Annotated in this window: 107 protein-coding genes, 2 pseudogenes and 1 riboswitch (2 of these 110 only partly in view); of the genes and pseudogenes, 78 read left to right on the top strand and 31 right to left on the bottom strand. The window is 49.6% G+C overall.

From position 1 onward, the window contains the following. The 4 genes in view from BN3279_RS07340 to BN3279_RS07325 are tightly spaced (at most 54 nt apart) and all read left to right on the top strand, a layout consistent with a single transcriptional unit that may run on beyond the window. Positions 1 to 381, top strand: partial view of an LPD38 domain-containing protein gene (locus tag BN3279_RS07340; RefSeq protein ID WP_059049986.1) — the 3' end only. 3,768 nt of this gene lie to the left of the window's left edge; only the last 381 of its 4,149 coding nucleotides appear in the window; the start codon falls outside the window, past its left edge; it ends in the stop codon at positions 379 to 381. Between the two features lie 54 nt (positions 382 to 435). Beyond that, positions 436 to 693 carry a hemolysin XhlA family protein gene (locus BN3279_RS07335; protein ID WP_059049985.1) on the top strand — a complete coding sequence of 86 codons (258 nt, stop codon included), beginning with the start codon at positions 436 to 438 and terminating at the stop codon, positions 691 to 693. A gap of 15 nt (positions 694 to 708) precedes the next feature. Beyond that, positions 709 to 903: a holin gene (locus BN3279_RS07330; protein WP_232436779.1), complete on the top strand. Its 195-nt coding sequence runs from the start codon at positions 709 to 711 to the stop codon at positions 901 to 903. Beyond that, complete coding sequence (locus tag BN3279_RS07325; RefSeq protein WP_082672974.1) at positions 896 to 1,597, top strand: peptidoglycan recognition protein family protein; 702 nt, start codon at positions 896 to 898, stop codon at positions 1,595 to 1,597. The genes BN3279_RS07330 and BN3279_RS07325 overlap by 8 nt, the downstream gene beginning before the upstream one ends. Positions 1,598 to 1,740: 143 nt before the next feature. Here the strand turns inward: BN3279_RS07325 and BN3279_RS24210 are convergent, their stop codons facing one another. From BN3279_RS24210 to BN3279_RS23365, 3 genes and pseudogenes are all read right to left on the bottom strand, one after another. Further along, positions 1,741 to 1,968: a hypothetical protein gene (locus BN3279_RS24210; protein ID WP_232436817.1), complete on the bottom strand. Its 228-nt coding sequence runs from the start codon at positions 1,966 to 1,968 to the stop codon at positions 1,741 to 1,743. A gap of 15 nt (positions 1,969 to 1,983) precedes the next feature. Next, positions 1,984 to 2,097, bottom strand: a pseudogene (locus BN3279_RS24345) (Spo0E family sporulation regulatory protein-aspartic acid phosphatase); the annotation flags it as partial. Between the two features lie 253 nt (positions 2,098 to 2,350). Next, on the bottom strand, positions 2,351 to 2,569 hold the full coding sequence (locus tag BN3279_RS23365) for a helix-turn-helix domain-containing protein (RefSeq protein WP_082672973.1): 219 nt from the start codon (positions 2,567 to 2,569) through the stop codon (positions 2,351 to 2,353). Between the two features lie 439 nt (positions 2,570 to 3,008). Between BN3279_RS23365 and BN3279_RS07310 the strand changes: the two genes are divergently transcribed. The 22 genes from BN3279_RS07310 (at position 3,009) to BN3279_RS07205 (ending at position 21,829) form a co-directional block, all read left to right on the top strand. Beyond that, complete coding sequence (locus BN3279_RS07310; protein WP_316245751.1) at positions 3,009 to 3,959, top strand: helicase-related protein; 951 nt, start codon at positions 3,009 to 3,011, stop codon at positions 3,957 to 3,959. Positions 3,960 to 4,355: 396 nt separating this feature from the next. Further along, complete coding sequence (locus BN3279_RS07305; RefSeq protein ID WP_232436778.1) at positions 4,356 to 5,009, top strand: ComF family protein; 654 nt, start codon at positions 4,356 to 4,358, stop codon at positions 5,007 to 5,009. A 114-nt stretch (positions 5,010 to 5,123) separates the two neighbouring features. Continuing rightward, the gene (locus BN3279_RS07300) at positions 5,124 to 5,543 is read left to right on the top strand and encodes a TIGR03826 family flagellar region protein (RefSeq protein WP_059050478.1); all 420 of its coding nucleotides are present in this window, start codon (positions 5,124 to 5,126) and stop codon (positions 5,541 to 5,543) included. A 132-nt stretch (positions 5,544 to 5,675) separates the two neighbouring features. Continuing rightward, positions 5,676 to 5,963 (top strand): flagellar biosynthesis anti-sigma factor FlgM, encoded by a 288-nt coding sequence (flgM, locus tag BN3279_RS07295; RefSeq protein ID WP_059049980.1) that lies wholly within the window; start codon positions 5,676 to 5,678, stop codon positions 5,961 to 5,963. A 9-nt stretch (positions 5,964 to 5,972) separates the two neighbouring features. Beyond that, positions 5,973 to 6,473 carry a flagellar protein FlgN gene (locus BN3279_RS07290; RefSeq protein ID WP_059049979.1) on the top strand — a complete coding sequence of 167 codons (501 nt, stop codon included), beginning with the start codon at positions 5,973 to 5,975 and terminating at the stop codon, positions 6,471 to 6,473. A gap of 33 nt (positions 6,474 to 6,506) precedes the next feature. Then, on the top strand, positions 6,507 to 8,078 hold the full coding sequence (gene flgK / locus BN3279_RS07285; protein ID WP_059049978.1) for a flagellar hook-associated protein FlgK: 1,572 nt from the start codon (positions 6,507 to 6,509) through the stop codon (positions 8,076 to 8,078). Between the two features lie 36 nt (positions 8,079 to 8,114). After that, a complete protein-coding gene (gene flgL, locus BN3279_RS07280) occupies positions 8,115 to 9,002 on the top strand; it encodes a flagellar hook-associated protein FlgL (protein WP_059049977.1) in 888 nt (295 codons plus the stop codon). A gap of 20 nt (positions 9,003 to 9,022) precedes the next feature. Next, on the top strand, positions 9,023 to 9,421 hold the full coding sequence (locus BN3279_RS07275) for a DUF6470 family protein (protein WP_059049976.1): 399 nt from the start codon (positions 9,023 to 9,025) through the stop codon (positions 9,419 to 9,421). Continuing rightward, positions 9,418 to 9,843, top strand: coding sequence for a flagellar assembly protein FliW (gene fliW / locus BN3279_RS07270; protein ID WP_059049975.1), 426 nt, complete (start codon positions 9,418 to 9,420; stop codon positions 9,841 to 9,843). Before BN3279_RS07275 ends, fliW begins: the two co-directional genes overlap by 4 nt. Beyond that, positions 9,844 to 10,083, top strand: a complete 240-nt coding sequence (csrA, locus tag BN3279_RS07265) for a carbon storage regulator CsrA (RefSeq protein WP_059049974.1) — start codon at positions 9,844 to 9,846, stop codon at positions 10,081 to 10,083. Between the two features lie 25 nt (positions 10,084 to 10,108). Continuing rightward, positions 10,109 to 10,483, top strand: coding sequence for a flagellar protein FlaG (locus tag BN3279_RS07260; protein ID WP_059049973.1), 375 nt, complete (start codon positions 10,109 to 10,111; stop codon positions 10,481 to 10,483). A 27-nt stretch (positions 10,484 to 10,510) separates the two neighbouring features. Beyond that, positions 10,511 to 11,920, top strand: a complete 1,410-nt coding sequence (gene fliD, locus BN3279_RS07255; RefSeq protein WP_059049972.1) for a flagellar filament capping protein FliD — start codon at positions 10,511 to 10,513, stop codon at positions 11,918 to 11,920. A 42-nt stretch (positions 11,921 to 11,962) separates the two neighbouring features. Further along, positions 11,963 to 12,346 (top strand): flagellar export chaperone FliS, encoded by a 384-nt coding sequence (gene fliS, locus BN3279_RS07250; protein ID WP_059050477.1) that lies wholly within the window; start codon positions 11,963 to 11,965, stop codon positions 12,344 to 12,346. Continuing rightward, a complete protein-coding gene (locus tag BN3279_RS07245) occupies positions 12,330 to 12,743 on the top strand; it encodes a hypothetical protein (protein WP_059049971.1) in 414 nt (137 codons plus the stop codon). The genes fliS and BN3279_RS07245 overlap by 17 nt, the downstream gene beginning before the upstream one ends. Before the next feature lie 107 nt (positions 12,744 to 12,850). Then, on the top strand, positions 12,851 to 13,687 hold the full coding sequence (locus BN3279_RS07240; RefSeq protein WP_059049970.1) for a flagellin N-terminal helical domain-containing protein: 837 nt from the start codon (positions 12,851 to 12,853) through the stop codon (positions 13,685 to 13,687). Between the two features lie 303 nt (positions 13,688 to 13,990). Further along, positions 13,991 to 14,188 (top strand): cold-shock protein, encoded by a 198-nt coding sequence (locus BN3279_RS07235; protein WP_007132290.1) that lies wholly within the window; start codon positions 13,991 to 13,993, stop codon positions 14,186 to 14,188. Between the two features lie 149 nt (positions 14,189 to 14,337). After that, positions 14,338 to 14,838 carry a VanZ family protein gene (locus BN3279_RS07230; RefSeq protein ID WP_059049969.1) on the top strand — a complete coding sequence of 167 codons (501 nt, stop codon included), beginning with the start codon at positions 14,338 to 14,340 and terminating at the stop codon, positions 14,836 to 14,838. 179 nt (positions 14,839 to 15,017) lie between these two features. Then, positions 15,018 to 16,127 (top strand): WD40/YVTN/BNR-like repeat-containing protein, encoded by a 1,110-nt coding sequence (locus BN3279_RS07225; RefSeq protein ID WP_059049968.1) that lies wholly within the window; start codon positions 15,018 to 15,020, stop codon positions 16,125 to 16,127. Positions 16,128 to 16,296: 169 nt separating this feature from the next. After that, a complete protein-coding gene (gene hpf / locus BN3279_RS07220; RefSeq protein WP_059049967.1) occupies positions 16,297 to 16,848 on the top strand; it encodes a ribosome hibernation-promoting factor, HPF/YfiA family in 552 nt (183 codons plus the stop codon). A gap of 221 nt (positions 16,849 to 17,069) precedes the next feature. Beyond that, a complete protein-coding gene (gene secA / locus BN3279_RS07215; RefSeq protein ID WP_059049966.1) occupies positions 17,070 to 19,577 on the top strand; it encodes a preprotein translocase subunit SecA in 2,508 nt (835 codons plus the stop codon). 158 nt (positions 19,578 to 19,735) lie between these two features. Continuing rightward, positions 19,736 to 20,846, top strand: a protein-coding gene (prfB, locus tag BN3279_RS07210) for a peptide chain release factor 2 (protein ID WP_148466814.1) whose coding sequence is annotated in 2 segments (ribosomal slippage) — positions 19,736 to 19,807 and positions 19,809 to 20,846 — 1,110 coding nt in all. Because the reading frame shifts where the segments join, the coding sequence is not laid out codon by codon here. Positions 20,847 to 20,944: 98 nt separating this feature from the next. Then, on the top strand, positions 20,945 to 21,829 hold the full coding sequence (locus tag BN3279_RS07205) for a YitT family protein (RefSeq protein ID WP_082672972.1): 885 nt from the start codon (positions 20,945 to 20,947) through the stop codon (positions 21,827 to 21,829). A gap of 129 nt (positions 21,830 to 21,958) precedes the next feature. Here BN3279_RS07205 and BN3279_RS07200 read toward each other — a convergent pair whose 3' ends face one another. Continuing rightward, entirely contained in the window at positions 21,959 to 22,666 is a 708-nt protein-coding gene (locus BN3279_RS07200) for a PIG-L deacetylase family protein (protein ID WP_059049964.1), read from the bottom strand. Positions 22,667 to 23,098: 432 nt separating this feature from the next. On the opposite strand from BN3279_RS07200, the gene argC reads away from it, so the two are divergent. From argC to BN3279_RS07160, 8 genes are all read left to right on the top strand, one after another. After that, positions 23,099 to 24,151 carry an N-acetyl-gamma-glutamyl-phosphate reductase gene (gene argC, locus BN3279_RS07195; RefSeq protein WP_059049963.1) on the top strand — a complete coding sequence of 351 codons (1,053 nt, stop codon included), beginning with the start codon at positions 23,099 to 23,101 and terminating at the stop codon, positions 24,149 to 24,151. Between the two features lie 43 nt (positions 24,152 to 24,194). After that, entirely contained in the window at positions 24,195 to 25,430 is a 1,236-nt protein-coding gene (gene argJ, locus BN3279_RS07190; protein ID WP_059049962.1) for a bifunctional glutamate N-acetyltransferase/amino-acid acetyltransferase ArgJ, read from the top strand. A 75-nt stretch (positions 25,431 to 25,505) separates the two neighbouring features. After that, a complete protein-coding gene (gene argB / locus BN3279_RS07185; protein ID WP_059049961.1) occupies positions 25,506 to 26,345 on the top strand; it encodes an acetylglutamate kinase in 840 nt (279 codons plus the stop codon). A gap of 39 nt (positions 26,346 to 26,384) precedes the next feature. Next, positions 26,385 to 27,647 carry an acetylornithine transaminase gene (locus BN3279_RS07180; protein WP_059049960.1) on the top strand — a complete coding sequence of 421 codons (1,263 nt, stop codon included), beginning with the start codon at positions 26,385 to 26,387 and terminating at the stop codon, positions 27,645 to 27,647. Positions 27,648 to 27,650: 3 nt separating this feature from the next. Further along, positions 27,651 to 28,613 (top strand): ornithine carbamoyltransferase, encoded by a 963-nt coding sequence (argF, locus tag BN3279_RS07175; RefSeq protein WP_059049959.1) that lies wholly within the window; start codon positions 27,651 to 27,653, stop codon positions 28,611 to 28,613. A gap of 20 nt (positions 28,614 to 28,633) precedes the next feature. Further along, positions 28,634 to 29,869: an argininosuccinate synthase gene (locus tag BN3279_RS07170; RefSeq protein WP_059049958.1), complete on the top strand. Its 1,236-nt coding sequence runs from the start codon at positions 28,634 to 28,636 to the stop codon at positions 29,867 to 29,869. 41 nt (positions 29,870 to 29,910) lie between these two features. Then, positions 29,911 to 31,326, top strand: coding sequence for an argininosuccinate lyase (argH, locus tag BN3279_RS07165; RefSeq protein ID WP_059049957.1), 1,416 nt, complete (start codon positions 29,911 to 29,913; stop codon positions 31,324 to 31,326). Between the two features lie 264 nt (positions 31,327 to 31,590). Beyond that, positions 31,591 to 33,591 carry a methyl-accepting chemotaxis protein gene (locus tag BN3279_RS07160; protein ID WP_059049956.1) on the top strand — a complete coding sequence of 667 codons (2,001 nt, stop codon included), beginning with the start codon at positions 31,591 to 31,593 and terminating at the stop codon, positions 33,589 to 33,591. Positions 33,592 to 34,070: 479 nt separating this feature from the next. On the opposite strand, the gene BN3279_RS07155 is transcribed toward BN3279_RS07160, so the two are convergent. Beyond that, on the bottom strand, positions 34,071 to 35,315 hold the full coding sequence (locus BN3279_RS07155; RefSeq protein ID WP_059049955.1) for a CynX/NimT family MFS transporter: 1,245 nt from the start codon (positions 35,313 to 35,315) through the stop codon (positions 34,071 to 34,073). Positions 35,316 to 35,552: 237 nt separating this feature from the next. After that, the gene (locus BN3279_RS07150) at positions 35,553 to 37,019 is read right to left on the bottom strand and encodes a VanW family protein (RefSeq protein ID WP_059049954.1); all 1,467 of its coding nucleotides are present in this window, start codon (positions 37,017 to 37,019) and stop codon (positions 35,553 to 35,555) included. A gap of 222 nt (positions 37,020 to 37,241) precedes the next feature. On the opposite strand from BN3279_RS07150, the gene ftsE reads away from it, so the two are divergent. The 5 genes from ftsE (at position 37,242) to BN3279_RS07125 (ending at position 43,198) form a co-directional block, all read left to right on the top strand. Continuing rightward, positions 37,242 to 37,928: a cell division ATP-binding protein FtsE gene (ftsE, locus tag BN3279_RS07145; protein WP_059049953.1), complete on the top strand. Its 687-nt coding sequence runs from the start codon at positions 37,242 to 37,244 to the stop codon at positions 37,926 to 37,928. Then, positions 37,918 to 38,832: a permease-like cell division protein FtsX gene (gene ftsX / locus BN3279_RS07140; RefSeq protein WP_059049952.1), complete on the top strand. Its 915-nt coding sequence runs from the start codon at positions 37,918 to 37,920 to the stop codon at positions 38,830 to 38,832. Before ftsE ends, ftsX begins: the two co-directional genes overlap by 11 nt. Positions 38,833 to 38,911: 79 nt before the next feature. Continuing rightward, positions 38,912 to 40,129, top strand: a complete 1,218-nt coding sequence (locus BN3279_RS07135) for a murein hydrolase activator EnvC family protein (RefSeq protein ID WP_059049951.1) — start codon at positions 38,912 to 38,914, stop codon at positions 40,127 to 40,129. 144 nt (positions 40,130 to 40,273) lie between these two features. After that, entirely contained in the window at positions 40,274 to 41,725 is a 1,452-nt protein-coding gene (locus BN3279_RS07130; protein ID WP_059049950.1) for a S41 family peptidase, read from the top strand. 120 nt (positions 41,726 to 41,845) lie between these two features. Further along, positions 41,846 to 43,198 carry a PDZ domain-containing protein gene (locus BN3279_RS07125; RefSeq protein WP_059049949.1) on the top strand — a complete coding sequence of 451 codons (1,353 nt, stop codon included), beginning with the start codon at positions 41,846 to 41,848 and terminating at the stop codon, positions 43,196 to 43,198. An 87-nt stretch (positions 43,199 to 43,285) separates the two neighbouring features. Here BN3279_RS07125 and BN3279_RS07120 read toward each other — a convergent pair whose 3' ends face one another. After that, positions 43,286 to 44,134: an OmpA/MotB family protein gene (locus tag BN3279_RS07120; RefSeq protein ID WP_059049948.1), complete on the bottom strand. Its 849-nt coding sequence runs from the start codon at positions 44,132 to 44,134 to the stop codon at positions 43,286 to 43,288. Next, the gene (locus tag BN3279_RS07115) at positions 44,131 to 44,961 is read right to left on the bottom strand and encodes a flagellar motor protein (protein ID WP_059049947.1); all 831 of its coding nucleotides are present in this window, start codon (positions 44,959 to 44,961) and stop codon (positions 44,131 to 44,133) included. The genes BN3279_RS07120 and BN3279_RS07115 overlap by 4 nt, the downstream gene beginning before the upstream one ends. A gap of 248 nt (positions 44,962 to 45,209) precedes the next feature. Here BN3279_RS07115 and uvrB point away from each other — a divergent pair, with 248 nt between their 5' ends. Both uvrB and uvrA read left to right on the top strand, forming a co-directional pair. After that, complete coding sequence (gene uvrB / locus BN3279_RS07110; RefSeq protein ID WP_059049946.1) at positions 45,210 to 47,204, top strand: excinuclease ABC subunit UvrB; 1,995 nt, start codon at positions 45,210 to 45,212, stop codon at positions 47,202 to 47,204. A gap of 48 nt (positions 47,205 to 47,252) precedes the next feature. Further along, positions 47,253 to 50,132 (top strand): excinuclease ABC subunit UvrA, encoded by a 2,880-nt coding sequence (gene uvrA, locus BN3279_RS07105; RefSeq protein WP_059049945.1) that lies wholly within the window; start codon positions 47,253 to 47,255, stop codon positions 50,130 to 50,132. A gap of 80 nt (positions 50,133 to 50,212) precedes the next feature. On the opposite strand, the gene BN3279_RS07100 is transcribed toward uvrA, so the two are convergent. Next, complete coding sequence (locus tag BN3279_RS07100) at positions 50,213 to 51,850, bottom strand: nitrite/sulfite reductase (protein WP_059049944.1); 1,638 nt, start codon at positions 51,848 to 51,850, stop codon at positions 50,213 to 50,215. 319 nt (positions 51,851 to 52,169) lie between these two features. On the opposite strand from BN3279_RS07100, the gene BN3279_RS07095 reads away from it, so the two are divergent. The 3 genes from BN3279_RS07095 (at position 52,170) to pulA (ending at position 58,234) form a co-directional block, all read left to right on the top strand. After that, positions 52,170 to 52,379 (top strand): hypothetical protein, encoded by a 210-nt coding sequence (locus BN3279_RS07095; protein ID WP_059049943.1) that lies wholly within the window; start codon positions 52,170 to 52,172, stop codon positions 52,377 to 52,379. A gap of 181 nt (positions 52,380 to 52,560) precedes the next feature. Continuing rightward, entirely contained in the window at positions 52,561 to 56,100 is a 3,540-nt protein-coding gene (locus BN3279_RS07090; protein ID WP_059049942.1) for a DUF6359 domain-containing protein, read from the top strand. 265 nt (positions 56,101 to 56,365) lie between these two features. Next, positions 56,366 to 58,234: a type I pullulanase gene (gene pulA, locus BN3279_RS07085; RefSeq protein WP_232436777.1), complete on the top strand. Its 1,869-nt coding sequence runs from the start codon at positions 56,366 to 56,368 to the stop codon at positions 58,232 to 58,234. Positions 58,235 to 59,124: 890 nt separating this feature from the next. On the opposite strand, the gene BN3279_RS07080 is transcribed toward pulA, so the two are convergent. From BN3279_RS07080 to BN3279_RS07065, 4 genes are all read right to left on the bottom strand, one after another. Beyond that, entirely contained in the window at positions 59,125 to 61,446 is a 2,322-nt protein-coding gene (locus BN3279_RS07080) for a glycoside hydrolase family 65 protein (protein ID WP_059049940.1), read from the bottom strand. A 338-nt stretch (positions 61,447 to 61,784) separates the two neighbouring features. Then, the gene (gene pgmB, locus BN3279_RS07075) at positions 61,785 to 62,438 is read right to left on the bottom strand and encodes a beta-phosphoglucomutase (RefSeq protein ID WP_059050475.1); all 654 of its coding nucleotides are present in this window, start codon (positions 62,436 to 62,438) and stop codon (positions 61,785 to 61,787) included. A 96-nt stretch (positions 62,439 to 62,534) separates the two neighbouring features. Beyond that, positions 62,535 to 63,569 (bottom strand): LacI family DNA-binding transcriptional regulator, encoded by a 1,035-nt coding sequence (locus BN3279_RS07070; RefSeq protein ID WP_059049939.1) that lies wholly within the window; start codon positions 63,567 to 63,569, stop codon positions 62,535 to 62,537. 81 nt (positions 63,570 to 63,650) lie between these two features. After that, the gene (locus BN3279_RS07065; RefSeq protein ID WP_059049938.1) at positions 63,651 to 65,396 is read right to left on the bottom strand and encodes an alpha-glycosidase; all 1,746 of its coding nucleotides are present in this window, start codon (positions 65,394 to 65,396) and stop codon (positions 63,651 to 63,653) included. Between the two features lie 572 nt (positions 65,397 to 65,968). Between BN3279_RS07065 and BN3279_RS07060 the strand changes: the two genes are divergently transcribed. The 3 genes from BN3279_RS07060 to BN3279_RS07050 are packed head-to-tail and all read left to right on the top strand — an operon-like array spanning position 65,969 to position 69,485. Next, positions 65,969 to 67,291: a sugar ABC transporter substrate-binding protein gene (locus BN3279_RS07060; RefSeq protein WP_059049937.1), complete on the top strand. Its 1,323-nt coding sequence runs from the start codon at positions 65,969 to 65,971 to the stop codon at positions 67,289 to 67,291. A 50-nt stretch (positions 67,292 to 67,341) separates the two neighbouring features. After that, positions 67,342 to 68,643, top strand: coding sequence for a carbohydrate ABC transporter permease (locus BN3279_RS07055; RefSeq protein WP_059049936.1), 1,302 nt, complete (start codon positions 67,342 to 67,344; stop codon positions 68,641 to 68,643). Further along, positions 68,640 to 69,485, top strand: coding sequence for a sugar ABC transporter permease (locus BN3279_RS07050; protein ID WP_059049935.1), 846 nt, complete (start codon positions 68,640 to 68,642; stop codon positions 69,483 to 69,485). Before BN3279_RS07055 ends, BN3279_RS07050 begins: the two co-directional genes overlap by 4 nt. Positions 69,486 to 69,555: 70 nt before the next feature. On the opposite strand, the gene BN3279_RS07045 is transcribed toward BN3279_RS07050, so the two are convergent. Further along, complete coding sequence (locus tag BN3279_RS07045) at positions 69,556 to 69,885, bottom strand: cysteine hydrolase family protein (protein ID WP_059049934.1); 330 nt, start codon at positions 69,883 to 69,885, stop codon at positions 69,556 to 69,558. A gap of 203 nt (positions 69,886 to 70,088) precedes the next feature. Between BN3279_RS07045 and BN3279_RS07040 the strand changes: the two genes are divergently transcribed. Further along, on the top strand, positions 70,089 to 71,480 hold the full coding sequence (locus BN3279_RS07040; RefSeq protein ID WP_059049933.1) for an L-cystine transporter: 1,392 nt from the start codon (positions 70,089 to 70,091) through the stop codon (positions 71,478 to 71,480). Between the two features lie 427 nt (positions 71,481 to 71,907). Here BN3279_RS07040 and BN3279_RS07035 read toward each other — a convergent pair whose 3' ends face one another. From BN3279_RS07035 to BN3279_RS07025, 3 genes are read right to left on the bottom strand one after another with little or no spacing between them, the layout of a single operon-like run. Then, complete coding sequence (locus BN3279_RS07035; RefSeq protein ID WP_059049932.1) at positions 71,908 to 73,173, bottom strand: hypothetical protein; 1,266 nt, start codon at positions 73,171 to 73,173, stop codon at positions 71,908 to 71,910. A gap of 11 nt (positions 73,174 to 73,184) precedes the next feature. Beyond that, positions 73,185 to 73,676, bottom strand: a complete 492-nt coding sequence (locus tag BN3279_RS07030; RefSeq protein ID WP_059049931.1) for a hypothetical protein — start codon at positions 73,674 to 73,676, stop codon at positions 73,185 to 73,187. Next, a complete protein-coding gene (locus BN3279_RS07025) occupies positions 73,673 to 74,161 on the bottom strand; it encodes a type IV pilus modification PilV family protein (protein WP_059049930.1) in 489 nt (162 codons plus the stop codon). Before BN3279_RS07025 ends, BN3279_RS07030 begins: the two co-directional genes overlap by 4 nt. 344 nt (positions 74,162 to 74,505) lie before the next feature. Between BN3279_RS07025 and BN3279_RS07020 the strand changes: the two genes are divergently transcribed. From BN3279_RS07020 to BN3279_RS06975, 9 genes are all read left to right on the top strand, one after another. Continuing rightward, on the top strand, positions 74,506 to 76,137 hold the full coding sequence (locus tag BN3279_RS07020) for a GspE/PulE family protein (protein ID WP_059050474.1): 1,632 nt from the start codon (positions 74,506 to 74,508) through the stop codon (positions 76,135 to 76,137). After that, complete coding sequence (locus tag BN3279_RS07015) at positions 76,134 to 77,186, top strand: type IV pilus twitching motility protein PilT (RefSeq protein WP_059049929.1); 1,053 nt, start codon at positions 76,134 to 76,136, stop codon at positions 77,184 to 77,186. The genes BN3279_RS07020 and BN3279_RS07015 overlap by 4 nt, the downstream gene beginning before the upstream one ends. 31 nt (positions 77,187 to 77,217) lie before the next feature. After that, positions 77,218 to 78,426: a type II secretion system F family protein gene (locus BN3279_RS07010; RefSeq protein WP_059049928.1), complete on the top strand. Its 1,209-nt coding sequence runs from the start codon at positions 77,218 to 77,220 to the stop codon at positions 78,424 to 78,426. A gap of 24 nt (positions 78,427 to 78,450) precedes the next feature. Further along, positions 78,451 to 78,900, top strand: coding sequence for a prepilin-type N-terminal cleavage/methylation domain-containing protein (locus tag BN3279_RS07005; RefSeq protein ID WP_059049927.1), 450 nt, complete (start codon positions 78,451 to 78,453; stop codon positions 78,898 to 78,900). After that, positions 78,900 to 80,384 carry a type IV pilus biogenesis protein PilM gene (pilM, locus tag BN3279_RS24520; RefSeq protein ID WP_082672969.1) on the top strand — a complete coding sequence of 495 codons (1,485 nt, stop codon included), beginning with the start codon at positions 78,900 to 78,902 and terminating at the stop codon, positions 80,382 to 80,384. The genes BN3279_RS07005 and pilM overlap by 1 nt, the downstream gene beginning before the upstream one ends. Then, positions 80,381 to 80,929 carry a hypothetical protein gene (locus BN3279_RS06990; protein WP_059049924.1) on the top strand — a complete coding sequence of 183 codons (549 nt, stop codon included), beginning with the start codon at positions 80,381 to 80,383 and terminating at the stop codon, positions 80,927 to 80,929. The genes pilM and BN3279_RS06990 overlap by 4 nt, the downstream gene beginning before the upstream one ends. Next, positions 80,926 to 81,615, top strand: a complete 690-nt coding sequence (locus tag BN3279_RS06985) for a hypothetical protein (RefSeq protein WP_059049923.1) — start codon at positions 80,926 to 80,928, stop codon at positions 81,613 to 81,615. Before BN3279_RS06990 ends, BN3279_RS06985 begins: the two co-directional genes overlap by 4 nt. 223 nt (positions 81,616 to 81,838) lie before the next feature. Further along, complete coding sequence (locus BN3279_RS06980; protein ID WP_059049922.1) at positions 81,839 to 82,273, top strand: NfeD family protein; 435 nt, start codon at positions 81,839 to 81,841, stop codon at positions 82,271 to 82,273. Next, on the top strand, positions 82,273 to 83,208 hold the full coding sequence (locus BN3279_RS06975; RefSeq protein WP_059049921.1) for an SPFH domain-containing protein: 936 nt from the start codon (positions 82,273 to 82,275) through the stop codon (positions 83,206 to 83,208). Before BN3279_RS06980 ends, BN3279_RS06975 begins: the two co-directional genes overlap by 1 nt. An 80-nt stretch (positions 83,209 to 83,288) precedes the next feature. On the opposite strand, the gene BN3279_RS06970 is transcribed toward BN3279_RS06975, so the two are convergent. The 3 genes from BN3279_RS06970 to BN3279_RS06960 all read right to left on the bottom strand — a co-directional run bounded on the left by BN3279_RS06970 (position 83,289) and on the right by BN3279_RS06960 (position 85,771). Further along, on the bottom strand, positions 83,289 to 84,743 hold the full coding sequence (locus BN3279_RS06970) for a serine hydrolase domain-containing protein (protein ID WP_059049920.1): 1,455 nt from the start codon (positions 84,741 to 84,743) through the stop codon (positions 83,289 to 83,291). A 75-nt stretch (positions 84,744 to 84,818) separates the two neighbouring features. Beyond that, positions 84,819 to 85,499 (bottom strand): PspA/IM30 family protein, encoded by a 681-nt coding sequence (locus BN3279_RS06965; protein ID WP_059049919.1) that lies wholly within the window; start codon positions 85,497 to 85,499, stop codon positions 84,819 to 84,821. 47 nt (positions 85,500 to 85,546) lie between these two features. Beyond that, positions 85,547 to 85,771: a PspC domain-containing protein gene (locus BN3279_RS06960; protein ID WP_059049918.1), complete on the bottom strand. Its 225-nt coding sequence runs from the start codon at positions 85,769 to 85,771 to the stop codon at positions 85,547 to 85,549. A 266-nt stretch (positions 85,772 to 86,037) separates the two neighbouring features. On the opposite strand from BN3279_RS06960, the gene BN3279_RS06955 reads away from it, so the two are divergent. The 11 genes and pseudogenes from BN3279_RS06955 (at position 86,038) to BN3279_RS06905 (ending at position 97,642) form a co-directional block, all read left to right on the top strand. Continuing rightward, positions 86,038 to 86,604, top strand: coding sequence for a flavodoxin family protein (locus BN3279_RS06955; RefSeq protein ID WP_059049917.1), 567 nt, complete (start codon positions 86,038 to 86,040; stop codon positions 86,602 to 86,604). A 183-nt stretch (positions 86,605 to 86,787) separates the two neighbouring features. Then, a complete protein-coding gene (locus BN3279_RS06950; RefSeq protein ID WP_059050473.1) occupies positions 86,788 to 87,525 on the top strand; it encodes a glycerophosphodiester phosphodiesterase in 738 nt (245 codons plus the stop codon). A gap of 4 nt (positions 87,526 to 87,529) precedes the next feature. Beyond that, positions 87,530 to 88,723, top strand: a complete 1,194-nt coding sequence (locus BN3279_RS06945) for an SLC45 family MFS transporter (protein WP_059049916.1) — start codon at positions 87,530 to 87,532, stop codon at positions 88,721 to 88,723. Between the two features lie 109 nt (positions 88,724 to 88,832). Then, the gene (locus BN3279_RS06940) at positions 88,833 to 89,810 is read left to right on the top strand and encodes a diaminopimelate dehydrogenase (RefSeq protein WP_059049915.1); all 978 of its coding nucleotides are present in this window, start codon (positions 88,833 to 88,835) and stop codon (positions 89,808 to 89,810) included. Positions 89,811 to 90,638: 828 nt separating this feature from the next. Continuing rightward, the gene (qoxA, locus tag BN3279_RS06935; protein ID WP_059049914.1) at positions 90,639 to 91,592 is read left to right on the top strand and encodes a cytochrome aa3 quinol oxidase subunit II; all 954 of its coding nucleotides are present in this window, start codon (positions 90,639 to 90,641) and stop codon (positions 91,590 to 91,592) included. 22 nt (positions 91,593 to 91,614) lie between these two features. Further along, entirely contained in the window at positions 91,615 to 93,588 is a 1,974-nt protein-coding gene (qoxB, locus tag BN3279_RS06930; RefSeq protein WP_059049913.1) for a cytochrome aa3 quinol oxidase subunit I, read from the top strand. After that, positions 93,585 to 94,181, top strand: a complete 597-nt coding sequence (gene qoxC, locus BN3279_RS06925; protein ID WP_059049912.1) for a cytochrome aa3 quinol oxidase subunit III — start codon at positions 93,585 to 93,587, stop codon at positions 94,179 to 94,181. The genes qoxB and qoxC overlap by 4 nt, the downstream gene beginning before the upstream one ends. Before the next feature lies 1 nt (position 94,182). Continuing rightward, entirely contained in the window at positions 94,183 to 94,467 is a 285-nt protein-coding gene (qoxD, locus tag BN3279_RS06920; protein ID WP_059049911.1) for a cytochrome aa3 quinol oxidase subunit IV, read from the top strand. A 137-nt stretch (positions 94,468 to 94,604) separates the two neighbouring features. Continuing rightward, positions 94,605 to 95,030, top strand: coding sequence for a metal-sensitive transcriptional regulator (locus BN3279_RS24195; protein WP_059049910.1), 426 nt, complete (start codon positions 94,605 to 94,607; stop codon positions 95,028 to 95,030). A gap of 41 nt (positions 95,031 to 95,071) precedes the next feature. Beyond that, positions 95,072 to 95,272, top strand: coding sequence for a copper chaperone CopZ (gene copZ / locus BN3279_RS06910; RefSeq protein WP_059049909.1), 201 nt, complete (start codon positions 95,072 to 95,074; stop codon positions 95,270 to 95,272). A 280-nt stretch (positions 95,273 to 95,552) separates the two neighbouring features. After that, a pseudogene (locus BN3279_RS06905) lies at positions 95,553 to 97,642 on the top strand (heavy metal translocating P-type ATPase). Positions 97,643 to 98,568: 926 nt separating this feature from the next. Here the strand turns inward: BN3279_RS06905 and BN3279_RS06900 are convergent. The 5 genes from BN3279_RS06900 to BN3279_RS06880 all read right to left on the bottom strand — a co-directional run bounded on the left by BN3279_RS06900 (position 98,569) and on the right by BN3279_RS06880 (position 102,056). Then, entirely contained in the window at positions 98,569 to 99,192 is a 624-nt protein-coding gene (locus BN3279_RS06900) for a hypothetical protein (protein WP_059049908.1), read from the bottom strand. Beyond that, positions 99,179 to 99,373 carry a type II toxin-antitoxin system antitoxin gene (locus BN3279_RS06895; protein WP_059049907.1) on the bottom strand — a complete coding sequence of 65 codons (195 nt, stop codon included), beginning with the start codon at positions 99,371 to 99,373 and terminating at the stop codon, positions 99,179 to 99,181. The genes BN3279_RS06900 and BN3279_RS06895 overlap by 14 nt, the downstream gene beginning before the upstream one ends. Before the next feature lie 19 nt (positions 99,374 to 99,392). After that, the gene (locus BN3279_RS06890; protein WP_059049906.1) at positions 99,393 to 100,247 is read right to left on the bottom strand and encodes an SPFH domain-containing protein; all 855 of its coding nucleotides are present in this window, start codon (positions 100,245 to 100,247) and stop codon (positions 99,393 to 99,395) included. 274 nt (positions 100,248 to 100,521) lie between these two features. Continuing rightward, entirely contained in the window at positions 100,522 to 101,154 is a 633-nt protein-coding gene (locus tag BN3279_RS06885) for a hypothetical protein (RefSeq protein WP_059049905.1), read from the bottom strand. Positions 101,155 to 101,234: 80 nt separating this feature from the next. After that, complete coding sequence (locus BN3279_RS06880; RefSeq protein ID WP_059049904.1) at positions 101,235 to 102,056, bottom strand: TatD family hydrolase; 822 nt, start codon at positions 102,054 to 102,056, stop codon at positions 101,235 to 101,237. Positions 102,057 to 102,272: 216 nt separating this feature from the next. On the opposite strand from BN3279_RS06880, the gene BN3279_RS06875 reads away from it, so the two are divergent. Together BN3279_RS06875 and BN3279_RS06870 are read left to right on the top strand one after the other, a co-directional pair. After that, positions 102,273 to 103,235, top strand: a complete 963-nt coding sequence (locus BN3279_RS06875; protein WP_059049903.1) for a tyrosine-type recombinase/integrase — start codon at positions 102,273 to 102,275, stop codon at positions 103,233 to 103,235. A 300-nt stretch (positions 103,236 to 103,535) separates the two neighbouring features. Continuing rightward, positions 103,536 to 104,156: an HD-GYP domain-containing protein gene (locus BN3279_RS06870; protein WP_059049902.1), complete on the top strand. Its 621-nt coding sequence runs from the start codon at positions 103,536 to 103,538 to the stop codon at positions 104,154 to 104,156. A 79-nt stretch (positions 104,157 to 104,235) separates the two neighbouring features. On the opposite strand, the gene BN3279_RS06865 is transcribed toward BN3279_RS06870, so the two are convergent. Genes BN3279_RS06865 through BN3279_RS06850 form a run of 4 tightly spaced genes read right to left on the bottom strand, consistent with a single transcriptional unit; the run spans position 104,236 to position 107,258 of the window. Then, positions 104,236 to 105,054 carry an ABC transporter ATP-binding protein gene (locus tag BN3279_RS06865; protein ID WP_059049901.1) on the bottom strand — a complete coding sequence of 273 codons (819 nt, stop codon included), beginning with the start codon at positions 105,052 to 105,054 and terminating at the stop codon, positions 104,236 to 104,238. A gap of 31 nt (positions 105,055 to 105,085) precedes the next feature. Beyond that, positions 105,086 to 105,856 carry an ABC transporter permease gene (locus tag BN3279_RS06860; protein ID WP_059049900.1) on the bottom strand — a complete coding sequence of 257 codons (771 nt, stop codon included), beginning with the start codon at positions 105,854 to 105,856 and terminating at the stop codon, positions 105,086 to 105,088. Beyond that, positions 105,853 to 106,146, bottom strand: coding sequence for a thiamine-binding protein (locus BN3279_RS06855; RefSeq protein ID WP_059049899.1), 294 nt, complete (start codon positions 106,144 to 106,146; stop codon positions 105,853 to 105,855). The genes BN3279_RS06860 and BN3279_RS06855 overlap by 4 nt, the downstream gene beginning before the upstream one ends. A gap of 38 nt (positions 106,147 to 106,184) precedes the next feature. Next, positions 106,185 to 107,258, bottom strand: a complete 1,074-nt coding sequence (locus BN3279_RS06850; protein ID WP_059049898.1) for an ABC transporter substrate-binding protein — start codon at positions 107,256 to 107,258, stop codon at positions 106,185 to 106,187. A 159-nt stretch (positions 107,259 to 107,417) separates the two neighbouring features. Then, a riboswitch (TPP riboswitch) is annotated at positions 107,418 to 107,529 on the bottom strand. 262 nt (positions 107,530 to 107,791) lie between these two features. On the opposite strand from BN3279_RS06850, the gene BN3279_RS06845 reads away from it, so the two are divergent. Together BN3279_RS06845 and BN3279_RS06840 are read left to right on the top strand one after the other, a co-directional pair. Next, on the top strand, positions 107,792 to 107,992 hold the full coding sequence (locus BN3279_RS06845) for a cold-shock protein (protein ID WP_009223993.1): 201 nt from the start codon (positions 107,792 to 107,794) through the stop codon (positions 107,990 to 107,992). 173 nt (positions 107,993 to 108,165) lie between these two features. Then, complete coding sequence (locus BN3279_RS06840) at positions 108,166 to 108,387, top strand: cold-shock protein (RefSeq protein ID WP_059049897.1); 222 nt, start codon at positions 108,166 to 108,168, stop codon at positions 108,385 to 108,387. A 164-nt stretch (positions 108,388 to 108,551) separates the two neighbouring features. Here the strand turns inward: BN3279_RS06840 and BN3279_RS06835 are convergent, their stop codons facing one another. Continuing rightward, positions 108,552 to 109,055 (bottom strand): CcdC family protein, encoded by a 504-nt coding sequence (locus tag BN3279_RS06835; RefSeq protein WP_232436776.1) that lies wholly within the window; start codon positions 109,053 to 109,055, stop codon positions 108,552 to 108,554. 135 nt (positions 109,056 to 109,190) lie between these two features. On the opposite strand from BN3279_RS06835, the gene BN3279_RS06830 reads away from it, so the two are divergent. The 5 genes from BN3279_RS06830 to BN3279_RS06810 all read left to right on the top strand — a co-directional run bounded on the left by BN3279_RS06830 (position 109,191) and on the right by BN3279_RS06810 (position 113,719). Next, positions 109,191 to 110,255, top strand: a complete 1,065-nt coding sequence (locus BN3279_RS06830) for a lactonase family protein (RefSeq protein ID WP_059049896.1) — start codon at positions 109,191 to 109,193, stop codon at positions 110,253 to 110,255. Between the two features lie 360 nt (positions 110,256 to 110,615). Beyond that, positions 110,616 to 111,689 carry a sulfate ABC transporter substrate-binding protein gene (locus BN3279_RS06825; protein ID WP_059049895.1) on the top strand — a complete coding sequence of 358 codons (1,074 nt, stop codon included), beginning with the start codon at positions 110,616 to 110,618 and terminating at the stop codon, positions 111,687 to 111,689. A gap of 30 nt (positions 111,690 to 111,719) precedes the next feature. Then, positions 111,720 to 112,550, top strand: a complete 831-nt coding sequence (gene cysT / locus BN3279_RS06820; RefSeq protein ID WP_059049894.1) for a sulfate ABC transporter permease subunit CysT — start codon at positions 111,720 to 111,722, stop codon at positions 112,548 to 112,550. 78 nt (positions 112,551 to 112,628) lie between these two features. After that, on the top strand, positions 112,629 to 113,471 hold the full coding sequence (cysW, locus tag BN3279_RS06815; protein ID WP_082673006.1) for a sulfate ABC transporter permease subunit CysW: 843 nt from the start codon (positions 112,629 to 112,631) through the stop codon (positions 113,469 to 113,471). A gap of 35 nt (positions 113,472 to 113,506) precedes the next feature. Then, the gene (locus BN3279_RS06810) at positions 113,507 to 113,719 is read left to right on the top strand and encodes a YezD family protein (protein WP_059049892.1); all 213 of its coding nucleotides are present in this window, start codon (positions 113,507 to 113,509) and stop codon (positions 113,717 to 113,719) included. A gap of 88 nt (positions 113,720 to 113,807) precedes the next feature. Here the strand turns inward: BN3279_RS06810 and BN3279_RS06805 are convergent, their stop codons facing one another. Further along, positions 113,808 to 114,719 (bottom strand): hypothetical protein, encoded by a 912-nt coding sequence (locus BN3279_RS06805; RefSeq protein ID WP_059049891.1) that lies wholly within the window; start codon positions 114,717 to 114,719, stop codon positions 113,808 to 113,810. 213 nt (positions 114,720 to 114,932) lie between these two features. On the opposite strand from BN3279_RS06805, the gene ssuE reads away from it, so the two are divergent. Continuing rightward, positions 114,933 to 115,343: the 5' portion of an NADPH-dependent FMN reductase gene (ssuE, locus tag BN3279_RS06800; RefSeq protein WP_059049890.1), read on the top strand. The gene runs 126 nt beyond the window's last position; only the first 411 of its 537 coding nucleotides appear in the window; the start codon lies at positions 114,933 to 114,935; its stop codon lies beyond the right edge, outside the window.

Raw genomic sequence — 115,343 nt, 5'->3', positions numbered from 1 at the left:
GGGTTCCTCGGTCAGTTCGGTCAGCCGCTACTCTCGCCTGGTGGTGATGTGGGCTATGCCTTGTCGCAGCAGATGACCGCCGATCCTGTATTCAGTAATGATCTTTCAACGGAGTTCTATAACTACAAAGATAAGCTTGACCAAGCCTATGCAGATCGGGCGCTCCGGGATCTGCCTGAGTGGTACAGCGACCCGCTTCGCAAAAGACTTAATAAGATCAGCACGAATATGTCCGCCGTCCGTAAAGAGATCCGCGAGGTTCAGGGCGACGAGGACATAAGCAATGCTGACAAGCGCGCCAAGCTCCGGGAACTACAGGGGCGCATTAACCGCATGGCTGAGATGGGCAATGGCTTGGCCCGCGATCAAATACCATATTAAAGGCTTCACGCCCTCGGGAAACCGGGGTCTATTTATATTTGAGAAGGTGATGCAATGGAAGGAATTCAAGAGGTGCAAATGGAGATGCTGCAACGTATTACAAGGACTGAGACAAACGTCATTAGCATGAATGAGAAGTTGGATCAAGCGATAGGGGCAAACAAGACTGCAATTGAAGCGCTGGCTGCAGCTAAGTCCGCTCACCATCGACTGGACAAAATTGAAGACAATCAAAAGTGGCTCTGGCGTACCTTCGCCGGGGCTTTTATTGTGGCAATCGCCGCCTTTATTATCACGGGCGGCATCAATTAAGAGAGGATGATTTATATGACAATCAAATGGCTAAAAGCAGCAGGTATCCGCGCAATCAAGACGGCAGCTCAGACCGCTATCGGGGTAATCGGGGCGACGACGGTATTTGGCGAGGTCAATTGGCCCATCGTGGGCGGTACGGTGCTGCTGGCTACGGTGACGAGCTTATTGACGAGTCTGGCGGGGTTGCCAGAGGTAGGCAATGAGTAACTTCGCATACCGGAAAGACCATATAGCCAAAGGGACGGCCTACAACCGCCGTCCTGGCTTTGCTATGGCAGCGACGACAATTACCATCCATAACACGGGCAACCCATCCAGTAGCGCCGCCAATGAGCGTGCATGGCTAACCAATCCCAGCAATAACCGCCAAGCCAGCTATCACATCGTTGTAGACGACAAAGAGGCCATTGAGTGCCTGCCTCTTAACGAGTCTGCCTGGCATGCAGGAGACGGCAGCGGGGCAAAGAGCGGCAACCGGACAAGTATAGGTGTGGAGATATGTGAGCGTAACTATAGCCAGTCACTGGATAATGCCGTCAAGCTTGTGGCTCAGATGCTCAAGGAGCGTGGATGGGGTGTGGATCGCCTGCGAAGGCATTGGGACTGGTCGGGTAAGGTATGCCCGCGATTGATGTATAACAGCGGCAAGTGGACGGGATGGATTGAGTTTAAAAATAGAGTGGCCGCAGAATTGGCCGGGGATGAAGCTATGAAGGAAGAACTGAACAAGTTGTCCAAGAGGGTAGCAGAACTGGAAGCAGCCGCAAAACGTGTGCCGGCTCCTAAATGGTTTGTAGCAGAGTTTGGATCCGCAGATTTGGGCGGTGTGATCAGCGAGCCGGAGTTTACGGCAGAGGGCTGGCGCACCTTGGCCGTAGGGTTGCGGGTTTCCAGTAAATAGGTTATAATTAACTTGTCAAATCCTAAAGCATAGGTAGAAGAGCCCTGTCGGCATTGCGCTGGCAGGGCTCTTTTTTTTGTTTGTCGAAAATTGTTGCCAAAACGGTAACTAGACCTTATAATCAAAAATAAGAACATAAGTTCTTATTCATCTTCTTTCAGCTTCTGTTCAAGATACAAAACATCTAGGTTAGCTCGCTTAGTCTTAGCCGCGATAAAGGCCATACTCTTGGCCGCTGCAAAGTTATCAGCAAATCCGATCAACACACTTTGAAGACCTTTCTGGAGTGTAACAGAGAATCCAAAGCCTGTAGGCATGATTCTGATGTGCCGTTCATGGTGGTCATGCTTATTTGTTCGCAAAATGTTCACATTTTCGTTTATTAATTGGTCTAGAATTTGGCTCATTTCGAGTACTTCTGGACTATTTATCCCATTTTTTTGGGACAACCTATATATCTCCTGTCGAGTCTTTTCTATTTTATCCCTTAGTTCATCCATAATACTCCACCATCTTCCAGCGTTTAGGTGTAGTATTTCAATTTAGAGCAAGGTTATGCAGCAACTAGGAATAATTCGACAAAAACAGTCCGTTTCATTTGTCAAAAATCTGTAAGCGTTTTATGATTTAAGTAACGAACCGGTTCGGAAAACAAAGAGGTTGTTAGTACATAAGAGAGGATGTGGTGACCTGAGGGTAATATGAGGGTCGTATAGACATAGCTATACAAAATCCGAAGGAGAGCCGATTGGCTCAACACTTTACTGTCACGATCTCATACAAATCTTCCATATGACAATTGAGGATGAATGATACCGTCAGTCCAGCTTCCCAGCTCATCAATTCACGATTGTTTACCCAATTGGATATTTGATGCCTAGAGTAGCCAGTCCGTTTCGATAGGTCGATTTGTCGCATCTCTTCCCGTGCTAGTAAATAGCGCAATCGGCATCTCCCGCGGGAGAGAGACACCTTGTAGGCTCCTTTCAAGAAACATCTTTGCGGTAAATTGTAACACTATATTTTGATACAAAACAATATATAGTATGGAGGCGGCGATTTTGAGAGAGTTAAATCGCACTATAAAAGAAATACGAATCGCTCGTAAATATTCTATCGTTAGCGCAGCCAAAGGAATGGACATCTGCATTCTTTCCTTAATAATGTACGAGGCAAACGACAAAAGCATCCCTTTTGATGTTGTTGAGAAAATGACCAAATTCTATCGCGTTGGAATCGATGATATACGAATTAGTTGTTGACCACAAATTGACCACAAAGCTCACGAATTGACCACAAGAGCTAGACTTTTTCAACCATATAAAACGGCAAATAAAACAACGCTGCTCCTTGATAAAAAAGGTCGCAGCGTTTTTAATCGTCAATTAAGACAGTTGATTATAATACCGAGATGATTTTCCCGTTGCTCCGTCATGTACTGGACACTGGCGGCCGGGTGCTTGTGGCGACGCCACGCCGAGATGTCGTCCTGGAACTGGCTCCGCGTCTCGCCAAGGCTTTCCCTGAGGATAGGTCAGCAGTGCTCTATGGTGGCAGTTCTGACCGCTGGGCGGATGCGCGGCTAGTCATATCGACCACTCATCAATGCTTAAGATTCTATCATGCTTTTGATTTGGTGATTATTGATGAACTGGATGCCTTCCCGTATCATAACGATCCTATGCTCGCCTTTGCTGCCGAAGCGGCTTGCAAACCAGAAGGACGATTTATCCTGTTGTCGGCTACGCCACCTTTAGCGATGCAGAGAGAAACCCGGACAGGCCGTCTCCCACATGCCAAGGTACCGGCACGGTTCCATGGATATCCGCTTCCCGTGCCTCGGCGAGTCGACATGGTCCGTTTGGAACAAAGCTTGTACCGTCACTCCTTGCCTGCTTGCTTACTAACACCCTTGCGTTACTCCGCTGAGCGCGGGGCCCAAATTTTTATATTTGTTACACGTATCCGCCAAATTGCTCCTTTTACAACGTTATTACAACGTTATTTTCCCGGAATTCCGATTGAAGGAACTTCATCTCAGGATGAACATAGGGCGGAGAAGGTGATAGCTTTTCGAAATGGGGAAATCAGAATGTTGGTCACAACGACGATTCTGGAGCGCGGGGTTACGTTACCTAAAAGCGATGTATACATAGTTGATGCAGACAGTGATTTATTTGACGAGGCTTCACTTGTGCAAATGGCTGGGAGAGCCGGGCGTTCTATACAGGACCCGCAGGGAATCGTGGTCTTGGCCTCCAGAGAGTGGACGAGATCTCAGCGAGGAGCGATTCGGCAGATCAAAATGATGAATGCTTATGCGAAACAAAATGGATTTTTGAAGGAAAAGGAGGCTCTATAAATAATGATAAATGCATCTCTTGGTTTGAAGAGTCAGGGAGCTCGAGGGAGAAAACGAAATTGGGATCGGGTGAAGGGCGCCTGGATTCCCCGAGTGAGTACGATACCTCCCTTAGCACCATCTACGGTGGCAGTTCCTTCCTATTACGATATCAATACGGAGAATTCATTATGGTCTAACGTGCTTTCTCCTTTGCATAATTTGCTTGCTCCTCCCGGAATTCCTTGCCTGACGTGTGGAAAGATGATTTCTGACCGGGTTCGGGGTTATCCGGAGATTTGTCTTTCTTGCTATGGGTCTATTCCTTGGATTCAAAAACCTCGCTGTCTGAATTGCGGTCGTCATGTCGGTTGCCCAGATTGCACTCGCGAAACTCAAATGCCTCGTAGCTTTGTGATGAACCGGAGTGCTGTAGCCTATAATTCGGTCATGCGTGAATGGCTTAGTCAGTACAAATTTAAAGGAAATGAGTTGTACGGTACGGTGATGGCCCGGATGATTGGGCGAGCTTACCGGCTTATGGTTAAGGAACTGGAAGAGGCGGCGCAGGGCAGAAAAATTCGGTTTGACCTGGTCACCTGCGTGCCCGTTAGCAATGATCGGATGCAGGAGCGTGGATTCAATCAGACGGCCCGTTTGGCGTATGGGGTGGCCTCGCTCGGGAAAATTCCGATGATATCGCTTCTGGAGCGACCGCAGCATACGGAGAAACAAAGCTTCAAGAGTCGCTGGAAGCGACTGCGTGATATGCATCAGGCCTTTTGCCCATCTGCTCAAGCTCTGGAAAGGTTGATCCCTGTATTGGCTGAAGCGGATAGAAAGCGTCAAGGCTTCTCATTATTTACACGCCCTCCATTTACTCATAATGGTCCAGAAGATCCTTTTACGCGTCCTCTACTGGATTATCTTGCCCCTGTGCGTATTTTGCTGATTGACGATGTCTATACCACAGGCAGCACCATTGAAGCCGGTTCGCAGGCGCTTCATGAGCTATGCAACCAGTTGGGACGAGATGCGGAGATATATAGTTTAACTTGGGCAAGAGCCTAAATATTGCAATATTTTGCGTGGCGTTTACAAAATGATGGACGAACTCCTCCAAAATGAGTTAATCTAACATCAGGTGAAGTTTTCATTTTGATGGAGGGGACGAAGAGCATGGGGTTGAATCTTGGAAATTGTCCGCGTTGCGGAAAATTGTTCGCCAATAATTTCAGAGACATTTGTCCTGCCTGTATAAAGGAAATAGAGGAAGAATACGAGCGATGTTTAAAATATTTGCGTGAGGAGAAGACAGCCACGATTCAGGAAGTTCACGAGGCTACGGATGTCTCCATTAAGCAAATTACCAAGTTTATTAAAGAAGGTCGCATTTCCGTGGCCAACAATCCAAACATGATGTATCCTTGCGAGGTATGCGGTACGATGATTCGCGAAGGGAACATGTGTGACTCCTGCCGTTCCCGCTTGACTCGCGATTTGGCTGCTGCGGCCAATGAGGAAAAATTAAGGTCTAATGACAAGGAGGGAAGACAGGGAGGTAGTGGGGCGTACAATGCTATCGACAAATTTCGTAGTCCCTAACGACTAAATCTCTGAACTTCTGGCATAATAATGTGAAACATCCAATGCTTCGCTATTAAAAATGATTTGAAAGCCGCCGATAAACTTATTAAAGATTATCGGCTTTTTTATATGGAAAGAAAGGTGGAGCCCATGAAAATTAATGAAAGCGGACGGGTCGGAGCCATCAATAGTTATCAACGTCAAATCGAATCCCAACGTAATGATTCAAATAGCAAAGCACGCCGTAAGGATGAAGTATCTATATCTACAGAGGCCAAGGAATTGCTGAAGGCGCAGGAAGGGAGTCTATCCCCTGAACGTGCTGAGCGAATTGAGGAACTGAAGTCTCAAGTATCCGCGGGAACCTATCATGTGGATGCTGGCAAGATTGCCGACAAGTTGGCTCCTTATTTCAAGTCTTTTCTAAATGAGGGTTAGGGGGCACATATGTCAGTTCAATTATTGATTGACAGTTTAACTCAGTTGGATGCGGGCTATGTAGATTTGCTGCAGTTGATGGAAGAGAAGAAGCAAACCATCCTGAGTCGTAACTTTGACGAATTGGTTCGCATTCTAAATCGGGAATCTAAGTTGTTAAAGCAAATTGATGAGCAGGAACAACGATTGCTCGATGCTGCACAGCAGTTCTTGAAGGAGAAAGGCATCAAATCCCAGTTGGAGCTAACGGTTTCCGAAATTCTTCGTCTGGTATTTGATCCTGAGGAGAAGAGCCAATTGGAGCAAATCAGGCAGCAGCTTGGCCAGCGTTTGACCGAATTGAAGCGTGTTAATGAGCTGAATCAGGCTTTGATTCAACAGTCGCTATCCTTCATAGATTTTTCATTGAATTTGATGATTGGTAATGAAGAGGACGAAGTAACCTACTCTCCTCCAACAACTCAGGATAAGAAAGCGGCAAGCCGCAGAATGTTTGATACACGTGCATAGACCAAGAAGATACGAAACAAAGGAGCAATGAATATGACCTCCACTTTTCACGGCATAGAGACAAGTAAACGGGCGTTGTTTGTAAATACCGTGTCCATGCAAACGTTAGGGCACAATATCGCGAATGCCAACACAGAGGGATACTCCCGGCAGAGGGTTAACTTGACGGAAGCTAATCCGCTCTGGGCAATGGGGATGACGAAGAGCCAGCAACCGGGGCAATTGGGAACCGGGGTTGAGTATACCAGCATTACGCGAGTGCGGGATAATTTTCTGGATATTCAGTATCGGCGGGAGAATCAGTTGCTTGGTTCCTGGGAGGTTATGAATTCGACCATGACTGCAATTCAGAATATTCTGAATGAGCCTTCCGGCACTGGACTGAGCTCGGTCATGGATGACTTCTGGAATTCCTGGGAAACGTTAAATCGCGATCCTTCTTTGCTAAGTGCCCGGGTGGCTGTGGCAGGTGCAGCAAGCAATATGGTAGATACCTTGAAGCATATCAGCGAGGGTCTGGCTAACCTGTCGAGCGACGTAAACAACAATATTGATAAAAAAGTCATGGAAGCCAACAATATGCTGGATAATATTGCGAGATTAAATGTTCTGATTCGCGATAATGAAAGCTTTGGCGACAATGCTAATGACTATCGGGATCAGCGGGACCTGTTAATCGATAAGCTCTCTACTATCGTTGATGTGCAGTATGCCGAAGATGAGAACGGTATGGTGAACATAACCTCTGCTGGCGTGAACGTGTTAGCTGGCGATGTTGTTACTCCGCTAACGGCGGCTAATGCGGCCACGGCTACAGCAGGTCAGTTGGCGGGATATGTTCAATCCCTTCAAGAAACCGATCTGATTCGCAATCAGCTAAATGGTATGGTAAGCACATTAATTTCCGGTGATATTAAGGTCACTTTAAGTAACGGTTACGTGACTTCCAATGATATGGTAGCTCTAAATGATGTAACGGTGGATGGCATGGGCATGGTCCCTGCAGGGACCACCATTCCGGCAGGCTCCAAGATAACCTCTTCCATGGATGTTATGGTCAAAGGCTTTAACGGGCTTCATCAACTAGGATATACGCTCACCGAGCCGACCTCTTCCGGTATTCCTTTCTTTGTTTCTAGCGGTGGAACTTTTACGATCGATAATATCCAGGTTAATCCTGAAATATTAGCAGATACGAATAAAATAGCCGCTTCCTCTCAATATGAGGTGGTAGATGGGACAAACAAGGTAATTCGGGGGAATAGCGATATTGCTAATGCCATCGCAGGATTGAGAGATGCTATTTTTGCCTTCCCTGATTCTCTAACCTCCATGTCCCAAGGGACGACGGATGACTATTTTCGCGCACTGACCGCCGATCTGGGTATTCGGGCGAGCAACACGGAGCGTAACTATCAGAATGAGCAGACGATGACTGATAATCTTCAAATCCAGCGGCAATCGGTTAGTGGCGTTTCGATGGATGAAGAACTGGCGGATATGATTCGATTCCAGCAAGCTTATAATGCAGCGGCGCGTAATATGACTACAGTCGATGAAATGCTTGACCGGGTGATTAACCAAATGGGACGTGTCGGCTTGTAATTTTAATATATGGATAAGAGAAGGAGGTTTGGCAACATGCGCGTAACAGGAATGATGCAAAACATACAACTACTGAAAAACCTGCGCAATATCAACACATCGCTGACGACTGGTCAGCAGCAACTTGCCACAGGGCAGAAAATTAGCCGTCCCAGTGATGATCCGATTGGAACAGGCTATCAAATGCGTTACGATACGGACTTGGCTCGTAGTGATGAGTTTTTGACAAATGCTCAAACAGGTACGGAGATTTTGAAGACGATGGATTCTTTGCTACAACAAGCCTCGGATGTATTGAAGCGGGCAAGAACTCTGACCCTGCAAGCGGCCAACGGGACTTATGATGTGCAGCAACGTCAGACCATCTCAGCAGAAATTAAGCAATTGAAAGAGCAAATGGTCACCATCGGAAATAGTACGTATAATGGTCGGTATTTGTTTAACGGACAGAAGACAGACCAAGCACCATATACGTCAGCAGAAGCTGCAACAGAAACCACAGATCCGGGTTTGTTTTACCTGAACGTCAGTCCGGCGGTTAAGGTTCCTGTAAGCATAACGGGAGAAATTATTTTTGGTGAAGCCAATACGGATAATGCCTTTAAAGTGCTGGATGATTTGGCTACAGCTTTGGATGTAAATGATACAACAGAAATTACCGCTGCTCTTGGTAAAATTGATATTGCTGCAGATCGTTTATCGGTTAGCTGGGCCGAGATTGGAGCACGTACTAATCGCTTTGAGCTAATGGAGAATCGAATTGCTGACGACCAGGTTAGCTTGAAGGAAATGAGAGCCAATGTTGCCGATGTGGATGTACCTTCTGCAATTATTGAACTGAAATCGAAGGAGACGGTATTGCAAGCAGCTCTTTCAACCGGTGCGAGAATTATGCAAACCTCCCTTGTGGATTTTCTCAGATAGTAGGATAGGGGATAGAGTATATGGCTGGAATACAATCCATTTTGCCGCAGGATTGGGGAGACTATCGTCCCGCTGAGATTAATATTCGCCTTCGAAGCGCCGAGATGGAGACGGATTGGACTAGCGTATTTAACGATAGAGGACTTAAGCGTCCCATTACGCTGGCAAAGGAGCTTAAACAAGAAGCAGTGTTTAAGGTCATCGAAAATGTAGCGATTAAAGCTCAAGAAGGCGATCGTATGATGAATATTGCTGCTGGCGAAAAAAATGTGTTTGGCCGTATTGCGCATGAGCGGTATATGCGAAATGGTCAAAAGGAAATTACGGTGGAGGCGATTCCGCATCAAGGTGTCATTATTGATTTTCGTATCTATCCGCCAGAGATAGAGGTCGACCCGAAAGGAGCGCTTCCCAAATGAGAACGATAGAAAGCTCGGCTTACGGGACGATTGAGATTGAAGATCAACAAGTATATCATTTTGAGGCTGGTATTTTAGGCCTTCCAGATATTAGAGAATATGCATTGATCCCGATGCAAGATACAACATTTTATATTCTTCATTCCACTCAAACCGATATTAGCTTCGTATTGGTGCCAGCCAATCAGGCGGTACAAGATTACAGCTTTCAACTGAATACAGATATCGTTGAAATGCTTCATATCAGTAGTTCTGAAGATGTGGCGGTAATGCTCGTTGTGAACGTTACAGAGGACCAACTGTACGCCAATTTATTGGCCCCAGTCTTGTTTGCTCCGGAATCATTAGTAGGTTGCCAATATATTATTAAGGACCAGGAACTGCCGTTACGTCACCCGCTGCTTCGGAAGGAGGGCGACTAGGTGCTGGTACTCAGACGTAAAGTCGGAGAAGTCGTCATGATTGGCAATGACATTCAGGTTCAGGTCCTGGGTGTTGAGGGCGATCAGATCAAGCTGGGATTTCTCGCCCCTAAGGAAGTCCAGCTCTTACGCAAAGAGTTGTATGAAGGTGTGGTCGCCGAGAATATGGCGGCTAATGTCCCTGTACAAGGCTTGCAGCAAGAACAATTACTAAGTCTACTCAAGAAATTTAATAAATAAAAATCGGAGATCAGGTGGTGAGAAGATGAACATCAGTCGGATGGATTTTAACGCCTTTGAAAAGTTTATATCTACAGGAACAGCAGCCTTTAAGTTGGGCTCATCTGCTGGGATTCAAAGAGAAGAGGGCTTAGCGCCTCATAGCTCTGAGGACTACAAATCATTGACCAAGCAAGAGCAGGATAAAATGCAAGAGCAAATTAAGAAGTTGAATGAATCCATAGTTGCTTCGGGTAGAGAACTGCAATTTAAATACAACGAGGAAGTACAGCAGTTGTATGTGGAGATTATTGATTCCAAAACGAAAGAGGTTTTATCAAGCTTGCCGCCTGAGTTTCTGATCGATTTGTCCAAGAAGATGAAAGATATGATCGGTATGTTTTTTGACGAAAAACTGTAAACCATTTTAGAAGAAAGGGTGAGATCAATGTCTGTTAGTTTTTCAGGATTAGCTTCAGGATTTGACTCCGCTTCCTATATTGAAGCGATCATGGCCCAAGAGAAGCTGCCGTTAACCCGTCTGGAGACTAAGAAAGAAGTTACGGCTGCTTATCAAAACGTATTCAAATCCATTAATACAAAGCTGGCTACCCTAAGAGATGCGGCGACATCGTTAGCAGATTTGGATGGTTTTCAGAAGAGCAAGGCAAGCACTTCTGATGCGACCAAGTTATCCGTCGTTGCCGATAGTGCTGCACTCGCCGGCGATTACTCGGTTGTTATTAATTCACTAGCACAAAAGCAAGTCGTTGCGAGTGCGTCATTTAACTCGGAGGCCAAGTTTAGTGAGAGTGGCCTGCCTACTGAATTATCTATTAATGGAGAATCGATTGACCTCAGCGATCTGGATCTCGCAGATAAAACGGTGGGAGAAGCCCTGAATTTAATTGCCAATAAGATCAACAAGTTAGAAGATGGTACTGTGCAAGCCTCGGTTATTCAAACTAGCACAGGACAGAGATCGTTAGTATTAACGGCCAAGGAATATGGTGAGGCCAATCAAATTACATTTGAATCGGGTAATGCCTGGGATTTCACAGAGAAGCAGAAGGCTCAGGATGCTCACCTTGTTGTGAATGGCATGGATATTTACAGTTCAACCAATACTGTAAAAGATGCTATCCCGGGAGCCACCTTGACTCTAAGCAATACGGGAGTAGTCACCGTGAAGGTTGAGCAGGATGTAGATGCAATAACTTCCAAGGTGGAAGCCTTTGTCAACGCTTATAATGATATTATTAATACAATTAAAAATAATACACAAAAGTCTACCGAAAACTCGGATGGGAGCTTGTCCCTAACTTTGCAAGGCGATCCTATGCTTCGTTCATTACGTAATCAATTAGGCGATATGATGCAAAATCTGGTTGGTGATACGGCGGGGTTTAAATTGTTTTCAGACATTGGTCTTGAGGTCGATAAGGGAATTACTAGCGCTTCTCTTATGACAGGAACCATTACTTTTGACAAAGAACTGTTTAAGCAAAAAATGACGGAGAATCCGGCCTTGGTAGAAAAAATGTTTTCAAGTACGGCTGTTACCAATGAAGATGGAACTACAGAGGGCATCAATGGGATAGCCACCCTATTCAAGAATAGCATGAAAGAATGGACAGACAGTGTAGATGGAATCATTACTTCCAAAATTAAGGGGTATGACTCTGAAATCTCCTTCTTAAGCGAGCAAATTCAAAGTATGAATGATCGGCTGACTATTAAGGAAGCTGCACTGAAGAAGAAATTTGTTAATTTGGAAGTTGTGATGTCTCAATTGAATAGCCAAAGTGACTGGATTTCAAGTCAATTATCTGCCTTGACCAAGTCTGCATCAGATTAGTCATTAATTTAACCGGAGATGATCATATTGGCATCACCTAATATGGCAGGATATCAAGCCTACCAAAAAAACAAATATGAAACGGCTTCTCCGCACCGCCTCACTCTAATGCTGTATAATGGGGCGATTCAATTTGCTGGAAAGGCAAAGGAAGCTATACAACAAAATGATATAGCAGAAACGAATCGGTATGTGCAAAAAACACAAGACATTATTTATGAGTTGATTTCTTCTCTCAATACAAAAGAGGGGGGAGAGCTGGCCTTGAATCTGAAAAAATTATATTTCTATATTATTGATCTACTACTGGAGGCCAATATTAAAAAGGAAATCTCCCCGCTGGACGAAACTGTGGTCATGCTACAGGAATTGAAGTCTGCCTGGGAAGAAATCGGGAAGCGAGGTACTCTTGGCTCCCAAGGATAATCATAAACCTGCTGATTTTTTAGAAATGTATACGAATCTGCTGAGAATTTCGGATGCCCAGGTATCCTTGTTAACTTTGCTTGATGAGGAACCAGACCAAGGACTCGAAAGATTTTTGGAGTTGCAAGAGGAATGGATTTTGTGCTCCAGAGCAGTGAATGAGTCGAACGATCAACTGGAAGCAGTTTCTTCTACTTTGGACGGTGATCAGCAGCTAAGGGATATTCTCACCAAGCTTAGCAGTAATGTAGAGCATATTCAAAAGGCAATTAGGAACTTTATTCAGCATACAGGTGAAGATATTAAAAATGTAGGCGTTCAGCGCAAGGTGCTAAATGCCTATTACGGTGTAGAACGAAATGATCAGGTCCCTTTATATATGGATGAAAAAAAATAGTCTATTTTTCTTATGAAAAGTCTAAACATGCGGTCACTTCCATCCGATATATAAATTAGGCCACAAGGATGTAGCCAATATAAACCAAATCACGGAGGATGATAACGATGGGAATGTTTATTAACACTAACGTTGGCGCAATTAACGCTAACCGTAACCTGAACTTCAACAACACACAAATGAGTAAGACAATGGAAAAATTGTCTTCGGGCTACCGCATTAACCGCGCTGCTGACGATGCTGCAGGTTTGGCAATTTCCGAAAAAATGATTTACCAAATCAATGGCTTGAATCAAGCACAACGTAATGCTCAAGATGGTATCTCCCTCTTGCAAACAGCTGAAGGTGACTTGACTGAAGTTCATTCTATGCTGCAACGTATGAATACCTTGGCTAACCAATCTGCCAATGGTACTTATCAAGCAGAAGATCGTGCTAATTTGCAAGCTGAAGTGGATCAGCTAATTACAGAAATTGATAGAATCGTAACAGGTTCTAACTTTAACGGAGTATCTTTGCTTAATGCTGATGCGGCTGCAAATGGCGTTTCCTTCCAGATTGGTGTTACTGGAGAGACACAGGATACGTTGACTGTTACTCTTGCAGACAATTCTGCTGCTACTTTGCTTGGTGCTGCTACATTAGATATTTCTACAGATGCAGCCGCTGCTAAAAATGCTTTGGAGACTATTAAGACAGCAATTGAGACTGTTTCCACTAACCGCGCTGAGCTGGGTGCTTACCAAAACCGTTTAGAGCATACTATTAACAGCTTGGGTGTAACTTCTGAAAACCTGTCTGCTGCTAACTCCCGTATTAAGGATGCTGACATGGCTACTGAAATGACAACATTTACAAAGAACCAAATCTTGGTTCAAGCTGGTACAGCCATGCTGGCACAAGCTAACTCTGCTCCACAATCTGTGTTGAAACTGTTGGGATAATATATACTCAGCTTTCACACATCATAGGCTATTCTGGGCTATCCATTGGATGGTCCAGAATAGCTTTTTTACTATTTACAATAATTTATTAAACGGTGAGGGAAATAAATTATTTTTTTGTTTCAAGAGGTAACTAATAGGTTAATATTTATATAGGCTTAGTCATTATAAACAATACAATTTATTTACAGTAAAACCTTTTCTTTGGTAATTGACACGAGACAAGCTTGGGTGGTATATTCAGAAATGTGAGCTTGGTTACAGGATCACACTCTTATTTGATAATGAAGGGAATGTTAGTGCATGCAAGGTAAAGTAAAATGGTTTAACGCAGAGAAGGGTTATGGCTTCATCGAAACTGAAGAAGGCGGCGACGTATTCGTTCATTTCTCCGCAATTCAATCCGAAGGCTTCAAGACTTTGGAGGAAGGTCAATCCGTTGAGTTTGAAATCGTGGAAGGCGCTCGCGGACCGCAAGCAGCTAACGTAATCAAACTGTAATCATCCCGGCATAGCCGACCTACATATGAACGGTACGATGGTTAACAATTGAAGATTCGCTAGCACACACCCTGGGGTAACCCAGGGTTTTCTTATGTTGTTTACTTCTTATGTCGTTAGCGGATGTTCACTGAAATGAGGGGAACGCTTTGCACAAAATTAAGTTTTTGCTCCGCTTCCTGCCAGCGCTGGCGCTGATGCTTGTCCTGTTCCTGTTCTCTTCACAGTCTTATCAGGAGCAGACCCTGGTGTCTGATATTGAGAAGACTACGTCAGAGCAATCTATCTCTGATTTCTTTGGTGGGATTAGCTTCAGTTATGGTGGCCGACAAATCAGCGTAGAGAGTGTAGGGGGCGCTAGTTTTATTGAATTTCTTATTCGCAAGGCTGCACATTTTGGCAGTTATGCTCTCTTAGCTATGCTGCTAGTCTATGCGTTAGGTGGAAGAGAGCGAGGCATGGGCCGCAGACGTTACGTGTACGCTTGGGGGATAGCGCTTCTATATGCTTGCAGCGATGAACTGCATCAGAGCTTCACACCAGGGCGAACCGCTATGGTCCAAGATGTCATCCTGGATGGAATAGGCGCGGCTTTTGGGGTAACAATAGTCGCTATCTGGCTAAGAAGAGACAAGATGAAACTAAAGTAATCATCAACAATCTAACTGAGTTAATTAGATGAATTTAAAATATACCAATAAATAGTAGATTGGGGTATAATATTTATTGCATTCCAATTTTACTCAATAAAATTTAGACAAGGAGGTTATAAATAGATAATGAAATAATTTAATAGGTTATAAAAATTTAGTGTTAGGAGGATGAGGTTTTGAAAAAAATCACTTTGATCTCTATCGCGTTGGTTTTAGTAATTAGTTTGAATTTTGTGGGCCAGGTCTCAGCACAAGGGGATTATCCTTTTATTATATTTGGTGGTAGTAACAGTAATAATGGAATAAATAAAAGTGGAAATTTGACAGATGAGTTTGAAGATTTAGTTTTTCCTTCTAGTATGTATAATTATAATTACTTATATTCTGGGTCTACTTTTTCAGGGCTTAATACTTACTTCACAGCCTATATTCATGATGAATCTACATCTGTTGTGAATTATGCGGGGAAAATTCTTAAATCTACTGATGGAATAAATTATATAGAGGTTGGGGGTAATGTTGAACCATTAGTATCAATAATGTCTGATAATAACGGAACACTGGTAGCTGCTGGGGGAAAGGTATACCCAGGGACAAATAGATATTATTCGGTAATAATGACTTCTAAGGATGATGGCCAAACATTTACTACAACTCATTCCTCAAGTCTAGATGTGACTAACATTAGTGAAAATCCATTGTTGTTTGGTGGATCAATTACAAAAGTTTTTTATTTGAATAATACCTTTTTTACTATTGGTAATGCAGGAACAAATCTTTATATGTTAAAATCAGAGGATGGAGTTAACTGGGAACAAGTCGGAAGTGCGAAGTTTGGATTTATTAGTGGAATTAGGGATATAAGTCCAGTTGGGATGGAATATAGTAACGGTATATATGTAATAGCTCTAACTGATGGACGAGAGGGGTATTCTTGGGAATGGATTGCCACATCAAATGATGGGTTGAATTGGAGTAATGTAAAGCTGCCGATTTCAACAACGTATGACTATTTTACTTCTCTTGTATTAGTGGAAGGTGAATTCGTTGTCTTTGGAAATAAATGGTTTGATAATGCGGGTTTTGTTATAAAATCTACAGATGGTACGACTTGGAGTAATCAAGAACCTACTAACAAGAGAGTTTCAAATGTTAAATATGACGCAAATACAAATCTGTTTGTTGGCTCATATAATAACGCATTACTTTATTCTTTAGATGGTTTGATATGGAATACGCTCAAGAATTTTAATGGAATTATACAAACTTTGTCCATGAGTAAATAAAGCAGGATGTAAAAGGGCCGAATTTATTATTGATAGAAATCGAGTCTCCGCCTACCGTGCAAGCACTGAATTAATAAACGGCAAGGGAGAATTTACGAACCGCTAACACTTTTTACTTTGGCTTTACACCGTGTTATAATGAAGGTGCAAAGCAAAGGAGGAGTGCCCAATGAATTTTAGTATTCGTGGACAGCAGATTGAAGTGACTGAGGCCTTGCGTGACTACGTAGACAAGAAGCTCAGCCGGCTTGACAAGTACTTTGATGCACCCCCCAACTCTGACGGTACAGTAACCTTAAGCGTAGTTCGAGGCCTGCACGCGGTTGAGGTAACCATCCCTTTAACGGGCGTAGTGCTTCGTGCGGAGGACCGTAGCGATGATATGTACGCTTCCATTGATGCGGTTGTGGACAAGCTGGAACGTCAGATACGCAAGCACAAGACGAAGATTAACCGTAAGCTTCGCCAACGAGGCGCGAAGGACGTTTTGTTCGCAGAAGGTCAGGCTAACGGCGCTGTCGCTGTAGAAGAGAGCGATGATGAACTTGAAGTTGTTCGCACCAAGCGCTTCATTATGAAGCCGATGGATGTGGAGGAAGCCATTTTGCAAATGAACATGGTAGGACATAACTTTTATGTCTTCTCCAACATCGATACCAAGGATGTCAGTGTAGTATATAAACGAGATGACGGCAAATATGGCTTGATCGAGCAAGACTAAACGGCATTTTCGTTTCAAATTCAACGTTTGGTAGTACAGGTGGTAATTCCTGTGAGCTACAACGTAAATGAAACGAGCCTTATCCGCCCGCGGATAAGGCTCTTTATTCGTATACAAAGTCGCTTTAACGTGGTAGAGACGTGATAGAGCGTGTTGCGGCATGTCCTGCAAACTGTTACAATTTAGGCAAATCATCTGTTTATGCGTGAAAGGGGTAAACCATGCTGGGATTAGTAAAGAAAATCTTTGGCGACACGAACGAGCGTGATGTCAAACGTCTGATGAAGACGGTAGATTATATTAACTCACTAGAGCCGCAATTCGAGGCACTTTCGGACGAGCAACTGAAAGCCAAAACCGTGGAATTTCGGGAAAGAGTCGAAAAGGGAGAAACATTAGAAGAACTGCTACCCGAGGCATTTGCCACGGTAAGAGAAGCCTCTAAGAGAACGCTGAGTATGCGTCATTTCGACGTGCAATTAGTCGGGGGTATGGCCTTGCATGAAGGACGTATTGCCGAGATGAAAACCGGTGAAGGGAAAACATTGGTCGGAACCCTCCCGGTTTATTTGAATGCGCTCTTGGGTAAAGGCGTTCACGTCGTTACCGTCAATGATTATTTGGCACAACGCGACAGCGAGCAGATGGGCCAGATTTATAACTTTCTCGGCATGACGGTTGGAGTTAACCTGAACGGCATGGAGCATGAAGACAAGCAAGAGGCTTATGCTTGCGATATTACGTATGGTACGAATAACGAATTCGGGTTTGATTACCTGCGCGATAATATGGTGCTTTATAAGGAACAGATGGTACAGCGGCCACTTTATTTCTGTATCATTGACGAAGTGGACTCCATTCTCATTGATGAGGCGCGGACGCCACTGATTATTTCCGGGCAAGCACAGAAGTCAACCCAGTTGTATTATGCTGCGGACCGTTTTGTTAAGCAATTGACAGCGGAAGAGGACTTCACTGTAGATATTAAAGTCAAAGCCGTATCGCTGACCGAAAAAGGGGTCGCCAAAGCGGAACGTGCTTTCGGCATCGATAACTTATATGATCATAAGCATGTAACACTCAATCACCACGTAGTCCAAGCGCTCAAGGCGAACGTCATTATGCGTCGGGATGTTGACTATGTCGTAACTGATGACGAGGTTATGATCGTTGATGAATTTACGGGCCGTTTGATGGCGGGCCGTCGATATAGCGACGGATTGCATCAGGCGATCGAAGCCAAGGAAGGCATTGAGGTTCAAAATGAGAGCATGACACTGGCAACGATTACGTTCCAGAACTACTTCCGGATGTATCGCAAGCTGGCCGGGATGACCGGTACGGCGAAGACAGAGGAAGAAGAGTTTAAGAAAATTTATGGCTTGGAAGTATTGCAGGTTCCAACCAACCGTCCTAATCAACGTGCTGATATGGCGGATGTCGTTTACAAGAGTGTTGAGGGCAAATTCAGAGCCGTTGTCGAAGAAATCGTCAAGCGGCATAAGAACAATCAACCGGTCCTGGTGGGTACCATTTCCATTGAGAACTCTGAGCTAGTAGCGGAAATGCTGAAGCGCAAGGGCGTGCCGCATAAAGTGCTCAACGCGAAATACCACGCGGAAGAAGCTGAGATCATTTCTCGTGCGGGTGAGCCAGGGGCTGTGACTATCGCCACTAATATGGCGGGTCGTGGTACTGACATTTTGCTTGGCGATGGTGTATCCTCTTTGGGTGGTCTGCATATTATTGGTACAGAACGCCATGAATCACGGCGGATCGATAACCAGTTGCGTGGTCGTGCTGGTCGTCAAGGGGACCCGGGTTCTACCCAGTTCTATCTGTCGCTAGGCGATGAATTAATGAAGCGTTTTGGTGCAGATAACGTGATGGGCATGATGGAGCGTCTTGGCTTTGATGAGGATCAGCCGATTGAGAGCAAGATGATCACCCGTGCTATTGAATCTGCTCAGAAACGGGTTGAAGGTAATAACTTCGATCTCCGGAAAGTCGTATTGCAATATGACGATGTGATGAACCAACAGCGGGAGATTATCTACAAACAACGTCGCGAATTATTGGAATCTGAAAATATCAAGCAAATTATCATCGATATGATCAAGCCGGTTATTGAGCGGGTAGTTGAAGCTCACACCGCGGATGAGTTGCCGGAGAACTGGGAGCTGCAGGATGTTGCTGAATACATCAACACCAAGCTGCTGGACGAAGGTGCAATCACGAAGGACGACCTGTGGGGTAAAGAGCCTGCCGACATGGTGGAATTCATCTTTAATCGTGTCATGACCAAATATGATACGCGTGAAGAAGCGATTGGACCGGAAATGGTGCGTGAGTTCGAGAAAGTTATCGCTTTGCGGGCTGTAGATAGCAAATGGATGGACCACATCGATGCTATGGACCAACTGCGTCAAGGGATTCACTTGCGGGCTTACGGCGGAACCGATCCGCTGCGTGAATACCAATTCGAAGGTTATGAAATGTTTAACAACATGGTTGCCAGCATCCAAGAGGAAGTTGCCACATATATTATGAAAGCTCAAGTCGAAACGAACCAGGAGCGCCAAGCAGTGGTGGACGAAGATAAAATCTCTACCAGTGGCGAGCCAGCCGAGAAACGCCCTGTCAAACGCGGCGACCAAATCGGACGCAACGACCTGTGCCCATGTGGTAGCGGGAAGAAATACAAGCATTGCCACGGCCAGAACGCTTAGCATTATGCTCAGCTAGTAGGCCAGGGAGAGGCGGGGGATTCAAGGATTTCCTTGGATCGCCCGTTTTTGCCCGTAAAGAACAAATGAAATTAATTTAAAATGTATGTTCAAAAGTCAGGTTTTCAGCACCAAACCTTACTAAAGAAGGGTGATAGTATATGATCGATCCTAACATCAAGCACGACATGCGTGAAGTAGCCAAGAAATTATCAAACCTTAGGGGGTCTCTTTGACTTAGATCTTAAGCAAGAGATGATCGCTAACTATGAGGAGAAAATGGCGGCTCCCGACTTTTGGGACGATAACGACAAAGCCCAGGCCCTGATTGCGGAAATGAACGGGGTCAAATCGTCGGTGGACCAGTACACAGCCTTGCAGAATGAATACGACGAGCTGGAAATGATGATTGAACTGGCCGAAGAGGAAGGCGACGAAGCGTTAGCCGAGGAGATTGGCGGTTCAGTTGCCGGGCTGGTGAAGAAGCTTGAGGATTTTGAACTGCAACTGCTGTTGAATCAGCCTTACGATAAAATGAATGCCATTCTGGAACTGCATCCCGGCGCGGGAGGCACGGAGTCCCAGGATTGGGGCCAAATGCTGCTGCGCATGTATACCCGGTGGGCTGAGAAGCGTGGCTTCAAGGTGGAAACGCTGGACTATCTGCCAGGTGATGAGGCGGGAATTAAGAGTGTTACGCTGTTGATCAAGGGATACAACGCCTATGGGTACCTGAAGACGGAGAAAGGGGTTCATCGGCTGGTACGGATTTCCCCCTTTGATGCATCAGGACGGCGACACACCTCGTTTGTCTCCTGCGATGTCGTGCCGGAGATCAGCGATGATGTCGAAGTAGATATTCGTACCGAGGACTTGAAGATTGATACGTACCGCGCCAGCGGCGCAGGTGGTCAGCATATTAACACGACCGACTCGGCTGTGCGGATTACGCATATTCCTACCGGTATCGTGGTGACGTGTCAGAACGAGCGCTCCCAGATCAAGAACCGGGAACGGTCGATGACCATGCTTCGTTCCAAGCTGTACGAGCGCAAGATCGAAGAGCAACAGAAGCAGTTGGACGAAATCCGCGGTGAGCAATCCGACATTGCCTGGGGTAGCCAAATTCGCTCCTATGTGTTCCATCCTTACAGCATGGTGAAGGATCACCGAACTTCTGTGGAGACCGGTAATGTAGGTGCCGTGATGGATGGGGATCTGGATGCCTTCATTGACGGATATCTGCGTAGTCAAATTCGGACAGAAAGCTAGACAGACGGACATCCCGTCGATCAGGAGCAAAACCCACCTTGGCTGAGGCTGTTGTCCCGGGTGGGTTTTGTCGTGATTTTATTAAAGGAGGAGCCCTAGTGCCACCCAAGGTTCGCAGACGTAGACTTCAACAATATTTTCCGGTGACAGGCCCGGTCAGGCATACATTAGATACAATCATGATCATTGCAGGGTCCCTGATTACGGCGCTGGCCTTCAACCTGTTCCTGGTGCCCAATGATATTGCCTCCGGAGGGGTGTCCGGGCTTTCCATTATCGTACAATCTATTTTTGGGATTGAACCGGCCTACACCCAATGGGCGTTAAATATTCCGTTATTCGTAGCAGGATTTCTGCTGCTGGGACGTGATTATTCGATTCGCTCCCTGCTGGGAACGGTCATTTTGCCGTTGTTTGTATTTTTGACCAAGGATATCCCCCTACCGACAACAGACCCTTTGCTGGCTTCGCTGTACGGTGGAATCGGGGTTGGCTTTGGATTGGGTATTGTCTTTCGGGGGCGGGGCTCAACCGGGGGCTTATCCACCCTGGCGCAAATTATCCAGAAATACAGTGGCTTGAGCTTATCGATGTGCGTAGTGCTCATGGATGGGATCGTCATTACGATGGCAGGCTTCCTGCTATCGCCGGAGAAGGCGCTGTACGCTCTGATCGGTCTATACATTACAGGGAAAATGATCGACTTCATCGAGCTTGGCTTCAACTATACCAAGGTAGCCTACATCATTGCAGAGCGGACCGAGGATATTTCCCAAGCTGTGCTCTCTCAGTTGGACCGGGGCTTGACCAAGCTGGATGGGCGGGGTGGCTATACCGGGGATGATCGCACGGTACTGATGGTCGTTGTTGGTCAGAGTGAGGTAACGCGGCTAAAGACGCTGGTGCAGAGTCTGGACCCGACCGCCTTCGTCATCATCACCAATGCTCATGAGGTACTCGGCGAGGGCTTCAAACGTGAGTAAAAGAAACTCCTCTATCTCAGCGAGAGCTTGTCTGCTCGCGAGATAGAGGAGTTTTTTTGCATAAACGCCACTATCCTAAATAAGTATGGCGCCATACCAGCCGCAGGCTCGCTCAGGTTCGTTACAACTCTAAACGATCAAATCATCGTAGATGGAACGCTCCGTTTTCTGCGGATACGAGTTGCCACGCTCCCAGGCAAGCTCGAAGAACTCATGATGATGATCCGGTGGAACCTCGGGTCCCAGCTTGCCGAATACCCGTTCTACGCTGAACACTTGCGATTCGTGAGCTTCCAGCGCCTGACGTTTGATCTCCCACCGATGACGACCCTCAATGCGCAGTACGCCGGGGCGCTCTGAAGCCAGGGGAGCAAATAGGTTGTAGTACAATTTTTGCACGGAGGGGGCTTGGCCACTCGTGACAATGTCCTTAACCACATGGTGAAGGACGATATGGTCCCGGTGTCCCGAAATGCCATCCTCTGGAAAGGTCACGACAATATCGGCCTGATGCTCACGCAAAAAATCGGCAATCTTCTCCCGTAACAAGTCAGCATCTACCTCATCCAGCTTGCCATCCTTCATTCCCAGTTGCTCGGCAGTAGAAATACCCAGGATGCCCACGGCTTTCTCCAATTCAAACTCTCTTAGGGTGGCTAGCTCATCCTCGTTCATAGGGTCTAAATGTCCTGTCTTACCAGCATCACCACGCGTGGTTGTCAGCAGTATGGGGCGCCCGCCTTCATCGGCGATTTGCCGAATTAGATAGGAACATCCGAAGGTCTCATCATCCGGGTGAGCATAGATAAAGGCAACCGTCCTGTTGGTTAAAGTCATGAATTAATTCCTCCTTCATGATGGTGATTCTTCATTAACTATACTGTAAGTCAGGCTTATAGTGTAAGTTCAAAAAGTCGGGTTTCCAGGACCGAGAAGGTTGGATGAAGCTAGGGACTGAGGAGTGGAGCGTACGTAGTGGGTACGTGAGCACCGGAAGGCCCGGTTGAATTCAAGATTCGATGTCGAATCCATTCCTTGAACAGCGTCGTCTTGGAAAGACAACTTTTTGAACATCATCTTATAGTTAAGATAGCAAGGTGGGGCGAGAGGCAAAGCCTGACACAGTCGTGTAATTTTTTGCTCAAGCGGTTGTATTTATATAAGTGTAGTCGTATAATAATACATATTTATGACGGATTATACAAATGGATTGTTCATAGCTTCATAGAAGCGTGGTGAACAAGTTGCTAGAAAGTGAGGTTGGCCAGATTGAACGAAAACAAGATAAGAGTAGCAATCGTCGGTTCTACGGGCTATGGAGGCGTGGAACTGATTCGTTTTTTAGGGGGACATCCGCATGTGGAGATTACCTCTGTAATATCCGCATCCAGTGCGGGCGAACGCTTGACGGATAGCTTTCCTCATCTCTCGGACATTGTGGTCCAGCCTTTGGACGGCGTGAACCCGCAAGAGATTGCTGAGAAGGCAGATGTTGTGTTTACGGCAACCCCATCGGGGGTCAGCGGGAAGCTGGTACCTGAACTGCTGGAAGTAGGACTCAAAGTCATCGACCTTTCCGGGGATTTCCGTATTAAGGACGGAGCGGTTTACGAGGCTTGGTATAAGCATGAAGCACCGGCACCTGAACTGCTGGAAGAGGCTGTTTATGGCTTGGCCGAAATTTATGGCGAAGACGTTCGGGGCAAGAACCTGATTTCTAATCCGGGTTGCTACCCGACCGCTACGCTGCTGGGCTTAATTCCAGCACTGAGCGCAGGATGGATCAAGGGGCGAAGTATTATTATTGATGCCAAATCCGGTGTGTCCGGTGCGGGACGAGGAGCTAACTTGACGACGCATTATGCGGAAATCAATGAAAATATGAAAGTGTATAAAGTGAACAAACATCAGCATATTCCGGAAATTGAGCAGGTGCTGACCCAGGTTGCTGGCGAACCGGTGACCGTGACGTTTACCACCCATTTAGCCCCGATGACGCGGGGGATCATGAGCACGATGTATGCGGAGCTACAGGGGGCCTACACGGAGGAAGATCTGATTGGGCTGTACCGTCAGTATTATGCCGGTCATCCCTTTGTACGCATCCGGGAGAACGGTAAATGGCCAGCCACTAAGGAAGTATTCGGCTCCAACTATTGTGACATCGGGTTTGCCGCCGATTCGCGTACGGGACGTCTTACAATCATTTCGGTAATTGATAATATCGTCAAGGGTGCCGCGGGCCAGGCCATTCAGAACCTGAACCTCATGATGGGCTGGGATGAAGCGGCGGGCCTGCAATTAACGCCTGTATATCCTTAGGTGGATATAATATACATGGAGCGAGTGCGAAAGGAGAACAGCAATGGGAGTGGTTCGGTTATTTAGCGTTGAGTCGGCGGGGGGCGTAACCTCTCCGAAAGGATTTAGTGCAGGTGGACTGCATTGTGGGTTGAAAAAAACTTCACGTAATGACCTTGGTGCAATTGTATGCGAGGTACCTGCGGTAGCGGCTGCAGTATATACAACCAATGTATTTCAGGCGGCACCACTTAAGGTGACGCGGGATAGCATTGTGAGTGGAGGACAGCGGTTGCGTGCCGTAGTCGTGAATAGCGGTAATGCCAATGCCTGCACAGGAGTGCAAGGGGAAGAAGACGCCTATGCGATGCGTGCTGCGGCTGCGAAGGCGTTCGGGCTAGGTGAGCAAGAGGTGGCGGTTGCTTCTACGGGGGTAATCGGGGAGCTATTGCCGATGGATCGCGTGTATGAAGGCATTACCGGGTTGCCTGCCGCTTTGGATGCCCAATCAGAGGGAGCAGAACAGTTCTGTCAGGCCATTCTCACCACGGACCTGGTGAAGAAGGAGATCTGCGTGAAGCTTGATGTGAACGGGCGTGAGGTGACGATTGCGGGAGCAGCCAAGGGCTCGGGCATGATACACCCGAACATGGCGACGATGTTGGCATTCGTGACAACCGACGCGGCTATTAACGCGCAGTCATTGCAAGAACTGCTCGGCCAAACAACAAATGTCACCTTCAACATGATTACCGTGGATGGAGATACGAGCACTAACGACATGCTGTTAACTATGGCGAGTGGGCTTGCGGGCAATGACGAACTTTCCCCGGCCCACGCCGATTGGGATGCCTTCTCCGCCGCATTTCGTCATGTATGCCAGACGCTGGCTCAGATGATTGCCCGCGATGGCGAAGGGGCTACACGATTGGTGGAGGTAACGGTCACCGGGGCCGTTAGTGACTTCTCCGCTCAAGCCATTGCCAAGACCGTCGTCGGCTCAAGCTTGGTCAAATCGGCCGTGTTCGGAGCCGACGCGAACTGGGGCCGGATCATTGCGGCGGTTGGCCGGGCAGGCCAGCCGGTTAATCCGGAGACGGTGGATATCAGGTTAGGCGAGATTGTGGTGCTGACCGGATCACGACCAATTCCTTTTGACGAAGAGCAAGCTTTGGCTTACTTGCAAGGAGATACGGTAGTTATTTCCGTTGATCTGCATCACGGCAACGGTACAGCCACGGCCTGGGGCTGCGACCTAACGTATGACTATGTCCGCATCAATGCGGCTTATCGAACTTAATAGATTTGTGATGCACATCAAGATGGAATACCACGCTTGAAAATATTATTTGTATAAAGGAGTTGTGGATGACCGATGACTACTGCGCTGAATAACGAACAAATTCCAGCCAAGCCGCTTCCGGGAGGGCAGCGATTTGTGATGAAGTGTGGGGGCAGTACGCTTGCGGAACTGCCGGAATCCTTTTTTGGCGATCTCGTCAAGCTACAGCAATCGGGTATTCAACCAGTGATTGTACACGGCGGAGGGCCAGCTATTTCGGATAACCTGGGCAAGCTCGGAATTGAAAGTAAATTTGTCGGCGGGTTGCGCTATACGACAGAGGAAGTGCTGGATGTCGTTGAGATGGTGCTGGCCGGGAATATCAATAAAGCTATCGTAAGACGTATCTCGCAAGCTGGCGGCAAGGCCTTGGGCTTGTCGGGCACAGACGGAGGTCTCCTGCAAGCCAAACCGGTAGCCAACCATAAAGAAGTGGGGCTTGTTGGTGAGGTGACCCATGTCAATGCTGAGCTGATCGGGGGCGTGGTCGAACTGGGATATATGCCAATCATTGCTCCGGTAGGAATCGGAGCCAGCGGCCAACGCTACAATATCAATGCGGATACGGCGGCGGGAGCGGTAGCTTCCGCACTAGGCGTAGCCCAGATGATCGTGGTAACGGATGTACCAGGAATTTTAAAGACGGTAGGCGAAGAGAAAAAGGTACTTTCGTCCGTGACGGTACAGCAGATCGAGGATATGATTTTGACCGGAGAAATCTACGGAGGCATGATTCCGAAAGTACGGGCGGCAGTAGCCTGCATCAGCGGCAAGGTGAATGAGGTCGTAATTGTAGATGGCAGCGAGCCAGGAGTGCTGGGCAAGGTACTGGCCGGTGAAGGGATCGGAACAAAAATTGTACGCATGATGTAGCAGCATAATCTTAGGTGATAGATGGGAGTGGAGCCAGCGATGACACAACAAAGTGATGTGAAAGAAGCAGCGACAGGCGCGGCAAACGGTACGGGAGCGGCCTCCTTAACGGAAGCGGGGGGCGCAAGTGCCCTCTTCCCCAGCTATGCCCGTTATCCAATTCAATTGGTCAAGGGCAAAGGCAGCTTGCTATGGGATGCCAAGGGCAAGCAATACCTTGATTTTATGAGTGGGCTGGCGGTGGCCAATCTGGGCCACGCCCCGGAGAAGGTTGCAGCTAAGGTGAAGGCGCAATTGGATGAGCTGTGGCATGTCAGTAATTTGTTTCATATTCCGCAGCAGGAGGTGGCGGCACGGAAGCTGACGGAGGTTAGCTGTGCAGACGCTGTATTCTTCTGCAATAGTGGGGCTGAAGCGAATGAGGCAGCCATCAAGCTGGCACGCCGTTATCATCAGAAGATCAAGAATAATGGACGTTATGAGATTATTACCTTCGAGCATTCGTTCCACGGCCGGACATTGGCTACACTAACGGCGACGGGGCAGCAGAAGGTGAAGGACGGTTTTCTGCCGTTGCCAGCAGGTTTCGTGACTGTGCCTTTATATGATATGGAAGCCTTGAAGGCTGCCATTGGCCCGCAAACGGCCGGAATTATGCTGGAGATGGTTCAGGCGGAGGGCGGCGTTTATCCGGTTGAACCGGCCTTCGTGGAGGAACTGGCAGCTATATGCGAGCAGCAGGAGCTGCTGCTGATTGTGGACGAGGTACAGACCGGCATGGGCCGTACGGGAAAATGGTTTGCACATCAGCATTACGGGATTGAGCCGGACATTTTCACATCAGCCAAAGGGATTGCCAGCGGTTTGCCGGCAGGCGCCATGCTTGCCAAGGAGTATTTGCGTGAAGCTTTCTCACCGGGCAGCCATGCGTCCACCTTCGGGGGTAACCCGGTCGTGTCGACAGCGATTATCGCTACGCTTGAGACGATGGAGGAGGAGCATATTCCTGAACAGGTGGCCGAGCAGGGGAACTACTTGAAGGCCGTCTTGCAGGAGACCTTTAAAGATGAGCCGTTTGTGCAGGAGGTTCGCGGTCTGGGGCTTCTGATCGGTATAGAATGTGTTGCTCCGGTTGGAGAGATTGTGCTGCTTGGGCAGGAGCGGGGATTGCTGTTCGTCACGGCGGGGCCAAATGTCATCCGGCTATTGCCGAACCTGAAGGTAACGAAGGAAGAAATTGACCAGGCTGTGGCCATTTTGGCGGAGATTATTGCCGCACATATTTCCGGGAAGGGGAACTGAAGAATGGGATTGCTGGAGCAAGCAAAGCAGAGTACCATTGACTTAAAGGGACGCGATTTAGTTGAACTGACCGATTATACAACCGATGAGATTCATTACTTGATTGATTTGGCTGTGGAACTCAAGCGGAAGCAGAAGCAAGGGGAGGTCTACGAGCCGCTCAAAGGGAAAACCGTGGGTTTGATCTTCGAAAAATCCTCCACGCGGACACGGGTATCTTTTGAAGTGGGCACCTATCAATTGGGCGGACATGCTCTCTTCCTTAGCAAAAATGATATCCAGCTTGGACGAGGCGAGACAATTGCGGATACAGCAGGGGTGATGTCCCGGTATCTAGACGGTATCATGATTCGTACCTTCGGTCACGATAAAGTCGTGGATTTGGCCCGGTACGCTACGGTGCCGGTCATTAATGGACTGAGCGATCAGGCGCATCCGTGTCAGGTACTTGCCGACTATCAGACCTTATACGAATATAAGGGTACGTTAAAAGGTTTGAAGCTGGCCTACATCGGAGATGGCAACAACATGGCCCACTCCCTGATGCTTGGTGGAGCGAAGCTGGGTGTGCATGTATCGGTAGCCAGTCCGGAAGGGTATGAGCCGGACCCGCAGGTCGTAGCGGAAGCCAGAGAGATCGCCAAAGAGACGGGAGCGATTATTGAGGTCGTTCGCGACCCTAAGGCTGCTGTGCGGGATGCGGATGCGATCTACACGGACGTTTGGGCCAGCATGGGCTTTGAGGCTGAGCAGAAGGCGCGTGAGGCGGCCTTTAAGGACTATCAGGTCGACGAGGAATTGGCGCAGCATGCGAAGCCCGATTATGTGTTCATGCATTGTCTGCCTGCCCATCGCGGCGAGGAAGTCAGCGAAGGCGTCATTGATGGCAAACATTCGATTATTTTTGATCAAGCAGAGAACCGGTTACATGCGCAAAAAGCGTTGATGGCCGCTTTAATCGGATAATTTAGAGGAGGAGCACCAATATGGCAAAGGAAAAGATTGTACTGGCTTATTCCGGGGGACTGGATACGTCTGTCATTTTGAAATGGCTAAAAGAAACCTACGATGCAGAAATTATTGCGTTTACCGCTGATATCGGCCAGAAAGAGGAACTCGATGGGCTGGAGGAGAAAGCGCTGGCCACGGGCGCATCGAAGGTATATATCGATGACCTGCGTGACGAGTTTGCCAAGGATTTCATTTATCCCATGTTCCAGTCAGGGGCGCTCTATGAAGGGCAATATTTGCTCGGAACCAGCATCGCACGTCCGCTGATTGCCAAGCGGATGGTGGATATTGCTCGTGCTGAAGGCGCAACAGCTATTGCTCACGGGGCTACCGGCAAAGGAAACGACCAGGTGCGTTTTGAACTGGCAGCGGCAGCGCTGGCTCCAGAGATCGCCGTTATTGCTCCTTGGCGCTTGGATGAATTCCGCCAACAATTCCCGGGACGGGCCGAAATGATTGCTTACGCAGAAGCAAATGGTATTCCGGTCACCGCTTCCGCAGCAAAGCCTTACTCTATGGACCGCAATCTGCTGCATATCAGTTATGAAAGTGGCATGTTGGAAGATCCGTGGTTTGATGCCTCCGCTCCGGAGAACAAAGACATGTACCTGCTTAGCGTCTCGCCAGAAGATGCGCCAAATGAGCCGGAATATGTGGAATTGGAATTTGATAAGGGTGATTGTGTAGCCATTAATGGGGAGTCGCTGAGTCCGCTGGCTGTTATGGAGAAGCTGAACGAACTGGGCGGCAAGCACGGCATCGGGCGGGTAGACATGGTCGAGAACCGTTTTGTAGGCATGAAGAGCCGGGGCGTTTATGAGACACCGGGGGGGACGATTTTGTTCACGGCCCACCGGAAGATGGAATCGCTGACCATGGACCGCGAGGTCATGAATCTACGTGATAGCTTGATTACCCGTTACAGCACGCTAGTATACAATGGCTTCTGGTTCGCGCCGGAGCGCCTGACCCTGCAAGCGTTAGTGACGGAGAGTCAGCAGAATGTGACCGGTACGGTACGAGTGAAGCTGTACAAGGGGAATATTATCGCAGCGGGCGTGAAGAGCCCGGTCAGCTTGTACAACCCTGATATTGCCACGATGGAAGCCGATCCAACGCAAGCTTATGATCAAGGGGATGCGACTGGCTTTATCCATTTGAATGCCTTGCGTTTGAAGGTAAGTGCGGGCGTTGCCCAAAACAAGAAATAAATCGAAGAGATAAGAACCGGTATCAAAAAGGAGTGGGTCATGTGAGCAAGCTGTGGGGTGGACGCTTTACGAAGCATACCAACCGTTTAGTCGAAGAATATACCGCTTCGATTGGATTTGACAAGACGCTGGCGGAAGAGGATGTGCAGGGGAGTCTGGCCCATGTCACCATGCTGGGCAAATGCGGCATCCTGCCGGAAGAGGATGTAGAGACCATTAAGGAAGGCCTGCATGCCGTCCTGCACAAAATTGAACGCGGCGAGCTGGAATATTCCGTAGCCGACGAAGATATCCATATGAACATTGAGAAGCAACTGATCGACGAGGTTGGTTCTGTTGGAGGCAAGCTGCACACTGGACGCAGCCGGAATGACCAGGTTGCGACGGACATGCATTTATACTTGCGCAAGCGGGTCGTTGAATTTGTGGGGCTGCTGCAAAACCTGCAAGAGTCCTTACTCACGCAGGCCAAGGCCAATCTCGACACGATTGTTCCCGGCTATACCCATCTGCAACGGGCTCAGCCCATTTTGTTCGCGCATCATCTGCTGGCCTATGTCTCGATGTTTGGGCGGGACATCGAACGTTTGCAGGATAGCTACAAGCGTATCAATGTACTGCCGCTGGGCGCTGGGGCGCTGGCAGGCACCACTTTCCCGATTGACCGCCATTTTGTGGCGGAGCAATTGCATTTCGATGCGGTCTATGAGAACAGCCTGGATGCGGTCAGCGATCGTGATTTCATCCTTGAGTTTCTGGCCGATGCGTCCATTCTGATGATGCACCTCTCCAGGCTTAGCGAGGAGCTTGTGCTGTGGAGCAGTACGGAGTTCCGTTTTGTCGAGCTGGATGATGCCTTCTGTACCGGGAGCAGCATCATGCCGCAGAAGAAGAACCCTGATGTTCCGGAGCTTGTCCGGGGCAAGACAGGCCGGGTATACGGTAATTTGATGGGCTTGCTCACCGTATTGAAGTCGTTACCGCTGGCCTATAACAAGGACATGCAAGAGGACAAGGAAGGCATGTTCGATACCGTAGCCACCTTGCAAGGGGCGCTGCAATTGTTCGGACCGATGATCGCTACGATGAAGGTGAACAAGGAGCGGATGCGCGAAGCCGTGAACAAGGACTTCTCCAATGCGACGGATATCGCAGATTTTCTGGCGAACAAGGGGTTGCCTTTCCGGCAAGCACATGAGGTCATTGGCAAAACTGTCCTGTACTGTATTCAAAACGACAAGTATCTGCTGGATTTGACGCTTGATGAATTCAAACAATTCTCACCGCTGTTTGACGATACCATTTATCAAGTGCTGCAACCGGAATCGGTTGTTAACGCCCGGAATGTATACGGTGGTACGGCCAGCGGACAGGTGAGTGCAGCGATTGAGCGTGCTGAGGCCAAGCTGGCGAGCGGCCGGGTCTGGACCGAGGAATACGCAGAGCGCAGCAAATAGGCCATTCAGATAGAAGAGATAGATCCTTAATGAGCAAAGGGTCTATCTCTTTTTTTATGTTCCCCTTATGAAAACAACGTTAGTTTACCTAAAATTTACACGAAATTACACAGAAATTTCAGAAAATAATAAAGGAATCGTCGTAAAATGTCGAAATATATGTTATATCAACACTTGCTAGATCGTTTGGATTAGTGCTAAGGGCCCTGGAAGTGTGGTGGACAATAGGAGCTTCAAGTCATTTGTAAGAAGGGGAGAGGTAAAATGAAAAAGTGGGATGTATCCAGATTGAAGCACCGATTGGGGAGTATGGGGTTACGTAACCGTATGATGCTTATTTTTACCGTGTTGCTGGTCCTTCCTAATCTGTTGATTGCTTATTCAAGTTATTGGCGGGCGACAGAGCAATTACAGGACCGAATGAATGACAGTACACAGTCCAGTGTTGCTTTGCTAAATAATTCGCTTACGCATATTGTAGAGGCTGGCGTGCGCAATGTGGAGCAATTGGCTATGGAAATAGATGCGGCTCAGGTAGACAGCAAATCGCCGGAGGTTCGGGAATTGCTTGATTTGTTCGTGGAGAAGCATCCTGAACTGGAAATTGCCGTCGTAGGCAATCAGAATGGTGCCTGGATGAAATCTCCCGATCCCGGTAATCAGGAATATGACCCTCGCGAACGGGATTGGTATAAAGCGTCTTTAGAGAGCCCAGAGGAAACGGTTATCATTGACCCGTTCAAATCAGCTACAAGCGGGAACTACAATTTATTTATTAGCCGGGCGCTTAAGGATCACCAAGGGGCGCTTACCGTAGCTATTGATCTGGCTGTATTAAATGAAGAGGTCAGCCATATTACCTTAGGTGAACATGGGTATGTGTACATTCTGGACCGCACGAGTAGTTACGTATCCCATCCAACGCTTGCGCTTGGGGAAGAGAGCAAAGGAGAGCACCTCGCTCAAATTCAACAAGACCAATCCGGGTTTATTGACTATGTTGATCCGCTGACAGGGGTAGAGCATAATGGCTTTTTCGTGACTAATGAGCTTACAGGTCTGAAGGTCGTGGGCGTGCTGAATGTGGGAGAGTTCAAAGAAGCTTCATGGCCCATCTTCCAGTTTTCCATATTAGTGCTTGCTGTATCTTTACTGATAGCTGGAAGCATCATTTACTTTGTCGTTCGCAGAATTACAAAGCCTATCGAGCAACTGAACCATTCTGCCCAGCGAGTCAGCGAAGGGGAACTGAATGGGGATGTGGAGAGCAAGCGCAGGGATGAAATTGGGCAACTTGCAACTAATTATAACAACATGCTGGCCTCCTTACGTACTATGGTGCAGGAGATGGCTGAAACAGCGAGCCAACTGGCCGTATCCAGTGAAGAGCTTACCGCAGGGACGGAGCAAAATGCCAAGGCGGTAGAATATGTCGTCGAACTTGTCCAAGAGGCCTCCAACAATGCGGAACATCAAGCCGGGGCATCGGCGGAAAGCGCAAGAACGATGGAGGACATGTCGGCAGGAATTCGTAAAATCGCCGAAGCCTCCGGGACGATCGTCGAGTCGTCTGCTCAGACGGTGGCTGATGTCAAGCGAGGGAGTGACCGAGTGACGGAGGTCGGTGCTCAAATGGAACAAATTCGCCAATCCACGCGGCAATCTGCCGAGTTAATGGAGAAGATGAATGAGCTGAGCTTGCAGGTCGCTGGAATGAGTAGCGCGATCTCTAATATTGCTGGCCAGACGAATCTGCTGGCACTGAATGCAGCTATTGAAGCAGCGCGGGCCGGTGAGGAAGGACGAGGATTTGCCGTGGTAGCCGGAGAAGTGCGGAAGCTTGCGGAGCAATCAGGGGAAACGGCGGAAATGATCCAGCATCATATTGGACAAATGACCGAGATGGCTGGAAGAGCCTATGAGGTGATGGATCAGGAAGTGAACGCTAACGTGGAGCGGGGCATTGCGGTTACAGAGGCAGCCCAGCAAGCTTTTCAGGAGATAGAACTCTCCACCCAGCGAATTTCCGAGCAAATTCACGAAGTATCGGCTATTACCGAGCAGATGTCAGCCAGTGCGGATGAAATTGCTCAATCCGTCGAACAGATTGCGGTGACATCAGCGAAGAGCCAGGAAAGCTTCCAAGGCGTTACGGCAGCTACCCAAGAGCAGCTTGCTTCCATGGAGGAAATCTCCTCTGCGTCGGAAGGACTTTCCCGTATGGCAACCGACATGCATACGCAAATTGAGCGTTTTAAATTGTAATAAAAGAATAGACAGGGCCCCTCCGTAAAATGGAGGGGCCCTGTCTATTGTGAGTTCAGCAGAGAGGTGCGGTACACCTTCTCTGGATGCTGAATGAACATTAGCAGGAATTCCTCCTGCTAATTTGCACAAATAAGCTGTTTTACGGTACTTAGCGGGAAAAGCTCCCTATAAATTTGCGGTTTAGGTACAATTCAGACGTTATAGGCAAAATTATAGTGAGGAATTCCCTATAATGGTGGGCAACCAAGGGGTGGATCAAGTTTTATATGGAGGATTTCCCGTTAGATAGACGGGGGAGCTAGGTTTTCACACCCGTATACTGCATCCCATATCGCGCAGCCCGTATTCCGTATTCCGTATCCCACATCCCGCGCATCCCGTGTTTCGTATCCCATATCCCCGAGTAGTCTGCAAGCATTCTGAACAGCCGTACTACGGGGATTGGGCTTCAAGGGGCTTCAATATTCAACAAGTCCCTACTTGTCGTCCACAAATCCTCTCCGGCCAGCAGCATAGCCAAATACAATTGTGAGCAACGAGAGGCCGATGACGACAGCTAATGGCGTGTTCCAGCTACCACTCTGGTCGTGGATAAATCCAAGCAAAGTTGGCCCGACGGCAGCCAGCAGGTAACCGACAGATTGAGCCATGCCGGATAGCTGGTTGGCCTGCTGCGCGGTACGTGAACGCAACGAGAAGAAGACAATGACCAGACTGAACGTTGCGCCCGAGCCGCTCCCGATCAAAATGATGAAGAGGGGAGCTAATGAAGTCGGGGCGAGCCAAATTCCGCCGAATCCGAGCAGGAAGAAGGCCGCTGAGACCGCGGTGAGCAGTTTTTGGTTGTGGGTGCGTACAGCGATGAGCGGCATCAGGAAGGAGCCTACCATGCTAACCATCTGCATCAATGACAGCATCCAGCCAGCCTGAGCTGCACTCATGCCTTGTTCATGCAGGATGTCCGGCAGCCATGAAATGCTGATATAGAACATGATGGATTGAGAACCCATAAAGATCGTGACCATCCAGGCTACAGGAGAGCGCCAGACACTCCCTATCCGAACCGGGCTGGTTGTATTTGCTGGAGCAGACGGCCCGCTTGTCTCGGAGCTTGTACCATATGCTCCGGTACGGCGTTGCAGCAACATTGGCAACCAGAGAAAAGCTGCAATTGCCGTTAATAGCGCCCAACTTGCCAGCATCCCTCTCCAACCCAGTGGTGACTGTGCGAGGGGAACGCTGATTCCCGAGGATATAGCAGCCCACAAATTCAGGGATGAAGTAAATAGACTAGTCATTAATCCAACCCGTAGCGGAAAGTTGTGCTTAATGAGACCAGGCAACAAGACGTTACATACCGCAATGCCTATCCCTATTAATGCCGTTCCAGCAAAAAGCGCCGAGATGGAGGGCAAGGAGCGAATGAGAATGCCGCCGGTCATCAGAAGCAGGCAATAGAACAAGGTTCGCTCCGTTCCAAGCTTGGCGGCAAGTCCGGGGGCAGTTAGTGCAAACACGGCAAAGGCCAGTAATGGTAAGGTAGTCAGTAAACCGGATAAAGTATGAGATAGGCCGGTAGTGGCCTCGATTTCGCCAATGATAGAGCCAACCCCGGTAATAGGGGAACGCAAGGCGGCTGCGGTTAACAAGATAGCTGTAATCAGCAATGGAGCCGAGACGGTGCGTGATTCACTAATTGGTGAAGCAATCGTTTTATGCATGAGAAAAGAAGCGCCTCCTTAGAATGTCGCCAACAATTAACGATTCAGCTAAGCCTGACTTGCTTAGCCCATCGATCATGGGACCAACTGCTGCTCAAGTATACAGCAAGGCGGCAAGAATCGGCAAATGACGACTACACCTGCGATAAGGTGGGAGAAGGAAGAAGCATATATTTATTTTGCAGATTTTATCTGAGCAAAACAGACAATTTCCGGGGAAATAATCAGTTTGAAATATTAGCGAAAATTCGGCCCCGTAACGCCATCCTCTAATAGTTGGCGACGAGGTTGTTGCGACGATTTCTTCCCGGAACCATCCGATTGGTGGACAGCAATGACGGTAGGCTGTGCAGGATAGGTATCCCGCGAGAGACGGGTACGCTCCACCGGATTTCCATTCACGCGCTTCACACGGTACGTCTCAACGACATACCCCTGTTTTCCAGGAATAAGCACCTGACGCCCTCCCTCTGGTAATGAAGGATTAGCGACATATTTATTGGGGGCGGGCAATGTTTTAGTCGTCTTCGATTCCATGGTATAGCTTATATTCTCCGGCATATCGCCAAATAACTTCACGGTCAGTATCCGGTCCTTCACTTCCGCTCGAATGAGCAGATGTTGGCCGGTGGTATTCTGGAAACGAAAGTTAATGTACCCCTTGGCAAAAGTTGCATCCTGCCCTTTTGGTAAATAGCTGACAGGCAACGAGTGGTTGCGACGTTCAATAATGTCCAGCCCTGCCCGGACTGCTGCGTTGTAAAGGGTACTGGACACCTGACAGATGCCACCCCCGACCCCGGGAACGAGCTTGCCTCCGAAAATGACCGGTGCCTCGCGAAAGCCATAGGTCTTCTCGGCATATTCCACGGCCTCCCCATAATCAAAGATACCGTTTGGTTCCAGCACAATGCCGTCAATGCTTCGGGCTGCCGAATCGATATTGTGCACACGTCCTGTTCCGCTAGAGAGCAGACGAGTAGAGAATTGAACGATTTTACGGCGAATGCCTTCTTTCTTTAAGGATTCAATCGTGACCTCGGGAGAGACTGCCTTGAGAGGCAACGCGAGAGTGAGTGGAGTCAGCCCCTTTGAGAACGGTATCCTTACACCATTATCTGCTTGTGCCTGCTCTATACGCTTTAATTCCTTGGCAAGCTGCAGCGGTAAGCTCGTTTTGAGCTCTTCCCAGTGGATGCGTTGAGCGGAGGTGCCTGGGGAATAGCGAATTTGATCGTCTGTCGTAATAGTCCTTACTGCATTAACGGGGTTGCCGAATTGCCCCGTTTCCCACTCTGCCGAGAAGATCAGCTTTAACGCCGCAGAATCGAAGGAGGCATGAAGCGGCCAGGTACGAGCGAACTGTCTGCGTACCTGTGCCCGTTGCCATAGACTCCCATGGGTAAGGACATCCATTTCCTCGCCAAACCCTGGGGCCTGAAACAATATTCCAGCTTCTGACCAGGTTAGAGACTGAACATAATCTCCTGCGGTAAAAATGACCTTTTTTTGCCCAAGAGCTGTCAGTTCCTGCTCCAGCTTCTTCAGAGCTTCCTCCGGTGACATTCGCCCAAGCTCTACGCCGGCTATGGTAACGCCGGGTGGGAGTGTATCCCGCGCGGCATACATATATAGTGCTCCGAACATCGCTAGACTTAGGATTACAGCACTGGCAATGAGTGCAATCCAATATTTCTTACGCATCGCAGCCTCCCTAAAATGGCGGAATATACGGCTTCCAGCAAGGAAGCCAGCCTGTACCATCATATATATGTTCCAATTTCGAAAACTTTCAGGTACTCAAAAAGTAACATATTTGTTACAATGAAAATCGGACGGTCATGAATTTGCTCGTCTTTTAAAGGATTTGGCGGGAACGTGTCGAAAGTATGATAGGGTCATCTAATAGATTTAGGACGTGATGAATTGATAGAAATGCAAGATGTCTGGAAGACATACACGAATGGAACCCACGCCCTTAAAGGCGTTTCAGTCAAAATTGATCGTAATGAATTCGTATATCTGGTCGGGCCCTCAGGTGCAGGGAAATCGACATTTATGAAGCTTATATACCGGGAGGAAGTGCCTACGAAGGGGCAGATTTCCGTTAACGGATTTAATATTGGCAAGCTCAAGCCTCGAAAAATCCCTTATGTGCGTCGAAATATCGGAGTTATATTTCAGGATTTCCGCTTGCTTCCCAAGCTGTCGGCTTATGAGAACGTGGCCTTTGCGCTGGAAGTTATCGAGGCGCCCAAGAAGGTCATTAAGAAACGTGTTATGGAAGTGCTCGACCTGGTCGGGCTTAAGAATAAAGCCAATCGTGATCCATCCCAGCTCTCCGGGGGAGAGCAGCAGCGTGTGGCTATCGCTCGGGCCATTGTCAATAATCCGTCTGTCATTATTGCGGACGAGCCTACTGGTAACCTCGACCCCGAGACCTCGTGGGGCATTATGCAACTGCTGGATGAGATCAATTTCCGGGGAACGACGATCGTCATGGCTACTCATAACAAAGAAATCGTCAATACCATGCGCAAACGCGTTATCGCGATTGAACATGGCAATATCGTGCGAGACCAGTTGAGAGGGGATTACGGCTATGAGCATTAGTACCCTCTTGCGTCATTTGCGAGAGGGCGCTAAGAGCGTATTTCGCAATGGCTGGATGTCGGTGGCCTCGGTCACTTCCATTATTGTCTCGTTATTCATTTTAGGTGTATTTTCTTTACTTGTTCTCAATGTAAATTCCTTTGCGGATGACGCGGATAGTCAGGTGCAGCTTAAGGCTTATCTGAGCTCTGGCGTCTCGCAGACCATGATTGATCAGCTCCACAATGACATTGCCGCCATGGAGGAAGTTAGTCAGGTTAGACTGATTCCCAAAGCTGAAGGCCTGAAGGATTTCAGGGAGAAGCTGGGGGATGAAGGTAAGGACCTGCTGGAAGGGTATGACGAAGAGACCAATCCGATCCCTGATACGTTTGAGGTCAAGGTTGTAGAGCCTACTACGGCACCTCAAGTAGCGGACAAAATATCGGCCTTAAATAATAAGTACGAAGACAAGCCTCTTTACAAGGTTAATTATGGTCAAGGTACGGTGGAGAAGTTGTTTAAGGTTACCCGGGCGATTCGCAACATTGGTTTTGCCTTTGTGGCAGGACTAGCCTTGATGGCCATGTTTTTAATCTCCAATACGATTCGGGTCACGATTCTGGCCCGTCGCCGCGAGATTGGAATTATGAAGCTGGTAGGAGCAACCAATGCATTTATCCGGGGGCCGTTTTTTATAGAGGGAGCGATGATCGGCTTGATCGGCTCTTTAATTACCGTAGCTGTCCTGTTTGTCGGCTACAATCAATTGGTTCAGTCGGTGAGCGCAGACATTACTATAGCGATTCAACTGGTTCCCATTAGCGAGGTAGGCTTGGAATTGGGCGGCCTGCTGGTGGGACTGGGATTGTTGATCGGAGTTTGGGGCAGCACCATGTCTATTCGTAAGTTCTTGAAGGTGTAGTTGAGGGAGAATGAGTCTGTTTTGTTGATTATGATGAGGTTCTGTGAGGGGCCTCTAAGAGAAGGATGGGGAAACGAAGTTGAGAAAATGGGTATCCGTAATCGCAGCAGTTGCCGTGGCCGCTCTGATCTTTCAGCCTGCGGAAGGTACGGCAAAAACGAAAACCATTAGCCAAATCGACAAAGAACTGAAGCAACTCCAGGAACAAGCCAAGCAAGCGAAGCAGCAGCAGGAAAATGCAGCTAACCAGAAGCAAGAAGCTCAGCACTACGTGAACAAGAACACGAACTATTTGAACGAATTGCTCGTACAGATTGATGCCGTAAGCAACCAATTGAGTCAAATTGCGCTGGATATCGAGAACACGGAGCAGGACCTGCGCGTAACGGCCGAGAAATTGGACGAGACGAAGGCGAGAATCGCGGAACGTTCTCACTTGCTCGATTCCCGTATTCGGTTGATGTATACGGATGGAGCGGTATCCTATCTGGATGTGCTCTTATCCTCCACGAGCTTTACAGATTTCCTGGAGCGTGCCGATTCCTTACAGGCCATTGCCGATCAGGACCATGTATTGCTGGAGGAACATAAGCACGACAAGGAATTGATTGTGCAGCAGCAGCAGCAGTTGGAGCAGGATTATGCGAAGGTCAAGGGGCTCTATGCCGATGCTGAATCCCATAAGAGCCAGCTTGAAGCGAAAGAGGTAGAGAAGCAGCAGCTTATCGCGAAGTATAGTGAAGAAATTGAGCAATCTGAAGAAATCAGTGAAGAGCAGGAAGCTCTGCTCATCGAGCTGGCAACCAAACGTGCGGCTTTGGAGAAGGAAAAGAATAAGCTTAAGGCTGCTCAGGTGTATACGTATAAGAAGAGTTCCACCGGTTCTGGAGGCTTCAAAGGAAATGGCGGATCGATGAGTGTGCCTGTCAGTGGCGCTCGGCTTTCCTCGAATTACGGGACGCGTGTCCACCCAATTACCGGAGTGAAGAAGAAGCATACCGGTGTTGATATGGCGGCTCCTCAGGGTACGGATATTCATGCGGCAGAGGGCGGTGTTGTTATCGTCGCCGAATGGTGGAGTGGTTACGGAAATACGGTCATTATCGACCATGGTGACGATGTCTGGACGCTTTACGGCCATATTCGCAATGGCGGAATTAAGGTCGAGAAGGGCCAGCAAGTGAAGAGGGGCGAGAAGATCGCCGAAGTAGGCAGCACCGGTAACTCAACGGGCCCACATCTTCACTTTGAAGTGCGTATTAATGGTAACCCAGTAGACCCTATGCCGTATTTGTAATAAAATAATGCTGTGTTCGAAAAACGGATACCCACCCTGGCCAAGGGTTGGACTATCCGTTTTTCCGGTTGTAAATATTTCTCATTAGCTGGACATATACTATGGGACGTTCAGATTCCATCATCAGAGGCGGTGAATTCATCGATGTTTAAGGGGCGTACAGTGGCCTTGCTTGTGGTCGTGACTATGCTGGTCAGTTGTGTACTGACATTGACTTTTACAGGAGAATGGAGCTTCGCTGGATCGGGTCCGCTACGCAGCGGGATTTTTGCCGATACGGCCAGTTCCGGGGCAAAGGAAGATATTCGGAAGATCGAGACGGCACTGGAGCTTGTACAAAATAATTATGTAGAAGATGTAGATCGGACAAAGTTGGTTAATGGTGCCATCGACGGAATGATGGACGCATTGGAAGACCCGTTCTCTTCTTATATGGCTCCGGACACGGCGCAGCAATTCTCGGAACAGATCGAAGGTTCGTTCACGGGGATTGGGGCTGAGGTATCATTGGAGAATGGCAATGTGGTTGTGGTTTCTCCTATTAAGGGTTCCCCTGCGGAGAAAGCGGGCATCCAGCCCAAAGATATCCTGCTGGCGGTTAACGGAGAGTCATTGGAAGGGCTTGGCCTGAATGAAGCCGTAGCTAAAATTCGTGGTCCCAAAGGTACAGTAGCGAAGGTGAAGGTCAAACGTAATGGCTCAGCGACTCCGCTGGAGTTTAATATCAAGCGTGATGATATTGCGCTGGAGACCGTATATGCGAAGATGGAAAGCGGCGGTGTAGGCGTACTTGAGATTACGGAATTCTCGATGAATACCGTGGAACGGTTCAAGAAAGAGCTGGATTCGCTGGAGCAGCAAGGGTTGAAGGGCCTGGTCATTGACGTGCGGAATAATCCGGGTGGCGTGCTTGACGTTGTTGAGGCCATGTCAGAAATGTTCGTGCCTAAAGGCAAAGTTATTGTGCAGGTAGAGAACAAGAACAAGCAGCGCCAACAAACCACTTCCAACGGCGAGGGCAAGAACTACCCGATCGTCGTAGTGACGAACAAGGGGAGTGCCAGTGCATCAGAGATACTGGCCGGTGCGCTCCAGCAATCGGCGGGAGCCAAGTTAGTTGGGGAAGCTACCTATGGTAAGGGAACAGTGCAATCGAGCTACGGTCGGGAAATGGGTGATGGCAGCTTGCTGAAGATCACAGTAGCGAAATGGTTGACGCCAGACGGAGAATGGATTCATCAGAAAGGAATTCAGCCAGACGTTGTGGTATCGCAACCAGACTATTTTACAGTGGCACCGATTAACAAAGAGAAGACCTATCAGTATGATATGCTGGGCGAGGATATCAAGAGTGCCCAAACGATGCTGGATGGTCTTGGCTATCAGCCTGGCCGGAAGGATGGTTATTTCGACAGACATACGGAAAGCGCGTTGAAGAAGTTCCAGGTGGTAGAGAAGATTGAGCCATCCGGCGTCTTGGATGCGAAGACCGCAGAAGCACTGGAGAGCAGTCTCATCGAACAAATCCGTGATCCTAAAAACGACGTGCAGTTAAATCGCGCAGTGGAGGAAGTACGGAAGGAGATTGGCTCATAAACGTCGAATTCTTCTATTTAGAAGGCTGAACTTCGGCCTTCTTTTTTTCTTGAGTTGATGCTGATGAACCCGTCGATGATATTTAGGCCGGGTTTGTTGAGAAGAGGAGCGTGAGAACCGGTGGATCTCATTCTGGAAGGATTGTGGAGCCTCGCCATAGCTGCGGCTCAATTGTTCTTGCAGCCGTTTTACTATATTGCGATTATCATCACGATGCTGATCTACCGCAGGCAGGTTGTGCTGGAGCGGCGGTTATTCCATGTTCGCTTGCATGGCTGGGGAAGGCAAACCTGGAGGACGGTGCTGGGGGGATTGCTAGCGGGCTTAGCGGTTTCACTGGTCTTTGTATTTCTGGGCATGAATTTGACCTGGGAAGGCCTGCTATGTCTCTGGGCGGTTACGCTCCTGTTCATGTTACTGCGCGTCCGTTACTTATGCCTGGCTTATGCCGTTGGGTCACTTGGGGTCATTCAATTTATAATTCATTTCTTCCCTGACCTGAGTGGGACGGGGGGGATTTACGAGGTAGTCCGTATTATTCGGGAATTGGACATTCCGGCACTGCTCTGTCTGGTCGGATTACTGCACATCGCGGAGGGACTCCTGGTGCGGTGGCAGGGGGCATCTTTTGCCGGTCCGTTATTTTATGAAGGTAAGCGGGGAAGGCTGGTTGGCGGCTATCAAATGCAGAGCTTGTGGCCAGTGCCGTTATTTCTAATGATTCCGGCACAGACGGCTGGAGGGGTTCTGCCGTGGACACCGTTGTTCGGAGGAGAAGCCTGGCAAGGTGGCTTTGGTATGATGGCCCTGCCGATTATGATGGGCTTCTCGGAGATGACTACCGGCTTGTTGCCTAAAGATAAGGCTAGAGTATCCTCAGGCCGTCTGCTCGCCTATGGCGTGCTGGTGTTGGTCTTGGCCCTTGGTAGTGTCTGGTGGAGCCCACTCGTATTGGTGGCGTCACTGATTGCCTGGTTGTTGCATGAAGGTTTGGTCTGGTACAGCCGTCATGAGGAACAGCAGCGCAGTCCGCTGTTTGTCCACCCGCCAGGCGGACTCAAAGTCCTTGCGATACTGCCAGGCAGTCCGGCCGAAGAACTGGGAATTCAGCCGGGCGAGACCATCATCAAGGTCAACGGTGTGCCGGTGCCTACGAAGGAAGAATTGCATGCGGCGCTGCGGATTAATCCTGCTTTTTGCAAGCTGGAGGTGCAGAATCTCGCGGGCGAGAGTAAATTCCTCCAGCGGGCTATATACGCTGGCGACCACCATCAACTCGGGGCCATTTTGGCCCCGGATGAGCTCGCGCCAGCGGCGGTGCGGTTGCAGCCGTTGTCCCTATGGCAACTGCTGCGGCCGAAGCGGAGCGCTCGCACCACAGAAGCGGGCCGTGGCCCCGCTAGCTTGATTGCTGAGCCATCCACCGCTTCCGTGACTGTGCCGCCAAGCGATGGTCCGGCGGCTGGGGCCTAGTCAGTCCAAAGACGACAAGACGCCGTTTGGTTACGGCTCCTACGGGAGCGAGGTAACCAAACGGCGTCTTTTTTGTTCTCTACTGCTCTATTGCTGTAACTGGCGCAATACGGTGATTTCTACCCGGCGGTTCTTTTGACGCCCCTGTGAGGTATCATTATCTGCAGCCGGACGAGTGTCGGCGTAGCCGGCATATTGGAAATCCTGTGGGTCAAGCCGTTCCTTATCGAGGAAGAAGCGCAGCACGGACAGGGCCCGAGCCCCGGACAGTTCCCAATTATCCTTGAATGCGGCGGAATACCTAATCGGCTGATCATCCGTATGTCCCTCAATGCTGATGATGGTATTCAATTCCTTGAATAGGCTGGCCAAGCGGCTTAATGTCTTTTCTGATCCCGCTTTTAGCTCGGCTTTACCGGTATCGAACAGAAATTGATCGCTTAAGGTGATCGAAATTCCCTTAGGCAAATCAGTAACCTTTATTTGTTCTTCTAATTGATTGTCTTCAATATAAGATTCAATGCGACCCATCAAGGAAGCCAGTTCCTGCTCCTGCTGGCGGAAGGCGAGTTCCCGTTCAGTTAACGGAGCCTCAGCATCCTGCCCGGCTGATGGGGGTTCCCCCTCTTGTCCACCATTAGTTGCCTGCCCGCCCGATTCTGTATCTTCTGATGTGGTTGGCGGATTTTTATGATTATAACGGTCAGCAGTTCCCGTGATTCCGCTGCCCAACTCAAGGATGGAATCCCCACTCTTGAACGTTTGCTGCAAGGAAGCGGTGACTACTTCGTACTTATCCACGTCCAACCGGCTCATGGCATACATCACCACGAAAAAAATGAGCAATAAGGTAATTAAATCTGCATACGTAATCATCCAGCGGTCTTTGGTATCCTGACGTTGGCCCATTCTTCTGCGCCGCGATCTTATTCTCATAGTTCATTCTCCCGGGAGCCTGAAGGAAAACGCGGGTTACTCCTAAAGTCCAGCTCGGAATTCCGGCCAGACAAAGGGCGGTCTACATCGATGTTATACGATTCCAGCTTTCTCCGTACGAGCAAGGGATGATCCCCGTTCTGAATCGACAGAATGCCTTCCAGAATCATCTCCATCCGGTCCAGTTCATCTTCGCTGCGCGCCTTGATTTTGGAGGCTATTGGCAGGAAGATCAGATTGGCACTGGCCACACCATACAAGGTGGCGGTGAAGGCGAGCGCAATAGCTGGCCCCAGCGCCGTAGGCTCGGTCAGGCTGCCCAGCACGTGTATCAATCCCATCACCGTGCCAATAATCCCCATCGTTGGCGCATAGCCCCCCGCAGATTCGAAGATTTTAGCATATCCCTCATGTTTTTTGGCGACCGCATCGATTTCGAGCTCCAGCATTTGGCGAACCATGCCATGATCGGTTCCGTCGACAATCAATTGAATTCCTTCGCGGAGGAAAGGGTCATCATGGGTTTCGGCGGTTCTTTCCAGAGAGAGTACGCCCTCCCGGCGAGAAATGGTTGCCATGCCGGTGATATCCTCGACAATGTTATCAGTTGAGTTTGACTTAGTAATAAATGCCAGGGATAGCGCTTTGGGAAGCGTACGCAGCTTGGCCAGAGGGAAGCTGATCAGAACAGCGGCAAAGGTGCCGCCAAATACGATCAGCGCAGCGGTAAGTTGAAGCAGACCGCCCACTTGGCCGCCTTCGAGTAGGAAGCCTCCCACCAGTGCGACTAGTCCGATAATAAGACCTATAATTGTAGTAATATCCATGGGTTGAGAACCACTCCTATTCAGAACTTGCCGTGACTTACCGTTTGCATCTCCAGAACGAAAAAGGTATAATACACGGGAACACGCATTCCTATTTTGTAAAATAAGGAAGCTTACGTTAATTTCGACTTGGTTTATTCATCGGAATCATGACGATGCTAGTTTATATCAGCCGCCAATATTGAGACAGGAGTCTCATTCATTTTATATCTCGTATTCCATTTTAGACGATAGGGTGATGTTGGACAATGAGTGAAATCGTGGTTAGCGACAATAAGTTTGAGTTAATCTCGGACTTTATGCCGCAAGGGGACCAGCCGTCAGCGATCTCCCAACTGGTGGAGGGGACACTTGCGGGCAAGAGACATCAGACACTGCTTGGCGCAACCGGAACAGGGAAGACCTTTACGATTGCCCATACCATCGCGAAGCTTGGACGCCCTACCCTGATTATCGCGCACAACAAGACGTTGGCAGCACAACTGGCCAGCGAATTTCGTGAGTTTTTCCCTAATAATTCGGTAGATTATTTCGTCAGCTATTATGACTACTATCAGCCGGAGGCTTATATCCCTTCTTCGGATACGTACATTGAGAAGGATTCCAGCATTAATGAAGAGATTGACAAGCTGCGCCACTCGGCGACGACTTCCTTGTTTGAACGGCGGGATGTCATTATTGTGGCGAGCGTATCGTGTATATATGGTCTCGGTTCACCTATAGAATATCGTGATTTGGTATTGTCGCTGCGGGTAGGGATGGAGAAGCCGCGCAATCAAATTCTGAGCCATCTGGTAGATATTCAGTACCAGCGCAATGATCTTAACTTTGTACGCGGCACATTCCGGGTTCGTGGAGATGTGGTAGAGATATTCCCCGCTTCTCGGGGAGAGCATGCCATTCGTGTAGAATTTTTTGGCGATGAAATTGAACGCATTACCGAAATTGACGTGTTGACTGGTGAACTGATCGGTGAGCGAGAGCACGCCGCTATTTTCCCAGCCTCTCACTTTGTAACCCAGGAGGAAACGATGCGCGTTGCCATAGGCAACATTGAGCGCGAACTGGAGGAGAGGCTGGAGTTGTTTCGAGAGCAAGGGAAGCTGCTGGAGGCCCAACGGCTGGAGCAGCGGACGCGCTACGATATCGAAATGATGAAGGAAGTCGGATTCTGTTCCGGGATCGAGAACTACTCCGGTCCATTGACCTTTCGCGAACGGGGAGCTACCCCTTATACGTTGATGGATTATTTTCCGGACGACATGCTTGTAGTCATCGACGAGTCTCATGTCACGCTTCCCCAGATCCGGGCGATGTATAATGGTGACCAGGCTCGTAAGAACGTGCTGGTGGATCATGGCTTCCGCCTTCCATCGGCCCTGGACAATCGTCCGCTTCGCTTTGAGGAATTTGAGGAAAAGGCCACACAATTAATTTATGTTTCTGCAACGCCAGGACCCTACGAGCTTGAGCATTGTCCGACGACCGTACAGCAGATCATCCGTCCAACGGGGCTGCTTGACCCTATTATTGAAGTCCGTCCAACGAAGGGACAAATCGATGATCTTATTGGCGAAATACGTGACCGTATTGCCAAGGATGAGCGGGTGCTGGTGACGACACTGACCAAGAAAATGTCGGAGGACCTGACGGATTATTTAAAGGAAGTGGGTATTAAAGTAAGATACCTCCATTCCGATATTAAAACGCTGGAGCGAATGAGCATCCTGCGCGATTTGCGGCTGGGTACGTTCCATGTGCTGATCGGGATTAACCTGCTGCGCGAGGGGCTTGATCTGCCGGAAGTGTCTTTGGTGGCGATTCTGGATGCCGATAAGGAAGGCTTCTTGCGTTCCGAGCGTTCGTTAATCCAAACGATCGGCCGGGCCGCACGGAACTCGGATGGCCGTGTGCTTATGTACGGAGACGGTATTACCGAATCGATGGATCGTGCTATGAAGGAAACCCAGCGGCGGCGAACTATTCAAATTGCCTATAACGAGGAGCATGGAATTACGCCACAAACGATTCGCAAGAGAATTCGGGATGTCATTGAGGCAACCAAGGTGGCGGAGAGCCAAAGCGATTATTTGACGGATGCAGCCAAGAGCAAAATGTCCAAGCGCGATCGCGAGGCGCTGATCAAGCGCCTGGAGACCGAAATGAAAGAGGCGGCAAAGAATTTGCAATTCGAACGCGCTGCCGAACTGCGTGATGCTGTCCTGGAGCTTAAGGCAGAGTAGCCGGGAATTGATATATAAATATAGTAGTCTTCAAGGGAGATGGAATTGGTGGCTAGTGAAAACATCGTAATAAAAGGCGCGCGGGCGCACAATCTCAAAAATATCAATCTTACCATTCCGCGGGATAAGTTTGTTGTGCTTACAGGATTAAGCGGCTCGGGGAAATCTTCGCTGGCCTTTGATACCATTTATGCTGAAGGACAACGTCGTTATGTGGAATCTTTATCGGCCTATGCGCGGCAGTTCCTGGGCCAGATGGAGAAGCCAGATGTTGATTCCATTGAAGGGCTGTCGCCAGCTATTTCCATCGACCAGAAGACGACCAGTCGCAACCCTCGTTCCACGGTAGGGACCGTGACTGAGATCTATGACTACCTTCGCCTGTTGTTTGCCAGAGTGGGCCATCCCCATTGTCCGGAGCACGGGATTGAAATTACGTCCCAGACCATCGAACAGATGGTGGACCGGATCATGCAATATCCAGAGCGCACTCGTTTGCAGATTTTAGCCCCGGTGGTCTCGGGCAAGAAGGGCGAGCACAAAACTCTGTTCAGCGAAATCGCCAAGCAAGGTTTCGTTCGGGTACGCGTGAATGGAGAACAACGTGACTTATCTGAAAATATTGAACTGGAGAAGAATAAGAAGCACTCCATTGAGGTCATTGTGGACCGGATCGTGGTGAAGGAGGACGCACGCACTCGGCTGGCTGATTCTATCGAAACCGCGTTGAAAATGTCCGGTGGCCAGATTTTGGTGGATATTATCGGTCAGGAGGAGCTGCGTTTCAGTTCCAATTACGCCTGCCCGATTTGCGGCTTTAGCATCGACGAACTGTCACCACGCATGTTCTCCTTCAATAGCCCCTTTGGGGCTTGCCCTGAATGTGACGGACTAGGGGTCAAGATGATTATCGATCCTGAATTACTCGTTCCGGATAAATCCAAAACGATTGAAGACGGAGCTTTTGAAGCTTGGGCCGGTAGTACCTCCAACTATTATCCGCAATTTTTGAAATCGGTCTGCGAGCATTACAACATCCAGCAAGATGTTCCGGTCTCCGAGCTAAGCAAAGAGCATATGGACAAGTTACTCTATGGAACCGGAGAAACCAAGATTCGCTTCCGCTATCATAATGACTTTGGAATGACGAAGGATGCTTACGTTACTTTTGAGGGGATCGTTCATAATCTGGAACGGCGTTATCGGGAGACGGCTTCCGAGGGAATTCGTGAATTCATCGAACAATTTATGGGCAGCAAGCCTTGTGGAAGTTGCAAAGGCCATCGCTTGAAGAAGGAAGTTCTCGCGGTGACTATAAATGGTCAGAATATGGCTTATGCTACGTCGTTGTCTATTGGCGAAGCGATGAATTTTTTTGGTAGTCTAGAACTTTCAGAGAAAGAGAAGGCTATTGCCAACCTGATTCTTAAGGAAATCAGTAGCCGCCTGGGCTTCCTGGTGAACGTAGGGTTGGAATACCTGACGCTTAGTCGGGCTGCGGGCACTTTGTCCGGGGGAGAGGCTCAGCGTATTCGGCTAGCCACCCAGATAGGCTCCAGTCTGATGGGCGTATTGTATATTCTCGATGAACCGAGTATTGGTCTGCATCAACGGGATAACGACCGTCTGATCAGTACATTGACGCATATGAGGGATTTGGGCAACACGCTCATCGTGGTTGAACATGATGAGGACACTATGATGGCGGCCGATTACATCATCGACATTGGACCGGGAGCAGGTATTCATGGTGGCGAAGTTATAGCCCAAGGGACTCCGCAACAAATTATGGATGATGCTCATTCCTTAACAGGCCAGTATCTGAGTGGCAAGAAGTTTATTCCGGTGCCACTTGCGCGGCGCAAGCCAAATGGCCGTTGGCTGGAAGTGAAGGGGGCCAGTGAGAATAACCTGAAGAACCTGAACGTCAAGTTTCCTATAGGTGTGTTTACGGCGGTAACCGGAGTTTCAGGCTCGGGTAAGTCCACACTGGTCAATGAGATTTTATATAAAACACTGGCTCGTGATTTGAATCGGGCTAGAGTCCGCCCTGGACAATACAAAGAAATCAAGGGACTTGAGCATGTAGATAAGGTCGTGGACATCGACCAATCTCCAATTGGCCGTACGCCTCGTTCTAATCCGGCAACGTACACCGGGGTATTCGACGATATCCGTGATTTGTTCTCGCAGACTAATGAGGCCAAGGTACGTGGCTACAAAAAGGGCCGCTTCAGCTTTAACATCAAGGGTGGACGTTGTGAGGCTTGCCGGGGAGACGGCATTATCAAGATTGAAATGCACTTCCTGCCGGACGTATACGTGCCTTGCGAGGTATGTAAGGGCAAGCGTTATAACCGAGAGACGCTGGAAGTTAAATATAAGAATAAGAGTATTGCCGATGTGCTGGAAATGACGATTGAGGATGCTACAGAGTTCTTCCAGAACATTCCGAAGATTCATCGTAAGCTGCAAACCCTGCTGGACGTTGGCCTGGGGTATGCCAAGCTTGGCCAGCCGGCAACAACGTTGTCTGGTGGTGAGGCTCAGCGGGTGAAGCTGGCATCCGAGTTGCACCGCCGGAGTACCGGCAAGACCATCTACATTCTGGATGAGCCGACAACAGGACTGCATGTGGATGATATCGACCGCTTGCTGAAAGTGCTGCATCGCCTTGTAGATTCGGGAGAAACGGTGCTGGTTATCGAACATAATCTTGATGTCATCAAAACGGCGGACTATTTGATCGATTTGGGACCGGAAGGCGGAAGCGGAGGCGGTACGGTCATTGCGACGGGAACGCCGGAGAACATTGTGAAGGTAGAGGCTTCCTATACCGGACGTTACCTGGCCCCCGTTCTTGAACGCGATGCCCGTCGTACGGCTGAACTGGATGAAGAGGATATACAGGACCGTGAAGTAGGGTAGAGCTATAAACGATAGACCGTGCATTCGATCTCTAAGAGATGAATGCACGGTCTATTTTGCATGTTGCTGATTTGATACCTTTAGGAAGCAATGTTGCTCTCTAGGATGCGGCTGAGCTGTTCCTGGAACGCCGGGACGCCTACGCGTTGCACAAATTCATGGAAAGACTCAGCATCCGTTCGCTGATCCTTATAGAATTGGAGTAATTGCGCCAGTACCGAGGCAACCTGATCCCCCTTTACCCGTCCCTTCAAGACCTGATTGAACCGGGCTTGCACGCCATGATCTCCACCGCCGAGAGTTCCCCCTACAGCGATGTCAAAGGCATCCACCATCCCCTCGGGAGTTTTGATTAACGAGCCTTGCAGACCGATGTCGGCGATATGTTTATGCCCGCAGGAATTAGGGCAGCCGACGAAATGGATACGGATCTTATCCGTCAGAGTCACATGCTGATCGAGATGCTTCGCAACCTCTACCGCACGGCGTTTCGTCTCAACGATAGCCAAATTGCAAAACTCATTCCCTGTGCAGGAGACGGTTCGGCTCAAAAAGTGCTGCGGAAAAGGGGTTAACCGTTCCAGCACTGGAGCGGCCAGAGCTTCATCCAGCTTCTCGTCAGGAATTCCACTGAGCAAAATATTTTGCGACATCGTGGTCCGGATTTTGCCGTCGCCATATTGCTCGGCTACCTGAGCAAGTTGAATAAGCTCATCTGCATTTAAGCGGCCCACCGGAACCCCGAGACCAATGTAATTGAGTCCCTGTTGCTTCTGCGGATGAACTCCATCGAAATACGCAGCTTGCCAGCCAGCAGTCTTGTCTTCTCCCCGTGAAGGAAGACCGCCCACCTGCTCCAGCAGCTTCTCTTTAAACTTGTCGGGTCCCCAGTCGGCGACCAGGAACTTCAAGCGAGCGTGATGGCGCTTCTCCCGATATCCATAATCGCGGAAGATCGTCGTTACCCCGATAGCTACCTTGAGCACCTCTTCGGGTCTGACGAAGATATCCAGCGGTTGGGCCAAGTGGGGCTTCGCGGACAAGCCGCCGCCAACCATAATATGAAAGCCGACAATTTCCTTGCCGTCAATCACTTTGACAGCAGGCGTAAACGATAAATCGTTAATCTCAGCTTGGGCGTTGTTATAAATATTGGATGAGATCGACATTTTGTATTTACGGGGTAAATTGGAGAAATCCCGATTTAATAAGAAGAAGCGATTAACCTCTTCGACAATCTCGGTGGTATCCAGTAACTCATTCTTATCAATGCCAGCGAGTGGGTTGCCAACGATGGTGCGCGGGCAATCTCCGCAGGCTTCGAAGGAATAGAGGCCGACTTGTTCAAGTCTTTGGAAGATATCGGGCAGATGCTCTACACGCAGCCAATGGAACTGAATCGCCTGGCGAGTCGTCACATCGACAAGCTCTCGTCCGTACAACCGCGCAATCTCGGCAAGTGCATAGGCTTGTGCAGTGTCCATAATTCCACCATTAATACGGACTCGCATCATGAAATGGCCGTCCTTAGGTTTTTGCTGGTAAACGCCAGCCCACTTGAAGCGATCCATATCTTCTGGAGTGATAGCGTCATATCCTGACGTGGCATATTCTTCAATAATGGTACGTATGACGTCCAGTCCGTCTTTTTCCAATTTTACAAATTCAAATTTGTTGAGCTTCTCGGGTGTGGTGGTCCAAATTGGCTCATAGGCCATATGCATACCCCTCCTTCATAACTACCGTAGCACATTTAATTCCGATTAAATAACTATGATATATTATCGTAATGGTATCATAGATGCCTGACAGGGTAAATAAAGAAAGCGGGTACAATTGTATAAAACTTCCTTATAAAACTTTAAAGAATAGATGATATATCATTGTGTCAAGAACTTTTTTATCGATGAAACCGTTATTTAAGGATGAATTTGTCAATAATTTTGACGTTTTTTTGTCTTTTTGCTTGCGTCCATCGAAAAGGCAAGATAACATAGAGGGAGAACATCATTTTCTGGATTTAGAGGGGGGTTCGGGATGTTGCTTGCAGCGGCCGGAGCATCGGCAGCAACGTTCAACGGGTTCGATATTTTTATGATTCTATTTACAATCATTATTTTTATCGGTGTAGTTCGCTTGCTCATGGAACGCCCGAAGAAGAACCTGTTTGCCATTGGCTTTGGCATCATCAGTTTGCTAGTCTTTCTGGCTTCTGACGCCGTTATGATTAAATCCTGGTTTGGATAACACGGGCGAATAATTCATGATATAGGAACAGATTAAACACACCTTGCATCGTTACAGATGGCAGGGTGTGTTTTTTTTGTGAAAAATTACAATATTTTAACATTAAGGTAATCATCAGCAATTTAACCCCTTATATGATGGAGGAGTAGTCCAAATCATTCAGGATAGGGAGGAACGGTTGATGATGAACGCTTGGCGCAAGAAGTGGCTTGGCCTAATGCTGGCAGGGGTCTTGGCAATTACCGGTATGCCGGGATGGGGGGCATCTGTAGGGGCTGAAGCTGCACCAGAGGTGCAAGCGGTAGTCCACACGCAACAATCCCCGGATTTGACAGAGCAAGGGACAGAGGAATTGCTGCAAGGCCTTCTCCAACCAGAGGAAGAAACTTTATCCGTAAATCCTTGGTCCACCCCAGGTACAGGCCTGGAAGCTACAGAGCAGACTGGCAACCAAGAGATCGGGAGCTATGCAGATGCAGCCGGGATCAGTGTTGCGGATGCCATTGCCAAGGGCAATAACGGCGAAGTAGTCTGGGTTACTGGCACTGTAGTAGGACATGCTACTGGCTCCTTGTCTGCCAACTTTACGGCTCCCTTTGGCAATGACTTCAATCTCCTGATTGCCGATACGGCAGGGGAGCAGGATAAGGCCAAACTTGTCAACGTACAAGTCCCATCCGGACTACGTTCGGAGTTCGGACTGCAAAGCAATCCTGATTTGATCGGACAGCAGATTTACGTCTCGGGCACACTGGGTGCCTACAACAATTTTCCGGGGCTCAAGAGTGTTACACAAATTACCTTGAACACTACAGAACCGGGAAACCCTGGTGAAGGGGGAGAACCTGGAGAAGACCCGGATGAGGAAGAACCCGGTGAGACTCCATCTTTACCAGACGGGACGGGAAAAAGTGTGTTGTTTGACAATGCTCATGCCCAAACCGCAGGTGCGGCAGACTGGATCATCGACGGTGCTTTTTCTGACTTTGCCCAAGGGCTTCGGAAAGTCGGGTTTACCGTAGATTCTCTGGAACGCCCGGTACCGTATACGTTTGGCGAAGTGCCCATTACTTATGAGGGCTTGCAGCCTTATGATGTATTTATTATTCCCGAGGCTAACATTCCCTTTAAAACGGCGGAGCAAGATGCGCTGGTACAATATGTAGAGGATGGCGGGGCTGTCTTCTTTATCTCTGACCATTACAATGCCGACCGCAACAAGAATCGCTGGGATTCCTCAGAAGCCTTCAACGGTTATCGGCGTGGGGCTTATGAGAATCCGACCAAGGATATGTCCTCTGAGGAGGCTAACTCTCCGGCGATGCAAGGGGTCGCTAGCTCGGATTGGCTGGCCGATCATTTTGGAGTCAGATTCCGCTTCAATGCGCTTGGAGATGTGGACGCTAATGATATTGTGAGTCCATCCCAAAGCTTTGGCATCACAGCAGGAGTAGACGCTGTGGCGATGCACGCTGGTTCTACGCTAGCTATTCTGGACCCGGAGAAAGCCAAAGGCCTGGTGTATGTTCCTACCGGTGTACCGGCATGGGGCAATGCGGTGGATGAAGGCGTCTATAATAATGGGGGCCGGGCTGAGGGTCCGTATGCAGCCATTGGTAAATTAGGTCTTGGCAAAGCTGCTTTTATCGGCGATTCCTCCCCGGTAGAAGACGCAACACCTAAGTATGTCCGTGAAGAAAATGGGCAAAGCAAGAAAACTTATGACGGCTTCAAAGAAGCGGATGATGCCTTGTTCCTGGTACAAACCGTCAAGTGGCTGGCTCATGATGAGAACTATACTTCGTTTGGCGACGTGCCGGGCTTGGAACTGGACACGCCAACCGTCCTGGATGCTGACGAGGCACCGGCATTGACGACGGAGCCGCAGCCAGAACCATGGTCGCAGCCGGCTCCCGGATACAAGTGGTATGACCCGACTACCTTCAAGCCAGGGTCTTATGGTTCTATGCAAGCTCCAGAGACGGAACCCATTCTGGCCTTTGTACATCAAACGACCCTACCCACCCAGCAGGAATTCCAAATCCGCTTAACAGCGAACGGGCTAACACCAGGCCAGACTGTCTCGGGCTTGCGCGCTGGTATTTATTTGCCTGGTGGGGAGCAGATTGCCAGATTCAAGAATGATGCGGGGACATGGTCCGATTATAACTACAGTCCAGAGTTTTCGCTTACTGGAAATGCGCAAGGTTATGCCTCCAAGGATTTGACAGTTCAGCTTAAATCAGGTGTAACGGCCTCCGCAGCCAATCTGCGGTTGAAGCAAGGCAGTGCCAACGCCATTACAAATCCGGTGACGCTGGGAAATGTGGCGGCCGAACCGTTGCCAGGCGATCATCCTCCTGTGCCTGAGTTATCTACCATCTTTGTTGCTCGTGAGGCTGCCGAGGGGACGGTGGTCACGGTAGAAGGGATAATTACTTCACAGCCCGGTCTATTTGGAGGGCAAGGGTTTTATCTGCAAGATGAAACAGCCGGTATTTATGTGTTTCAATCCGATGCGGGTTATCAGGCGGGGGACCGAATTCGGATCAGCGCTGTCCGCACTTTGTACAACGGAGAGGTAGAACTGGAGAATCCGGTCCATATCGAGAAGCTGGGAACGGGAGAGATACCGGTTCCGCAGGTTCAGGATACGGTGAATGATGCGAACCAGGGACAACTTATTACTTTAACAAATGTGGAAATACAGGACGTAGTTACGGCTGCTCCGGCAGGATCGTTTGAATTTGGTGCGTTATCTGAGGACGGGCAGTCTGTCCGTGTTCGGTTTGACGGACGAACGGGCGTAAGCGTGGACGAATTTAACACATTATTTCCGGTGGGCACCCGAGTAGATATTAGTGGTATTTCTTCGGTGTTCCGCGGTACGTATCAATTAAAGCCGCTGACGCTGAATCAGGTGGTGCCAAGCTCTTCCGAAGCCGACCTGATCGCTCCGGTTACGGTGGCTGATGTAGCAGGAGAGACGGGAGAAAATCGTTACAATCTGGACGTCGTCACTATTGCTTTTCATGCCGAGGACGAGAGCGGCAGCGGCGTAGAGCGTATTGAATACCGCTTGAATGGCGGGGAATGGATCAGCTTTGATTCGGCGCTTGTCATTGATGAGGATGGACGGTATGAGATTGAGTATCGGGCCTGGGATCAAGCTGGCAATGAGGAAGTGGCCAAGCTATTGTATGTCAACGTAGACCGGACTGCGCCGGAGATTACTTTTGCCGGAGACAGCCAGGTGTTACAGATTGAATCAGCCCTGCCGATTACAGCGATACTGGAGGATCAAGGCAGCGGGATCCATGCGGCATCCTATCAGCTTAACGGTCAAAATATTGCCGGAATTGCAGAGGTTATCCCTTTTTCTCTGGCGCCCGGAAGTTACAAGCTGACTGTTCAGGCAACCGATGCAGCAGGACATACAGCTTCTGAGGAATTTACCTTTGCAATTACCATCGATATCGACCATTTGGATGAGTTGGTTGATTTAGGGGATGAGGCAGGTTATATCTGGGCTGGAGATGCTGTAAAGGTACTCCAGAAGCAGATTACTTCCTTGCAGAAAGCCAAGCTGCCGATTGAGCAGGAGCTGCGGCTGAAGGCATTGAAGTTGTCGATCGAGGTACAGAGCGGGGTTACGATAGAAGAAGGTTTTGCCGAGTTGATGCTGGACGACCTGACTTATATCCGCAAGCAAGCAGCCTGAGAACAGCAAGCAGGCTCAGTCCCCATGCAGGTGTAATACATCGATGCAGCGGGAGAGCGTGGGACTTTATCGGAACGCCAGTATAGGAGAAGCGCAAACGTGTAAGGGCCATGCGAGCCCCTGCGGTTGCGCTTTTTCATTTGTAACCGCTTGATGGAAAGCTGCCATATGATAAAGCAGTAAGCAGAGAGGGGGGATCAGGCTGGCGGTACAAAAAGATGGCACCGGGTCAATAGATTACGGTGATCCGGTAGTCACAGATGGAATGTCCGTATTTGATGCTCCGGCATTTGATATGCATTATTTTTATGAAGGTAACGACCTGGGGGCAATATACACTCCGGAGCAGACGCGTTTCCGCTTATGGGCGCCTACCGCCTCTGAGGCAAGAGTGGCCCTCTATATTCCCGGAAAAGGTGAGTCAGCCAGTGAAGCGGCGATGCAGCGCGATATTCGAGGAACATGGACGCTGACCATCCCCGGCGATTGCCGCAACTGGCTTTACACTTACCGGGTGAGAATAGGAGCGCAATGGAATGAGGCCGTAGATCCTTACGCCAAAGCGGTCACAGTAAACGGGGAGAAGGCAGCCATTATAGATTTGAAGGAGACGAATCCGCCGGGATGGGAACGGGATCTGGATCTGGATGCCCGCGTAAGCCTGCCATCCCCTGTGGATGCGGTCATTTATGAGCTGCATGTCCGTGATGTATCCGTGCATCCGGAGAGCGGGGTTAGATATAAGGGGAAATTCCTGGGCCTTAGCGAAAAAGGAACCCGTTCCCCGCAAGGGATAGTGACGGCGCTGGATCATATCGTGAGCCTGGGTGTGACGCATGTCCAGCTATTGCCTGTTTTTGACTATGCGAAGGAAAGTGTAGATGAAACAGCAGCGGCCAATGATTCCCGCTACAATTGGGGGTATGATCCGCATCATTACAATGCGCCGGAGGGTTCTTATGCGACCGATCCTTATATTCCGGCAGTAAGGATTGCGGAGCTCAAACGCTGCATCCAGGAGCTTCATGCCCGAGACTTACGGGTCGTGATGGATGTCGTCTACAATCATGTGTATGATGGCTACCTTATCCATTTCAGCAAGCTGGTGCCGGGGTATTACTTGCGTTATCGGCCGGACGGTACTCTGTCCAATGGTTCAGCCTGCGGCAATGAATGTGCTACGCAGCGGCCCATGATGAGCAGGTATATCGTCGACTCGGTACTCTATTGGGCGAAGGAATATCATATTGACGGCTTTCGCTTTGATCTGATGGGGTTGATGGATATTGATACGATGCAAGAAATTCGTCGGCGTCTGGATGAGCTTAACCCTTCGCTGCTGATGATCGGGGAGGGCTGGCAGATGGATACGGTGCTGTCGCAGGAACTCCAGGCTAATCAGAGCAACGCTGCCAAGCTGCCCGGAATCGGCATGTTCAACGAGGGGCTGCGTGATGCCATCAAGGGCCCAGTGTTCCACGCGCCAGATAAAGGTTTTGTCAGCGGGGCAACGGGCTGTGAGGAGGGCATCAAGCGTGGTGTGGCCGGAGGCATCTCCTATGGCGGGACGATTCAGCAGTTTGCGCTGTCCCCGGCGCAATCCGTCAACTTTGCAGAATGCCACGATAACCACACCTTATGGGATAAGCTGGCCTTGTCCGTGCCCGAAGCTACGGAAGAAGAACGAGGAGACATGCATCGGTTGGCGTCGGCCATCGTCTTGACGAGTCAGGGCATCCCGTTCCTTCACGCCGGGCAGGAGTTTATGCGCACGAAGGACGGGGTAGAGAACAGCTACCAATCCCCCGTGGAGATCAACTGGCTTGATTGGCGGCGATGTGCGGAGCGGCAGGACGACGTGTCCTATATGCGCAGCCTGATTGCTTTGCGCCGGTCGCATCCTGCGTTCCGTTTGCGCACGGCGGAAGAAATCCGCGCTCGGCTGCGCTTCGAGGCGGCCCCGGCTCGCGCAGTAGCGTTCACGCTGCGCGACCATGCAGGTGGCGACCCCGACCGCCACCTGTACGTGCTCTACAACGCCAGCTCTGCTGCGTTGTCGCTGGAGCTGCCCGCCCTCGGACCCTGGGAGGTCCGATTTGGCGGCGAGCATGTGCTCGCGCTCACCGCAGGCTAACTACTCTAACTACTCTAACTACTCTAACTACTCTAACTACTCTAACTACTCTAACTACTCTAACTACTCTAACTACTCTAACTACTCTAACTACTCTAACTACTCTAACTACTCTAACTACTCTAACTACTCTGACTACTCCAACTACCTAACCAATCACTTGAGCTTAACTAGTTCAACTGTAGAGTGTCTCCCAGTCCGGCAATGGCTCTGACAATTAACAATATCTGGTTTTACAAGACGTTAATCCCATAAACTGAAGGATTCTTTGCGCACTAGTGGGAAATCCTCCCGCTAATTTACGGAAATCGGCTGATTTTCGAGATTTAGCTGGAAAACCTCCATATAAATCGGCGGTTTGAGCCCGATATTGACCAAAAGTCCGGAATTATATGGAGGAATTCCAGTTAATTGTTCAAGATAGCGAAAAAATAAAAATTAGCGGGAGGAATTCCCGCTAATTTGGCGATTTACATTAACTCAATATGTGCTCTGCTTTTCTCACCCTAGACACTGCTCATCCCGCGCTTGGGACTTGGCATATTTACTTCACCCGTTCTTCCCTCAGGTCATTACACAGTCGCTCCGCCATTTATCAGCTACTGGGGTCTGACGAAATGTGGAACGTTTTTCCAGCGGACGGGTGTTGATTAGCCGCTCCAAGTATTTTCACCGCTGGTGTCATAACGTAGTCACTCGCGCCTCTCTACCGCCGGTGTCATGCCGTAGTCACTCGCGCCTCTCTACAGCTAGTGTCATACCGCAGTCACTCCGCGCCTCTCCACCACCCGGACTTAGCACATCCGCTCCTACCCGTTCCCACCGCCCACAACAGTAAAAATCCGTTCACCGCGAGTTTAATGCGGTGAACGGATTTTCTTACGTGCGCCTCAGCTCAAGGCTGCGGCGGGGCGGGGCACCTCAATTTGGCTCAGGGAGCCAACCGTGTAGGCCGTATCGTAGATTCGGATAGCGGCCGGTGTTGCCGTCTCATTGGTGACGAGGATGTTATCCTCGCTGACTTGCACCTGCAACCGAGCGCCACGGAACATCACTTTGAACGAGAAGGACGTCCAGTGGGACGGCACGAAGGGACGCAGCACCAGTTCGTCGTGCTGAACGCGAAGGCCACCGAAGCCGTGGGCGATAGCCATCCAGGTACCGGCCATGCTCGTAATATGGCAGCCGTCCTCGGTATCATTATTATAGTTGTCGAGATCAAGCCGGGCGGTACGCAGATACATCTCATACGCCTTCTCCTGATAGCCCAGCTCGCAAGCCAAAATAGCATGCACGCAAGGGGAGAGGGAGGACTCATGTACCGTCAGCGGTTCGTAGAAATCGAAATTACGCCGTTTCGTCTCCAGATCATACCGATCGCCAAGGAAATACAACCCCTGCAACACGTCAGCTTGCTTAATGAAGCAGGAACGCAAAATACGATCCCAAGACCAGTTCTGGTTAATAGGCAGATGCTCTCGCGCCAACTCCTTAACCGGGGTTAACTCCTTGTCAAGGAAGCCGTCCTGTTGCAAGAACACATCCCGTCCCTCATCGTACGGGTAATACATCTCTTTGATAATATGCTGCCACTTATCAGTCTCATCATTTTTCAGCTTCAGCCCGCCTACTAACTCGGCATACCGCGCTGGCTCCTGCTGCTTCAGAGCAGATAGCGCTTCTAAAGTGTATTCCAGCGTCCAAACGGCAATGCGGTTCGTATACCAGTTGTTGTTGACGTTGTTCTCATACTCATTTGGACCCGTAACGCCAAGCATGACATATTTGTTTTTGGCCGGAGAGTAATTGACGCGTTCCTCCCAGAACCGGGAGATTTCCACCAGCACCTCCAGTCCATATTCACTCAAGTAAGCCGTATCCCCTGTATAATTCACATAGTTATAAATGGCGTGAGCAATCGCTCCGTTTCGATGAATTTCCTCAAAAGTAATCTCCCATTCGTTGTGGCACTCTTCGCCGTTCATCGTGACCATCGGATAAAGCGCCCCCTTGGAGAAGCCCAGCTTGCGCGCGTTCTCCTTCGCTTTCTCAAGGTGCTTATAGCGGTAGATCAGCAGATTGCGCGCAATGTCCGCTTCGGCGGTGCTGAGATAGAAGGGAAGGCAATACGCCTCGGTATCCCAATAGGTGCTGCCCCCGTATTTTTCCCCTGTAAAGCCCTTAGGCCCGATATTAAGCCGGTCGTCATCCCCGCTGTACGTTTGATGAAGCTGAAAAATATTAAAGCGAATCGCCTGCTGCGCCGAGACATCTCCTTCAATAATCATGTCACTCATTTTCCACTTTTCAGCCCAGGCTTCAACATGCTCCTGCAACAAAGCATCAAATCCGGCCTTCTTGGCGATGGCAAGCTTTTGCGTTCCGACTTCCACCAATTGTCCCGGCTCTATATCACGAGAGGTTACGTTTGCCACATACTTATAGAGGGTCACGGTTTCTCCCTGGCTGGCAACTACTCCGACCTCGGCAGAGACAAACTTCTCCTGTTGGTGAAAAGAAGGGGTTAGCAGGGTACGTTGTTCCTGCTTAAAAACATCGAAGTCCATCACGGACGTGAGATGAAAATCCAGCTTCTTCGTCTTGACGGTCAGATAAGAGGCTTCCGGATTCGCCGCTTTGTCTACCTCCAGCCAGAACTTCTCTTCATAGTTCGAGTCCTTGTTCTTGATATCGCCATCAAGATAGGGAGCCAGACGCAGCTCTCCGCTAAAATTAAGCGGTGTGACCGCATAACGAATTGCCCCGATCTCATGCCTTACAATGCTGACGAAGCGCAGCGCCTCCACAGCGACCTGCTTGCCGTCCTCCATAACAGCGGTGAAGCGGCGTGACAGAGTGCCTTCCTTCATATTCAGCTCACGAACGAAGTCCTTCACCTGACAGGTGGCCAGGTCTAATGGTGTGCCGTCGATGAATACATGAATGCCAATCCAGTTGGTGCTGTTCAGCACTTTGGCAAAATACTCAGGGTATCCGTTTTTCCACCAGCCTACACGCGTTTTGTCCGGATAGTACACCCCAGCCATATAGCTGCCTTGCAGGGAGGGGCCACTGTACTGTTCTTCGAAGTTGGCACGTTGCCCCATGTAACCGTTGCCAATACTAAAGACACTTTCCGAAATTTCATGCTTGGCGGGATCGAAGGATTCCTCCAGGATGGACCAGGGGTTAAGGGTAAAGTAAGATTTCAATATCTTCAGCTCCTTTAGAGGTAGTTCAAAAAGTCGTCTTCCCAGGACGAAGTTGTTCGAGGAGTCAATTCGACATCGAATCTTGAATTTAGCCGGGCCAAGCGTAGGCTTCCGTAGTATGTTTCTTACAGAAACATTTCAGTTGCTCACGTAGCCATGCTTCCGAAGTCGTTTTCTCCGAAAACGTGTAGCTCCGCTACTCAGTCCCTGGCTTCATCCAACTCAAGCGTTTTGAAAAAACGCACATCGAAAGCATAGGCTTCGGTCCTGTAAACCCAACTTTTTGAACTTGCACTTTTGATGGTAGTTCAAAAAGTCGTCTTCATGATTATGCATCTTTACAGCTTCTTGATCATCGACAGGGTCATGCTTTCCAGAGAGGGAATGACCAGACCTGCGGCGCCGAGGGTTTCCGGTGTCCCAATACCTACGCAGCGCATGCCTGCACGTTTGGCGGCTTCAATGCCGGCTTCTGCGTCTTCAAAGACTACGCAGTTCTCCGGGTTAACGCCAAGCTCTCTTGCTCCGAGCAGAAACACCTCAGGGTCAGGCTTGGCCTGGGAGGTATGAGTTCCATCGATGATAGCATCGAAATAGGGCGTAAGCCCGGTATTGCGCAAAATCATAGGAGCGTTCTTGCTCGCTGAGCCCAGTGCAGTCTTCAGCCCGTTCTCCCGGCATTGTTGCAGGAACGCAAGCGCTCCTGGCAGAATTTCCGAGGCATCCATCTGCGAGATGTATTCCACATACCATTCATTTTTACGCTCAGCCAGCTCTTGCTTCTGGGTTCCATTCAGTTCTATTCCGCCGACCTTTAGCAAAATATCTAGCGAAGCCATACGGCTAACGCCTTTCAGCTTCTCGTTATCCTGTTCTGTGAATGTGAAGCCGAGCTCTGCGGCCAGCCGCTTCCAGGCTAAAAAGTGATATTTGGCGGTATCGACAAGCACGCCGTCAAGATCAAACAAACAGGCTTGGATAGAGTTCGTCATCTTGCCCTCCTTTTTGTGCAAACGTTTGAATGACAAGCGAAAAATAAAGGAAGCCTTCGCTTCCACTATTTTTGCTATAGCTATATAGCTACCAGCTTACCTCCTCGGTACCGAGTACATGGACGAATCACGAATCATCAGCCGATGGGGGATAAGCTGCCGCTTGGGCTGCACTTGGGCCAGACCGGTCTGCACCGATTGGATCAACACTTGAGATGCCGTGTAGCCCAGATTATAAATGCCAATATCCATCGTGCTGAGTGGGGGTGTCGACAGTTCAGCGAGCGGAATGTTGTTGAAGCTGACGAGACAGAGGTCTTCAGGAACCTTGTACTTTAACTCATGCAAGCCGCGAAGTACGCCGAAGGCTACGACGTCGTCAATCGTGACGAGAGCTGTAGGGCGGTTGGGCAAATTCATGAAAAATGACATGGCCCGATACCCGCTGTCTTGCAGGAATTCACCTTCAACAATCCATTCGGGACGACATTCCAACTCGGCATCCTTTAATGCAGCCTGATATCCCTTTAATCGATCCTTGGATACGACAAGTTCCGGCGGGCCGCTGACGAAGCCGATGCGTTCATGTCCTAAGGAGATCAGATGCTTGGTGGCGTCGTAAGAAGCCTGAACATTATCGTTGTCGACCGTCAGTATGTCTGGATATTGCTCGCTTCGCCCGATGACGACGAACGGATGACCTCCCTGCTCTAGAAAGTCGATCACCGGATCATTCTGCCGCGAATACAACAGAATCACTCCGTCCACCCGGCGTCCATTCAGTAGCCGGGATACGCTGTCGATCTCTTCTTTCTCGTTGGCGCCTGAACTGATCAGTACATCATAACCCAGACGACTAGCCTGCGTGACGATGCCGCGAATGAGCTCCATGAAGAAGAAGTTAGAGAACAATTCCTCAGCCGATTTGGGCAACATGATGCAAATGCTATTTGTCGTTTTGGAGACCAGGCTTTTGGCCATCATATTCGGATGGTAGCCAAGCTGATCCATAATAAGTTTGACTTTTTGCGAAGTTTCCACGCTGATTCTGGGATGATTGGACAGCACCCGGGACACGGTGGAGGGCGATACTCCGGCCTTTTTGGCAACATCCTTAATGGTAACAGCCATAAAAAACCTCCTCTGTGAAACCGTTTGCCCTACAGTGTAATATTAATCCAAGGTTATTGTAAAGTAAATACAGAACTTCGTTTACTTCGTCGTTGTCAATACCGCGTAGCCATAGGCTGGCAGTTTGACATGAAGGTAACCGCCCCTTGATTCGTAGGTTTGGCTGCTGAAAGCATCCGTCCAAATTCCCTCTGTGGCAGGGACCTTAATCGTTTGCCCGGCATCATAGTTATTCAGCAGGACCAGCACGGTCTCATCTCCTTCACGACGTGCCAAGGCAATCCGGGTATCTCCCGGTTCGGCCAGCAGGAAGTGCAAGCTACCGGTTCGCAAAGGCTTGAACTGCTTGCGTACTTCGATTAGCTGTTGATAGAACGCAAAGAGCTGACGGTCCTGATGCTCTGGTTCCCATTCCATACATTTGCGGCAATCAGGATCATGTCCACCGTCAAGTCCAACCTCATCCCCGTAATAGACACAAGGTGCACCGGGATAAGTAAATTGGATCAAGGCGGCCAGCTTCATCTTCGCCTGATTGCCTTCGCACAACGTTAACAATCTTGGTGTATCATGGCTATCCAGCAAATTGAAAGCTACTTCGCTCGCCTGCAACGGATAACGTGATAACTGCTTGCCTACGGCATTGGCAAATCCGCCTGCATCCAATGTCCCACGTACCACAAAATCCAGCACGGCCTCGGTGAACGGATAATTCATCACTGCATCGAACTGATCGCCTTGCAGCCAGCCTGATGACTCATGCCAGATCTCACCCAGAATATAAGCATCGGGATTAGCTGCCTTAACCGTGGTCCGGAAAGCCCGCCAAAAGGCATGATCTACCTCGTTCGCCACGTCCAGCCGCCAGCCGTCGATTCCGACCTCCTTGATCCAGAACTCTGCAACCTTAAGCAAGTATTCCTTCACTTTGGGATTCTCGGTATTCAGCTTGGGCATAAGGGGTTCAAATGCGAAGGTATCATAGGTTGGAACTCCGTCCTTGATGCACAGAGGATACTCCCGAATGTGGAACCAGTCTCTATAAGCAGACTCCTCGCCTTTCTCCAGCACATCAATAAAAGGAGCGAAGGTTCTTCCACAATGGTTGAACACGGCGTCGAACAGCACGCGGATTCCCCGCTCGTGACAAGCCTGGACCAGCTTCTTGATCGTATCAATGTCACCGAAATGCGGATCGATTTTCATATAATCTGCCGTGTCGTATTTGTGGTTGGTCGTCGCTTCGAATAACGGAGTGAAATAAAGGCCCGTAATGCCAAGCTCGCTTAAATGATCCAGGTGATCAATAACCCCTTGCAGATCCCCGCCAAAGAAGCTATCCCGTTCCGGCTTGCCGCCCCAGGGCAAAACATTCTTCGGATCGTTACTCTTGTCTCCGTTGGCGAAACGCTCCGGAAAGATTTGATAGAAGATAGCATCCTTCACCCACTCTGGTGGAGTGAAGACGTCTACCGGGTTGATGAAAGGAAACTCAAATAACCGCTCGGGTCCGGCAGGTCGCTCGCTCATAAATTCATTCTCGGTCATCCAAACCTGCTCATGTCCGGACTTTAACAAGAAACCGTATTTCGTCCGGCGCATAGGAGGGCGGTAGGAGCATTCCCAGTAGTCAAACAACTCATCGCTGATCATCAGGCTCATCGGAACCAATTCCTTGCTCTCATCCCACATATATTTGTCTCCTACAAAAGCGAAGACCTCAGTCAAGTCCCCTCGCTTGGCCCGCAAGCGCAGATGGACGGTTTGCGTATCGTAAGCGTAGGACCAGTTCAATTTGGGACGATGGTAAACGGCTTCAAGTAACATAGTAGAATTCCTCCTTAGTCGTTAGTAAGCAAGGCGTTCGGTAGCTAATTCAGGAGCGCCGAAGCCAAGAAAAGGCACATCCAGGCCGGATAACCGGTCAGAGGATGTACCTTTAGGGTAGCAGTGCCTTCATGTTTTATTTAACCGCATTATAGCATTGTTCAAACTGTTGCACAAGAAGAGAAAATAGCGATATAACAAGGGTTTTTCTCATTTTATCTAGGCTTGTCGACTTAGATCAAAAGTGTTAATCTATTGTTCTTGTGCAAAAAATCTCAATGTATACTAAGGAATATTGATAACGTAATGAGGAAATTTAAGTAATACAAAGAAAACGGAAGATATTCAAGAAAAAATAACTCTAAATGGCTGAATATACGTTGTGCAAACGTTTTAACAAAGAGCTTGGCGTGATGTATGATGTTCCCGTAGATAAAGCGCTTTCGGTAGTTGGTGAGCTAGCACATAGGCGATGCACCTCAAATATCGGCAGGCTCGCATATTTGCTGAAAACGCTTACTGTTATGGCAAGTATGCTAGATTACGTCTTTAACAAACTGGGAGGGTTAACTATGAAGAAATCCAGAAAGATACTGACAATGGCTATCGCTTTGCTGCTGGTCGTCTCAATTACGGCCTGCGGTCCGAACAGAAGTGGCAGTAATACTCCGGCCAATACGCCGTCCAACCAGAACGCGAACAGCGGAGGGGCGGATACAGAAGAGAACGTGGCTCCTGAGGACTTGGTTCCCGAAGAAGGCGCAGAACTGCTAGTGTGGGAGAGCAAGGAAGAGAAGGTATTTACCGAAGAAATTGCCAAGCAATTTACCGATAAATACGGAGTCAAAGTGAAGATTGAAGAGGTAGCTCCACCGGATCAGGTAGGTAAGCTGACCCAGGATGGTCCATCCGGTCTGGCTGCCGACGTGCTGATCGTACCGCATGACCATTTGGGAAATGCAGCGACATCCGGCTTGATTCTGGCTAATGATGTATTCGCCGAAGAGACGACCAACAACAATACGGAGGCCTCGATCCAGGGATCGACGTTTGATGGTACGCTGTATGGTTATCCGCGTGCGGCTGAAACGATGGCCTTATACTATAACAAGTCGATTTTACCTGAGGCGCCGAAGGATTTTCAGGATGTTATTGATTTTGGCAAGACATTTACAGATAAAGCGACGAACAGATACGGCATTATGTGGGAGACGGGCAATATGTACTTTAACTATCCCTTCATTGCCAGCACCGGGGGTTACCTCTTCGGGGAGAACGGTACAAACCCGCTGGATATTGGGTTAACTACAGATGGTGCCATCGAAGGTTTGAAAGTTTATCAGAGCTTGAAGGAAATATTGCCCATCAACAGCGGAGATATCAACCCGGATATCAAGCGCAGTTTGTTTAACGCAGGCGATGTCGCTATGGACATCAACGGGCCATGGGAGCTTGCGGGCTATAAGGCCGCGCTGGGTGATGACTTGGGGCTCGCCCCATATCCGTCCGTGAACGGAGAGACGGCTATCACATTCTCGGGGATTAAGGTGTGGGTCGTGAACTCCTTCACTCAATATCCGAATGCTGCCAAGTTATTTGCTAACTTTGCCTCTTCCAAAGATGCACAGCTTCTGTTGAATGAAAAAGTAGGAGCCGTTCCGACCAATGTGGAGGCGCTCGAAGCAGATCAGATCAAGAATGATCCATACGTGTCCGCATTTGCCGAGCAAGCGAAGAACTCGCAGCCGATGCCGTCCATTCCGGAAATGGCTAACGTATGGGCACCTATGAATGCCGCCTTGCCGGAGATTTGGAACAATAACGCAGATCCAAAAGCAGCGATGGAGAAGGCGATGAAGCAAATTGAGGATTTGAACAACGGTGCAGCGCAATAAGCTGCCCGTGAGTCACTCCTTAATTTTCGCGGGCGGAGAGGAGAAGGAAGATGGATAGACACAAGAGAACCGCAACCATCCTGTCGATATTATGCATGGGACTTGGACAGCTATATAACCGGCAGTACATTAAGGGCTTGCTTATGCTGCTGGTGGAAGTGTTCGGGATTACCTACTTTATAAGAAATTTGGGCAATGCGATTTGGGGCATCGTCACCTTGGGTGAGGTCCCCAGATTGCTGGTCAAGGGCAAATGGATCGACGGAGATCACTCCATATTCATCATGATACAAAGCTTGATCACCCTGTTGTTTCTGGCTGTGTTCCTGGTCATTTACATCATGAACGTGAGGGATGCCTATAACATCGGGAAGTTGAGAGATACGGGCAAGAAGCCAAATAATTTTGGTCAGTCCGTGCGTTACGTGTTGGATTACAAATTTGCTGTTGCCTTCTTAAGTATCCCGGCCACAGGCATTCTGTTCTTCACCGTTATGCCTATCCTGTTCATGGTGCTGCTAGCATTTACGAACTATTCGGCACCGAAGCACATCCCTCCAGCCATGCTGGTAGATTGGGTCGGATTCGGGACGTTCAAGGACTTGATCGCGCTCAAGACCTGGAGCCATACGTTTTACGGAGTGCTGACCTGGACGATTATCTGGGCGGTGCTATCCACGGTCACAACCTATTTCGGGGGGATGCTCGTTGCCTTGCTGATTAATCAGAAGGGCATTCGTTTCAAGGGCCTTTGGAGAACGATCCTGATTCTCCCTTACGCCATCCCGCAGTTGATCTCATTACTCGTCATGAGAAATATGTTCAATGGGCAATTTGGGCCTATTAATCAATATCTCGGCTATTTCGGCCTGGGAGGTCTGCCCTGGTTGACGGACCCGTTCTGGGCCAAGGTAACGGTTATCATCGTCAATATGTGGGTAGGTATTCCGGTGTCCATGCTGCTCATTCTAGGTGTATTGACTACGATTCCCAAGGATTTGTACGAAGCAGCCGAAGTGGACGGGGCCACGGGATTCCAGAAATTCAAGATCGTGACGATGCCCATGATTATGTTCACGACGGCACCCACACTGATTGCGCAGTTTGCTGGCAACATCAACAACTTCAATGCCATCTTCTTGCTTACGGGAGGAGACCCGGTCAAGGGGGATTACCAGTATGCCGGTGCAACCGACCTGCTGGTGACCTGGCTCTACAAGCTGACCCTGAATCAGAACAAATACAATATGGCTTCGGCCATCGGCATTATCATTTTCGTGATCATCGCCTCATTCTCCATTTACAACTATCGTAGAACCAAGTCGTTTAAAGAGGAGGATATGATCCAATGAGTGGACGGAAAATGCGAAACGGAATTCGGCTGGCTGCCAGCTATGTAACGCTCATTCTGTTGTGCGTGGCAGCGGTATACCCTGCACTCTGGGTCATCTTCGGCTCTTTGCGGCCTGGGAAATCGTTGTACAGCAAGACCTTGATTCCAGAGCAGTTTACATTTGACCATTATATAGAACTGTTTACCTCGGAAACCTATCTGTTTGGCACATGGTATCTGAATACGCTCAAAATTGCCGTGTTCTCTATGTTGCTGGGTGTGCTGTTAACCCTGTTAACCAGCTATGCGGTATCTCGCTTCCGCTTCCGTGGTCGCAAGACAGCATTATCGGGCTTGCTCGTGCTGGGGATGTTCCCTGGCTTTATGAGTATGATTGCAATTTACTTGCTGCTACGGGAATTGCAACTACTCGACACACATTTGGCGCTAATTATCGTGTATGCGGCGGGGGCGCCACTAGGGGGCACCTTTATTGCCAAGGGGTTTCTGGATACGATTCCTCGCTCATTGGATGAAGCGGCCCGGATTGATGGAGCCAGCAACTTCCTGATCTTCCGCAGAATCATCTTGCCGCTCTCCAAGCCGATGTTAACGTACATGGCATTAACTCAGTTCGTTGGTCCTTGGGTGGACTTCATCTTCGCCAAGCTGGTCCTGCGGACGAAGGAGAATTGGACATTGGCTGTGGGCATGTGGGATATGGTCAGCAGCAACCAGAATACAAACTTTACGTTGTTTGCCGCCGGAGCTGTGCTAATAGCACTGCCAATTACCATTCTGTTCATGTTCCTGCAGCGGCTGTTGGTGGACGGATTAACGTCCGGCGCCAGCAAAGGGTAGCAGAAAACAAGGAGCTTGCATTCATTTGCAGGCTCCTTGCTCTATTTTTACATGCTTTTTAAGTAGAAATCTATAAATTCATGATGCCCAGCACTTCTTCCATCGTAACGCAATTTGCATATCTTCTATTCCAGATAAATTCATTATAGTACTTGTAGCTATGTTCAGCAGACAAGAAGCGGTTATCCACCGTGGAGTTGGTATACTCAGGAATGGTGATTTGGAATCCATGTTCGAACCCTGCCGCTCCCTTTGTCAGTTCTTCTCCGATTCCATCATCATGACGTATATAGATAACCTCTATATTATTTTCTCTTGCTGTTGCAAGTAATGTCTTCACATTTGAAACGAATAAATCAAAATTCTCGATATTATCTTCATATGCTACCACAAATATCAAACCTTGATATCCCTATTATTTCCTGCCATGGATATATCTAATTCTTCCGGAAATAATCCTCAAGATTGATTTAGTCCTGAAATTAATCCTATCTAAATACTTGTGTTTGTGCTATTATACATTTTGTGCTTTTGAATTCGGGCATAAAGTCCGAAGGCAAGCGAATAATAATGTAAGACGTTATACAGGGGGAGAGTGCAGTCATGGATACGTTGCGTATCATCATTAATGTAGCGGTTATGCTAGTGCTTATCGGTGTTCTGGTATGGATGCAGAAGAAGCATATTTCTTTTACAAAGCGGGTGTTTACAGGACTGGGACTTGGGCTTGTGTTTGGTGTCATCCTGCAACTGGCGTATGGAGCGGGCTCTGAGGTAATCTCCAAGTCCACAGATTGGTTTAACCTGGCGGGACGTGGATATGTAGGCTTGTTGCAAATGGTGGTCATTCCATTAATTATGGTATCGATCATTTCAGCCATTATGAATTTGAAGGGCAAGCAGAATCTGGGTAAAATGAGCGGTCTGATCATCGCCATTCTGTTGATTACAACGGCAATAGCTGCTGCGGTGAGTATCGTAACCACCTTGACCTTTGATCTCAAGGCCATAGAGATTGAAGCGGGGGAACGGGAGCAGAAACGTGGAGTAGCCCTGGAAGAGCGGCTGGGAACCGTGGAAGGCAAGACCATTCCACAGCAGGTGCTCGACTTCATTCCTACTAATCCGTTTGCTGATATGACAGGAGCACGCAGCACATCTACGCTGGCTGTTGTGATTTTCTCCGCCTTCATCGGCGTGGCCGTGCTGGGGCTGGATAAGAAGAAGCCTGAGCAAGCCGACATGTTCCGTAAAATGGTAGAGGCTGTGTACGGCGTGGTTATGCGCATTGTTACGTTGGTATTGCGCCTGACACCTTATGGTATCCTGGCATTAATTACGAATGTAACGGCCACGACGAATGCGGAAGAAATCCTAAAGCTGATCAAGTTTGTAGGGGCCTCTTATGTAGCCTTGATCGTGATGTTTATCATCCATCTGATCCTGCTGGCTATTTTCAACTATAACCCGGTGCAATATCTGCGCAAGGTGTTGCCAACCTTGGTGTTTGCTTTCACCTCGCGTTCCAGTGCGGCGGCTATTCCGCTGAACGTAGAGACACAAACCAAGCGTCTTGGCGTATCTGATGGGATTGCCAATCTGTCAGCCTCTTTTGGAGCTACGATTGGGCAAAATGGCTGCGCCGGGGTTTATCCGGCCATGCTTGCGATTATGATCGCGCCGACAGTTGGCATTGACCCATTAAGCTGGAGTTTCATTCTCACCTTGATCCTTGTTGTGGTCATTAGCTCCTTCGGGGTGGCCGGGGTTGGCGGTGGAGCAACCTTTGCTTCGCTGATTGTATTATCGACGATGAATCTGCCAGTGGCGTTGGCGGGCTTGCTAATTTCCGTAGAGCCACTGATCGATATGGGCAGAACCGCGTTGAACGTCAATGGCTCCATTACTGCCGGCGTCATTACCGGTAAGGTGCTTGGCGAGAATGACCCTGAAGTATTTAAGCGCAATGCTGATTTAGATACCGTTTCCGTTTAATCCCTAAAATAAAGCCGTTCCTTTCCAGCTTGGATATCGCCTGATTAGCGCTTCTGGGCTTGGAGGGAACGGCAGAATACATTGGCAATCGTTAAATCCAGTTATAACAGAACGGGGTGTATGAATTATCAAATTTTTTATTAGTCTAGTTAAAATAATTACTGGATTAGTCATACTGTATATCCCTAATTATGTTGCTAATTATCTCCAAAATTCTTCCTATCAAGGTAATTATTATATCGCTTATTTTATTGTGAAAAGTGTTTTCTTACTCATTGGGATTTGCCTTATTTCGTATGGGGTTTGTTATTTTTTTAAAACAGTAGATGAGAATCAGAATCGTTAAGCTATAATAGAGTGACAAATTATAAAATGTCAGGTGTTTCTCCAAGCTTTAGGCTGGAGGAGCATCTTTTTTTGTCTTCCTTTACATAATCGCAATTCCTTTCTCCTCAAAGCGTATGTCTGAAGGCTTGTCGGGATTGCCAGGAGTACCTCCGGCACCGCCATTTATCGTCACCTTCTGGTTACCGTTTACTGTTAGTGACCCATTGGCATAAATCGAACCTGTCAGGATGGAGGCCGCGGAACCGTTATTCAGATTAATCGATCCGGCAGCGAATAAGGCGAATTGGTTGCTCCCATTAAGCGAGCTGTTCACGCTGCCGTTGGCATAAATGCGGTTGGCTAGCAGTGTTCCATTAGCCTCCAATTCATGGGTATACAGGTCTCCGGTAATCGTCAGGGTAGGTTGACTGTTCATATTGGTTCGTCCATTTACGCGCACCAGACTGGCTTTGAGCTTCGTCTGATTCCCCCCATTAATGAGCAAGCTGCCATTAATGTACAGGACACCACTGACTTCGATGGAAGCGTTGGCTTCCAGCGTGACTTCTCCGTTGATAAGCAGGTCTCCATCCACGCTTAAGGTTACCCCTGACATCAGCTTTAGTGAATTCAAGGCTACCGAGTCAGCGAACTGTTGGTTGTTTCGTACCTCAAACCCAAGGGGTTCAGGCTTGGCTGCAAACAAGGCCGCCTTCGAGGAACGAATCTCTTGATCCATCCTGCTGACGATGGCAGCCACCTCCACTCGGCCGGGAAGAGGAGTATCTGGTGGGAATGGCTGGCCTGGACCTACAATGGTCCCGGATATCGTGGAGTTGTTATTGGTCAGGGACCCGGAGGAATAGACGCTGCCGTTAATCAGGGCGCCGTTCAAATTCATGGAACCTTGACTAACGAGAGCATAATCTCCCATCTCCGATCCTGGCGGGAAATTACCGGGATTGTAGGTTAGAGTAACTTCTACTTTGCGTCGATACACTTGCTTGATTTCATTCGATATCCCTTCCGCTGCGACAACGGCAATATATTTGTGGTTCTCTTCGTCCAGTGTGACACTGCCCGCTTCAACAAAAGGAGCGGCAACTTCTCGTACTGTATCCAGCGTTACTCGTTCCGCGTCCTTCAGTGCCATAATTGCCGCGCGAAGCTGCGAAAGTTTGAGCTGTAATTTGGTATCACCGTCTGCTTGTGCCGTAATAATATCCTCGGAGACGTTGACCATCCCCTGGGAGTTGGTGACCGTCTCCATCGCCAGCATGCCAATTACCATGATAATGACGAGCAAAAGCAAAACGGATATAAGAGCATAACCTTGCTCCTGACGTGCCGCAGTTAACCCCTTCATGGTCTTACACCTCACGATAACAGTTTAATAGAAACGAAGAGATAAATAGGTTCTACGTTGGGCTCACCAGCCAAAGCGACTTTCAAATGCAATTGTAAATCGCTTGCGCCCTTGGTAAAGTAAGTGCCACTCAAGCTAAGAGTGTCCTTGCTAAAGGGAACGCCATCGATGCTCAGGCGATCCCCGTCCAGGCTAATGTGAATCGGGCGTGTTGCTTCCGTCAGCGGATCTGTGGCCAACTCGGCTTGGAATTGAGTGAAGTTGCCGGAGCTTGTCCCGCCCACCGATACGGTGTTCTTTAGTTTGATCTGCAAAGCCGAGCTTAATGTAACGGCCTCATTGCGTAGTTGCGTTTCCCGGGTGATGCGATCCAGGGCAAAGAAGGAGGAACTAAGCACGCTGGAGACAAGAAGGGTTAACAAACCGGCCAAGACGAGAACGGCAAGTAGCTCAACCAGGGTAATTCCCTCTTCCCGTGAAGCGAACTGCCAACGTGTCTTCATTCCTCGTTCCCTCCATTCCCTGATAAGGCATAGTCCTTCTTGACCGCGCCTGTAACGGAGACTTTATGCCTAAATTCTGTACTTTGTCCCGGGCGCGCGGGTAGCCAATAGGCCGTTACGGATATGTACAAAATATCCGGATTGGCCGTATATTTAGAACTACTGCTGCAAACCTCGGTCTTCAGCAGATAGATGTCCTGGCTCTGATCAGGAAGTGAGCCCTGACTACATGTGGCTCTGGCTTGCAATTCTGAGAAGGGCAAAGACTGGACTTCGTGCAATCTGGCGTTGGCCAAGTGACCGGCAGACAACCGTTGATTCGTCAGTTTGCTTTGCGAGGCGCTATTCGTAAAGAAGGACAGGAGGAACAGACTGACGATGGAGAGAATCACCAAGGCCACAGCAATTTCGATAAGCGTCAGCCCTTCTTCCCGATGCAGGGCTTGTCGAAGGGAAGGTTTTTTACGTTTTTGGGCATCCTTCAAGAGAATCCTCTCGCTTTCAAATAGGTTGGGAAATAGCGGATTTGTGTTATTTGATGGCGAGTTGTGTCGAGTTATGGTGACTAGGTATATTTTACTATAAAAAGGAATGGCGCCGCCTGAACGAAAGGTATATAATCGTTTATGTGCTGCGGCGCGTTGGTATTATGTGACACCGTATTGTACAATGATAAGCGCTGTAGACATTGGTTCTAAAGAACTATATATATAATCAGCCTTCAACGCAAAAAAGTCAAACTGGGAAGTTGCAAAAATGCCAACGGGATGAGAGGTGAACTGTGTACACGATCAAGAAGAGATTAGGTGAACTTCTACTGGAATCCGGAATGATATCGGAGCAGGAACTGCAAATGGCTCTGGAGGAACAGCAACGCACCCGAAAAAAACTCGGTGACGTATTGCTGACGCAAGGCGCTCTGACAGAGCATCAGCTCATCGAGGTGTTGGAATTTCAGCTTGGCATTCCGCATGTTACTTTGTCAAGATTTCAGGTCGATGCCAAATTAAGCCAGGTCATCCCGGAGCAAATGGCGAAGCGTTACCAGGTTCTGCCTATTCGTATGGAGGGGCGGAAGCTGATGGTGGCGATGACCGATCCACTCGACTTGTTTATCATCGACGATCTGAGAATGAGCACGGGTTTTACCATCGAGCCGGCTATCATTTCCCGCGGCGAGTTGCAGCGGGGGATTGCCAGATTGTACGGGTTGCAGGGTTCCATGAACGATATGATCAAGGATCTGGCGGAAGGCAGCGTGCAGACAGACGGTGAAGATGTCGTCAATCTGGGCGAGGATTCTCCAGTAGTCCGGCTGGTTCAGCAGATGATTGAGCAAGCTGTACGTATGGGGGCCAGTGATATTCACGTTGACCCTACGGACAGTGAACTAACGATTCGTTACCGCATCGACGGTCGGCTGCGAAGCGAGCGTTCGATTCCCAAATCGATGCAGGGCGTCATAACGGCTAGGCTGAAGATTTTGGGCAACCTGAACATCGCAGAGAGAAGGCTGCCGCAGGATGGCCGAATCAAGCTATCGGTGGACGGCAAGCCCATCGATATTCGCTTGTCTACCCTTCCTACGGTGCACGGAGAGAAGATCGTAATGAGATTGCTCGATCTTGCCGGAGGCGTCAAGGGGCTGGACAAGCTGGGCATGACCGGACACACGTTAGGCCTCTTCAAGCGAATGATCGAGAAGCGGCATGGCATGGTATTGTTGACAGGGCCTACGGGCAGCGGTAAGACAACAACCCTCTACTCCGCGCTTCAGCACGTGAATCGGGAGGAAATGAACATTATCACCGTGGAAGATCCGGTGGAATATATGCTAGACGGCATTAACCAGATGCAGGTCCATCCGGCGGCGGGGTTAACCTTCGCCAAAGGGCTGCGGTCCATCCTGCGTCAGGACCCTAACATCGTGATGGTCGGTGAAATTCGCGATCTGGAGACGGCTGAGATTGCTGTGCGAGCGTCGCTCACAGGCCATCTTGTCTTCTCCACGCTGCATACCAACGATGCAGTAAGCACTGTCGTGCGCTTGCGTGATATGGGCATCGAGCCTTATCTGATCGCCTCCTCGGTGGTCGGAATCGTAGCTCAGCGGCTGGTACGCTGCGTTTGCCCCGATTGCAAGACTTCGTATACGCCGGATGTGCAGGAGCAGCTTTATTTGGAGCGGCTGGGGCTAAAAGCGGACAAGCTTTATCACGGCACAGGCTGCGGGACTTGCGGGAAGAGCGGCTATCGTGGCCGGATGGCGGTGCACGAAGCGTTGCTAATCAGCGATGAGCTGCGTTCGGCTATCGCTCACGGGCAGTCGATTCATGAGCTTCGAGCCTTGGCCAAAGCGGAGGGAATGACCTCTCTATTTGCGGATGGAATTCAAAAGGTGTTGGAAGGACAAACTACCTTACAGGAAATCATTCGGGAAGTAGAAGAGGAGGAGCGATGAGTCGGGACAACCTTACAGCTTATAAAATGTTTATCGGACTGTTGGAGAAGGCGTTCGCTTCGGGGGCGTCTGATCTGCACGTCACCGTTAATTCGCCGCCGGTGCTGCGCATCGACGGGGCCCTGCAGCCACTGGATGAAGCAGCCTTGCCAGCCTCCGAGCTGGAGCAAATCGTCCAGGAGCTGCTGAATGAATCGCAATATGAAAAATTTATGGAAAAAGGCGAACTTGATTTTTCTTACGGTGTACCCGGAATTTCAAGATTTCGCATCAATGTATTCAGGCAACGAGGTTCCATTAGCATTGCGGCCCGCGTCATATCGCCCTCAGTGCCGGATTTTGCCACGTTGAATTTGCCTCACGTTCTTCTTAAGCTAGCACAGAAGCCACAGGGGCTTTTTCTCGTTACCGGTCCTACCGGCAGCGGCAAGTCCACGACCTTGGCTTCGCTTATTGATCATATTAACCACACGGAGCGCAAGCATATTGTGACCCTGGAGGACCCGATTGAATATTTGCACCGCCATGACAAATCGATGATTAATCAGCGGGAGGTTGGTCTGGATACCCAGTCGTTCGACAATGGTCTGCGTGCAGCTCTCCGTCAGGACCCGGACATTATTATGGTCGGAGAGATGCGCGATCCGGAGACCATTCGAACGGCCATTACTGCCGCAGAGACGGGACACCTCGTACTGGCGACCCTTCACACGGCTGATGCCCCGCAGACGATTGACCGGATTATCGATGCTTTTCCTCCATCCCAGCAGGCGCAGATCCGCATTCAATTGGCCTCGGTGTTGCTGGTGATTCTTTCGCAGCGCTTGCTGCCCACACGCGGGGGCAAGGGACGGATATGTGCAACGGAGGTGCTGCTCAACCCGCCGGCTGTCGCCAATTTGATCCGATCGGAGAAGGTGCATCAGATCAAAAGCGTCATGCAGACCAACTATCAGTTGGGCATGCACACCCTGGAGATGAGTCTGCGAGACTTGCTGCAACGGGAAGTCGTGGACGAAGCTGCGGCCCGGTTGTATTTAACCGAATAAGAGATGTGATAAGCGGAAGGACAGATGTTGAATGCCGCAGTACGTATATCAGGGTAGGGAGAGCGGAGGCAAGGCCCGGCGTGGTCAATTGCAGGCTCCTGACAGGGCGACTGCCCTGGCCGAACTGAAGAGGCAGCAATTAATCGTAACGGGGCTTCGCGAGAAGCGCGAGACCGTATGGAATAAAGATTTTTATATTGGACGCCCGGTTAAAAATGAACAGTTCGCTGTGTTCTGCCGCCAATTCGCCACCATGATCAAGGCGGGCATTTCCATTGTGGAGGCTACGGCGATTCTGGCGGAGCAGTCGGAGAGCAAGGCACTGCAAAAGACGTTGTCGGAGATTGCCTCCGAGCTGCGGAAGGGGAGTGCATTCTCTGTAGCCGTCTCCGCTTATCCGCGTATCTTTCCCTCGATCTTCGTCCATATGGTTCATGCCGGAGAAGAGTCAGGCGGGATGGAAGAATCGCTTGAACGATTAGCTATCTATTTTGAGAAAGCGCATGTGACCCGGGAAAAAGTAAAATCAGCGATGACCTACCCATTAATTGTAGCGATTATGGCGGTGCTGGTCATTGTGTTCTTGCTGAAATTTATGATTCCCCGGTTTCAGTCCATGTTTGCTGAGCTTGGCGGGGATTTACCAGCCATTACCCAGTTCACACTTACGCTTAGCCAAAGCGTGGAGCAGCATGGAGGGGTCTGGTTGATGGGCGCACTGGCGTTCATCGCCGCTATCTACCTGCTGCTACGCTGGGAGCGAGGAGCCTACGCTTGGGACTATATCAAGCTTAAGGCCCCGGTTTTCGGAATACTCAATCGGAAGAGTGCTATCGCGCAGATGACACGGACCCTGTCTTCCCTGTTCGCCAGTGCCGTACCGGTGCTTCAAGCCTTGGCGATCGTGGAGAAGGCGGTGGGCAACCGAGTCATCGGGGTTACGCTGCGTGAATGCCAGTCCTCGCTGCGCCAAGGGCGTCCATTATCTGAGCCGCTGCGGCAATCCTGGGTGTTCCCACCCTTGGTTACGCAAATGATTCGAGTCGGTGAGGAGACGGGTTCACTCGATGCTATGCTGGGCAAGGTGGCGGATTTCTACGAGCGGGATGTCGAGAACACGGTGGACAAATTAAAACAACTGATTGAGCCGGTCATGATTCTGATTCTGGCCGGAGTCGTCGGCTTCATCATGGCTTCCATCATGATTCCGATGCTGAGCTTATACCGCAACATTAGTTAAAAAATTTTAGGAGGTTAATGAATTATGACTTTAGTAATGAAAAGAATTCAACGTTTACGTGAAGAAGAAAAAGGGATTACCTTAATCGAATTGTTGGCCGTCATTGTAATTATCGGGGTAATCGCGGCGATTGCCGTGCCGATTATTACCGGGTTGTTAAACGATACGCGTGCAAATGCCCGCACGGCGACCGCGAACCAAATCATGGAGGCGGCGAAGCTTAGATCCATCGCACAGCAAAATGGCGTTATTCAAGGCACACACACCTTGGCTGATCTGCAAGCTGAGAATTATATGCAAACTGGGACTACCGATCCTAAGACGGATAGCCCGCTGGCCGGTTCGACTTCCGTGAATTTGGATAACTTGAGCGGTACTGGAACGGTTGTAACCCTGGTGGTGCAGGGTGGGGATACAGTCAGCTACACTGCCGCCGAATTGAGAGCGGGCAAGGGCGGGAACGCCGGTAAATAATGGCGGCGAGCGCGCTTCTGACGGCGGCTAACGCAGTCGCCGGCTTATTGCTTGGCCCGGGGTTGGCGCGCTACGGCCGCCACCTTGTAGCGAGGCGTGGGCTGCCGATCAAGGACGGCAGCCCGGCTACACCGACCTTCGGCGAGGGAGACGCCGCAGGTCAGGCCCTTGTCCCCGCGCGCTACGGCTTCCGCATATTAGCGAACATATACAGAGGTGTAGAAGAGGCAGCTGTGGAACCACGCGCTGGGCGCTTTGACCGGCGGGGGCGTGCTGCTCCTGCTGGCCATCCTCACCTCCGGGCGGGGGATGGGGATGGGCGACGTCAAGCTACTCGCGGTACTCGGCTGGGTGCTGGGCTTCCCCGGCGTGTTGCTTGCTTTGTTTCTTGCCAGCAGCGCCGGGGCGGCAGTTGGATTACTGCAGCGTGCTCTGGGGCGCCGCAGCAAAGGGCAGACTCTGGCGTTCGGGCCCTGCCTGGCGGCGGGCGCGCTGACGGTATACATGTACGGAAAGGAGATCATCCATTGGTATCTGCAAAACGTTATTTTTCACTAAAACGGCGCTCCTTCAACATCGGAATTACGCTCGATGAAGATGGCATTCGTTATGTAAAATACAATTTAAAACGCGGTACCGTGGAGCGAGCGGGTCTGCTGCCGATTGACACCGGTCTGACTGAGGATGGATTGCTTGATGTCTCCGGGCTAGGGGAGACGATAAAGCGTTGGGCTAACCGGAGAGGGCTGGCTGGCAAGCAGGTCTGTCTCGCCGCACCGACAGCCCAGTCCTTCATTCGTTTATTGACAGTGCCTAAGGTCAAGAAGAGACAGCAACGGCGCGTCACTGATCTGGAAATCGAGAGCAGCATCCGTCTGCCCTTCGAGGACCCGGTCATTGATTATCACTGGCTGGAGAGCGAAGGCTCGGATGACGAACTCTTGACCTTTGTAGCTGCTGTGCCGCGTCCGGTTATCCAGGCGTGGGTTCAAGCGCTGGAGGAGGCAGGGATGCGCCCGGAAGCTGTGGATTTGTCCACGATTGCGCTGTCGCGCATCCTGCAGCAGCGGCAGTTGCTTGGAGAATCCAATAATGTGATGGCGATCCACTTTAAGCCTAAGGAAGCGGAGGTTTACACTTATCATCACAAGCTTCCTGATTTTGTCCGCACCTTTCCACTAGAGCCTGCTGTTGGAGAGAAGCTGGGCACATGGAGATACGGGGAGATCGTATCCGCCGTAACGCGAATTATGAATTTTTATGAATTTACACTGCATGAAGGGCATGAGCGAGTACAACGGATTGTGGTGGTGGGAGCGGTACCGGACAAGCCGGAGATTGTTCGGCATTTGAAGGAAGCCTTCTCGCAGGCGGATGTATCCGAAGTGGATCTCACCCCGTTTTTCACTGGAATTGAACTGCCTGATCATGATAGCTATGCCATTGCACTTGGGCTAGCGATGAGAGGGGCTGATATCCGGTGATTGATATTAACCTTCTGCCGCCCAAAGAACGACCTGCCTCGTCAGGACGTGCACTCGGTCTGGTGCTGCTGCTGGGGGGAGTCCTGATTGGCGGATATTTTGTCTACGAATATGTAGTGACCCGTCAGGCGACGAATTCACTGAACGTGGCACTGGTCGAAATGGAGCAGCAGCAGCTAGCGTATCAGCAGGAATTGCAAACCATAGGCCCTCTTGGGGGAGGACCTATTGATGCCAACTTGCTGGAGGAGCTTCGGCAGCGGCGGCCTGATTTGAATAAGCTGCTGAACCTCTTACAATCCCCTTTGAAGTCAGGTGGTAAGCTGGAGACGGTCCAGCTTGATCAGGACGGACTGATCTGGACCTGTCTCTTTCCTGGATTGAAGGAAGCCAGTGTGTATGTATCTACGCTTGGAGAACAGGCGGGTGCAGGCGGGGATAGCATCCGTTCTCTCGTAGAAGTACCAGGACGAGGATATGTGGGTACGTTCTCTCTGGCAGCTTTGCCGGTGACGATAGAGGAACAGGCAGGTGAGACTCCTTGAATATAGAACAGAAGATGGCTCCCGGAGGACGCTGGGTGCTGGCCGCGGCCATCGTCATGCTGATAGTAGGCTCATTTTACTATTTCGTATATCGACCAGTAGTTGCGGAGTTCACCAATCTGGAGCAGCAATTTGCCGAGGACCGGGAGTTCCTTCAGAAGACCGAAGCGATTGTGCTGGCCAGACGTGCAGCAGTGGCTGGTGAGCAGGCATCCCCTGATATCGCCAAGCGGGACGCGGCTGTGCCCGCCATTCCGGGGCAGGAGGCGATCTTGCTCGAATTACAGCTTACCGCTGCGGCTACAGGCGTGAAGCTGGAGGAAGTCGTATTCGAAGAACCGACCGTACCAGCGTCGCCGGGAACTGAAGTGGAGGGCTTTGCCCTGGAGCGATTTGCTCTGATTGAGCCGTTCTCGACAGAGGATGGTGTAGCAAGCGATTTATCTGCTGCCGTGTCAGGGACGAAGCTACCTGATGATGAAGTGATCGGCATGGCGGGCATATCTGCGGTCCGAATACAGGTGAACCTGCGGGGGGCGGCGGCAACCGTCAAGGCCTTCTCCAAAGGGTTGCAGCAGACGGAGCGCCTCTATATCGTCAGGTCCTTCACGTATGGTACTGACGCTGCTGGGAAGGAGACTTCATCTCTGGGACTCGTGGCATTTTACAGAGAGCAATCCCAGTAGCAAGTATGCGAGTATAGGTACGAATTTGAAAAAATCGGGTTTTCGGCACCGATAACCTTTAATAAGGAATTTTCTTGCAAAAAACCGTGTTTTTATCAAGCATTCTTCGGCTTTCTAGCCGGAGGATGCTTTTTTTATTATAAAACCATATCATTCCTTGATACTTTTTGGTATTGTCACCGTATATATAATTATATTGTGGAAAGGTGGTGCAACAGAGGGAATGGAGATATGGGCGATATGGCTCATCATTGCCGGAATCATACTTGTGCTGGAAATGATGACTTTAACCTTCTACATGCTATGGTTCTGCATTGGCTCGCTGGTAGCCGCCCTCGTCGCTTGGATTGCCCCGGAAGCTTATTTCCTGCAAGTTCTGGCAGGATGCTTGGTGGCTATCGTGCTGACGATATTTACGAAGCCGATTTCAAGAAAATTTCGTACAGCTAAAGGATTTAAGGATATCGGCACAGAACTTATAGGGCAGCAAGGTGTTGTAGTCGAGCCGATTGAGTCGGGTCAGTTCGGCATTGTCAAGGTCGGAGGGGATACCTGGAGTGCCAGGTCAACCGCCTCTTTTGCCAAAGACGATAAGGTTCGGGTAGTGAAGCGAAGCAGTACAATAATCGAGGTTGAACGATGGGAGGAATTTATTTAATGATCTGGGCTTTTGCTGTCGTAGTTATTCTGGTAGTTGTTGTATTCATATCGTTAACGATCAAGATCGTACCTCAACAAAGAGTGGGTGTCGTCGAACGACTGGGTAAGTTCCATCGGCTTCTGACACCAGGTCTGAACATTCTGATTCCAGTCATTGATCAGGTGCGTCATACCCATGATTTGCGGATTCAACAGGCGAACGTGCCACCGCAAACCGTAATTACCAAGGATAACGTTCAAGTACAAATCGATACCATCATCTTTTATCAAGTAGTAGGTCCTGAACAGGCTACTTACGGAATCTCTGATTATGTATACGGGGTACGTAACATTTCGACAGCAACGATGCGTCAAATCATCGGTAAGATGGAACTCGACGAAACGTTGTCCGGCCGGGAGAAGATCTCCACCGAAATCCGTATTGCGCTGGATGAAGCGACGGAGAAGTGGGGCGTACGGATCGAGCGCGTAGAAGTTATTGATATCAAGCCACCGCTGGATATTCAAGAAGCGATGGATAAGCAAATGAAGGCCGAGCGGAATAAACGGGCCATCGTGCTTGAAGCCGAAGCGGCCAAGCAAGATATGATCTTGCGTGCAGAGGGTGACAAGCAAAGTAAAATCCTCAAAGCCGAAGGTGACAAGGAAGCGCGGATTCGTGAAGCCGAAGGTTTGCGTCAAGCGCAAGAATTGGAAGCCCTGGGTGAAGCGAAGGCTATTCAAGCCGTTGCGGAAGCTGAGAAATCACGGATCGAGTTGTTGCGTGACGCTGCGCTTAACGAATCCGTATTGGCATACCAATCCTTTGAAGCTCTCAAAGAAGTGGCTAAAGGACCGGCGAACAAGGTCTTTATTCCTTCTAATGCGATTGAGACGCTGGGTAGCCTTGGAGCGATTGGCGAAATATTTAAAGCGAACAAGGACGGCAAATAAGCAACTCACGAATTGCAAACAAAAGGCGATGCGGGATACTCCGCATCGCCTTTTGTTATAGCTCCATATATGGCGATATATTAGCGAACATATACAAGCCAGGTGGTCGCCATAGACAAAAGCGTCAGTGAAATGAAGGTGGTAAGAATACTGTAGGTTTGCCACACCAGGATCGTTGACCAATCATAACCGCTAAATACTGGGAACATCCAACACATGATACACATGGCAACAGTAACCGTCAGCCAAACCATAGATGTGAGCTGTCTCTTTTTTGTTGTTTGCTGTCGCGTGTTCCTCTTCTTTCTACGTAATCCAAGAAGGAAAAGGGCTACAGCCGATAGGCAAGCAATCATCGTGACCGACGAAAGTACGATATCCAAAATTTGTCGCGCACTCATTTTATAAGACTGAGCAAGGTCTCCATCAAGTATGTTTTTAATACTTTTTACCAGCTCAATATTTGTATTAGCGCTATTAGATAGCAGGCAGACGGCAAATCGCTCATCGGGTAGCATCGTCACTTGTGTTGCAAAATTGGGATTGCCTCCCGTGTGCTCAACTATTGTTCTGTCGGTGTTTACCGACCATCCCGCTGCATAATACATACCGTTGATATCCGGAACAGAGGTGTCACCCTGATGGGATTTCAGGATAATCGTGTTAAACACTTCGGGTATATCCTGTATAAAGCCCATCTGTATATTCATCCAGCGCGTCATATCCATAGCACTTGACATAATATATCCTGCTGGCTTGTTACCGGCATAATCAGGTGCGTCATATGGAGTTGTTATAAAAAAAGAAGTTCGGTAGCCTTGTGCCATTTGCCCCGTTGCTTGAGCATCGGCTTTATAGACGTAAGTATTATGTAGTCCTAAAGGTTGAAATACCTGCTGAGTCATAAAGTTTTCGTAGCTTTGGCCTGACACCACCTCAATAACCAAGCCTAATACATCATAATTGACAGTGCCGTAGCTGTATTGCTCGCCGGGAAGAAATGCCAATTCAGCATCCACTAACAGGTCTACGGTTTTGCGTAACATATCCGGCGTGTCACCCTGCGGGATCCCTTGAATATGCTTCCCATTCGTCAAACCGCTGGTATGGTGCAGAAAATCATTCAATGTAACGGTCTGCATGTCAACGGGGATGCCCTGATATTTTAGCGTCAGCCAAGGTAAATAGTTTTGGATAGGGTCTGTCATGGACAGCAATCCCTGCTCCTCCAATAATAAAATCCCCGTGCTAGTAAAAGCCTTGCTAACAGAAGCCAGTTCGTATATAGTGTTTTCGCTCGCAGGCAGGCCGTTTTCACGGTCTGCGAAGCCGGATGAGAAGTAGAATGTTTCATCTCCGTCAATAATAGAAACGGATATACCCGGTACACCTGATACACGACGAGCATCATCCAGCAAGGTTTGTATTGCCTCAGACTGCGCGGCCGGTAACGCATACCCTCGTGTTGCCAATCCAACAACAAGGATAAGTGAGGCTATTGTAGTAATAATAAGCTTTTTCGTTAAGCTTCCCATTTAAACTCTCCGTTAGTTCATTTTGAGGTAAAAGGAATAGTGCGCATTTTCGAAGTGAAAATGCGCACTGATTTCTTAAGAATGTCGGGAGGACAGTTGCTCCTTCAACCGCTCAAGCTCATCGTTGACCGCGGCCGATTGGGTAGCATCGCCACTTGCATTGCCTGTCGATCCGTAATAGGCACCAGATCCGGCAACCTCCTGACGGGCCTCCCAATCCAGGATTTTCTCTTCCATACGCTCGAAGCCGCGCGCGGCATCCCCGCTTTCAATGCCGTAGCTGAAGTTAGGGCGCTTGGTTTCTGATTTGACCTGAGCTTTGCGCGCCCGGGCCGCCAGTTCGTTGCGTTTTTCCTTCAAGCGGGCATATTCAGCTTTACCTTCGGCTAAGCGAACTTCCAGTTCGGCTACGCGGTCATGAGCTTCCTTGGCTTCGTTGGCATATTGCTGAGCTTGTTCCTCGTAGCGAATCTTCTCGGCTGCGGCATGACGGGCAGTTACTTCGTCCCCGTTCTCCAAAGCGGTTAGCGCCCGGACTTCACTTTGTTTAGCCAGATGGGCGATATCCGCGCTTTTTCTTTCCTGAACGGTAGCGGCGATTTGCTGCTCCTTAATCATTTTCTCGGCAGTGTCGATATCCTCTTCCAGATTGCGCAAGTATTGTCCAGTCATCAATACCGGATCTTCCATCTTGTTCAATACCTCATGAAGGGAAGCTTTGGTCAGGTTGGCAATACGATCGAATATGCTGCTCATTATAATCTCTCCTTTGGGTTTGTATATTCTTATTTAGGCTATTAACATTAAAAGCTGGAAAAAGGGTCGTCGTGACCAAAACCAGCCGTTGGCTCCTTGGGAACAAGAAGACTGCCAATTACGTATAGGGCTACGACCGTACCAAAGCTGAAGAAGACAGCAACGACGGCGATCAGTCTGACGACGGTGGTATCGGTGCCGAAGTATTTGGCCAATCCGCCGCATAGGCCACTAATCTGTTTGTCCGTAGCCGAACGATAAAGTTTCTTCATTGAACACCACTCGCTTTCTGTGAATCCGATTTTTGCTTATGGTTCTATTCTAGCGGGAAGGAGAGCAGAGGTTAACGGGCGTGAGAATGGTTTGTGAACTGGACTTTGGTCGGGCTGACACCTCGCCCGGGGATTGGGTCATTGAGGCGGGAAACGACGCTCTTTCCCGGAAAAGTTGGCATATGAGGGAAGATCATCGTATAACAATAAAGTAGACAATATTTCGGGAAATTTCGCCGGATAACATCGGAAGGGAAGTGCGTGCTATGCGTATCGCAGTATTACAAGGGAGCGCAAGAGACGGCGGCAACACGGAAGAGTTGACAAAGCTGGTCTTGGATGGGATTCCATATACCAATTTTCTGCTCCGGGAGATGGAGATCAAGCCGATTCACGATCAACGTCATGAGCAGGGGGGATTTGACCCGGTAGATGATGATTACGACCACTTGATTCTCGAAGTGCTGAGTCATGATGTGCTGATCTTCGCTACGCCGGTGTATTGGTATGGGGCGTCCGGGCTGCTTAAGAATTTCGTGGACCGCTGGTCACAAAGCCTTCGGGATGTACGGTTTGACTTTAAGGAATTGATGTCGCACAAGAAAGCCTACGTCGTTGTAGTGGGTGGCGACAATCCCAGAGTCAAGGCGCTGCCGCTGATCCAACAATTGCAATATACGTTTGATTTTGTCGGCATTCCTTTTGCGGGTTATGTTATTGGCAAAGGAAGCAAGCCGGGAGAAGTGCTTAGCGATGTCCGGGCCATCCGTGAGGCAGAGGCGCTCAATGCCGAGCTGCGGAGAGCAGAACCGGTAGCGGCCCATCGGCCTTAACCTTACTGGAAGGCCTGCTGAATTCAAGATTCGATGTCGATAGCTTAGGGTCGCCGCAGGCTTCCTTAGGCTATTATTACTTTTAAAAGTTGCAGAACCATCTAATATAGCATTTACAATACAGGAGTATACTATAGGGATGAATTTTATTTTGAGAGATAAATCCTTAGGAGGATGAGCGTGTTGAACCCTATTATCAATTTTGCCCATCGCGGGGCATCGGGGTACTACCCGGAGAATACGATGCTTTCTTTTACCAAGGCATTGGAGCTTGGGGCGACCGGGATTGAAACGGATGTACAGGTTACGAAGGACGGACATCTGGTCTTGATACATGATGAGACGCTACAGCGAACGGGAGGAACTCAGGAGTGGATCAAGGACCTCACACTGGCTGAAATTAAGGAGCGTGAGGTGGGAGGCTGGCTCAGTCCGGAGTTTGAGGGAGCAGAAATCCCGACGTTGGAGGAACTGCTGGAGCTTGTGAAGGGGACGGACATCCTTATTAATCTGGAGCTTAAGACCGGGATTGTCATGTACCCTGGCATTGAGCAAAAGGTAATCGATGCCGTGCGTCAATTCGGCTTGAGCGGACAAACCATTATTTCCAGCTTCAATCACTATTCTTTGGTGGAATGCAAGAGACTGGCTCCAGAAATACGCACCGGCATTTTATATATGGAAGGCCTGTATGAACCCTGGGTTTATGCTAAAGGAATCGGCGCAGATGCGCTACACGCCTATCAATATGCCTTGGTACCAGAGTTGGTTGTTGCGGCCCGGGCGGCTGGAGTGGTCTATCACCCGTTTACAGTTAATGACCCCAAGGTAATGCAGGCCTTGTTGCGTGCCGGGGTAGCGGGCATCATCACCGATTATCCTGACCGCCTTGCAGAGCTGCTACAGAAGCAAGGAGGGTGAGCGGATGAAGAGAACATGGCTGCTAGGATTTGGCTTCTTCAGCATCAGCTTGACCTGGGCGCTGTACAATGCGTTTGTTCCGTTATTCCTGGACAATTATTTGAAGAGTGCCGCTATGATCGGGTTTATGATGACCATAGATAATTATTTTGCCATAGTATTGCAGCCATGGATTGGACATCGCAGCGATAAGACCACCACTCGATTTGGACGGCGCATGCCTTATCTGCTCATTGGTATGCCGCTTGGAGCGGTCTTTGCTTCGTTGATACCGTGGCATACGGGCCTGCTCACGCTGGTTCTGTTCATGGTGCTGATGAATTTGTCGATGAGCATCTTTCGGGCGCCTACGGTCGCGCTGATGCCGGATATTACGCCAGAGCAAGAACGAACGAAAGCCAATGGGGTCATCAACTTTATGGGCGGCATTGGCTCGGTGCTGGCCTTTGGCGTCGGATCTAAGTTGTACGGGCTAGGCTCGTACGTGCCGTTTCTGTTCGCGGGGGTAGTGATGCTCGGCTGTCTGATTGTACTCAAGATGAACGTAAGGGAGCCTGTTACACGGGCTGCGAGTCAGGTGGGACAAGCTGTTACTCCGGCTCCTTTAAAGCCCATAAGAATCAAGGAGCAGTTGGACAAGACAACGCTGTTGATCCTGGGAGCTATTTTCTTCTGGTTTGTATCCTATCAAGGGGTAGAGGCGTTGTTTACTCTTTACGGGACCAAACGGTTGGGGATGAGCGATGGGGCAGCTTCCTTTTCTCTGACATTCTTCTCGCTGGCCTTCCTGGTGTTCGCATTGCCTAGCGGATGGCTGGGGGCCAAGTTCGGGAAGAAAGCGATTATCTCCATTGGAGTAACAGGATTATTTCTTACCTTCGGCACGCTGGTGTTTATTGAATCAGTTCTATGGCTGCGTGTGCTCCTGATTATTGGTGGTATATTTTGGGCATGCATTAATATTAATTCTTACCCTTGGATTGTAGCTACAGGGCGGGAAGAGAGTATTGGGACGCGTACGGGAATCTACTATTTCGTCTCATCCTTGGCAGCTATCACCTCTCCGCCACTACTCGGCTGGCTTATTGACGCCTTTGGCTACCCGGCATTGTTCGTCAGTGCTTCCGTGGGCATGCTGCTCGCTCTGCTCTGTCTGCTGGCCGTGGATTCAGAACGTAAGGCGGTAAGCTCGACATAATTCTGTTATATTGCTGGCACAACATGTCATACCTTCGTTGTTAGCTATTTAAAAATAGCCGAGGGTAAGCTACAATAGAAAAAACCTGACATGTTGAGGAGGAAATGGTGTGACAGCAACGATTAAAGTGGGGATTGTAGGGTATGGAAATTTGGGGCGAGGTGTGGAACTCGCGTTGAGACAGAACCCGGATTTCGAATTGAAGGCGATTTTCTCGCGGAGAAACCCTGATCATGTGGCGGCAGCAAGCGGCGTCGTACACATTTCCGATATTGAGAAATTTAAAAATGAGATCGATGTTTTGATCTTATGCGGCGGTTCCGCTACGGATTTGCCAGAGCAGGGACCTGAAATGGCTGCGCTGTTCAACACGGTCGACAGTTTTGACACGCATGCCAAGATTCCCGAATATTTTGAGCGGGTTAATGAAGTGGCGACGAAAGCAGGTACGGTAAGTGTAATCTCGACCGGATGGGACCCCGGCTTGTTCTCGTTGAATCGGTTATTAGCTCAGTCCGTGTTGCCGGAAGGTAAGGAGTATACGTTCTGGGGCAAGGGCGTCAGCCAAGGTCACTCGGATGCGATTCGGCGGGTAAATGGAGTCAAGAACGGGGTGCAATACACCATTCCTGTTGAATCTGCTGTTGAGCGGGTGCGTTCAGGCGAGAATCCCGAGCTGTCAACGAAGGACAAGCATCTGCGCGAATGTTATGTTGTTGCGGAAGAAGGGGCAGATTTGGCCAAGATTGAGCAAGAAATCAAATCGATGCCTAATTATTTCGCTGACTATGATACCACCGTTCACTTCATTAGCGAAGAAGAGCTCAAAGCCAGCCATTCCACCATGCCTCACGGCGGGAACGTGTTGAGAAGCGGACGTACCGGCGAGAACAGCACGCAAATTATCGAGTTCAGCCTGAAGCTGGACAGTAATCCGGAATTTACGGCCAGTGTATTGGTAGCTTATGCTCGTGCGGCCTACAAGCTGTCTCAATCCGGACAATCCGGGGCCAGAACGGTGTTCGACATTCCGTTTGGCTTGTTGTCGCCCAAGTCCCCCGAGCAACTACGCAAAGAACTGCTGTAGAGAAAGATTTTAGCCGGGGAAGTATAGGCTTCCGTAGCAGGTTTCTTGCAGTCAAACAACGAATATACCTTTAACGCTCTTTAACAGGAAATCCTCCTGCTAATTCGCCTTTATTTCACCAAATATCATATTTAGCGGGAAATTCTCATGTTAATTTTGGCGTGTTACCCCAAAATCGACCATTTCACAAATATTAGCATGAGGAAATCCCTATAAATCCCGATCTCTGGCAGATATGAGCGATTTAACGGGAGTTTTTCCCCATAAGTAGGAGAGGGAAGCTTGCGCGTCAAATAGAACCTTAAATAAGATGCTTCAAGATCGTGGTCGGGGAGGGTATCCTCGGCCACGAACTTTTGATCCAGCAGAAGTGTGCTGGAATGAATTTTCCCCGCAACATCACCTTGCATTGTAACTATTGAGCCCGATTTAACCGCAGTATTGTGAGATGTACAAATATCAATTTATTTCCATATATTTAAATTTTAATTATTCTAAATAAGCACTTAAAAGTGAACAAAATCACAATATAAGCTGTTTATTATGACAAATTTGCGAACTATTGAGGCGGAACGTAACATTGTGAACAAATATCAAAATCAAAGAATTTGCCGAAATTCGCCCGAATATGAACGATTAACAGCTTTACTTACCAAGCAAAGCATATAAATGGCGAAAATAAATAGAAATAATTTACATAAATTACATTCTATATGAATTGTTATTCGGTGACCCCTTTCCTAACATATAGGGTAGCTAAATGAACAAAGCCGCCCTATTTTCCGGGGGTTATAAGTTCGTTAATGAAGAAAGGGGTATCGTTATCCTATGAAAAGGAAAGGGTTGCTTTTGGTTCTGTTCTCAGCCCTGCTTGTCCTCCTGACCGGCTGCAACTCCTTGGCTGTGTTGAACCCGAAAGGTCCGGTGGCCAAGACCCAATCTGAGGTCATTATTTTCTCTATGATTACAATGGCGTTTATCTTGCTGGTAGTTTATGTTCTGTACATTTACATGCTGACCAAGTATCGTGCTTCCAAAGCGGCTCCAGACTATGAACCACCGCATGTGGAAGGTAGTAAATGGCTGGAGATTACCTGGATTACGATTCCGGTGATTATCGTAGCTGTACTGTCCGTTGTTACGGTCCGCAGTACCAATGCCGTGGAGAGAGTCCCGGAAGGCTATGAAGATCAAAAGCCACTGGTTATCTATGCTTCCTCTTCCAACTGGAAATGGCATTTCAGTTATCCTGAGGAGGAGATTGAAACCGTTAACTACGTAAATATCCCAACGCATCGTCCGGTAGAATTCCGTCTGTACGCCTTTGGACCGATATCGAGCTTCTGGGTACCTCAGCTTGGCGGACAGAAGTATGCGATGAGTGACATGGTGAACAAGCTTAATCTGGTAGCCGAGTATGAAGGCTCCTATATGGGCAAGAACTCCAACTTCTCCGGTGAAGGTTTTGCGCACATGGAATTTGAAGCGTTAGCTTTGTCACCTGCGGCTTATGATGAATGGGTGCAGGAGGTAAAGGCTACGGCATCTGAGCTGACGGAACAGGAATTCGCCGAATTGCTGGATACTGCTCATGTCGGACGGAAGACGTATACTTCCACGCATCTCACATTCAGCCCGGCACCAGAGGGTGAAGATGGGGGACACAACCATGGCGGCGATCATGATGCAGAGGATACGGATTCATTAGATATGGATATGTCTGAGATGGACCATTCCGAGATGGATATGTCCGAAAATCAGGATCACGGAGCGCATAACTAACAAGGGGAAGGGAGTAGCTAACATGAAATGGGACGAATTCTTCGTCACCGGGGAACCGATGATTTACGGCGCGATGGTAAGTATTGTCTTAGCTTCGCTAGGCATTCTCATCGGGCTGACCTATTTTAAAAAATGGGGCTACCTGTGGCGCGAATGGTTGACAACCGTTGACCATAAGCGTATTGGAGTCATGTATATTATTGCCGCATTATTAATGTTGTTCCGCGGCGGTGTTGACGGCCTGCTCATGCGGGGACAACTGGCCAGACCGGAGAACGGTCTGCTGGATGGACAACACTATAATGAAATCTTTACTACCCACGGGGTGGTCATGATTCTATTCATGGCTATGCCGTTTATTATCGGAATTATGAACGTCGTCATTCCGCTGCAAATCGGAGCGCGTGACGTGGCATTCCCAAGACTGAATGCTGTGAGCTTCTGGCTATTCTTTGCCGGGGCCATGCTGTTTAACATCTCCTTCGTTATCGGGGGTTCCCCGGATGCCGGGTGGACGGCTTATTTCCCGCTGGCTAGTATAGAATTCAGCCCGACGGTAGGGAATAACTACTATGCCATTGCGCTGCAAATCTCCGGGATCGGTACTTTACTGACCGGGGTCAACTTCCTGGTAACGATTCTGAAGATGCGCGCACCAGGCATGACATTGATGAAAATGCCGATGTTCACCTGGTCTGTATTGATTACGAACGTGATTATCCTGTTTGCGTTCCCGGTATTGACCGTGGCGCTTGCATTGATGATGTTCGACCGAATGTTCGGAACACAGTTCTTCACGATGGCCAACGGCGGTATGGATATGCTCTGGGCCAACCTGTTCTGGGTATGGGGCCATCCTGAGGTATACATTGTTATCCTGCCGGCCTTCGGGATTTATAGTGAGATTATATCGACCTTCTCGCGCAAGAATTTGTACGGCTACAGCTCCATGGTTTGGAGTATGATTATCATTTCCCTTCTGTCCTTTGTCGTATGGGCGCATCACTTCTACACAATGGGACACGGAGCCATGGTTAACGGGGTCTTCTCCGTCACCACAATGGCGATTGCGGTGCCAACCGGGGTGAAGATATTCAACTGGTTGTTCACCTTGCATAAGGGACGTATAGAATTCACCACGCCAATGATGTACTCCTTAGCCTTTATTCCGATCTTTACAATCGGTGGTGTTACCGGAGTCATGCTGGCGATGGCCAGTGCGGACTATCAATATCACAATACTATGTTCCTGGTAGCTCACTTTCACTATGTGCTCATTCCAGGTACAGTGTTTGCGGTTATTGCAGGTCTTTACTACTGGTTCCCTAAAATATTCGGGTTCCGGCTTAATGACCGTCAAGGCAAAATTGCCTTCTGGACGATTGCCATTAGCTTTAACGTGACATTCTTGCCGTTGTTCTTCCTCGGCTTGAAGGGGATGACGCGTCGGATGTACACATACTCGGAGAGCACCGGCTTTGGTCCGCTTAACCTGATCGCTTCGATCGGCTCGGTTGGACTCGCCATAGGGTTTATTCTCCTGGTCTACAATATTTATTGGAGCTTCCGTTATGCGGAAAGAGACACGACAGGCGACCCGTGGAACGCACGGACTCTGGAGTGGAGTACGCATAGCCCGGTACCGGAGTACAACTTCGCCGTTGTGCCTGAGGTGGATAGTCTTGATCCATTCTGGCAAGCGAAGAAGAGTGGCAAGTCATTGTACAGTGATGATAAGTTTGAAGAGATTCATATGCCGAATAATAGCGGTCAACCGGTTATTCTTGGGGGTATCTTCTTCTTCTTTGGATTCTTCATGGTATTCAGTTGGTGGGCACCGGCTATTGTCACGGGCATCGGCATTATTATCATGCTTGCGGTGCGTTCCTTCGAACGCGATCATGGTAGACACATCCCGGTGAACGAGATTATCAAGACAGAGAAGGCCTTGGCTAATCGGGCCGGATTGGCAGAATTGCGGGGTGAACATGTATGAAGATAGATCATAGTTTGCCGCTTGAATATCAGACGGAAGAGAACAGTAACCGCGTTCTTGGATTCTGGCTTTTCCTGGGTGCAGAAATCGTATTGTTCTCCACTTTGTTTGCGGTCTACTTTACGCTGTGGAACCGCACAGGAAGCGGTCCGGATGGACGAGAGATCTTCGAGCTTGCTCCGGTGCTAGCCGAGACTTTCCTGCTGCTGACCAGTAGCTTTACCTGTGGATTGGCAGTGCACAGTATGCGCCTGGGATTGAAGAAGCCCTTTATGGTCTTCTTCCTGATCACGCTGGTATTAGGCCTTGCCTTCCTTGGGGTAGAAATCTTTGAATTTGTAACCTATGTTGGCGAAGGTGCCACGATGCAGACAAGCGCATTTCTGTCCAGCTTGTTCGTCCTGCTCGGTACCCACGGTGCTCACGTAGCGTTAGGTCTGCTATGGGGCGGGGGATTAGCTATTCAGATCGCTCGCGAAGGCTTCAACCACGGTACAGCGAACAAAGCGTTTATTTTCTCACTGTACTGGCACTTCCTTGACGTTGTCTGGATCTTCATCTTCAGCTTTGTCTATTTGAAAGGACTGATGTGATATGAAACAACTATTCCCTATTAAGCATGTGATGGGATATGTATTCTCGCTCATCCTTTCCGTTGTGGCGCTGGCGGTAGTCTTCTGGGATCTGTCCTTTGTTATGGGGATGACCATCCTGCTCGCGTGTGCGGCCATTCAGATGTCGGTTCAATTGTTCATGTTCATGCATATTGGCGAGAACGGCACGAAGGGCGCACTGTATACCAATATCGCTTATGCCCTGTTCGTAGGACTGGTGACCGTATTCGGTACCTTGTTCACGATGATATGGGGATATCGGTAATCTTAAATATGCTTCTAAGGCCCGTCTTTCTTTAAAGGAGAGGCGGGCTTTTTCTTGCCCCTTTACATACCCCGTGGGGGTATATTATAATAAACATATTGATGAACAGATAGCCGTTTTTAGAAAGGAGAGAGCCTATGGCGGCAAAGATAGAGCAACAGCACCAGGAGACGCAGGAGCAACTGCTCGCGGAGGAATCTCCACAACATTGCGGGCATGATCAAGGACACTGCTCGTCCTCACAGGACGGAACTCAGGCTGAGGTCGGCAAGGATGGCAAGTTGGTAAGGCGTAGCCACCATTCTGAAGCGATGAAGAGCAACCTGACCAGCCGGTTGAACCGTATAGAAGGACAGATTCGCGGAATCAAAGGTTTGATTGAGAGAGATACTTACTGTGACGACGTGCTGAATCAGGTAGCTGCTGTACAATCTGCGCTGAATAGCGTGGGCAAGCTGCTGCTGGAGGGGCATATGAAGAGTTGTGTTGTAGAACGTATTCAAGCGGGGGAGACAGAGGTGCTTGATGAGCTTCTGGTCACGGTTAATAAATTAATGAAGTGAATTGAAAATAATCAAATCATAATACTCGGGAGGTTAATTAAATGCAAAATATTACTTTAAACGTGGAAGGTATGTCCTGCAATCATTGCGTGAAGTCTGTAGAAGGAGCTATTTCTGGTCTCGGGGCTACCGGCAAGGTGGATCTGGCCGCCAAGAAAGTAGACATTGCCTTCGACGAAGCTAAAGTTACAGTGGATCAAATTAAAGAAGCGATTGAGGATCAAGGCTACGACGTGGTCTGAGCTATCTCTTAGTGTGGTGAACAAGCTGCTTCAGAGCTGGCAAGCCGACCTGAAGTTGGAATGGCGAGTGTAATTCCGTACCGGGCGTTGGCCCCAATTGTTCACCGCGCTCTTTATAACTGTTGCTTCAAATGCCTGACCCGCTGCTCGGGACATGAGATGTGGGGGGTAGGTGTGCGGAACTGATGTTGCTTGTATTGAAGTGACATCCTATTTTCGTTGTCTCAACTATACCCCTAGGGGGTATTAGGGTGGGTGCAATGATATTGGAGGAATCATCATGGAAAAAGCGTTAGCTAAAGAAGCCGATCCCAATGGGCAAACGATGCTGCAAATTACCGGGATGACCTGTGCTGCTTGTGCGACCCGGATCGAGAAGGGGCTTAATCGCCTTCCGGGCGTAGAGCAGGCGAATGTGAACCTGGCGCTAGAGACGGCCCAGGTTCGTTTTGAACCGGCCGAGGTGTCGCTGGAGCAGATCGTAGCCAAGGTCAGCCAATTGGGTTACGGAGCTGTCGTGAAGCCCTCGGAGCAGGAAGCCGAGGACATCCGGTCGCGAGAAATTCATAAACAGCGGAATAAATTAATTGTATCTGCATTATTGTCCTTCCCGCTGCTATGGGCGATGGCCGGACATTTCTCCTTCACCTCTTGGATTTGGACACCGGACTTGTTCATGAACCCCTGGTTCCAGTTGGTGCTGGCAACGCCAGTCCAGTTCGTTATCGGCTGGGGGTTCTATGTCGGGGCATACAAGGCGCTTCGCAGTCGTAGTGCGAACATGGATGTGCTGGTAGCACTCGGAACATCGGCGGCTTATTTTTACAGTCTTTATCTGAGCTTGAAGGCTTTGCCGATGTCCCATGGGCATGCTACCGAGTTGTATTATGAGACGAGCTCCATTCTGATTACATTAATTCTGATGGGCAAATGGTTTGAGGCGCTGGCGAAGGGCCGTTCTTCTCAGGCGATCAAGACGCTGATGGGTTTGCAGGCCAAGACGGCGTTGGTCATCAGGGACGGCGAAGAAGTGATGGTGCCGATTGAAACGGTGGTACCTGGTGATATTCTGATCGTGAAGCCGGGTGAGAAAATTCCGGTGGACGGCTTTGTTATTGGCGGGGCTTCGGCAGTGGACGAATCCATGTTGACCGGGGAGAGCATTCCCGCGGAGAAAAAAGAAGGCGACCCCGTCATCGGGGCCACGGTGAACAAACACGGCGTACTGCGAATTGAGGCTACCAAGGTGGGTAGCGAAACGGCCCTGGCCCAAATCATTCGCGTCGTAGAGGAGGCTCAAGGCTCGAAGGCTCCGATTCAGCGGGTAGCGGATGTGATCTCAGGCATCTTCGTGCCGATCGTGGTCGGGATCGCACTGGTGACGTTCCTGGCCTGGTTCTTCCTTGTAGAACCAGGCAGCTTTGCCGGGGCGCTGGAGAAAGCGATCGCGGTGCTGGTTATTGCTTGTCCGTGTGCGCTCGGCCTGGCAACGCCAACGTCGATTATGGCCGGTTCCGGGCGCGCTGCGGAATACGGCATCTTGTTCAAGGGCGGCGAGCATTTGGAAGCCGCCCAGGGCATTCAGGCGATCGTGCTGGATAAGACCGGCACGATCACCCGGGGGCAGCCGGAGCTGCGCGATGTCGTCCCTGCCGCCATGGCATTGCGGCGGTCGTAGAGGACCGCCGGGTGCTCGCCGGCACGCGCCGCCTGATGGCGCGTGATGGCGTAGACGTCACCGCTGCGCTGACGGAGATGACGGCGCTGGAAGCCGCCGGCAATACCGTGCTGCTGGTAGCGGTGGATGGTGTCTACGCCGGTATGGTCGCCGTGCGGGACAACGTGAAGGACACTTCTCAGGCCGCGGTGGCGCGGCTGAAGGAACTGGGACTTCACGTGGTCATGATCACCGGCGACAACGAGCGTACGGCCAGAGCCATCGCCGCCGAGGTCGGGATCGACGAGGTTCTGGCCGAGGTGCTGCCGGAAGGCAAGGCAGCCGAGGTGAAGAAGCTGCAAAGCCGCGGCATGAAGGTGGCGATGGTGGGGGACGGCATCAACGATGCTCCGGCGCTGGCTGTAGCGGATGTTGGCATCGCCATCGGGACGGGAACGGACGTCGCTATGGAGGCCGCCGATGTTACGCTAATGCGCGGTGATCTGCAAGGTGTACCCGATGCCATCGCCATGAGCAAGAAGACGATGGGCAACATCAAGCAGAACCTGTTCTGGGCGCTGGCTTATAACACGATTGGCATTCCGGTGGCGGCGGCTGGTTTTCTGGCCCCATGGCTGGCCGGTGCGGCAATGGCCTTGAGCTCCGTGTCCGTCGTCCTGAATGCGCTCCGGTTGCAGCGGGTGAAGCTGTAACCGGGCTAGGGCGATACTAGCTTGCTAATCAATATGGTTCCTATTCAGCATGTAATAGCCGTGACGTCACGGCTGTTACTGTTACCGCAGTACGGTCACTGCTGGCAGTAACGTCACTGCCATTACGTCACGGCTGTCACGTGACTACCGTGACTGAGACTGCCTGGCCTGGTACAGTGTTCCACAGCGCCGTGCCACTATAGATATTGTTGCGTTATTCTGCTCCATACCAGGGGTGGCCTGATATATAGGCCACCCTATTTCTATGCATAGCCACAACGTACAGCAACAGATCTACCGCATCAACTTAACAGGAAATCCTCCTGTTAATTCGCCGATAACTGGCCTGCGGCGAACTTTATATGGAATTTCTCCTTATAAAATCAGCATTTTACCCCTGTTTGCTGTATTGCGGAAGAATTAGCTGGAGGAATTCCTTATAATAGTGCCCAAAGTGGGGGATTTGTGCATTTTAGCTGGAGGATTTCCCTCTAATATAGTCGAACTGGCTAACTCAGCAAACCTAGCTACCACAACCACAACCACAACCACAACCACAACCACAACCACAACTAACCCAACTAACGCCCACTAATCTATCCTACCAATCTTGCATGCTGACCTACCTCACCTATCTTAAGTAGCCTCACTTGTCGCAAAATTGGTATGGCTTACTACGACGTATTGGAGGAACATCGGCGAGGGTATGTGGGCGGCAACCTACCTAAAACCAACAAGCCTTACAGGTAAACGGAAACTCTATCCGTTTAATCCGTAAGGCTTGTGAAGTTGAGGCTATTTAGGTTGAAATCCTGCCCAGCGCACTGCCGATAACTCGTATCGACAGTGTGCTACTGCTAGGCATTAAGGGCTAAATAGGATTAGGTCAGATTAAGAGTTCGCTTAATCTAAGCACATCTGCCAGTTCAATCGTGACTTCTGTGAGTGTGAATAGGCTCGCCGACGGCGCTTTGCTCTTCTAGTGCGTTGAGGACAAGCTTCGTCAGCTTCACCACTTCCTGCAAAGAGTGAGCATCGGCCTCTTTGACCCTGTTTGCACAGCACAGGGTAGCAACGCCGTTCTTCACACGAAGCCGTAATTGTACCTCGGGATGCAGTTCCAGCCATTCGCTTAACCCCTCGTGTTTTAGCGTTGAGCGAAGGAGAGAGGGATGCGATGCCTTGGCTACGTAGTTTTTGCTCATCGCGGAATTAGGCATCGCTGTTTCTCTGAGATGCTTGGTGAACAGCAGTAACATCGGATTTTTGGCAGGGGCAACCGCGAATTCCAGCTTACGGCGTGGGCGGTAGCTATATTTAATAGTAATGCCAAACGTATTGCCCGTTTCATTGGTCGGGTCAGTCACAGTGAGCTCGCCTGTGCCGTAGTGCTGTCCGAGCTTAATGCGTACATGATGTCCCTTGTATTTCCAGCCATGTAGTTTGGCGGGGACGAAGGTGCCGTCATTATAACTTTTCTCATATTCCTTGAGAAGTGCTGTTGATTTTAATTGCCACCATGATTTGTTCAACTGGTTAGTTCTGGTCATGTTGTTCCTCCTCCTTGTCAGTTCGTTTGGGTGAAGGGAGTCGGCCTTCCCTGCGTAACGCTTCCCGCAGTAGATACTCCATATGACCATTCACACTTCGGAATTCGTCCGCTGCCCAGCGTTCCAAAGCCTGATAAAGCATCGGGTCAAGCCGAAGAGGGAAGCTCTTTTTGCTGGCCACTGGTTATTGACAACCTTCCTTAGTATAAGCTGCTTGTGTTGATGACCGGCTGGGCGGAACGGTCGGACACAACGGCGACGAGCAGGTTATTAATCATCGCGGCCTTACGTTCGTCATCTAGCTCAACCACTTGACCGGCTTGCAGTCGTTCAACAGCCATCTGTACCATGGTTACCGCTCCGTCCACAATCTTCTCGCGGGCGGCGATGATGGCTTCAGCTTGTTGCCGTTGCAGCATGGCGCTGGCAATCTCGGTGGAGTATGCCAAATGAGTCAAGCGCGATTCAATGACCTTGACACCGGCAATAGCAAGTCGCTTCTGTAGCTCACTGGTTAACTCCAGAGCAATCTCCTCGGTATTTCCGCGAAGTGAGAAGCTGATATCATCCGGTTGATCGTAAGGATATTTGCTGGCAACATGCCGCAAGGCTGTTTCGCTCTGAATTTCTACAAACGTTTCGTACTCATCGACTTCAAACAATGCTTTGGCCGAATCAACAACCGAGAATACCACGACGGTGGAGATTTCAATCGGATTCCCGTTCACATCATTAACCTTGAGCTTGGCACTATTAAAATTGCGAACACGCAGTGAAACTTTTTTGCGGTTGGAGAAGGGAATAGCCAGATAAAATCCGCTCTTGCGAATCACGCCCAGATAACGACCGAAGAAGGTCACGACCGCCGACTGGTTTGGCTGGACGATGGATAGTCCCGTAAGCAGCACGAATGCGATAAGACAAGCCACAATACCACCAATAAGCGGAAGGATGGCCATTAAAGTGAAGAGATAAATCCCGACTCCCAAAAAGCCGAAAATAAAAAGCAAGGCAACAAAGCCGTTCAGATAGGACACTTCTTTTTCTTTAAACATAAAGAGCACTCCTCTGCATATATTGTTTTGATATTTTTATGATATCACTTTTGCAATTATTTGTAAAACTATTCTTCTCCATTTTCTACTGTAAAAAAATGACTGGCAGCACCAAAGATGACATAGCCTCAAGGTAAGATAGGCGACAAAAAAGATTAGCCCAAGCTCTAAACTGTGCCTTCAGGCAGATGGATGTAATAAACAAACCGTCTGCTTGAGGGCAAGTTCGCTTGGGCTAACCTCGCCAGCAATTCTTTTTTGTATCATGTATTCATTAACTTATCCAATTCATCTCCGTATCGGATAATTTCCAAAGTCCGTCCACAAACTCCAACGATACCTTAACCCCAATAGCCCCTGTACCGGAGCGATATTTAGCGCCTTCAATCAGAGCGCTGGCTTCACCGATGTCTACCTTGTCCACACGCAGGAACACACCACTTAGCAGCAAAGGATCATCCTCGTTGTTCTCTTCCTGCTGCAATTGTTCCAGTGTCCGATCGCGAATAACGGTGTTAAAGCTCTGTAAATATTCCATGATGTAGCTTTTATCCTCGGTGGTAAGCTGCGTCATTTCACTCAGGTCCACGGCAATGTATTTCATGTCGCTGTTCAGGCCTTCATCCAGCTTCATCATCGCTTCAAAAGCAACGGCATACAGTTGTCCAGCCGTGCCATCCATTTCGGCGCCTGGTCCCTTTGTGGACTCATCGTCTACCACGGGCTGCAGGTCGGTATCTCCTGTTGTCCCTTTGCCATTATTGGTAGGCTCTTTCTCTATGTCCGTGTTGCCGCTGGCTGGAGGTACTGGCGGACTATTATTGTCGCTGTCGCTTGACGAGCAGGCCACGGACAATGTCAGAGCAGCTATGATGGTCAGATAGGCGGTGCCTTTAAGCATGCGCATGGCGATTCCCCTTTCCTTACGTAAATATAGACGCGGTGGGGGTGCAAATAGTTTCCGCTTTCAAGAAGGGACATACGGAATCATAGCCCGTAGAAACTCCGTGCGTTACGACACAGGGCGGCAGCCGCTTCTTCCGGAGGCAAGCCCTGAATTCGAGCCCACGCTGTGGCGACTTCCGCAGTCATTGCAGGGTGAGTGATCTGACCCATGAACGGGCCTTCAAACGGCCAGGGGCCATCGGTCTCGGTCATTACCCGGTCAGGGGGATAGCGACGGGCTAAATCTTGAATTTCCGACTCGTACAACAGATCAGGTGTAAATGAAACGTAATATCCCCGTTCCGCCATCCTCTGGACGGTGGAAGAAGAGCCTTTAAACCAGTGAAAATGAGCCCGGGAGATACAATGCTGCTCCAATAGATCACAGACCAGATCGGCATCCTCATAGACAGCGTGTAAAGCAACCGGCTTATCCAGTTCCCGTGCCAGTGCAAGCAGCTTGTCCAGCAAGGTAAGATACGGCTCAAGCTCGAAGGGGGCCCCTTGTTCCTCCGCCTCTTTCCGGGCATAATAGGGGAGCCCGATTTCACCCACAGCAATCATATTGCCGACATGCCCCCGAATCCAGTCCAAGAGCCTGTTAATTTCCTCATCCGCCGGTATTGGCTGCTCAGGATGGAAGCCAAAGGCCGGAAATACTAAGCCGGGGTGTCGCTCAGCTAAAGCATGGTTTACCTGGGAGGAAGCCAGATGCATTGAGACGGCAATAACGGCTTCCACCCCGAGATTTGGCAATTCCTGTAGCAGCCGCTCACGAGTAACCTCATCATAGAGGTCAAGATGTATATGGGCGTCAATCAACGGAAACGAGGCCTCGCAAGGCAATCCGTGTACGTAGGACATATCCCAAACTCCCCTTTCCTAACTGGCCGTAATCAACTTTTAGACCTGTCTTCATTATACCTGTTTTTTGGAAAAAAGCGGGGTAGAGATATGTTGCGATTGCCTCAAATTTCGCAGGTAGACGAGTAAGTTGACATGGATGTTATACAGCCGAAAGAAAGATGTCGCATAATAACAATTATGCGACAAAATCTAGTCAACAGGAGGACTTTAATCATGGCTCAAAAAGATTTGTCGGCTGTAGCCCAGCAATATCCATTCCACCTGCCCGTGCAGGATTACCATGATGAACAAATCATCCAGATGTTTCTTGCGGCATGCGCCAAAGCACCCAACACGCGTAAAAATTATTACAGAGCTTTGATGCAGTTTAAGCTTTTTTTATCCGGCAAACCCTTCAAGGATGTAACTTGGCGTGAGATTGAAGCCTTCAAAATCTATCTGATGCAGGGCTTCTACCGTGATTCTCAAAAGCCGCTGGCCCCGGCTAGCGTTGCTGCCTTCATTGCCCCGCTTAAATCACTCTATAAGTGGGGAAGCGACCGGGGAATCGGCATTTTTGAGCATAATCCTACACAAAGCATTCGCATTCCTCCTACCGTAGTAACAAGCCGTAAGCATTTCTTGACCCGAAGCGAGGTAGGCAGGCTACTCGATACATTGCGAGGGCAGAGCTTGCGAAATTATTTAATCGGCTTGTCGCTGGTGCTGTTAGGATTACGGGTATCTGAACTCAGCGGAATCAAGTGGGGGGATTTTAATTCGGACTTGATGGATACCTCGGTTTGGCTGACGGTATCTCACGCCAAACGGGGTAAAATTCGGGAAGTTAAGGTTCCTCCCCAGCTTTGGGAGCTATATCAGGAGCATATGAGCAGATTGACGGGATCAGAAGCGGCCAAGCCGGAGCAATTGCTCTTCTCCATTACGCCGCGACAAATTGAACGCATTATTAAGCAGGCTGGGAAGGCTAGTGGTTTGCAAAAAGAACCGACACCCCACTGGCTGAGACACACAAATGCAACGCTGGCCTTGCTTCAAGGCGCTTCGTTGCAGCAAGTACAGGAAACTCTGGGGCATTCGCATATTAATACGACACAACGATATTTGCATACCGTAGAGCAGATGAAGAAGGCCGCTCCTGACTTTGTTCAGGACTGTTTATTGGAATTTATGTAGATTTGTAAAAAATAATAGTTCTTTTTATCTACATTTTCTCTATTATTAATGCATTAATCGCCCTTTTGTCCTATAATATAACATGAGTAGATTACAAACCTTGCCAAATTCAGACCATAATCTTCCTTATTTTGTCGCATAATTGTTATTGTACGACATGGTTCGTTTTTTCTGGTATTTGCTTTGAAACATATCGGGTAAATGGCAGAGAAATTTAACTGGAAAATAGTGAAATTTTCGTTTCATCTTCAAAATTGATAGGCAAGTGAAGTCAGAGGCTTTTTTAGGGGGCAGAGTTGGTTGATTGGGTTGAATGAGTTCATTGATGGACTATATACGGGCAAGGGCCACGATGCGGTAAAATGGTTCGACATGCTCGTGCGAAAGCATCCGGGAACCTATCATCACAGTATCCGGGTAGCGATTCTCGCTGAGAAAATAGCTGAGCCCTTGGGAATCAGCGGAACGGAGAAGGAACTTCTGATCCGGGGTTGCTTCATGCACGATATTGGCAAGACGATGGTGCCGAGAGAGATCATTGAACAGAGTGAGCCGCTGACTGACCAGCAATGGAACATCGTTAAGCTGCACCCGGTAGTGGGGGCAGAGTTGGTTCAGGAGAACCCGGCCTTTGGTGAGGAGATCGTAGCTATCGTTCGTTCCCATCATGAGCGTTGGGATGGGGCAGGATATCCGGATGGCTTGAAGGAAGAGGAAATTCCCTATGCGGCGCGGATTTGCGCGGTGGTGGATGCGTTTGACTCCATGACCTCAGACAGAAATTACCGCGAACGACGCTTGACGATGATGGAAGCCAAGGAGGAGCTACTGCGTTGTCAAGGAACGCAATTCGATCCAAAAGTAGTGGAAGCACTTATGCAGCTACCTGATGATATGCTGAATATTTATTCGACGAAGTAATGTTTAATCAAAGGGACGCAAGCACTTGATCCGTGTTTGCGTCCCTTTGTGATGTATTATTGAGAATGGATTTGAAGAGCTATTTGCCTGTAGTTATACTTTGGCGTTGCTGTTCGGCCATCCGGTCAGAGATTTCCCGTTTGAGCCGGATGAACTCGGGGTCCTCCATGATGGCCTCCCGGCGCGGACGCGGGAAGGGGACCTTGATGGTGTGCAGCACGCTGGCCGGTCGGTTCGAGAAGAGATAGATCGTATCCGAGAGCAGCAGCGCTTCGTCGATACTGTGCGTAATCATCAACACTGCCCGCTTGTTCTCCTCCCACATTTCCAGCAACCATCGCTGCATCTCGCTGCGGGTTAATGCGTCCAAGGCACTAAATGGCTCGTCCAGACACATGACCTCCTGGGGAGCCATCAAACCGCGCAGGAAGGAGGCACGCTGCTGCATCCCTCCAGAGAGCATATGAGGGTATGCCTTCTCGAAGCCGCCTAGGCCCGCTTTCTCCAGCCATCCTTGTACCTCGCTACGGGGCAGGCGCTCGCTGCCACGAGCGGCGATATCTCTTGCCAGAACAACATTGTCCTCTACGGTGCGCCAAGGGAATAGGGCGGGTTGCTGCGGAACATAGCTGATATGGCCGCGTTGTCCGGTGACGGGCAGGCCACGCAGCAGAACTTCGCCTTGATCAGGGGGTGTCAGACCACCGATGATGTGGAAGAGCGTACTCTTTCCACAACCGGAGGGCCCGATAATGGACACGAACTCTCCCGAATGCACGCTAAGCGAAATGTCGTTTAAGACGGGGACAGGCTTCCGCCGGTCTCGAAAGGTTTTGTTGATATGCTGGACCTCCAGTGCGACAGCACTCCGTGCGGGAGTAGGGGAATGACCGCTCATGATGAACCTCCTTTCTATATATCATTTCATTCTATCTCCGGTCGTTTGCTGGCTTATAGCGGACTAGCCATTTCTCCAGTAAGGCCACGCAGGCGAACATTGTGAGGCTGATGGCAACGATGATTGCAATGGCGACAAAAATCTTATCCGTACGGAAGGAAGATTTCTGCAGCATCATATAATATCCGATGCCCTTATCCGCCCCAATCCACTCGGCAATCACGGCCCCCATGACGCTGTAGGTAGCAGCAATCTTGACTCCAGATAGAATGGAGGGAATTGCATAAGGCACCTCAAGCTTACGGAAGATATCCCCTTTGGTTGCGCCAATCATGCGCATGTAGTCCAGCATGGCCCGGTCCGTGCGCATCAGTCCATCCATAGCGGCTACTGCCACCGGGAAGAAGCAAACGAGCGTAATCACAATAATTTTGGGCAATATCCCGAAGCCGAACCAGATCATCAACAGAGGGGCAAGGGCGATGGTAGGAACATTCTGGCTCAAAATAATGAGCGGGTAGAGCGATTTCTTCAAGAACGGTACGTAGTGGAGGGTAAAGGCCACCAACAGACCGACCAGTGTCCCGATCGCAAAACCCATCAGCATCAGCCGTAGTGTTGCCAGCGTATGCCCCCATAAGCCCGTGGCTCCTGCGGCCGCTTCCCGGCCGATATCTACGGGGCTGGGAAGAATCCATTTTTCAATTTGAAACCAGGTGGTTGCTCCTTGCCAGATCATTAAAAACAAGATGACCGCCACAAGGGGCGGCCAAATGCTGTTCCACAGGCTGCGGAGATTCATGGCCGATATTTCTCAATCAGCTTGTCCATACTTACACCTTTGGGATTATAAGAGATTTTAATTTGTGAAATGACCCCGTTGCTGCCGAACGCGACCAACGCCTCGTTCATCTTCTTGACGATCTCCAGCAGTTCATCAAGTTCCCCTTCCATGGTCGTTTCCAGGGGGTTAACCTGATATTTAACTCCAGAATCCTGAATGACCTCAATAGCGCGGTCTACATAAGGAATAACATCTTCACCGCCGGGTGTCTTTGGAATCACTTGAATACTGAGCAGTGCGTTTGGCATAGTAGGTAACCATCCTTTCAAGATGAGAGTTTATTGTATTATTCAGGCAAGAACTCATTGGTAAAGGCGGCATCAACATCAAGTGGCTTCTCTAGCAAGCCCCGTTCGTGCATCCAGTTCGCATAGTTCTCCCAGACTTCACGTTTTTGTTCTCCCCAACGAGGGGCATCTTCCTGGTATTTCGGACTCAGCCATTTTTGGCTGGCTACAACCAGATCCTTGTCCAATTCGGGAACGGCTTTGAGCAGAATTTCCGCGGCGGCCTCCGGTTGATCGATCGTGTACTCATAACCCTTCGTAACGGCCCGCATAAATGCTTTGACCAGTTCCGGGTCATCCTTGATGGTCTGCTCGTTGGTAACGATGATCGGGGTGTAGTAGTCAAGCTGGTCAGAGAAGTCCTTCACGTAAAGCATATCCAGCGGCTCGCCTCGAAGCTCCGCTTCAATCCCCGTCCAAGCGTAGAAGATCCAGGCAAAATCGATGTCACGCTTCACGGCTGTGAAATAATCGGCATCTCCGATATTCAGATACTTCACCTTGGTGGAATCGGCACCCTGCAAATCCATAATCGATTTGATAACAGCTTCTTCAACAGGGGAACCCCAACCGCCATAAGCCTTGCCTTCAAAATCTTTGGGCGACTTGATATTTTTGGCTACCGGCGCGGCAAACCCGGAGGTGTTATGCTGAATGACTGCCGCAAGAGAGACGAGGGGAACGTTCTGAATACGCCCTTGTGTGACGTTCTCCTGTATGCTGACGCCAAATGGAACTTCACCTGAGGCAACCATCGCATCGGCACCGCCGGCCCCTGGCAGCACGATATCAACGTTCAAGCCTTCCTCTTCAAAGAATCCCTGGTCCTTGGCGACATAAAGTCCGGTATGGTTGGTGTTGGGGCTCCAGTCGAGCACCAGTCTAATGTCTCGCAATTCTTCATTTGATGGTGCGCCGGATTCAGTGGCGGGCGAATTGTTGCCGTTACCTCCGGGAGTGTTGTTCGCCGCTCCTGAATTAGCATTGGTACCGCAGCCGCTCAGTGCGAGTGTCAGCAATATGCCGCAGAGGGTCAGCGTGGTGAATGTACCGCGACGTCGTTGTTTTCTCATGGCAGTAGTCTCCTTCTTATCATTTATTTCCGCAGCGTTGTTCTTGTATAACCCTGGATGACTGTCCGTAAACGGTCGACTGCCTTGGGACAACGGCCTGGACGTAAAAAAAGCGCCCCAGACTGGGACGCGACAGGTAGACGGAAATGAAGCAAGCTTCTTCCATTAATCATGGCTCCCTACGCTGGCATTATCCAGATCAGGTCAAAGGGTCAGTATTATAAGGAATACAATCTCAGCCGGCCTTGTCCCGGCACCCCCGAACTATTCAACTGCAGTTTACCTTGTCATTATAATGAGATTGCTTCCCATTTGTCCACCCTGGCTTTTTTTTTCACTAGAAATGAACAGGAGATTTGCTTTTTATTTGCCAACGGGCTATAATACAAATAACTCTTATTTTTGAAAGAAGATATTCACACATTGAAAAGGGTGTCACTTTTGAAAAATGGAACTTTTTTCAATATGTGAATTTTTTTTATGCGAGTAGAAAAAATGGATCATGTTAATCTTTAAACAGGAGGTATACCTTCATGGAAACAGGAACAGTTAAATGGTTTAACGCAGAAAAAGGTTTTGGCTTTATCGAAGTGGAAGGCGGAAATGACGTATTCGTACATTTCAGCGCGATCACTGGCGAAGGCTTCAAAACGCTGGACGAAGGCCAACGCGTACAATTCAACGTGGTTCAAGGCAACCGCGGCCCACAAGCTGAAAACGTTGTAAAACTGTAATGCAGGCTGAAACTGCTCTTAATGCGTTTTCGCATTAAGGGCAGTTTTTATTAACTCTTTTTAATTCATGAGGTTAATTATTTTGAAGTTCGCTTCGGCCTCTGAATAGCATATATAAGAACTAACCAATACATCCGGGTGACTGACATGCTCACTTTTGGAGGAGGGGAATTATGAACTACCGTAAAAAAACGTTAGAAGAAATTCCTGAGGAGAATACACCGGTTTGGACTTGTACGAGTGAGGATTGCAACGGATGGATGCGGGACAACTTCACCTTCGATTACAGCCCTGTTTGTCCGCTTTGCTCTTCCGAAATGGAAAAAGGAATGCGTATGCTTCCTCAGTTGTCAAATCCCAGCTCGGAACATAAATCGGCGACCAAGAAGGCTTGATTTTGCCGCTTAAGGTCAACAACAAGAAGAAGCTTTTCCCATTGAACTAATTCACTGGGGGAAGCTTCTTTTTTTGTTTTATCTGCAATCTAGCTTATATCAGGGGATTGCATGTACATCTAAAATCTAATATGTTGAAGGGAGTTCGGGCATATCGCCGCCTATCAGGCTGTGGTTCTGTCACCTGTAATCAAGCGGTATTGCTTGAACATGAAGAGTCGCCAGCGAGTAATCATGCCGTAGGCAAGCAAGAAGAAGACGGCTCCCGTCTGCATGACGGAGATGTATTGGTACACGACCTCGTGAAGCAACAGCCTTACGATGAGTAGCCCAATCAGAATCAGGACGAAGCTCCGTGAACGTTCGGCATAAATCTCGCCGTTAATGCTCTCGAATTTGGTCGTGCGGATAAGCGGATACGAGAATAAGAACCAGCCACAGACAAAGGCAATCAAACCCCAAAGTATCGGAATATGTGTTTCCGGGACAATGAACATGCCAAATCCGGTAGTCATGCCTAGCGGCGGGGTAATAATTTTCTTGACGGTGATGGGACGCCGACTGGCCTTCAAGCGAATGAACATGGCGGTCACAGCCATGGCGAGCGCACCAAAAGTAAAGGCATACGGCATATATGGGGAATTAATCAGGTTTGTGATCAGGTTCATGCGAGAGTCCCTTTCTACAAGTGGTAGTTCAAAGAAAGCTATCTTTTGATCACGATTATATCACAGTAGGTCTACTTTGTTTCAAATCGTCGCTCTAAAGGCGATCAGATTAATAATAGGAGGAATTCACCGCTTATGAATAAGGAAAAAGTAGAGGTTATACGGTTTTATGTTGGAACTTACGCGGAGGGGAGCGAGTCGGGTATTTATTTGTGCGAGCTTGAGCTTCAGTCCGGCAAAATACGAATAGTACAGGAGCAGGCTGGGATAGCAAATCCCTCCTTCCTGGTTGTGGATGCCAAGGAATTACGGCTATATGCCGTCAGTGAACAGAGTGATGGACAGGCAGCAGGTTATGCTATTGATCCCAAGGAGGGAAGCCTTACCAGGTTGGGGGAGAATGTGGGCACCGAAGGAGCGGACCCTTGCCATCTGGCATTGCGCCCGGGGGCCGAGCGGCACTTGCTGGTAGCCAATTATTCCAGTGGTGATGTCAATGTCTTTACGCTGGATACGAATGGGGCGCCGGGAGAGATGACCGCTCGGGTCCGTCATGAGGGTAGCAGTGTGAATGCGGAGCGGCAGGAGTCGGCTCACGCCCATAGCCTGGTTCCAAGTCCGGATGGGCGGTTCGCTTTTGCCTCTGATTTGGGAACCGACCAGATTATCATCTATCGGTTAGAGGGAGGGGGCCTGGAGCGGCACGGCGAGATTGACCTACCGCCAGGTGCGGGGCCACGCCATTTCGTCATTCATCCGTCGCAACGCTTTGCCTATGGCATTAATGAACTAGACAGTACGCTGACAACCTATGCCTTCGATCCCGTTGAGGGCCACCTGGAGGTGGTGCAGCATGTTAGCTCGCTGCCGGATGGTTACACAGGAGAGAACTATCCAGCGGATATTCATCTATCTTCAGACGGGCAATTTGTCTATGGCTCCAATCGGGGGCATGACAGTCTCGTGGGCTTCCGCATCGACCCTGACACGGGGCATCTTCATGATCCGTCCTGGACAGCCGCGGGAGGGAGCTGGCCGCGTAATTTTGCCATGTTGGGGAGTTATGTGCTTGTGGCTAACCAGTACAGCGATAATATCGCCGTGTTACGGCGAGATGAGCTAACGGGGCGGCTTGAGCTAACCGGCCAAAACGTCACTATTAGCAAGCCATCCTGCATTGCCCCCTGGGATGAGAAGTGATTTTTCAAATTTTTACATAAAAAGGTTTGACAGGAGTAGTAGACGCATATAAAATAACACCATAGCATACTAAACAGGTAGGATTAATTGAGTTCTCGCCGTACAGACGGAGGAACGCTCTGCTTGCCTCGGCAGACACGGGTAGTAGCTCGGTTTGACCGTAGGGGACAGGGCGTTTTTCCGTTTTTTTAAGAGACGTGGTGACAAGCACTGGAGAGTTGATAGGGAGCGGGATAGGGAAAGGAAGCCCCTGCTAACGGTAGGCTCCGGTGTTCACCTGACTTTTGAAGGAGCGAGTTGTTTTTCGCCTGCCGTGTCTAAGTAAAGCGAACAATAAAAGGGAGCTAGGGGAGTGATACGATGAGCAGAAGGTTGAAGCGAGGAGTTCTGAATGGTCTGGCAATAGCATTAGTTGTGGTGATGGCAGCTTGCTCGGCGGGCGAAGGAGGAAGCGGAACTGCTGGTGCGAAGGCGGATGCGTCCGGGGGGAGCGACAAACCGAAGGAAGTTCAACTGCTGAACGTATCCTACGACCCGACTCGGGAATTGTATGAGAAATATAATGAAGCCTTTGCTGCGTATTGGAAGCAGGAGAGCGGACAGCAAGTCACGATTAAGCAGTCGCATGGCGGGTCAGGCAAGCAAAGCCGGTCGGTCATCGACGGATTGAAAGCTGATGTGGTTACCTTGGCACTGGGGTACGACATTGATGCCATTCAAGAGAGTGGCTTGATTGACGAGGGGTGGCAACAGAGGTTCGAGCTTAACAGTTCACCTTATACCTCGACCATCGTCTTTCTGGTTCGCAAGGGGAATCCCAAGGGCTTGGAGGACTGGGATGATCTGATCAAGGAAGGTGTGGAGGTTATTACGCCCAATCCGCAGACCTCCGGCGGCGCACGTTGGAATTATCTTGCAGCCTGGGGATATGCTCTGCACAACAATAATAATGATGAAGAGAAGGCGAAGGAATTTGTCCAGGAATTGTTCAGGCATGTTCCCGTGCTGGACAGTGGGGCCCGTGGATCAACGACTACCTTTGTAGAACGTGGCCTGGGGGATGTACTGCTGGCTTGGGAGAACGAAGCCTGGTTGTCCGTGAAGGAGCTGGGCCCGGATAAATTCGACATCGTGTATCCTTCAGAAAGCATCCTTGCCGAGCCGCCCGTGGCGATTGTAGACAAGAATGTGGATAAGAACGGGACACGGGAGGTAGCCGAAGCCTACTTGAAGTACCTCTACACCGAGGAAGGACAGACGATTGCCGCAGAGAATTATTATCGTCCAACCTTGGCGAGCGTTCAAGAGAAGTTCGCTGACCAGTTCCCGGAGATCAAGCTGTTTACCATCGATGAGTTTGGCGGCTGGGGAGAGGCTCAGACCAAGCACTTCAAGGATGACGGCATCTTTAGTCAAATCTATGTACCGCAGTAACCGCCCTGCCTGAAAGGATGGAGTTGTTCTATGCATAGTAGCACTACGAAGCGCGGCGTCTTGCCCGGCTTTGGCCTGACGATGGGGTACAGCGTCTTATACCTCAGTCTGGTCGTGTTGATTCCGCTCTCGGCTCTGCTGCTGAATTCGACGGGACTCACCTGGGAGAAGTTCTGGGACATTGCGACCGATCCTCGGGTACTGGCGTCGTACAAGGTAAGCTTCCTGACGGCGGCCGCGGCCGGTTTGATCGATGCGGTACTGGGCCTGCTGCTCGCCTGGGTGCTGGTACGTTATGAATTCCCTGGCAAGGGCATATTTGATGCCATGATTGATCTTCCATTTGCCTTGCCTACTGCTGTTGCCGGGGTATCACTAACGGCCATCTACTCTGCTAATGGCTGGATCGGTTCGCTGCTGGAGCCGTTGGGGTTGCGAATAGCCTTTACGCCTATTGGAATAACGCTGGCGCTGATGTTCATTGGCATCCCCTTCGTGGTCCGAACCGTTCAACCGGTATTGCAAGATCTTGATGCTGAAGTGGAGGAGGCGGCCGCTACGCTTGGAGCGAGTCGTCTTCGCACCTTCCGTTCGGTGGTGCTGCCCGAGCTGCTGCCACCGCTGCTTACCGGCTTTGCGCTTGCTTTCGCCCGTGGAATTGGGGAGTATGGCTCGGTTGTCTTCATTTCCGGTAATATGCCGATGAAGACGGAGATTGCGCCGCTATTGATTATGTCCAAGCTGGAGCAATTTGACTATGCCGGGGCGACGGCGGTGGCTTTAATGCTGCTGTTGATTTCCTTCGTGCTGCTGCTTCTGATCAATTCATTGCAGCGTCGAATCCGTAAAACTGCACGTTAACCAAGAGCGGTGGGTGGCAGACAAGCCTGAACATTATTGAGTGTACGGGGAGGGAAGAGCATGGCGGGTACTGTGCCTATGGCTACGGGGCAATCAACTACCCCGCGCAGATCGGCAAGGAAGGATTCCAGCGTTATCAAGTGGGTACTGGTTACGGCGGCTGGCTTGGTGCTGCTCTGGTTAATTGTTTTGCCGCTGGCCGTGGTGCTAACCGAAGCGCTCAAGCGAGGCTGGGGAGTATATGTGGCGGCGATCAGAGATCCCGATGCCTTGTCGGCATTGCGGCTGACACTGTTGGTAGCGGCGATCACCGTGCCGCTGAACACCGTATTCGGCGTAGCTGCGGCTTGGGCGATTACGAAGTTCAAGTTCCGTGGCAGGCAGATACTTGTGACGCTGATTGACTTGCCTTTTGCGGTATCACCGGTCATTGGCGGCTTGATTTACGTCCTGGTGTATGGCTCTAATGGTTGGTTTGGCCCTTGGCTGGATGAAAGGAATATATCCATTATTTTTGCTTTTCCTGGTATTTTGCTGGCTACCATCTTTGTCACCTTCCCGTTTGTTGCCCGGGAATTGATCCCGCTGATGGAGGATCAAGGGCAGCAGGAGGAAGAGGCGGCGGTCATGCTGGGGGCGAGGGGATTTCGCATTTTTTGGAAGGTCACCCTGCCCAATATTAAATGGGGACTACTGTATGGCATCGTATTATGCAACGCCCGGGCGATGGGGGAATTTGGGGCTGTGTCCGTCGTATCGGGGCATATTCGGGGAGAAACAAACACGTTGCCACTGCATGTAGAGATTTTGTACAACGAATACCAGTTCTCCGCATCATTTGCGGTTGCATCTCTGTTATTGTTGCTGGCACTGGTCACGTTGTTACTGAAAGGCTGGTTTACACGCAAGAGCCGTCATTAACGAAGGCATTGAAAATAGTTGGGGAGGCTGTCGTGATGGCAAAACCATTAAAGGTAGATGAAGTATGGCTGGAGCGGATTGGGGAACTGCTCAGTGGGCTGGAATTCGGTTCCCTGAACATCGTGGTTCATGAAGGACAGATTGTTCAGGTGGAACGGACGGAGCGCAAGCGCTATGAACTGGGCACAGGTGCGGCCAGGTCAGCCGTTCCTGCGCGCCGTGCTGCCAAGGCTGTCCGTGAATCATAATGATATGTCATGTTTATGCAAACACCCTCTATTCTGGAGCGATTCTGCTCGGAGTAGAGGGTGTTTGCTGTTAGAGCATCTATATTGGCTACTGCACCTGATCGTCTTCACTGATCATCAGGGATATCGTCTCAGCATCCTGTACCAGGGTATCTGGTGCGGCCGGGTCGGCCTGTCCTGCATAAGGGCGGGCTTTGCGGGGCTTGCGACCATTCAGACGGAAGCCGCCAAGCAACAGCAGCCCTTGAAGGCCCAAAATGTAAGGAGCGAGCCAGAGGCCTGCGAGATGCAGCAAGGCCAGCAAGCCGGTAATGAGAGCCAATAGCCGCATCGAGAACGCACGGGGGTGTCGGTTGGGACCGCCTGAGGTCGCAAGAAAGATCAGCAGCAGAGCGAGCCCGGCCGAGATCAGACGAATCCAGGAGAAGACGATGGACTCGGTATCAGAGCCTCCAGAGAAGGACGTATGCAGCAATCCTAGCGACCCTAGCAGCAGTCCTCCAAGAACGAATGCACACAACGCGGGGAGCAAGGGGCGACATACACGCCAGATCCAGCTTCCCCAACCCGGCCGTTCCCGAAGCTCTAACAGTCTGTTGCGTTCGGCAATAAGCTGCTCGCTTTCACGTTCAATCGTTCTTAGCAGAAGGGGCAGACGAGCCTCATCCCCATCGGCGATAAAGGCATTAATTAACGATAACACGTTATCTGTGGCGTAGGGAGCGGTACGGCATGCCAGCAGCCGTTCGTTCAGCTCCTTATGCTCGGTGTCAGGGACCCGAGCTTGCTGCAAAGCGGTAATCAGCGTGGCTGAGGCAGCGGCATATCGCTCCAGGGTGAGCATTATGTATTCCAGGCGGAGCTGTTCGTTCCGAGATATACTGTAGCGCGAGGCGCCATATAAGCTTGCAAGAATAGTTAATCCTATGAAGGCTGCGAGTGCGGAATGATCCTGCTGATGCAGCCAGGCTATAGAGTCCGGCAGTGACAAGATGATCACCCTTTCCAGTTTCCTCTTTCCACTATTGCACACGAACTTGTCCGATTCAAGTTCAGTTGATAAAAATGGTACCAGGCGATCATTAGCAGACTGGACGAGTAGGGTTTGCGTTGACTTTTCCTTAAAATGTTGATAGCATCATTTTAAAGTGTAGTCATTTTGTCGGAATTATGTATAACTTATATTCGCCATATACAGGGAGGAAACCTATCCATGAAGATTACGATCATCAACGGCAGTCCTACGCCGGGTTCACGGCTTAGCGCGGTTATAGCACGGACAGAGGAATTGCTCGTTCAAGAGGGATTTGAAGTAAGCCGGTTAAATGTTAGTGAACTGCCTGCGGAAGACTTGATCAATGCCCGTTTTGAGAGCGAGGCCATCGTTAAGGCCAATGCACGGGTGGCGGAAGCGGATGCCATCATTGTAGCAAGCCCGGTGTATCAAGCCTCGTATACCGGGGTATTGAAGACGTTCCTGGACCTGATCCCGCAAAAAGGATTGACTGGCAAAGTGGTCCTGCCCCTCTTTATTGGTGGCAGCTTGGCCCATCTGCTCAGTATTGAATATGCCTTGAAGCCTGTGCTGTCCGTACTTGGTGCGCGTTATATTCTGGGTGGCGTC

The organism is Paenibacillus senegalimassiliensis (assembly GCF_001486585.1).
In the GTDB taxonomy this organism is placed as follows: Bacteria; Bacillota; Bacilli; order Paenibacillales; family Paenibacillaceae; genus Fontibacillus; species Fontibacillus senegalimassiliensis.
Note: the sequence above shows the minus strand (reverse complement) of the source record. Positions and strands in the feature narration are given on the sequence as shown.

Coding starts and splice junctions, on each gene's coding strand:
- BN3279_RS07335 (WP_059049985.1), top strand. CDS start 436: ATGGAAGGAATTCAAGAGGTGCAAATGGAGATGCTGCAACGTATTACA.
- BN3279_RS07330 (WP_232436779.1), top strand. CDS start 709: ATGACAATCAAATGGCTAAAAGCAGCAGGTATCCGCGCAATCAAGACG.
- BN3279_RS07325 (WP_082672974.1), top strand. CDS start 896: ATGAGTAACTTCGCATACCGGAAAGACCATATAGCCAAAGGGACGGCC.
- BN3279_RS07310 (WP_316245751.1), top strand. CDS start 3,009: ATGATTTTCCCGTTGCTCCGTCATGTACTGGACACTGGCGGCCGGGTG.
- BN3279_RS07305 (WP_232436778.1), top strand. CDS start 4,356: ATGAACCGGAGTGCTGTAGCCTATAATTCGGTCATGCGTGAATGGCTT.
- flgM (WP_059049980.1), top strand. CDS start 5,676: ATGAAAATTAATGAAAGCGGACGGGTCGGAGCCATCAATAGTTATCAA.
- BN3279_RS07290 (WP_059049979.1), top strand. CDS start 5,973: ATGTCAGTTCAATTATTGATTGACAGTTTAACTCAGTTGGATGCGGGC.
- flgK (WP_059049978.1), top strand. CDS start 6,507: ATGACCTCCACTTTTCACGGCATAGAGACAAGTAAACGGGCGTTGTTT.
- flgL (WP_059049977.1), top strand. CDS start 8,115: ATGCGCGTAACAGGAATGATGCAAAACATACAACTACTGAAAAACCTG.
- BN3279_RS07275 (WP_059049976.1), top strand. CDS start 9,023: ATGGCTGGAATACAATCCATTTTGCCGCAGGATTGGGGAGACTATCGT.
- fliW (WP_059049975.1), top strand. CDS start 9,418: ATGAGAACGATAGAAAGCTCGGCTTACGGGACGATTGAGATTGAAGAT.
- BN3279_RS07260 (WP_059049973.1), top strand. CDS start 10,109: ATGAACATCAGTCGGATGGATTTTAACGCCTTTGAAAAGTTTATATCT.
- fliD (WP_059049972.1), top strand. CDS start 10,511: ATGTCTGTTAGTTTTTCAGGATTAGCTTCAGGATTTGACTCCGCTTCC.
- fliS (WP_059050477.1), top strand. CDS start 11,963: ATGGCAGGATATCAAGCCTACCAAAAAAACAAATATGAAACGGCTTCT.
- BN3279_RS07240 (WP_059049970.1), top strand. CDS start 12,851: ATGGGAATGTTTATTAACACTAACGTTGGCGCAATTAACGCTAACCGT.
- BN3279_RS07235 (WP_007132290.1), top strand. CDS start 13,991: ATGCAAGGTAAAGTAAAATGGTTTAACGCAGAGAAGGGTTATGGCTTC.
- hpf (WP_059049967.1), top strand. CDS start 16,297: ATGAATTTTAGTATTCGTGGACAGCAGATTGAAGTGACTGAGGCCTTG.
- secA (WP_059049966.1), top strand. CDS start 17,070: ATGCTGGGATTAGTAAAGAAAATCTTTGGCGACACGAACGAGCGTGAT.
- BN3279_RS07200 (WP_059049964.1), bottom strand. CDS start 22,666: ATGACTTTAACCAACAGGACGGTTGCCTTTATCTATGCTCACCCGGAT.
- argJ (WP_059049962.1), top strand. CDS start 24,195: ATGGGAGTGGTTCGGTTATTTAGCGTTGAGTCGGCGGGGGGCGTAACC.
- argB (WP_059049961.1), top strand. CDS start 25,506: ATGACTACTGCGCTGAATAACGAACAAATTCCAGCCAAGCCGCTTCCG.
- BN3279_RS07180 (WP_059049960.1), top strand. CDS start 26,385: ATGACACAACAAAGTGATGTGAAAGAAGCAGCGACAGGCGCGGCAAAC.
- argF (WP_059049959.1), top strand. CDS start 27,651: ATGGGATTGCTGGAGCAAGCAAAGCAGAGTACCATTGACTTAAAGGGA.
- BN3279_RS07170 (WP_059049958.1), top strand. CDS start 28,634: ATGGCAAAGGAAAAGATTGTACTGGCTTATTCCGGGGGACTGGATACG.
- BN3279_RS07160 (WP_059049956.1), top strand. CDS start 31,591: ATGAAAAAGTGGGATGTATCCAGATTGAAGCACCGATTGGGGAGTATG.
- BN3279_RS07155 (WP_059049955.1), bottom strand. CDS start 35,315: ATGCATAAAACGATTGCTTCACCAATTAGTGAATCACGCACCGTCTCG.
- BN3279_RS07150 (WP_059049954.1), bottom strand. CDS start 37,019: ATGCGTAAGAAATATTGGATTGCACTCATTGCCAGTGCTGTAATCCTA.
- ftsX (WP_059049952.1), top strand. CDS start 37,918: ATGAGCATTAGTACCCTCTTGCGTCATTTGCGAGAGGGCGCTAAGAGC.
- BN3279_RS07130 (WP_059049950.1), top strand. CDS start 40,274: ATGTTTAAGGGGCGTACAGTGGCCTTGCTTGTGGTCGTGACTATGCTG.
- BN3279_RS07120 (WP_059049948.1), bottom strand. CDS start 44,134: ATGAGAATAAGATCGCGGCGCAGAAGAATGGGCCAACGTCAGGATACC.
- BN3279_RS07115 (WP_059049947.1), bottom strand. CDS start 44,961: ATGGATATTACTACAATTATAGGTCTTATTATCGGACTAGTCGCACTG.
- uvrB (WP_059049946.1), top strand. CDS start 45,210: ATGAGTGAAATCGTGGTTAGCGACAATAAGTTTGAGTTAATCTCGGAC.
- BN3279_RS07100 (WP_059049944.1), bottom strand. CDS start 51,850: ATGGCCTATGAGCCAATTTGGACCACCACACCCGAGAAGCTCAACAAA.
- BN3279_RS07095 (WP_059049943.1), top strand. CDS start 52,170: ATGTTGCTTGCAGCGGCCGGAGCATCGGCAGCAACGTTCAACGGGTTC.
- BN3279_RS07090 (WP_059049942.1), top strand. CDS start 52,561: ATGATGAACGCTTGGCGCAAGAAGTGGCTTGGCCTAATGCTGGCAGGG.
- pulA (WP_232436777.1), top strand. CDS start 56,366: ATGTCCGTATTTGATGCTCCGGCATTTGATATGCATTATTTTTATGAA.
- pgmB (WP_059050475.1), bottom strand. CDS start 62,438: ATGACGAACTCTATCCAAGCCTGTTTGTTTGATCTTGACGGCGTGCTT.
- BN3279_RS07070 (WP_059049939.1), bottom strand. CDS start 63,569: ATGGCTGTTACCATTAAGGATGTTGCCAAAAAGGCCGGAGTATCGCCC.
- BN3279_RS07065 (WP_059049938.1), bottom strand. CDS start 65,396: ATGTTACTTGAAGCCGTTTACCATCGTCCCAAATTGAACTGGTCCTAC.
- BN3279_RS07060 (WP_059049937.1), top strand. CDS start 65,969: ATGAAGAAATCCAGAAAGATACTGACAATGGCTATCGCTTTGCTGCTG.
- BN3279_RS07055 (WP_059049936.1), top strand. CDS start 67,342: ATGGATAGACACAAGAGAACCGCAACCATCCTGTCGATATTATGCATG.
- BN3279_RS07050 (WP_059049935.1), top strand. CDS start 68,640: ATGAGTGGACGGAAAATGCGAAACGGAATTCGGCTGGCTGCCAGCTAT.
- BN3279_RS07040 (WP_059049933.1), top strand. CDS start 70,089: ATGGATACGTTGCGTATCATCATTAATGTAGCGGTTATGCTAGTGCTT.
- BN3279_RS07035 (WP_059049932.1), bottom strand. CDS start 73,173: ATGAAGGGGTTAACTGCGGCACGTCAGGAGCAAGGTTATGCTCTTATA.
- BN3279_RS07030 (WP_059049931.1), bottom strand. CDS start 73,676: ATGAAGACACGTTGGCAGTTCGCTTCACGGGAAGAGGGAATTACCCTG.
- BN3279_RS07020 (WP_059050474.1), top strand. CDS start 74,506: ATGATATCGGAGCAGGAACTGCAAATGGCTCTGGAGGAACAGCAACGC.
- BN3279_RS07015 (WP_059049929.1), top strand. CDS start 76,134: ATGAGTCGGGACAACCTTACAGCTTATAAAATGTTTATCGGACTGTTG.
- BN3279_RS07010 (WP_059049928.1), top strand. CDS start 77,218: ATGCCGCAGTACGTATATCAGGGTAGGGAGAGCGGAGGCAAGGCCCGG.
- BN3279_RS07005 (WP_059049927.1), top strand. CDS start 78,451: ATGACTTTAGTAATGAAAAGAATTCAACGTTTACGTGAAGAAGAAAAA.
- pilM (WP_082672969.1), top strand. CDS start 78,900: ATGGCGGCGAGCGCGCTTCTGACGGCGGCTAACGCAGTCGCCGGCTTA.
- BN3279_RS06980 (WP_059049922.1), top strand. CDS start 81,839: ATGGAGATATGGGCGATATGGCTCATCATTGCCGGAATCATACTTGTG.
- BN3279_RS06975 (WP_059049921.1), top strand. CDS start 82,273: ATGATCTGGGCTTTTGCTGTCGTAGTTATTCTGGTAGTTGTTGTATTC.
- BN3279_RS06970 (WP_059049920.1), bottom strand. CDS start 84,743: ATGGGAAGCTTAACGAAAAAGCTTATTATTACTACAATAGCCTCACTT.
- BN3279_RS06965 (WP_059049919.1), bottom strand. CDS start 85,499: ATGAGCAGCATATTCGATCGTATTGCCAACCTGACCAAAGCTTCCCTT.
- BN3279_RS06960 (WP_059049918.1), bottom strand. CDS start 85,771: ATGAAGAAACTTTATCGTTCGGCTACGGACAAACAGATTAGTGGCCTA.
- BN3279_RS06955 (WP_059049917.1), top strand. CDS start 86,038: ATGCGTATCGCAGTATTACAAGGGAGCGCAAGAGACGGCGGCAACACG.
- BN3279_RS06945 (WP_059049916.1), top strand. CDS start 87,530: ATGAAGAGAACATGGCTGCTAGGATTTGGCTTCTTCAGCATCAGCTTG.
- qoxA (WP_059049914.1), top strand. CDS start 90,639: ATGAAAAGGAAAGGGTTGCTTTTGGTTCTGTTCTCAGCCCTGCTTGTC.
- qoxB (WP_059049913.1), top strand. CDS start 91,615: ATGAAATGGGACGAATTCTTCGTCACCGGGGAACCGATGATTTACGGC.
- qoxC (WP_059049912.1), top strand. CDS start 93,585: ATGAAGATAGATCATAGTTTGCCGCTTGAATATCAGACGGAAGAGAAC.
- qoxD (WP_059049911.1), top strand. CDS start 94,183: ATGAAACAACTATTCCCTATTAAGCATGTGATGGGATATGTATTCTCG.
- BN3279_RS24195 (WP_059049910.1), top strand. CDS start 94,605: ATGGCGGCAAAGATAGAGCAACAGCACCAGGAGACGCAGGAGCAACTG.
- copZ (WP_059049909.1), top strand. CDS start 95,072: ATGCAAAATATTACTTTAAACGTGGAAGGTATGTCCTGCAATCATTGC.
- BN3279_RS06900 (WP_059049908.1), bottom strand. CDS start 99,192: ATGACCAGAACTAACCAGTTGAACAAATCATGGTGGCAATTAAAATCA.
- BN3279_RS06890 (WP_059049906.1), bottom strand. CDS start 100,247: ATGTTTAAAGAAAAAGAAGTGTCCTATCTGAACGGCTTTGTTGCCTTG.
- BN3279_RS06885 (WP_059049905.1), bottom strand. CDS start 101,154: ATGCGCATGCTTAAAGGCACCGCCTATCTGACCATCATAGCTGCTCTG.
- BN3279_RS06880 (WP_059049904.1), bottom strand. CDS start 102,056: ATGTCCTACGTACACGGATTGCCTTGCGAGGCCTCGTTTCCGTTGATT.
- BN3279_RS06875 (WP_059049903.1), top strand. CDS start 102,273: ATGGCTCAAAAAGATTTGTCGGCTGTAGCCCAGCAATATCCATTCCAC.
- BN3279_RS06865 (WP_059049901.1), bottom strand. CDS start 105,054: ATGAGCGGTCATTCCCCTACTCCCGCACGGAGTGCTGTCGCACTGGAG.
- BN3279_RS06860 (WP_059049900.1), bottom strand. CDS start 105,856: ATGAATCTCCGCAGCCTGTGGAACAGCATTTGGCCGCCCCTTGTGGCG.
- BN3279_RS06855 (WP_059049899.1), bottom strand. CDS start 106,146: ATGCCAAACGCACTGCTCAGTATTCAAGTGATTCCAAAGACACCCGGC.
- BN3279_RS06850 (WP_059049898.1), bottom strand. CDS start 107,258: ATGAGAAAACAACGACGTCGCGGTACATTCACCACGCTGACCCTCTGC.
- BN3279_RS06845 (WP_009223993.1), top strand. CDS start 107,792: ATGGAAACAGGAACAGTTAAATGGTTTAACGCAGAAAAAGGTTTTGGC.
- BN3279_RS06840 (WP_059049897.1), top strand. CDS start 108,166: ATGAACTACCGTAAAAAAACGTTAGAAGAAATTCCTGAGGAGAATACA.
- BN3279_RS06835 (WP_232436776.1), bottom strand. CDS start 109,055: ATGAACCTGATCACAAACCTGATTAATTCCCCATATATGCCGTATGCC.
- BN3279_RS06830 (WP_059049896.1), top strand. CDS start 109,191: ATGAATAAGGAAAAAGTAGAGGTTATACGGTTTTATGTTGGAACTTAC.
- BN3279_RS06825 (WP_059049895.1), top strand. CDS start 110,616: ATGAGCAGAAGGTTGAAGCGAGGAGTTCTGAATGGTCTGGCAATAGCA.
- cysT (WP_059049894.1), top strand. CDS start 111,720: ATGCATAGTAGCACTACGAAGCGCGGCGTCTTGCCCGGCTTTGGCCTG.
- cysW (WP_082673006.1), top strand. CDS start 112,629: ATGGCTACGGGGCAATCAACTACCCCGCGCAGATCGGCAAGGAAGGAT.
- BN3279_RS06810 (WP_059049892.1), top strand. CDS start 113,507: ATGGCAAAACCATTAAAGGTAGATGAAGTATGGCTGGAGCGGATTGGG.